Origin of the sequence: Streptomyces sp. NPDC006372 (assembly GCF_040612515.1) — a bacterium.
In the GTDB taxonomy this organism is placed as follows: Bacteria; Actinomycetota; Actinomycetes; order Streptomycetales; family Streptomycetaceae; genus Streptomyces.
Map to the genome: position 1 here is coordinate 218701 of NZ_JBEXQJ010000004.1, position 111782 is coordinate 330482.

Genomic DNA, 111782 nt, shown 5'->3' on the forward strand with positions numbered 1-111782 from the left:
TACGGGCGTCCGTGCCGTGCTTGGCCGCCTCGGTGAGCCAGGGGTAGGGGCGGCCGGACGCAGCCGGGGCGAGGGACACGGCTGGGCGTATCGTCCGCTGGCGGTGTTCGCGGACCGTCACCGCCGCTCCTGCTCGACCGAGGACCAGGCGCTCGTCTTTGAGGAGTTGGAGGGCCTTCTGGACGGTGGCGTTGGACGCTTCGAACCGGGCCCGGAGTTGCGCGGTGGAGGGCAGGTTCGCGCCCGGCGGCAACTCGCCGCTCATGATGTCGTCGCGCAGATCCGCCGCGATCCGTTCGTGCAGAGAGCGGCGGTCATGGGCTTCCGGTTCGGCCTTGGGCACGGCGGTCATCCGATTCTGATCTCGTAGCGCAGTTGCTGGCGTTGGGCGGGCATCACCATGCGATCGACCTGGATCGGTCGGTCGTCCCGGTCCAGGGTGAGCCGGGTGAGGCGCAGGACCGGGTCCGTCGGGGCGAGTCCCAGGGTCTGCTGCTCCTCTTCTCCGGGCAGGCCGGCCGTCACGTCCTCCCTGACCAGCGCACCGACATGCCCCAGCTCGGCCAGCAGGGTGACTGCGCCGCCGCGGATCTTGGCCGTTCCGGCGAGCGGGGTGTCCCGGGCGATCGCGGCGGGGAAGTAGGTGTCGGTCAGTTCGTTCGGCTCTTCGTCCAAGAGGATCAGGCGACGCCGTACGACGACGGGTTCGCCGTGGGGGAGGCCGAACAGCCGAGCCACCTCCGTCGGTGAGGGCACCTCCCCGGCATGGAGGATGCGCTGGGAGCCACGTCGTCCCTGGGCCGCCGCATCCTCGCTCCAGGCATCGCCCCGCCCCTGTTCGCGCGGCGTCAGATACGGCATCGACGTGCTGATCCACCTGCTCGCGCCCACGATGCCCTCCCGCGACTCGCGTCTGCGTCAACCTTGCTGCTTTACACGGTAAGCGACTTGGTGGCCAGGGGTTCAGGACCATCACATCGAGACGAACCTTGCCGCCTTTCGCGAACAGCAGTAAGGTCGAGTCGTTGGGTAATTCCGGCCGTCCATCGAACCCGATCGGAACCGATGACATGACCGACCTGCTTCGCCGCCTCGTTACCTGGGTGGCCTTCCTGCGTGGACCCCGTGGGGCATCCCGGCATCCGTTACGCGAACGGCGTCCCGTGACCGATGTTCCCGCACCACAGCCCCCTCCTCTGCCCGCCCTCCGCAGCCCTTACCGCGCCGACACCCTCATCGACGGCACCTCCACCGCGGCTGTCCGCCCCTACCTCGTGGCCCACGAGAAGCAGGAACATCAACGCAGTGAACTGGCGTCATTGACAACGCAGTTGCCCACGTCAGGGCCGTACTGGCTGGATTGCGTCGAGGCTGCCTGATGAGTACATCGCCACGCCGCACTCTTCGACTCCTGCCCTGGACCAGCCCAGAAGCCAAGCTGTGTTTTGTGATCACCGACGACGGTGGTGGGCCCGTGTCCCGCCGGGCCGATGTCGTGGAAGAGGTCCAGCTCGACATGGGCGCTCAACTCCTCGCACACGCAGACGACATGCTGCCGACCGCCACCGAAGCACAGCTCCGCTTCCTCGCCGAGCGGCTGACCGAAGCTCTGCGGGACATCCTCCGTGTCGCCGAAAGCCGAGGCCGGAGATCCGGCGAGAAGCACTCCTCCCCATGACTCCCGCCGCCGCTGACCCGCCGGCCATCTGGCCCGGTGAGGGGCACGCCTTCTCGGCTGACATCGCCGATGCGAAGCGCGGCTACTTCCGAGCGCACTTCGACAAGACGGAGGCGTTCCGCGCGGCGACGTCGGAGGCCGTGAGGGTGGGCCGCTGACGTACACGGCGGGCCGGTGCCCCTGCGCCGGTCCGCCGGACGCGGGTGTCCCGCTGTCCGCATCAACCGCAGATGACCTGCGCCACTGCCTCGCCGAAGTCACCGGCTGCGAGCGCCTCGGCCGGGATCGTGAAGTACAGCGTTCCCGCGTCGCCCCAGCCCCACCCCAACTCGGTGTCCTCGGCGAGCTGGAGCAGATGGATGGCCGCCCTGCCGTCCGCGTCGCGGGACGACACCGGCAACGTGTGTGCGGTGTCCGGCCAGCCGAAGGCACAGTGGCTGCCCGCGGTGTTGCCGTCGAGATCCGCCATCCCGTTGAGGAACAGCGATGCCGCACCCCAGTGCTGGTCCCGGTCGTAGTCCAGGTCGCCGTCCTCGACGTCCCAGCAGTCCGGGAGCATGGTGACCTCGGCTGCGTGGACAGGCACCGCCGGGTAACTCCTCGCCGGTCGTGGGGCTGACACCGCGACCGCCTGTGCCGGGTCGGCGGGAATGACGCGCCAGACGCCGGAGGCGTACACGTCCAGCTTGCGGTACTCCTCGTACGGCAGGTCCGGATCCAGGTAGAAGAAGTTGAGCAGGCCGGGCCGCACGGGCAGTTCCGCGCCCAGCCAGGGGGCGAGAGCATCCGTGTCGAGCACGGCGTGCAGGGACAGGGGAACGCCGTCGTGTTCGGGCCAGCGGCTCTCCGGTTCGAGGAGGGCGGGGCCACCGAGCCGGCACTGACCGCTCGCCGGCGTCCCCTCCGTCGAGCGGATCAACCGGAAGCCAGGGCGCGCCATGGCGGCGAACTGCCGCCCGGCCCGCTCGCCGAGCCGCTGCGTGCACAGGTCGTTCAGGACGCCGGGATCGTCGAACTGCATGCCAGGATCTTGCCAGCAGGCCTTCTCAGCAACCGCTCGGTCCCGATGGGTGGTGACCACGTCTCGCGTGAGCTGTTACCGGCAGTCCTACGATTTCAGATACCTCAGGACCGCCAGGATCCGCCGGCTGTAACCGGTCGTGTGGGACAACTCCAGCTTGTCGAAAATCGCGTTGAGGTTCTTCTCCACCGAGCTCAGCGAGATATGCAGCTTGTGCGCGATCGCCGTGTTGGTGTGCCCTTGGGCCAGGGTCTCAAGAACACTGCGTTCGCGGGGGGTGAGACGGGTCAGCGGATCTCCGTGCGTCGTGCGGATGACCAGCTGCCGCACCACCTCGGGGTCGATGACAGCGCCCCCCGCCTGGACGCGTTCCAGCGCGTCCAGGAACTCCTCCACCTGAGCAACACGGTCCTTGAGGAGGTATCCCACCCGTTCCGCTTTGGAAGCCAGCAGTTGCACTGCGTAGTTGCGCTCGATGTGCTGAGACAGCACCAGCACGCCGACATCCGGCCACCGCTCGCGGATCTCCAGCGCTGCGCGCAGCCCCTCGTCGGTGTGCGTCGGAGGCATCCGGACGTCGAGGACGACGACGTCGGGTTGCCGCAGGGCCATCTCGTCCAGCAGGGCATCGGCGTCGCCGAACGCGCCCAGGACCTCGTGTCTCTCCTCGACGAGGAGCCGGACCAGCCCCTCGCGCAGCAGGGTCGAGTCCTCGGCGATCATCAGGTGCATGGCAGCTCCGCGGTAATGGTGGTGGGCCCCCCTTCAGGGCTCTCGACGCTCAGGACGCCATCGAGCGCGGCTGTCCTGCTGCGCAGTCCGCTCAGCCCGCTGCCCGCAGGATTCGCGCCGCCCTTTCCGTTGTCCCGGACCTGCACCGTGAGCACTCTGCCGCGGAGCACCACCCGGACGGAGACGGCCGTCGCACCTGAGTGCTTGGCCGCGTTGGTCACGGATTCCGACACCACGAAGTACGCTGCGGTTTCCACCGGTTGCGGGAGTGGCCCACCGACGTCGATATCCGTACGGACGGGGATGCTGCACCGCTCGGACACTCCACCCAGCGCTTCCTCGAGCCCCAGACTGTCCAACGCCGAGGGATAGATTCGCCAGGTCACTTCGCGCAGTTCCGCCAGGATGTCCCGGGATTCCTCGTGCGCCTGCCGCAGCAGGGCGTCTGCCTGCTCAGGACTGCGTCCCCTGCGTGCCCGGCCGAGCAGCATGCCCAGCGCCACCAGCCGCTGCTGGATTCCGTCATGGAGGTCCCGCTCGATGCGCCGGCGCTCGGCATCCACCGCCTGCACGACCGCTGCCCGGCTGGTGGCCAGTGCACGGACGCGCCGTTCCAGCAGTTCCCGTTCGGAGGGGCCGAAACACCCGCGGGCGATGCGCGCGTCCAGGGCGGCAAGTGAGCGGAGCCCCTGGACGTCGAGGAAGAGCAGCACACCGCCGAGGAGCACCTGCATCAGTAACTCGTCCCAGCGGAGGCTTCCCCGGACCATCCCCCTCACGAGCAGCCCGGCCAGGACGATCCCGACACCCAGCAGTCCGAGCACGACGCCGCACAGCAGCCCTGAGTAGCTACGGACCGCCAGATAGCGAAGGATCCTCTGGTCGGATGCCTTGTAATGCTCGGGAAAGCCGTCGCCGAAGAAGGCGGCCCGGCGCATCCGTTCCAGGGTCGTCAGCCTACGGGCTCCGGTCATGACGATGCTGAGGGCGCTTGTCCGGGTAAGCGGCCACAGCAGGAAGGGGCCGAGAGCGGTGCCGACCACGAGGAAGTAGAGGAAGCCGAGCAGGGCCGTGACACAACCGAGAAACGTACCGACGCTCTGACGCGGCCAGGAGACCGACAGGATCACTGCGGCATCGCCCCCGCCGGAGTCGTCCTGGCCCGATGCGCCCGGCAGGTGATGGGCTGTGGTACCCGAGTCCCCCTGCACGAGGGCTGAGCCTAGCGAGGCCGCATGGCTGGAGCAAGATCGCTCAGGCTGTGCGCGGGACCGGGCCCCTGTGCGAGGGTGGCTGCCGGGGGTCATGAAGTGCGGCGGTGCTGGGCCCGGTTGCTGCCGCGCAGCCGAACGACGACGTATGCCGCGACGGCGACGACCACCAGGACCAGCACCACCTTGGAGAAGATCCCGACGTAGTTCTCCACGACCTCCCATTGGTCGCCCAGCCAGTAACCGGCCATCACCAGGGTTGAGTTCCAGATCAGGCTGCCGAGCGTGGTCAGCATGACGAACACGGGCAGGGGCATGCGCTCCACCCCGGCCGGGACGGAGACAAGGCTGCGGAAAATCGGCACCATGCGGCCGAGGAAGACCGCCTTGGTGCCGTGTTTCGCGAACCACTGCTCCGTGCGCTCCAGGTCGGAAGCCTTCACCAGCGGCAGCTTCGCCCAGATCGCGTGCATGCGTTCAGGCCCGAAGAGCATGCCGATCCAGTAGAGGACCACGGCTCCCGCGACAGAGCCGAGCGTGGTCCAGAACAGCGCTGAGGCCAGGGTGAGCACTCCCTGCCCGGCAGCGAACCCGGTCAGCGGAAGGATCACCTCGCTCGGCAGCGGCGGGAAGAGGTTCTCCAGCGCGATGGCCAGGCCGGCTCCAGGACCACCCATGGTGTCGACGAGGTCCGCGGCCCAGCCCGCAATGCCATCGGCGGGTTCGTGTGGCAGAGCCAACGACGTGAAGTACATCTGAGTCTCCCAGCTGGCGGGTCGGCCGGGGCGGGCACCCCGACTGTCCTCCAAGCTAGAAACTGCAGCTCACAGGCGGTATGCGGATTGCCGTCCGGTCCGGTGCGGTTTTCCGCACTGCTCACCCTGCGGAAAACCGCACCCGTACGGACCGGGCACTGTGTCAATTGGGACCGGGACTTGGCGCCGACCATCGAGATGGCCGGAACCGGCGCTGAATGCTGAAGAGGGTATCAATTCCACGCGGTACCAGTTCCATTGAATTGCAGCTTGGCTGCCAGGCAGCCGAAGAGCGGAGCCCGGGTGCTAGCGCCGTGCCGCAGTCTCGCTCTGCCGGTCGTCGGGCGTACCAGGGCCGACAGCCGGGGGCCCGACCCGCTGACGTACCAGAGCGATCACCACGACGAACGCCGCGACGAGCAGCGACAGCAGCACCGTCTGTGTCACTCCGGTACGGTCACCCGAGCCTGATCTCGTAGCGCAGCTGCTGCCGCAGCGCCGGCATCACCATGTGGTCGACCTGGATCGGCCGGTCGTCGCGGTCGAAAGTGAGCCTGGTGAGCCGCAGGACCGGCTCCGCCGGGGCGAGCCGCAGAGCCTCTCGTTCCTCTTCCTCCGGCAGGCCGGCCGTCACGTCCTCCCTGACCAGCACCCCGACATGTCCCAGCTCGGCGAGCAGGGTCACGGCCCCACCGCGGATCTTGGCCGTACCGGCGAGCGCGGTGCCCCGGGCGATGTCGACGGGGTAGTAGGTGTCGGTCAGTTCGTTCGGCTCGTCGTCGAGAAGAATCAGGCGGCGCCTTACGATGACCGGCTCTCCCTCCGGAACGCCGAACAACCGAGCCACCTCGGTCGGCGCGGGCACCTCCCCGGCCTGCACGATGCGTTGGGATCCTCGTCGGCCCTGGGACGCCGCGTCAGCGCTCCATGCGTCGCCCTGCCCCTGCTCGCGTGGCGTCAGATACGGCATCGACGTGCTGATCCACCGGCTGGCGCTCACGATGTCCCCCAGTACGACTGAGTCGGGCAGTCGGGCAGCCCTGTTCAGCCCATTGAACAGGGCTGCCCTACGGCCAAAACCTACGCGTCCCCGCCCGAGGGCCTCTCGGGCCGCTCCTCGACGAACGAGCCCAGGCCGACCTCTGCCCTGATGAGCCCCTCCGTCTTGAGGTGAGTCAGTGCCTTCTGCGCAGTCGAGGCGGCGATGCCGAACTCGGTGGACAGCTCGACAACGGACGGCACCCGACTGCCCACCGGGTACGACCCGTCATCGATGCGGGCGGCGATGACTGCCGCTACCTGCCGCCAGACAGGTCGGGTTCGGTCAAGCTCGGGACTCATGCAGTGGACGCTAAAACTCTGCGGTAGACCGCGCGACCGCAGTAGACTGCGGTAGACCGCAATCATGTGCGGGAAACAGAGGCCCCCGCGAGGGGTGGAGCCGTCCGGGGGCATGGCCAGCAGCCGAAGCAGTACGGAGCTGATGACGTGACCGACCTTATCCTTCGCTTCCTCATGTGGATGGGCCTCTTGGCCGCCCCTCGCAGCAGGCGCTGCCGCCTCGCTCGCCCACCACGGCGCTCGTCCGAACGCACTTCCCCGGAGTGGACCCCGCTCCCCGCACACCGCAGCCCGTACGGGCTCGACACCGTCCTCGAAGGCACTGCAACCGTCGCCGTGCGGCCCTACCTCGTCGCTCATGAGCAACGCCAACGGCACCGCAAGCCGGCTATGGCGGCGCTGGGGCGGGACCTGTCGGGGTGTTACCGGAGGCACGGGCAGGAGGTCGCTTGATGGGGGCGGAAGGCGAAGTGCCGAAGCCGCAGGCGGCGCAGTCATCGCGCGGGGTGCGTCTCCTGCCCTGGTCCACCCCTGAGGGCAAGTCGAGCTACCTGATCACCGACGACCGTGGGGGACGTGTGTCCCGCTCGGCGGAAGTGGCCGAGGCGACCCAGCTCGACATGGGCACGCAACTCCTCGCTCACGCGGACGAGATGCTCGAGAAGGCCACCGAGTGGGAACTGCGCTTCCTCGCCGAGCGCCTGACCGAAGCCCTGCGTAACACCCTTCGCGTCGCCGAGTGCAGGGGACAGTGTCGCGGCGGACCTGTGGAGCCGCATGGCAGCGATGGTCCGGGTGCTTAGGCCGTAGGAACGACGACGTCCCCTGCTGTTCCTCCACAGCAGGGGACGTACGCAGAAAGCAGGAGCACTACTTCACGGGCTCAGGCTCCGGCGCGTTCTCGGAGTCGGAGCTGCCCGCCGGCGGCTCACCGTCGTCGTCCTCGTCCTCCGCCGGGACCGGCGTCTTCACCGAGTCCAGCAGCAGCTGGGCCACGTCCACCACCTGGATGGACTCCTTGGCCTTGCCGTCGTTCTTCTTGCCGTTGACGGAGTCCGTGAGCATCACGAGGCAGAACGGGCACGCCGTCGACACGATGTCGGGGTTGACCGACAGCGCCTCGTCCACCCGCTCGTTGTTGATGCGCTTGCCGATCCGCTCCTCCATCCACATCCGCGCACCACCGGCGCCGCAGCAGAAGCCGCGCTCCTTGTGGCGGTGCATCTCCTCGTTGCGGACACCGGGGACGGCGGCGATGATCTCGCGCGGCGGCGTGTAGATCTTGTTGTGGCGGCCCAGGTAGCAGGGGTCGTGGTACGTGATGATGCCCTCGACCGGGGTGACCGGGATCAGCTTGCCCTCGTCCACCAGGTGCTGGAGCAGTTGCGTGTGGTGGATGACCTCGTAGTCGCCGCCGAGCTGCGGGTACTCGTTGCCGAGCGTGTTGAGGCAGTGCGGGCAGGTCGCGACGATCTTCTTGGCCGACTTGGGCTTCGCCGTCTCGGGGACGACCTTGCCCTCGTCGTCCGTCTCCTCGCCGAACGCCATGTTCAGCGCCATGACGTTCTCCATGCCGAGCTCCTGGAAGAGGGGCTCGTTGCCCAGGCGGCGGGCGGAGTCACCGGTGCACTTCTCGTCGCCGCCCATGATGGCGAACTTGACGCCCGCGATGTGCAGCAGTTCGGCGAAGGCCTTGGTGGTCTTCTTGGCGCGGTCCTCCAGGGCGCCGGCGCAGCCCACCCAGTACAGGTACTCGACCTCGGTGAGGTCCTCGATGTCCTTGCCCACGACCGGGACCTCGAAGTCGACCTCCTTGAGCCACTCCAGGCGCTGCTTCTTCGCCAGGCCCCAGGGGTTGCCCTTCTTCTCCAGGTTCTTGAGCATCGTGCCCGCCTCGGACGGGAACGCGGACTCGATCATGACCTGGTAGCGGCGCATGTCGACGATGTGGTCGACGTGCTCGATGTCCACCGGGCACTGCTCGACGCAGGCACCGCAGGTGGTGCAGGACCACAGGACGTCCGGGTCGATGACGCCGTTCTCCTCCAGCGTGCCGACCAGGGGGCGCTCGGCCTCGGCGAGGGCGGCCGCGGGGACGTCCTTGAGCTGCTCCTCGGACGCCTTCTCCTCGCCCTCTATCGTCTTGCCGCCGCCGGCCAGCAGGTACGGCGCCTTGGCGTGCGCGTGGTCCCGCAGGGACATGATCAGCAGCTTGGGGGAGAGGGGCTTGCCCGTGTTCCAGGCGGGGCACTGCGACTGGCAGCGGCCGCACTCGGTGCAGGTGGAGAAGTCCAGCAGGCCCTTCCAGGAGAACTGCTCGACCTGGGAGACGCCGAAGACGTCGTCCTCGCCCGGGTCGGTGAAGTCGATCGGCTCGCCGCCGGACGTCATCGGCTGGAGGCCGCCGAGGGCCGTGCCGCCGGTCGCCTCGCGCTTGAACCAGATGTTCGGGAAGGCGAGGAAGCGGTGCCAGGCCACACCCATGTTGGTGTTCAGGCTGACCGTGATCATCCAGATCATGGTCGTGCCCAGCTTGATCATCGCGAAGAAGTAGACCAGGTTCTGCAGCGCCGTGACGCTCAGGCCCTTGAAGGCCAGGACCAGCGGGTACGACGCGAAGTACGCGGCCTCGTAGCCCTCCACGTGGTGGAGTGCACCCTCCAGGCCCCGCAGCACGTAGATCGCCAGGCCGATGGTGAGGATGACGTACTCGACGAAGTAGGCCTGGCCCATCTTCGAGCCGGCGAAGCGGGACTTGCGGCCCGGGCGGGACGGCAGGTTCAGCAGGCGGATGACCATCAGCGTGGCGATGCCGAGGGTCGTCATCGCGGCGATGAACTCGATGTAGAGCTCGTAGGGGAGGAAGCCGCCGAGCACCGGCAGCGTCCAGTCGGCCTGGAAGAGCTGGCCGTACGCGGTGATGATGGTCGGCGGCAGCGTCAGAAAGCCGATCGCGACGAACCAGTGCGCGACACCGACGATGCCCCACCGGTTCATGCGCGTGTGGCCGAGGAACTCCCTCACCAGGGTCACGCTGCGCTGGTAGGGGTTGTCGGTCCGGGTACCGGCGGGCACGGGCTGGCCCAGCTTGAAGTACCGGACGAACTGGCCGATCGCGCGTGCGAGCAGGGCAACGCCGACCACGGTCAGGGCCAGCGACACGATGATCGCGGCGAGTTGCATGGGGGCTCCTCGGGCCTGCGAGGGATTCGTCGGGTGACCTGTCGTTCTTGAAGGTTCCCCGAAATTACTAAGCGGTAACTTATGCAGTCCGTCTGAGACTACCCCTATCTTCCGTCGCACTGTAGCCGGGTGGGGGGTGATCTGAATCGCTGAGGGTTGCCTCAGATCCGGTCGTGATCCGGTCGTGTTATTCGTACCGAATTGTCATAGTGACGCCTAACTTATATCCGTGCTCTACGGGATCGCCGCCGCCGCAACCGCCCTCCTTCTCACCGCCCTGCTCGCGGCCCTCCTGCGGCCCCCCGCCCGCCGGCTGCGTCTGTTCGACCGGCGACGGCAGCGGGAGGTGCCGTTGTCCGGAGGGCCGGCCGTCGTGCTCGTCACCGGGGCCGTCGTGGGTGCGGGGCACTGGATCGGGGTCGCGCCGGCCCTGGACGACGAGGTCCTGGAACTGCTCGTCGCCGGGGGTGTGGTCGCCCTGCTCGGGTTCGTCGACGACGTGTGGCGGCTGCGGCGGCGGGTGCTGGCCCTCGGTACGGCGGTGGCCGCGGCGTGCGTCGTGCCCTACGGGGAGACCGGGGTCGGGAGCGGGCTGCTCGCCGTCGGATGGGTGGTGTGTGTGACCCTCGGTTTTCGGGGGCTCGACCACGCCGACGGGCTCGCGGGGGCCGTGGGAGTGGTGACCGCCTTCGGGGCGGGGGCCTGTGCCGCCATCGAGGTGATGGACGGGATCGCCGTGCTGATGAGCGCGCTGGCCGCGGCACTGACCGGGTTCCTCGTCCACAACTGGCATCCCGCACGCGCCGCGCTCGGGTCCTGCGGGTCGATGTCCGCCGGGTTCGTGCTGGCCGCAGGAGCCGTGTACGCCCGGGCCGGGCAGGGGCTCGGGGAGAGCGCGGGGGTGCTGTTCGCGCTCACCGCCGTGGTGGGTGCCGACGCCGTACTGGTCCTGGTGGCGCGGCGGTCGGCCGGGCGGGCCGTGCTGCGGAGCGGGCCGGACCATCTCGGGCACCGGCTGCGGCGGCTCGGGCTGACCGCGCCCGGGGCGACTCTGCTGCTGGCGGCCGGGGCGTTCTCCGGGGTGTTCGTCGGGGTACTCGCGCACGCCGGCTGGGTCGGCACGGACGCCCTGTGGTGGGTGGCGGGCGTGGCGGTCACCGTCGTACTCGCGTTGTCACGCGTTCGTGTGTACGGTCCTCGGAGCCCCGGGCGTTCTGTATCGCCGCAGGTCAGCGCCCCGTTGCGTGTAAGGAACGGATAAGAGTTGAGCCTGCCCGACTCACCTCTGTTGACCGGTCGGGGGCCGTCGTGCACACTTGAGTCCGTTCCACTCAAGTCAGCTGGAGGAATCAACCATGGCACGTGCGGTCGGCATCGACCTGGGCACGACTAACTCCGTCGTCAGCGTTCTGGAGGGCGGCGAGCCCACCGTCATCACCAACGCCGAGGGCGCCAGGACCACGCCGTCCGTCGTCGCCTTCGCCAAGAACGGTGAGGTGCTCGTCGGAGAGGTGGCCAAGCGCCAGGCGGTCACGAACGTGGACCGGACCATCCGCTCCGTGAAGCGTCACATGGGCACCGACTGGAAGATCGAGCTGGACGGGAAGCCCTTCAACCCGCAGCAGATCAGCGCCTTCGTGCTCCAGAAGCTGAAGCGGGACGCCGAGTCCTACCTGGGCGAGAAGGTGACCGACGCGGTCATCACCGTCCCGGCGTACTTCAACGACTCCGAGCGCCAGGCCACGAAGGAGGCCGGCGAGATCGCCGGTCTGAACGTGCTGCGCATCGTCAACGAGCCCACCGCGGCCGCCCTGGCGTACGGCCTCGACAAGGACGACCAGACCATCCTGGTCTTCGACCTCGGTGGCGGTACGTTCGACGTCTCGCTGCTGGAGATCGGCGACGGTGTCGTCGAGGTGAAGGCCACCAACGGTGACAACCACCTCGGTGGTGACGACTGGGACCAGCGCATCGTCGACTACCTGGTCCAGCAGTTCCAGTCCGGCCACGGCGTGGACCTGGGCAAGGACAAGATGGCCCTGCAGCGTCTGCGCGAGGCCGCCGAGAAGGCGAAGATCGAGCTGTCCTCGTCCACCGAGACCTCGATCAACCTGCCCTACATCACCGCCTCCGCCGAGGGCCCCCTGCACCTCGACGAGAAGCTCACCCGCGCCCAGTTCCAGCAGCTGACCGCGGACCTCCTGGAGCGCTGCAAGACGCCGTTCCACAACGTCATCAAGGACGCCGGCATCTCCATCAGCGAGATCGACCACGTCGTCCTGGTCGGCGGCTCCACCCGTATGCCCGCCGTCGCCGAGCTCGTCAAGGAGCTGACCGGCGGCAAGGACGCCAACAAGGGCGTCAACCCGGACGAGGTCGTCGCCATCGGCGCCGCCCTGCAGGCCGGTGTCCTCAAGGGTGAGGTCAAGGACGTCCTGCTCCTCGACGTCACCCCGCTGTCCCTCGGTATCGAGACCAAGGGCGGCATCATGACCAAGCTCATCGAGCGCAACACCACGATCCCGACCAAGCGGTCCGAGATCTTCACCACGGCCGAGGACAACCAGCCGTCCGTGCAGATCCAGGTCTACCAGGGCGAGCGCGAGATCGCGGCGTACAACAAGAAGCTCGGGATGTTCGAGCTGACCGGTCTGCCGCCGGCGCCCCGCGGCGTCCCGCAGATCGAGGTCTCCTTCGACATCGACGCCAACGGCATCATGCACGTGACCGCGAAGGACCTGGGCACGGGCAAGGAGCAGAAGATGACCGTCACCGGCGGCTCCTCGCTGCCGAAGGACGAGGTCGACCGCATGCGCCAGGAGGCCGAGCAGTACGCGGAGGAGGACCACAAGCGCCGCGAGGCCGCCGAGTCCCGCAACCAGGGCGAGCAGCTCGTCTACCAGACCGAGAAGTTCCTCAAGGACAACGAGGACAAGGTCCCGGGCGAGATCAAGACCGAGGTCGAGGAAGCCGTCGGCGAGCTGAAGGAGAAGCTCAAGGGCGAGGACACGGCCGAGATCCGCACCGCCACGGAGAAGGTCGCGGCCGTCTCGCAGAAGCTCGGCCAGGCCATGTACGCCGACGCGGGCGCCGCGCAGGCCGCCGGCGGCCCCGCCGGTGACGCGGGTGCCGGTGACGCCAAGGCCGACGACGACGTCGTCGACGCCGAGATCGTCGACGAGGACCGGAAGGACGGTGCCGCGTGACGGAGGAGACCCCGGGCTTCGACGAGCAGCAGCCCGACGTCCCTTCCGGCGCCACCTCCGATGACGCCGAGCCGAAGGCCGCCTCCCCCTCCGCGGAGGAGGGGGCGGCCCCGGCCGGGGACACGGGCCAGGACGCGGCTCTGGTGGCCCAGCTGGACCAGGCCCGCACGGCGCTCGGTGAGCGCACGGCGGACCTCCAGCGCCTCCAGGCCGAGTTCCAGAACTACCGCCGCCGTGTCGAGCGTGACCGGATCGCGGTCAAGGAGATCGCCATCGCGAACCTCCTGACCGAGCTCCTGCCCGTGCTCGACGACATCGGCCGCGCGCGTGAACACGGCGAACTGGTGGGCGGTTTCAAGTCCGTCGCCGAGTCGCTGGAGAGCACCGCGGCGAAGATGGGCCTGCAGCAGTTCGGCAAGGAGGGCGAGCCCTTCGACCCGACGATCCACGAAGCCCTGATGCACAGCTACGCACCGGACGTCACCGAGACGACGTGCGTCGCGATCCTGCAGCCCGGGTACCGGATCGGCGAGCGCACCATCCGCCCCGCGCGGGTGGCCGTGGCCGAACCCCAGCCGGGGGCACAGACGGTCAAGGCGGACGAGTCCGCCGACGCCGACGACAAGGAGAGCGGTGGCCCGGACGAGGGCTGACGACATAGCGGACGAAGGGAAGGAGGGGCGTCGAGGATGAGCACCAAGGACTTCATCGAGAAGGACTACTACAAGGTCCTCGGCGTCCCCAAGGACGCCACCGAGGCCGAGATCAAGAAGGCGTACCGGAAGCTCGCCCGCGAGAACCATCCGGACGCCAACAAGGGAAACGTCAAGGCGGAGGAGCGCTTCAAGGAGATCTCCGAGGCCAACGACATCCTCGGCGATCCCAAGAAGCGCAAGGAGTACGACGAGGCACGCGCCCTCTTCGGCAACGGCGGCTTCCGTCCGGGGCCGGGCGGGGGCGGCGGCTCCTTCAACTTCGACCTGGGTGACCTCTTCGGAGGCGCCCAGGGCGGCGGCCAGGGGGCCGGCGGCTTCGGCGGCGGCATCGGTGACGTCTTCGGGGGCCTGTTCAACCGTGGCGGCGCGGGCGCGGGGACGCGCACGCAGCCGCGGCGCGGCCAGGACATCGAGTCCGAGGTCACGCTGAGTTTCACGGAGGCGATCGAGGGCGCGACCGTCCCGCTGCGGATGTCCTCGCAGTCGCCCTGCAAGGCCTGTTCGGGCACCGGCGACAAGAACGGCACGCCCCGGGTGTGCCCGACCTGCGTCGGCACCGGGCAGGTCGCCCGGGGCAGCGGTGGCGGTTTCTCCCTCACCGACCCCTGCCCCGACTGCAAGGGCCGCGGCCTGATCGCGGAGAACGCCTGCGAGGTCTGCAAGGGCAGCGGCCGGGCCAAGTCCTCGCGGACCATGCAGGTGCGCATCCCCGCGGGCGTCAGCGACAGCCAGCGGATCCGGCTGCGCGGCAAGGGCGCGCCGGGCGAGCGCGGCGGCCCGGCGGGCGATCTGTATGTCGTCGTGCACGTCGACTCCCACCCGGTGTTCGGCCGCAAGGACGACAACCTCACCGTCACCGTCCCGGTCACCTTCACCGAGGCGGCCCTCGGCGGGGAGGTCCGGGTACCGACGCTGGGCGGCCCGCCCGTCACGCTGAAGCTCCCCCCGGGTACGCCCAACGGGCGTACCATGCGCGCCCGGGGCAAGGGCGCGGTCCGCAAGGACGGCACCCGCGGCGACCTTCTGGTCACCGTCGAGGTGAGTGTTCCGACGGACCTGACGGGGAAGGCTCGTGACGCACTCGAGGCGTATCGCGAGGCGACCGCGGGTGAGGATCCGCGGGCGGAGCTGTTCCAGGCCGCGAAGGGAGCATGAGTCAGATGGACGGTCGTCGACGCAATCCGTATGAACTGACCGAGGAGACCCCGGTCTACGTCATCTCGGTGGCGGCCCAGCTGTCCGGCCTGCACCCGCAGACCCTGCGCCAGTACGACCGTCTGGGCCTGGTGTCCCCGGACCGCACCGCCGGCCGGGGCCGCCGCTACTCGGCCCGTGACATCGAACTGCTCCGCCAGGTGCAGGCGTTGTCGCAGGACGAGGGCATCAACCTGGCCGGCATCAAGCGCATCATCGAACTGGAGAACCAGGTCGCCGCGCTCCAGGCCCGGCTGGCCGAGATGCAGGACGCGCTCGACGGCGCGGCCGCGGCCATGCGGCAGCGCGAGGCCGCGGTGCACGCGTCGTACCGCCGGGACCTGGTGCCGTACCAGGAGGTCCAGCAGACCAGCGCGCTGGTGGTGTGGCGGCCGAAGCGGCAGCAGCAGTCGGACTGACGCTTCAGCGCGTGAACTGACGCGTATGCGTGGGTGAAAGGGGCCGGGAGGCAACTCCCGGCCCCTTTCGCATGACTTGACCCGTTTTCGCGGGGGCTCCTGTCAATGACTGAACGGTGCAGAGCACTTGGAGACGATTCCGCACCGTCTTCACAACCACTGCGGAGCGTGGTGTTGTCATCTCGTTAAGTGCTTCCGCTTGACGCTGGGGGGCGCCTGCGCGTTGGCTTTTCAGTCACATGGGCCCCAAAGCTGTGCCCACGTCCGAATCACACGCGAAGTGAGCTCCCGCATGCGTCGTCGTATCTCCATATCCGTGGCCGCCGCCACGATGTCCGTCACGCTCGCCGGCTGCGGCGTGCTCAACGCGACCGGGAGCAGCGACGACGCGAGCCCGGCGAAGGGCGACGACATCACGGTGGGGCTGCTCCTCCCGGAGAAGGCCAACACCCGGTACGAGAACTTCGACTACCCGATCATCAAGCGGAAGGTCGAGTCCCTCACCAACAACAAGGGCCGCGTCGAGTACGCCAACGCCGAGGCGAAGGCCGGCCGGCAGGCCACCCAGATGCAGCAGATGATCGACGACCGGGTCGACGTGATCCTGCTGGACGCGGTCGACTCGCAGGCCATCGCGAGCGAGGTGAAGAAGGCCAAGGACGCGGGCATCCCGGTCATCGCCTACGACCGGCTGGCCGAGGGCCCGATCGACGCCTACATCTCCTTCGACAACGAACTCGTCGGCGAGGTCCAGGGGCGCACGCTGCTGGAGGCCATCGGCGAGGACGTGAGCCTCTCCGACAAGATCGTCATGATGAACGGCTCGTCGACGGACCCCAACGCCAAGCAGTTCAAGGCCGGGGCGATGTCCGAGCTGAACGGCAAGGTGACGATCGCGCAGTCCTTCGACACCAAGGACTGGAAGCCGGAGAACGCCGAGGCCAACATGACCGAGGCGATCGCGAAGATCGGCAAGGGCGACATCGCCGCGGTCTACTCCGCCAACGACGGAATGGCCGGCGGCATCGTCAAGGCCCTGGAGACCGCGGGCGTGACCAAGCTGCCGCCGATCACCGGGCAGGACGCGGAGCTCCCCGCGGTGCAGCGGATCATCACCGGTGAGCAGTACATGAGCGTCTACAAGTCGTACCCGCAGGAGGCGGAGAACGCGGCGGAGATGGCCGTGGCCAAGGTCCAGGGCCGCGACATCCAGTTCGCCGCCCTCACCCGCGACAAGGTCGACAGCCCCACGCACAAGGGCATCCCGGCCCAGCTCGTGCCCGTGGTCGCCCTCACCAAGGAGAACATCGAGGACACGGTCGTCGCCGACGACATCTACAAGCTGTCGGACATCTGCACGGCCGAGTACAAGGCGGCCTGCTCGGAGATCGGCCTGAAGTAGGCCCGTCCGGCGGGCGGCAGACGACGCCGCCCGCACACCCCCGGGAGTCACCCGCCCCCGGCAGCACTCTGTTTCGGTCACCCCCCGGCCCTGTGCGGCGACGCGACGGGCCGAGGCCCGCACATACCGGCGCGTACCGGTGGTTTCCGGAGGCCGCGGCGCGGGGAGCCGTGTTGCGGAGCAGGACCGGTCCGCGCATAGTTGCGCTGCGGAAGACGGCGAAACCGGGGGTGGGATGGGCGATGGCCGGGCACGGGGCGGAGGAGCATCCTCACGGTGCTGACCGACTGTGCGGGGCCGGGGATCGCGTGTATTCCCGGGCCGTACGGCGGGGCCGCGTGCCGCGCCGGGACGCCGAGCCGGTGCCCTGTCTGCTGGACCTCGCCCTGCTGCACCCGGACCCCGACGACATGGACTGGCTGGTGCCGACCTCCCCGCAGGAGGTCATGACCCGGCTGCTGCGCGGGATGTACGACGAGGTCAGCGCGAGCCAGCGGCGGGTGGGCTCGGCCGTGGCGGCCGTCGAGTGGTACTCCGGCCTCGGCCGCGAGGTGCGGCCCGCCGCGTCCGCCACGGAAGGCCCGGCGATCCGTGTCCTGGACGGACTCGCCCGGATCCAGGCCGCCATGGACGAGGCGACCCAGGCGTGCACGACCGAGGTGCTCACGGTCCAGCCCGGCGGGATCCGCCGCGAGGCGGAACTGTCCGAGGGCCTGCACCGGGCGATGGCCCTGCGGGGCCGCGGGGTGCGGATGCGGGACCTCTACACGCACGTCGCCCGGCACGGGCAGGGGCTGCTGACGTATCTGGAGCTGATGGGCGACGCGGTGGAGGCGCGCACGCTGGACGAGGTGATCGACCGGCTGATCCTCTTCGACCGCACGGTGGCCTTCGTCCCCGCCAACACCGACCGCACGATGGCCCTCGAGCTGCGGCACCCGGCGCTGATCGAGTACCTCGTCACCGTCTTCGAACGCCTGTGGCGCCTCGCCATCCCCCTCACGGCCCCGCTCCCCGACACCGGCATCGAGGGCATCTCCCACCGGGAGCAGTCGATCGCGGCCCTGCTGGCGGAGGGGCACCAGGACGCGGTGATCGCGGAACGGCTGGGGATCAGCGTGCGGACCTGCCGGGCGCACATCGCGCGCCTGTCGGAAACCCTCGGCGCGGCGAGCCGCACGCAGCTGGGCGTCCGCATCGCCCAGGCGGGCCTGGACGGCCCACCGCACTCCGGTGCGTCCGTCACCGTCCCTGGTCGAGGATCCCCGACCGTCCGATGAGAAACCCGAGCTGCGCCCTGCTCTGACTCCCCAGCGTCGCCGCGAGCTTGGCGATGTGGACGCGGGCCGTGCGGATGTTCATGCCGAGCCGGTCGGCTATGACGGCGTCGGTGTGGCCTTCGACGAGGAGGGTGGCTATGGCTCGTTGGCGGGGGGTGATGCCGTTGAGGGAGGGCTGGGGGGCGGCTTCGGGGAACACCGGCGTGGCGAGGCGCCATAAGCGGTCGAAGGCCGTGGCCAGATATCCGACGATGGCCGGGTGGCGGATCTCCAGCGCGAGGTCGCCGTTGTCGTCGGCGGGGAGGAAGGCGACGACCCGGTCGACGACGATGAGCCGGTCGGTGACCTCGTCCAGGGCGCGGGCCTCGACGTCGCCCCTCAGCCGTTCGTGGTGCGCGATGGTCACGGGCGCGTGGCGGAGGGTGTGCGGGTAGAGGGTGCGGATGCGGGCGCCGCGGTCCAGCAGGGCCTGGTCGCGGGGGGCGGCGACGGCATAGGCCGCCTCGGCCCGTTCCCTGGTCAGCCCGGTGCGGGGCTGGATCGTGAGTAATTCCCGGGACGCTTCCGCCATGGCCTCGGTGATGGCCTTGTTGATCCGCACCTTTCCGCTGAGGAGGGTGAGCGTAGGGGTGGTGGACGTGGCCGGGTGATGCCCTTCGGCGGCCATGAGCGGCTCGAAGGTCTCGGCCAGCCGTTCCTCCCGCCGGCGTTCGCGGGCGATCCGTTCCCCGGAGATCCGCAGTAATCGGTGGAGGGCGACGGCCGGCACCACGGGTTCCAGTCGACGGAGGTCGTCGACGGCGGGGTGCAGCAGGCCGAAGTCCGTCAGGCAGGGCGCGGCGCGGGCCGCCTCGGCGGACACGTGCCCGTCGCGCAGGGCACGTGCGTACAGCTCCGTCCCCGCGTCGCACAGTTCTTCCGCGTCGTGCGTGGGGTGTGGCGCCGACGTCACTCGGGACATCCTCCTCTTCAGTGGTCCTGCTGCAGGATCCCCGACTGCGCTATGAGGTATCCGAGTTGGGCTCGGCTACCGCTGCCCAGGGCTGACGCCAGCTTGGCTATGTGGGCGCGGCAGGTACGGACGTTCATGCCGAGGCGGCGGGCGATGGCTTCGTCCACATGGCCCTCCACCAAGAGCTTGGCTATGGAGTGCTGGATCTCGGTGATGCCGTCGGACGCCGCCTCGTAGGGCGCGCCGGTGCTCATCGGGACCGCGCGGTCCCACAGGTACTCGAAAACCTTGATCAGGTAGCGGACGAGCCCGGGGTGGCGCAACTCCAGGGCCACCTGCTGGTCGTCACGTGCGGGGATGAAGGCGACCGACTCGTCGCAGATGATCAGGCGCTCGACCAGTTCGTCGATGGTGCGGTACTCGACCTTTCCGTCGGAGAGCCGGGCGACGTAGGACAGCTTCTCCGGGTTGTACCGCGCGGTGTGCTGATAGAGGCTCCGGACCTTGACGCCACGGTCGATCAAGGGCTTGTCCCGTTCGAGACTTCGCAGCAGGCTCCGTTCGGAGACACGGTCACTGGGCTGCACCGTCAGGAGCTCCGTCTGGCACTGGGTGGTGGCCAGATTGAGCGCCGCGTTGATGCGCTCACCGCCCTCCAGCACGGTGATGGAGTCGCTGGTCGTCGTCTCCTGCAAGCCCAGCGCCATGAACGGCTCGAAGGCGTCCGTGAGTTGCACGGAGTGGCGCCGGCGTTCGGTGATCTCCTGCTCGATGGGGTGCAGGCGCTGCGCGAGCGCGACCGCCGGCGGAACGGGGCGCAGCCATGTCGGATCGTCGGGATCGGGGTGCAGCAGAGCGAGTTCGACGAGGCAGGGAGCGGACTCCGCGTCAGCGCGCGCGACCCGTCCGGCACGCAGAGCCGTGGTATAGAGGCGACTTCCTGCCTCACACAGCTCGGTGATTGGGTGGGTATGTGCACCCTTTGCCCGATTAGCGCCCAAATCTCCACCCCCCAGGGTCCTGAACATGCAGGAACATGATGCACCGATTGTGTGGCCATGACGTGCCCGAATGAGCCATCGTCGTATTCGACGGGGGAAAAGGGGACCTTCAAGTGAGGACGAAGCCGACTATGCGTAACAAAATGCTTCGCTCGGTGCTTGTCGCCGCCTTCTCCGCCGTCGTAGCCCTCGGTGCGCTGAGTGGCTTCTCCGATGAGGAGAGCGCAACCCGGGCGAACACGCAGTGGCCGGCGGTGGCTGTGAATGTCGCAGCAGCCACTGACAACACCCAGTGGCCGAACCCCGGGGTCGACGGAGCGGGGAGCTGACCGTGACCACTCCACCCGACGACCGCTCCTTCCGCCGTGAAATGGCCACCGCCTACCGCTCCGGCTGGCACTTCATCGACCTGGTCACCGCCATCCCCCACGACGGTGACTCCCTGATGGTGACCGTGTTCGGAGAGCCGGTCGTCGTCACGCGGGACGAGGACGGAGACGTACGGGCGTACCGGTGTCTGCGGCGGCCTCGGGGGGCGCCGCAGCCAGTGCGATGTGCCGTACGGTACGGAATGATCTTTGTGAACCTGGACCAGCGGGACCACCAGCAGGTGGAGGCCGACTCCCCTGCCCCGAGGACCATCTCTGCCACCCCCCGCAGTGCCTGACGCGATTCCCCCGTCGTAAAAGATCGCTCAGGTGCTTCCCCCCGCAGCGGCGTCACCGTGACCTGAACACGGTGACGCCGCTGCAGTTTGTGGGGACATTTCCGGGTATCGGTATGATCACGCTGTGGCTGGAAGCAGTCGATCAAGGGTGTGGATTTTCACTTCGGTCAACCCCGCCCCATCGCCCGCGTCAGCTCGATCTCGATCACCACACGCGCCGGATTCGGCGACGGATTCCTCCCGTAGCGCTCCGCGTAGCGCCGCTCCGCCTCGGCGACCCGCTCTGGCTCCGCGCGGACGAAGGCCCGGCCCTCCAGCGTCGCCCACCGGCGCCCCTCCATCTGGCAGACGGCGACCGCCGCCCCCTGCTCCCCGGCCGCCCGCACGTGCCGCGCCTTCGCGCTCGCCCCGTTGGTGATCACCCGAGCCAGACGGGCCTCGGGATCGTATGTGACCCCGACGGGTACTACGTGCGGAGTGCCGTCCGGGCGGGGAGTCGTCAGAGTGCACACATGTCGTTCCCGCCAGAAGCTGAGGTACGGAGCGTCCGGAGCGCCCGGATCCACGGAGTACTTGGTCGCCATGGATCGGAACTTAGCCCCTCCGCACCTCCCGGAATCGGCCTTGAGTGGAATAGACTCAACTTTGTGCACGTTGACCGAGTCAGGCTGACGGTCCTGTGGGACGTGGCACGCAGCTTCACGCAAGGAGGAGAACGCGAACGTGGACGCCGAGCTGACCAACCGGAGCCGGGACGCGATCAACGCGGCCAGCAACCGGGCCGTGACCGAGGGGCACCCCGACCTCACCCCCGCCCACCTGCTGCTCGCGCTGCTCCAGGGCCAGGACAACGAGAACATCACCGACCTGCTCGCCGCGGCCGACGCCGACCAGGCGGCCGTGCGCGCCGGAGCCGAGCGCGTACTGGCCGGGCTGCCCAGCGTCACCGGGTCGACGGTGGCGCCGCCCCAGCCCAACCGCGAGATGCTCGCGGTCGTCGCCGACGCGCAGGCTCGCGCCAAGGAGCTCGGGGACGAGTACCTGTCCACCGAGCACCTGCTCATCGCCATCGCGGCGAAGGGCGGAGCCGCCGGCGAGGTGCTCTCCCAGCAGGGGGCCGACGCCAAGAAGCTGCAGGCCGCCTTCCAGAAGACGCGAGGACAGCGCCGCGTGACCACCGCCGACCCCGAGGGTCAGTACAAGGCCCTGGAGAAGTTCGGGACGGACTTCACCGCCGCCGCGCGGGACGGGAAGCTCGACCCCGTCATCGGGCGTGACCAGGAGATCCGGCGGGTCGTGCAGGTGCTGTCCCGGCGGACCAAGAACAACCCCGTGCTCATCGGCGAGCCGGGCGTCGGCAAGACCGCCGTCGTCGAGGGCCTCGCCCAGCGGATCGTCAAGGGCGACGTGCCCGAGTCGCTGAAGGACAAGCGGCTCGTCGCGCTCGACCTGGGCGCCATGGTCGCCGGGGCGAAGTACCGGGGGGAGTTCGAGGAGCGGCTGAAGACCGTCCTGGCCGAGATCAAGGACTCCGACGGGCAGATCATCACCTTCATCGACGAGCTGCACACCGTCGTGGGGGCCGGGGCGGGCGGCGACTCCGCCATGGACGCGGGCAACATGCTGAAGCCCATGCTCGCCCGCGGTGAGCTGCGCATGGTCGGCGCCACGACCCTCGACGAGTACCGCGAGCGCATCGAGAAGGACCCGGCCCTGGAGCGGCGCTTCCAGCAGGTGCTGGTCGCCGAGCCGACCGTCGAGGACTCCATCGCGATCCTGCGCGGACTCAAGGGCCGCTACGAGGCCCACCACAAGGTCCAGATCGCCGACAGCGCGCTCGTCGCCGCCGCGTCGCTCTCCGACCGGTACATCACCTCCCGCTTCCTGCCCGACAAGGCCATCGACCTCGTCGACGAGGCGGCCTCCCGCCTCCGTATGGAGATCGACTCGTCCCCCGTCGAGATCGACGAACTCCAGCGCGCCGTCGACCGGCTCAAGATGGAGGAGCTGGCGATCGGCAAGGAGACCGACGCGGCCTCCCGCGAGCGCCTGGAGAAGCTGCGCCGGGACCTCGCCGACAAGGAGGAGGAGCTGCGCGGCCTCACCGCCCGCTGGGAGAAGGAGAAGCAGTCCCTCAACCGCGTCGGTGAACTGAAGGAACGCCTCGACGAGGTGCGCGGCCAGGCCGAACGCGCTCAGCGCGACGGCGACTTCGACACCGCCTCCAAGCTGCTCTACGGCGAGATCCCGGCCCTGGAGAAGGAGCTGGAGGCCGCCTCCGAGGCCGAGGAGGAGGTCGCCAAGGACACCATGGTCAAGGAGGAGGTCGGCGCCGACGACATCGCCGACGTCGTCGCCTCCTGGACCGGCATCCCCGCCGGGCGGCTGATGGAGGGCGAGACGCAGAAGCTGCTGCGCATGGAGGACGAGCTGGGCAAGCGGCTCATCGGGCAGACCGAGGCCGTGCGCGCGGTGTCCGACGCCGTACGCCGCAGCCGTGCCGGGATCGCCGACCCCGACCGGCCCACCGGGTCGTTCCTCTTCCTGGGCCCGACCGGTGTCGGCAAGACCGAACTGGCCAAGGCGCTCGCCGACTTCCTCTTCGACGACGAGCGGGCGATGGTCCGCATCGACATGTCGGAGTACAGCGAGAAGCACAGCGTGGCCCGGCTCGTCGGCGCCCCGCCCGGATACGTCGGCTACGAGGAGGGCGGCCAGCTGACGGAGGCCGTGCGCCGCCGTCCGTACTCCGTCGTCCTGCTGGACGAGGTCGAGAAGGCCCACCCCGAGGTCTTCGACATCCTGCTCCAGGTGCTGGACGACGGGCGGCTCACGGACGGCCAGGGCCGTACCGTCGACTTCCGCAACACCATCCTCGTCCTGACGTCGAACCTCGGCAGCCAGTTCCTCGTCGACCCGATCACCAGCGAGCAGGAGAAGAAGGAGCAGGTCCTGGAGGTGGTGCGGACCTCCTTCAAGCCGGAGTTCCTCAACCGCCTGGACGACCTGGTCGTCTTCGCCGCGCTGACCAAGCCCGAGCTGGAGCGCATCGCGAAGCTCCAGATCGACCGTCTGGCCAAGCGTCTCGCCGAGCGGCGCCTCACCCTCGACATCACACCCGAGGCGCTGGCCTGGCTCGCCGAGGAGGGCATGGACCCGGCCTACGGCGCACGCCCGCTGCGCCGCCTCGTCCAGTCCGCGATCGGCGACCGCCTCGCCAAGGAGATCCTCTCCGGCGAGATCAAGGACGGCGACACGGTACGGGTGGACCGTGTCGAGGACGGCCTGCTGGTGGGACCGGCCACGGGCAAGACGCTGTAAGGGCCGCGGGGCCACAGGGCCCCGGGGTCACATCGTGAACGCCGAGTACCGCACCACAGCGGTCTCGGCGTTCTCGTACTCCACCCTCACCTGCACCACATGCGCCTCTGCCGTGCCGGGCAGACCGTCCTCGTGGGTCACATCCAGACAGAGGGCCCCGCAGGTACCGCCGGTCCGGATCTCCGGCGCGTCCGGATACGTCTCGCGCAGCCAGCCGCGCACGTCCTCGCGCGGCATCCGCAGCACCGCCGCGTACGCGGTGTCGATGCCTTGTTGCACGGTGCAGCTCCCGGTCTGTGCGTCCGCGGGGCGTTCGGCGGCGCCGAAGCGGAGCGCCTCGGCGCACGGCACCGTCGCCTTGCCTCCCGCGCGGGGGTCGTCGCCGTCCGACAGAGCCCACAGGAACAGTCCGACGACCATGCCCCCGAGGACGAGCACGGGCACGCCCAGAATCGCCAGGACCAGACCCCACCGGGTACGCCCCCGGGCCGCTGTCACCATGCCGCTCGCCCCCTCCGACCGCCGCCCGGGAGGACGGGATCCGGAGCCCGGAGGTTGCGGGTGACCGGATCGTGTCAGCCATGGGCTTAGCGGGGTAGTCGGGGCTTGCCACCCCCCGCCCCGCATGGGGGAGGATGGCGGAATCCGTACGAAGGGAAATTCACGGTGACCATCGACCCGTCCTCGATTCCGAACTTCGGGGGCCAGCCCGAGCCGCAGCCCGGCGGTCCGGCCGGCCCCGTCGTCCCGGATCAGGACCTCGTGAAGCAGCTCCTCGACCAGATGGAGCTCAAGTACGTCGTCGACGACGAGGGTGACCTCGCGGCGCCGTGGGAGCAGTTCCGCACCTACTTCATGTTCCGGGGTGAGGGAGACCAGCAGGTCTTCTCCGTGCGGACGTTCTACGACCGGCCCCACGAGATCGAGGCCAAGCCGCAGATCCTGGAGTCCATCGACGACTGGAACCGCCGCACCCTGTGGCCCAAGGTCTACAGCCACACCCACGACGACGGCACGGTCCGCCTGATCGGCGAGGCCCAGATGCTGATCGGCATGGGCGTGAGCCTGGAGCACTTCGTCTCCTCGACGGTCAGCTGGGTGCGTGCCGCGATCGAGTTCGACAAGTGGCTCGTCGAGCAGCTCGGGCTCGAGGAGGAGATCAACGAGGCGGAGAAGCCCGAGGACGACGAGTAGACCCCCGAGCGGTCCCCGCACGGCGCGTCGGCGCGTACCAGCGGTACGTGCTGTACGCGCCGTTTTGCCTTTTCGGTCCTGTTCGGGGGTCGGCTTCTGAGCTCCGATCTTCACGGAAGGTTCACAACGTTTGCTAAATTGACCGCTGCGTGCGCGACTTCCGCCAACAGGCAGGCGGTCTCGGGCGCTTTCGGACGGAAGGAGCGCCCTTTCCATGGCGTCGGAACTAACTTCGCACGAGGGTCCGAGCCCTGACGAGGTCCGGCGGAGGATCGACAGCCTCTACGACCGGGCCGAGAGCGACACGGGCAAGTTCAACGCGACCCGGGCCTTCAACACGGCCCGCTCCGTCGCGATCCCGCGCCAGCGGGGCGCGGCCGGCCGGGGCCGGCCCCAGGAGGACTCGGAGCCCGCGCTCGGAGCCGCTGCCCGGCAGTGGTTCGACACCGCCCGTGCCAAGCTGGGCCCGACCGTGCCGGCGACGCTGCCGGAGAGCAGGTTGCAGGTCCGGCCCGACCGTGCGTCCGAGTCCGCACGCCCCGCGCGTCCTGTGGAACGTCCCGCGGAACCCCTCGCCCTCGAAGCGCCCAAGGCGCCCAAGGCGTCCATGGAGCCGAAGGCGCCTACCGGTGTCGCGTGGGAGCTGACCGGCGGAACAGTTCAGGAACCGACCACCGGAGTCCTCCCGGAGCTCCCTGCCCAGCGTGTCGCACCGCCTTCGCCGGACACCGGCGCACTCCCTGCCCTCGGTGGCGGCGTGGCGGCGTGGCCGCTGAACGGGCCCGTACCGGAGCCTGCCCCGGAGGCCGACCCGCTGTCCGACCCGTTGTCCGGCCCGCTGTCCGCCTTGGCGCTGCCCGCCGTCCCGGACCCCATCGCGAGTACTCCTCAGGCGGACTTTCCGACGAGCGGTATGGCGGCGTACGGTGCCGGTCCGGCGACTGGCGAGACCGGCGCGACCGCCACGTATGCGACGGCCCTGTCAGCCGATCCCACCGCTCACCACATCTCCGGCGCACCGGCCGACATGACCACCGCGGCCTACGACCCCGGTCTGCCGGACGCCCCCGCATCCGCCCTGGCGGCTCCCGCCCCGGCAGTGCTCACCGAGCCGGTCACCGCACCCGGCCCCGGCCACGGCACCCGGGCCGAGCGGGTGGTCGCCTTCGCCCGGGCACAGACCGGTCTGCCCTGCCTCTGGGGCGCGGTCGGGCCGGAATCGTACGACGCCCCCGGTCTCACCCAGGCCGCGTGGAAGGCAGCCGGCGTCATGCTTCCCCGGACCACCCAGGCCCAGTGGGGAGCGGGAGTGCAGGTCTCGCTCGCCGACGCCCAGGTCGGAGATCTGGTCTTCTTCAACGACGACCTCGGCCACGTCGGCATCTGGAGCGGCGACGGCATGATGATTCACGCCCCGGGCCCCGGAGCGCTCATCCGTGAGGAGTCGGTGTTCTTCGCCGGCCAGTCGGCGATCAAGGGCGCGGTCCGCCCGGCCTGACACCCTCTCCGGCGGGTTCCTGCCCCCGGGCGGCGTCTAGAGCGCCGCCCCGAGTCGCTTCGCTGCCTCCTGAAGTACCTCTGTCCGCTTGCAGAAGGCGAACCGTACGAACGGGGCGCCCTGCTCGCGGTGGTCGTAGAAGACCGCGTTGGGGATGGCGACGACGCCCGCGCGTTCCGGCAGGCCGCGGCAGAAGGCGAAGCCGTCCGTCTCGCCGAGGGGGCGGACGTCGGTGGTGACGAAGTACGTGCCCGAGGGGCGGAAGACCCGGAAGCCGGCCTCCTCCAGGCCCGCCGCCAGCAGGTTCCGCTTGGCCAGCATGTCGGCGCGGAAGTCCGTGAAGTACGACTCGGGCAGCGACAGCGCCTCGGCGACGGCGTACTGGAAGGGGCCCGCCGAGACGTACGTCAGGTACTGCTTCGCCGAGCGCACCGCCGTGACCAGCTCCGGGGACGCCGTCACCCAGCCGACCTTCCAGCCGGTGAACGAGAAGGTCTTCCCGCTGCTCGAAATGGTGACGGTGCGCTCACGCATCCCCGGGAACGACGCCAGCGGCACGTGCTCGGCCTCGTCGAAGACCAGGTGCTCGTACACCTCGTCCGTCACCACGAGCAGGTCGCGCTCCACCGCGAGCTCGGCGATCGCGGCCAGCTCCTCGCGGGTGAGGACCGTGCCGGTCGGGTTGTGCGGGGTGTTGATCAGCAGCAGACGGGTGCGGTCGGTGACGGCGTCGCGCAGCTCGTCGAGGTCGAGACGGAAACGGCCCTCGTCCTCGTGCGGGCGGAGCGTGACCGGCACCCGGCGCCCGCCCGCCATCGCGATGCACGCCGCGTACGAGTCGTAGTACGGCTCGAAGGCGATCACCTCGTCGCCGGGCTCCAGCAGGGCGAGCAGCGTGGCGGCGATGGCCTCCGTGGCCCCGGCGGTGACCAGGACCTCCGTGTCGGGGTCGTAGGACAGGCCGTAGTGCCGCTGCTGGTGGGCGGTGACAGCGGCGCGCAGCTCGGGGACGCCGGGGCCCGGCGGGTACTGGTTGCCGCGGCCGTCCCGCAGGGCCCGTACGGCGGCCTCCCTCACCTCCTCGGGACCGTCGGTGTCGGGGAAGCCCTGCCCGAGGTTGATGGCGCCGGTGCTCAGCGCCAGGGCGGACATCTCGGCGAAGATCGTCGTACCGAACTCGGCGAGCCGACGATTGAGGAGGGGGCGCGCGCTGGAGGTCATGCCGGTCATCCTCCGCCGAAGCTCCGGCCTTCCTCAAGCCACGTCCGTCAACGGCCGCCCGCGTGAAGCGCCCGGCCGGGTGGCCCCGGCCGGGCGCGGCGGGGTCAGGCGGGCGGACCGTTGAAGGAGGACCATTCGGACCAGGCGTCGTCGGGGTGGGTGCTCACCTTCCAGGAGGACACCGAACCGGTGTCGGTGCCGACCACGATCTGTGGACGGCCGTCCGTCAGGGTGGCCACGCCCACGCTGCGGGCCGATCCCGGCAGGCCGTTGAACTTCGTCCAGCCGGCCCATGCGGCGCTCGCGTCGAGGGTCACCTTCCAGGTGCTCCACAGCTCGCCGCCTTCGGCCACGGCGAATATCTGCGGTCGTTCGTCCGTCAACGGGGCCGCGGCGAGCGACACCACACGGCCGTGATCGAAGCCGAACTCCTGCCATCCGGTCCAGGCGGCGTCCGGGTGCTCGCTCACCTTCCACGTGGTGAACAGCCCATGGTTGCTTCCCGCGAAGATCTGCGGGCGGCCGTCCGTGAGCCGTGCCGACGTCATGCTGCGAACGGACATGTGGGTCTCCTTTTCAACGACCGGGCGAGTCTTCACGCCCCCCATGTCCCTCCCTCCGTTCCAGCGTTCGTTCGGCCGTGCGCATCCGCAAGTCGGGCACTTCCAGGCCCGATGGCTGAAAGACCCTCAGAACTTGCTCAACTCTGCTTTGGCTCGCCCGGGGGGCGGGCATCTCCCGGTCACGCAAGAGCGAGGCGCCCACGGGGGGCCGCTTCGGGGGACATGGAAGGAGGGTGAAGCCATGGTCGTCGGCATCATCCTGGCGGTGATCGCAGTCGTCTTCATCGGGGCGCTGGTGTCCAAGGCCCGTGGGGGCGGGTCCAACCGATCCGGACGGACGGCGCGTCGCGGGGCGGGGGCGTCCTCCGGTGCGAGCGGCAGCAGCGGTAGCTGGTGGGCGGGCGGGGGAGACTCCGGCTCGTCCGACGGCGGCGGACACCACGGGGGACACTCCTGCGGCGGCGGCTCGTCCTGCGGAGGCGGGTCGTCCTGCGGCGGGGGTGGTGGAGGTGGATGCGGCGGCGGAGGCAGCTGACGCCACGCCGGCCGGCCGTCCCGACGGGGAAGCCGCATCCATCGAACGCGGGGTCCGCACCTGGGGCGGGCCCCGCGTTTCCCGTGCCGGGCCGGAGCCCCGGGAGCACCGGCCGTCCGGGTTTCCCGGCCGACGGATGCGTCGAACGTCTGTCGGGTGATTCGGGGCGGGTCCTGGCAACTCCGCCTGCCTGTACGACAACCGCGCCCGTGACGTGACGGGCTTCGGCGTGACTCCGGCAACTGCGCGTGTCAAGCGGGAACTTCGCGGGCGGTTGTCGGGCCCGGGCGCCGATCCGAACCGGCTCCGGGCGCCAGCCATGACACACCCCGGCGCACGCCTCCCCGAGACCGGCGCACGCCGTAGTTGAACAGTTGAGCTGTGGAGCCCTCTGAGGGATGGAAACCCTACGAACTTGGGTAAAAGCGCTGTGGCAGCGCCACAGTTCATGATTCCCTCTAAATCACCAACGCAGCCCCTCGGACGTCCTGCGGACGCCTTCCTGAAACCGGCCGACCGGTATGACCCGGGCCGGTATCCCCCGGTGCGACCGGGGTGCAGCGGACCACCTCCCTCTCCTTGTGTGCCTGCGGAGCCGATCCATGCTCACGACCCTGAACACCTCCTACACCGACACGCGCGCGGCCGATCTCGCCTGGGCTCTGGGGCGCGAGCCGCTTCCCGCACTGGCCACGCTCGACCTCGAACTGGCGGGCACCAAAATGCAGTTGCGGCTCCTCGGCGCGTCCCACCAGGTGCTGCTGGAGGAGCGGCGGGGCATCTGCTCGGAGACGGTGGCGTGCATTCCGGGCAGCAGCACCCCGCTTCCGCTCGGCGTCGCCAAGCGGGTGGACGACTGGGAGTACGAGTTCGCCGCCCGGGTCGAGGTCCTCTCGCCCGGGACCTTCGAGGGCCGCGCCCAGGAGTTGCTGGCCCTCGTCTCCGACCATCCGCACGGTCTGGCCGGCGTCTTCCCCGGCAGCCCGCACGCCTTCACCGCACTCCTGGCCCAGTACCACGAGGGGCAGGTGCACTGGCGGACCTGGCACGCCTACCCACAGGACGGCCAGTTGGTGGCGACCCGTACGAGGGTGGGCGTACGACTGCCGGCTCGTGGCCGCCGCCGGCTGAGCCCCCTCGGGGCCGCACTCGGCGAAACCGCCTCTCATACCGATATCGGTCGCCTGTAAACCAGCACCACACGTGTGGGTGACGAACCGCAGTCGAGGTGTGACGTAACGTCGCAGAGTGATCGAGCCGCACGCGCCCGCCCCGCCCGGTGCCCCGCCGCCCTGGACCGCCCCGGGCTGCCCCGGCGGCCCGGCGCGACTGCCCGTCCGGCCGGGCACCGGACGGTTCCTGGTCCTCGCGGGTGTGTTCGTTTGCGCGGCCTGCGGACTCGTGTACGAACTGGAACTGGTCGCCCTGGCCTCGTACCTGATGGGCGACTCGGTCACCCAGGCGTCCGTCGTGCTGTCCGTCATGGTCTTCGCGATGGGCATCGGCTCCCTCGCCGCGAAGCGCCTGCGCGGGCTCGCCGCGGCCGGTTTCGGCGCCGTCGAGGCGGCCCTCGCCCTCGTCGGCGGGTGCAGCGCGATGGCCCTGTACGCGGTCTTCGCCTGGACCGGCGGCTGGGGCGGTGTGTGGGCCGGCGGGCCGCGCTGCTTCCTGGTCGCCTTCTCCCTCGCGACCGGACTGCTCATCGGCGCCGAAGTGCCGCTGCTGATGGAGCTGATCCAGCGCATCCGCCGCCAGGACGCGGGCGGCGCGGTCGCGGACCTGTTCGCCGCGGACTACGTCGGTGCCCTGGTCGGCGGTCTCGCCTTCCCCTTCCTCCTGCTGCCGTTCCTCGGGCAGCTCACCGGCGCGCTGCTCACCGGAGCCGTCAACGCGGTCGTCGGCGGTGCGCTGGTGCTCGGCCTGTTCCGCCGGGACCTCACCCGGCGCGCCCGCTGGCTGCTGCTGCTGCTCAACGCCTTCGTGCTCGCGGTCCTCGCCTCGGCCACCGTCCTCGCCGACGACTTCGAGCGGGCCGCCCGGCACGCGGTGTACGGCACGGACGTACGCGTGGCGCTCCGGACCGGCGTGCAGGAGGTGGTCCTCACCGGCGGTACGGAGGGCCGGACCCTCGACCTGTTCCTCGACGGCCGGCTGCGGGTCAGCGGGCGCGACGAGCTGCGCTACCACGAGGCCCTCGTGCACCCCGCCATGACCGGGCCGCACGCGCGCGTGCTGGTGCTCGGCGGCGGCGACGGCCTGGCGGCGCGCGAGGCGCTGCGGTATCCCGGCGTGGACCGGGTCGACGTCGTCGAAGTCGACGACGAGGTGGTCCGGCTGGCCCGCACCGACCCGGCCCTGTCCGCGCTGAACCGACACGCCTTCGGCGACCCGCGGGCGCACGTGACCACGCAGGACGCCTTCGGCTGGCTGCGCGGCGCGCCCCCGGCGGCGTACGACGTCGTCGTCTCGGATCTGCCGGACCCGGGCATCACGGCGAGCACGAAGCTGTACTCGCAGGAGTTCTACGGGCTTGCGCGGCGGGTGCTGGCGCCCGGTGGGCGGCTCGTGGTGCACGCCGGGCCCGTCGCGTCCAGTCCCCGGGTGTTCTGGACGGTGGAGGCGACGGTCCGCGCGGCGGGCTTCCGCACCGCCCCGTACGGCACGGGCGGCCGCCGCGCCGGTTTCGCCGTCGGACCCGACCGCACCCCCGCCGACCGCTCCCGGGCACCCCGGGACTGGGGCTTCATCCTGGCCGCCCGCACGGAGCCGCGACCGCGCCTCGACCCGGGCGGTCCGCGGCCGTACGTCCTGACGGGCGCCTCCCTCGCGGCGGGGGAGCGGGCGGCGCGCGGGACGCGGATCCCGGGGCTGCCCGCGTCGACGCTGGTGCACCCGCGCTACTGAGCGGGCCTGGGGCGGGCTGAGGGGCCGGGGAGCATACGCCCGGCGGGGGCCTGTCGGGTGCGAATCCCCAAGCCGGGGGTGCGTTTCGGCCTGTGCTGGGTAGAGTCCGTCCACATGGAGCACGAGGTGTTCGTTCCGGTCCCGGCCGAGCGGCTCAGAGAGGTGCTGGACGACCCTGCGCGGGTCGCCCGGGCGGTTCCCGGGCTCCAGCAGGACGCCGGCGCCGAGCCCGTCACCGGGCGGCTGAAGATCCGCGTCGGCAGCCACTCCGTCACCTACCGGGGCACCGTACGGGTCACCCGGCGGGACGACGGGGCCTACGCCGTCGAAGGGGAGGCGGAGGAGTCGCGAGGCAGCGGCTCGGTCACGCTCGCGCTGCGGATCGCCCTGCGGGAGGCGGAGGACGGCGCGACGGTCGTCTTCGAGGGGACGGCTTCGGCGGACGGGCGGATCGAGGACCTCCCGGCGGACCAGGTCGAGGGCGCCGTCACCCGGCTGCTGAACCGTTTCGTGGAACACCTCGCCGAGGCGGCCCCGGAGACGACCACGCCCGCCGCCACCCAGGACTTCGAGCCCCGCGCCACGACGAACCACGAAACGACCCCGGACGCGGACGACCCCCCACCCCCGCCTCCGGCGCCGGCCGCAGCGGACGAACAGCCCGAGGGGCCGGCCCGGCCCGGCGACGAGCCTCCCGCCGCCGACGACGACACCTCACCCTCCGAGCCCCCTTCCGTTCAGGGACCCGGTGTTCCGGTGTCTCCTCTCCGTCCCCGGAGTGAGGGCGTCGAGGACGGCGACGAGGATGACGACGGTGTCGCCGAGGCGGCGCATGCGCGGCGGACGATGATCGGGCGCAGTGCCGAGGAGGTCGATCACGCGCCGCCGCGCGGGCGGTACGCGCCGGTGCCCGCGCCGCAGACCGTGACGGCTCCCGCCCCGCTGCGCTGGGCGGCCCCCGCGGCAGCGCTCGCGCTGGCGTCGGCCGTCGTGGCGGTCCGGGCCCTGCGCAGGCGCCGCTGAGACACGCCGCCCGCACCGCCGGAACAGCCCGCACCGCACCAGGCCCTCTTGATCACACCAGTAGGGTCGTCCCGTGAGTGACGAAGACATCACGCTGACCGCGGGCGACGCGGAGGTGACCGTGCAGCCGGGCAACGGCGGCCGGGTCGGAGGGCTGCGGATCGGCGGCGTGGAGGTGCTCCGGCAGGGGGAGCGGTTCGGCTGCTTCCCGATGGTGCCGTGGTGCGGCCGGATCCGGGACGGACGGTTCCTGGACGGCGCCGCCGTGCGGCAGATGCCCCTCAACGCCCCGCCGCACGCCATCCACGGCACCGCCCGCGACAGCGCCTGGCGCACCGCCCGCACGAGCACGGCCGAGGCCGTCATCACCCACGAGCTCGCCGACCCCTGGCCCCACAAGGGCCGCGTCACCCAGGTCGTCGCCCTCACCGAGGACGCGTTGACCCTCACCATGTCCGTCGAGACGTACGACTCGTCCTTCCCGGCGCAGATCGGCTGGCACCCGTGGTTCAACCGGAACCTCGGCGGCGAGGACGTACAGCTCGACTTCGACCCGGCCTGGCAGGAGGAACGCGGCGACGACCACCTGCCCACCGGCAACCGCGTCGACCCGAAGCCCGGCCCCTGGGACGACTGCTTCGGGATGCCCGGCGGCGTCGACGTCACCCTGACCTGGCCCGGGCAGCTGGAGCTGAAGGTGGCGAGCCGCCAGGAGTGGGTCGTCGTCTACGACGAGCAGGACGCCGCCGTGTGCGTGGAGCCGCAGACCGGCCCGCCCAACGGCCTCAACACCCTGCCGCACCTGGTCACGCCCCTGGAGCCGCTGGAGGCCACCACAACCTGGAGCTGGCGCCGCCTCTAAGCTGGGCGGCATGACGGACACACGCGGCGCGCTGCTGCAGCAGATCAAGGACAAGGCCGTGGTGCACGGCAAGGTGACCCTGTCGTCGGGTCTGGAGGCCGACTACTACGTCGACCTGCGCCGCGTCACGCTCGACGGCGAGGCCGCCCCGCTGGTCGGGCAGGTGCTGCTGGACCTGACCGCGGAGCTGGACTTCGACGCCGTCGGCGGTCTCACGATGGGCGCCGACCCGGTCGCCGCCGCCATGCTGCACGCAGCCGCCGCGCACGGGAAGCGCCTGGACGCCTTCGTCGTACGGAAGGCCGCGAAGGCGCATGGCCTGCAGCGACGCGTCGAGGGCCCGGACATCGCCGGCCGCCGCGTGCTGGTCGTCGAGGACACCTCCACCACCGGCGGCTCCCCGCTCACCGCCGTCGAGGCCGTGCGCGAGGCCGGGGCCGAGGTCGTCGCCGTCGCGACGATCGTCGACCGGGCGACCGGCGCCGCCGAGAAGATCCAGGAGGGTGCCGGTGTGCCGTACCTCTTCGCGTTCTCCAAGGACGAGCTGGGCCTGGACTGACCAGGGCCTGACCAGGGACTGACCAGGGCGTGGACGGTGGCCTGGACCTTCCGGCCAAGTCTGGAAAGATGGGGCCGACGATGACGTCGCATCCCAAGGTCTAGGTCAGGGCCGTAAAGAACGCAGTACGCCAACCCGCAGATACAAGGAGCGGACGCATGCCCATCGCAACTCCCGAGGTCTACAACGAGATGCTGGACCGGGCGAAGGCAGGAAAGTTCGCCTACCCGGCCATCAACGTGACCTCCACCCAGACCCTGCACGCGGCCCTGCGCGGTTTCGCTGAGGCGGAGAGCGACGGCATCGTCCAGATCTCCACGGGTGGTGCCGAGTTTCTGGGCGGCCAGTACAACAAGGACATGGTCACCGGCGCGGTCGCCCTGGCCGAGTTCGCGCACATCGTCGCCGAGAAGTACCCGGTGAACGTCGCGCTGCACACGGACCACTGCCCGAAGGACAAGCTCGACGGGTACGTACGTCCGCTGCTGGCGCTCTCCCAGAAGCGCGTCGAGGCCGGTCTGAACCCGCTGTTCCAGTCGCACATGTGGGACGGCTCCGCCGAGACCCTGGCCGACAACCTCTCCATCGCCCAGGAACTGCTGGAGATCGCCCGCGCCGCGAAGATCGTCCTCGAGGTGGAGATCACCCCGACCGGTGGCGAGGAGGACGGCGTCTCCCACGAGATCAACGACTCCCTGTACACCACGGTCGACGACGCGATCCGCACCGCCGAGGCCCTCGGCCTGGGCGAGAAGGGCCGCTACCTGCTGGCCGCGTCCTTCGGCAACGTGCACGGCGTGTACAAGCCGGGCAACGTCGTGCTCCGTCCCGAGCTGCTGAAGGAGCTGAACGAGGGCGTGGCCGCCAAGTACGGCAAGGCCGCCTCCCCCGGCCCCTTCGACTTCGTCTTCCACGGCGGCTCCGGCTCCACGGAGGAGGAGATCCGCACCGCCCTGGAGAACGGCGTCGTGAAGATGAACATCGACACGGACACCCAGTACGCGTTCACCCGCCCGGTCGCCGACCACATGTTCCGCAACTACGACGGCGTCCTGAAGGTCGACGGCGAGGTCGGCAACAAGAAGACCTACGACCCGCGCACCTGGGGCAAGCTGGCCGAGGCCTCCATGTCCGCGCGCGTCGTCGAGGCCTGCGGCAACCTGCGTTCCACCGGCACGAAGATCAAGTAGTCCGGTTCGCCCGCGTCGAGCCCGGCACCTCCTGTGGTGCCGGGCTCTGCTGTCTGTCCGTATGCTCCCTGCATGCCCGATGTCCGGCTGGCCTCACCGCAGGGCAAGTGGATCCTGCTCACCACCGTCCTCGGCTCCAGCATGGCCATGCTGGACTCGACCGTCGTCAACGTGGCCCTGCCGCGCATCGGCCGCGACCTCGACGCGAGCCTCTCGGCCCTGCAGTGGACGGTCAACGCGTACATGGTCACGCTGGCCGGGCTGATCCTGCTGGGCGGGGCGCTGGGGGACCGGTTCGGGCGGCGGAAGGTGTTCGTCGTCGGTGTGGTGTGGTTCGCGGCGGCGTCCCTGTTGTGCGGGATCGCGCCGAACGCCGGGGTGCTGATCGCCTCGCGGGCGTTGCAGGGAGTGGGCGGTGCGCTGCTCACGCCCGGGTCGCTGGCGCTGATCCAGGCGTCCTTCCACCCTGACGACCGGGGACGGGCGGTGGGCCTGTGGTCCGGGTTCGGCGGGATCGGGGCGGCCGTCGGGCCGTTCGTCGGCGGCTGGCTGGTGGACGGACCGGGCTGGCGATGGGTGTTCCTGCTGAACGTGCCCGTGGCGCTGGTGTGCGTGCCGGTGGCGCTGCGGCACGTGCCCGAGTCGGGCGGTGAGGGGGCCCGCGGCCGGTTCGACGTGCTCGGTGCCGTCCTCGGCGCGGTGGCGCTGGCGTTGCTGACGTACGCGTTGATCGAGGCCGGCGGGGGCGGCCTGACGGTCGCGGTCACGGCGGTCGGCGGGGTGGCGGCGGCCGTGGGGTTCGTGGTCGTCGAGCGGCGCCGGGCCGAGCCGATGATGCCGCCGGACATCTTCTCCTCGCGCCAGTTCACGGCGGTCAACCTCGTCACGCTGTGCGTGTACGCGGCGCTCGGCGGGTTCTTCTTCCTCGCGGCTCTTCAGCTCCAGGTCGTCGTGGGCTACTCGGCCCTCGGGGCCGGTACGGCGCTGCTGCCGACGACCGTGCTGATGCTGCTGCTGTCGGCGCGGTCCGGGGAGCTGGCCGACCGGATCGGGCCGCGGGTGCCGCTCACGGTGGGGCCGCTGCTGTGCGCGGCCGGGATGCTGCTGATGCTGCGGGTCGGCCCCGGGGCGTCCTATCCGGCCGACGTGCTGCCGGCGCTGGTGGTGCTCGGACTGGGCATGGTCACGCTGGTGGCGCCGCTGACGGCGACGGTGCTGGGGTCCGTGGATGTCGCGCGGGCCGGGCTGGCCAGCGGGATCAACAACGCGGCGGCCCGGGCGGCGGGGCTGGTGGCGGTGGCGGCGTTGCCGTTGCTGGCGGGGATGGGGGAGGAGGCGTACCGGGAGCCGGCGGCCTTCGACGCGGCGTTCGGGCGGGCGATGGGGTGGTGCGCGGGGGCGCTGGTGGTGGGGGCGGCGATCGCGGCGGCCACGGTGCGCAGGCCGCCGCCCGGGTGCAAGCGGCCGGAGTGTCTGCGGCACGGGGGTGTCACGGCGCCGCCGCTGGAGGGGGAGCCGGTGCGGAAGCGGTTGGGGTAGGAGCCGGGGCGTTCGGGCTGAGGCCGGGGCGTTGCGCGACCCGGCGCTGCGGGGTGCCGCTGCGCCCACCCTCCCCCAAGCTCTCGGCTTCGCTCGAGCAGGGGGCACCCCCATCGCCCCAGCGGCACGCATGCCCGCAGCTGGGTTTGATGGCGCAGACTTGACCCCATGTCCATTCACGAGAACCTCCTCGGGGGCCCGCCCCCGACCCACCTCCCCGACGACCCCGGCCCCCGGGAACTGCTCGCGTCGGGTGCCTCCTCGGTCGAGGTCGCGGCAGCGCACCCCACCTCCTCACTCGCCTGGGCGCAGCTCGCCGACGAGGCGTACGAGCGGGGCGCGACCGTGGAGTCGTACGCGTACGCCCGTACGGGCTACCACCGCGGCCTGGACGCGCTGCGCCGCAGCGGCTGGAAGGGCCACGGCCCGGTGCCCTGGGAGCACGAGCCGAACCGCGGCTTCCTGCGTGCCCTGCACGCCCTCGCCCGCGCCGCGCAGGCGATCGGCGAGCAGGAGGAGTACGAGCGCTGCTCCCAGTTCCTGAAGGACTCCTCGCCGACGGCGGCGCAGGTCCTGGGCTGATCAGCGGTCCGTGTGTGTGAGGTCCGTCCGCCCCGGGCGGGCGGACCTTGCGGTTTCGGGGGACGATTGCGGAAGATGCCCCCTGGGGACCGGGGCCCCCGTGTCGGATTCGGCAGGGGCGGACCGCTACCCGGAGTTATCTGCAGGAGACAGCGATGTCCCACGAGGCTCACGAGCCCGAGACCCCGCATCTCGATTTCGCCGGCACGACGCCGTACGAGGACTACGTCAAGGCGGACGTGCTCACCCACCTCCAGCACACCCTCTCCGACGACCCCGGAGAGATGGTCTTCCTGGTCACGACCCAGGTGATGGAGCTGTGGTTCACCGTCATCGTCCACGAGTGGGAGACGGCGGCACAGGCGCTGCGCGGAGACGACGTACCCACCGCGACCGCCGCGCTGAAGAGGTCCGTCCGCGAGCTGGAGGCGCTCAACGCCTCCTGGAAGCCGCTGGCCCAGCTCACGCCGGCCCAGTTCAACTCGTACCGCAGCGCTCTCGGCGAGGGCTCCGGCTTCCAGTCGGCGATGTACCGGCGGATGGAGTTCCTGCTCGGCGAGAAGTCCGCGTCGATGCTCGTCCCGCACCGGGGCGCGCCGCGCGTGCACGCCGAGCTGGAGAAGGCGCTGCACGAGCCGAGCCTGTACGACGAGGCCGTGCGGCTCCTCGCGCGGCGCGGGTACGACGTCCCGGAGTCCGTGCTGCGGCGGGACGTGGCGCTGCGCTACGAGCCGTCGCCGGAGGTGGAGGCGGCCTGGACGGCCGTCTACTCGGGTGACGAGAGCGACGAACTCGCCCGGCTCGGCGAGGCGTTGAGCGATGTCGCCGAGCTGGTGTGGCGCTGGCGCAACGACCACCTGGTCGCCACCCGCCGCGCCATGGGCGCCAAGACCGGCACGGGCGGCTCCGCCGGGGTGGCCTGGCTGGAGAAGCGGGCGCAGAAGAACGTGTTCCCCGAGCTGTGGACGGCGCGGTCCTATGTCTGAACCGGGGTCTGAGCTCGCGGTACGTGCGGAGAAGCTGGACGCCGCCGACGAACTGCGCGGCAGCCGCGACGGGTTCGTGCTGGACGAGGTCGTCTACCTCGACGGCAACTCGCTGGGCGCGCTGCCGGCGGTCGTCCCCGGCCGGGTCGAGGACGTCGTCCGCCGCCAGTGGGGCGAGCTGCGTATCCGTTCCTGGGAGGAGAGCGGCTGGTGGACCGCGCCGGAGCGGATCGGTGACCGGATCGCCCCGCTGGTCGGGGCGGCGTCCGGGCAGATCGTGGTCGGGGACTCGACGAGCGTCAACGTCTTCAAGGCGCTCGTGGGTGCGGTGCGGATGGCCGGGGAGGGCCGTGACGAGCTGCTCGTCGACGCGACGACCTTCCCGACCGACGGGTACATCGCCGGGTCCGCGGCCCGGATGACCGGCTGCACACTGCGGCCGGTGGCACCGGCGGACGTGCCGGGCGCGCTGGGCGACCGGACCGCCGCCGCCCTCCTCAACCACGTCGACTACCGCACCGGCCGGCTGCACGACCTGCCGGCGCTGACGGCCGCCGTGCACGAGGCGGGTGCGGTCGCCGTCTGGGATCTGTGCCACAGCGCGGGCGCGCTGCCGGTGGGACTGGACGAGCACGGGGTCGATCTTGCGGTCGGCTGCACCTACAAGTACCTGAACGGCGGGCCGGGTTCGCCCGCGTACCTGTATGTGCGCCGGGGCGTGCAGGACCGTTTCGACTCCCCGTTGCCCGGCTGGAACTCGCACGCCGAGCCGTTCGGGATGCGGAGCGAGTACGAGGCGGCCGCGGGAGCCCTGCGGGGCCGGGTCGGCACGCCGGACATCCTCTCCATGCTGGCCCTGGAGGCGGCCCTGGAGGTGTGGGACGGGGTGTCCGTCGAGGCGGTGCGGGCCAAGTCCCTCGCGCTGACGGACTTCTTCCTGGAGTGCGTGGCGGAGTATGTGCCCGAGGGCCGGGTCGAGTGCCTGACGCCGGTGGCGCACGGGGAGCGGGGCAGTCAGATCGCCCTGCGCTGTCACGACGCCGGTGCCGTGATGAAACGGCTGGTCGAGCGGGGTGTGGTCGGCGACTTCCGGGCGCCGGACGTGCTGCGCTTCGGCTTCTCACCGCTGTATGTGGGCTTCGCCGACGTGGAGCGGGCGGCGCGGGTGCTGGCGGACACGCTGGCGTGAGTCCTGCGTGGCGAACGGCCCCCGCCGCCGCGGGGGCCGTCGCTTCCGGCGTGCCTGATACCGTCCCGGCGGGCGGCAGACCTGCTGGTCCGCCAGATACGTTTCATCGCTGAGAGGTTGGAGCATGACGGACGACGTCGCAGCAGCACGGGCCGCTGCCGAGGAGAAGTCGGTGTTCTCCCACGCGCCCGTCGACCCCGACGCCACCGCCGCCTACGGCGACCACCCCGACCAGGTGATCGACTTCTACGCCCCGCGCGAGGGCAGCGGCCCGGGCGGGGCCGCCCCGGTCGTGGTCGTCCTGCACGGCGGGGTGTGGCGGGCACCGTACGACCGTTGGCACATCAGCCCCTTCGCGGAGTTCGTCGCCCGGCACGGGTTCGCCGTGGCCAGTGTCGAGTACCGGCGCGGTGGTGACGGCGACGGCGTCGCCGGCCGCTGGCCCGACACCCTCGACGACGTCGCCGCCGCGCTGGACGCCCTCCCGGCGTTCGTACGGGAGCTGTTGCCGCAGGCCGACCCGCGCCGTACCGTCCTCACCGGCCACTCGGCGGGCGGGCAGCTCGCGCTGTGGGGCGCCGCCCGGCACGTCCTGCCGGCCGACTCGCCCTGGCGCACCCCCGTCCCGGCCGCCCTGCGCGGGGTGGTCGCCCTCGCCCCGATCGCGGACTTCGCCGTCGCCCACAAGCTGGACGTGTGCGGCGGCGGTGTACGTCAGTTCCTGGGCGGGGACGAGCACTTCGACGAGCGGCGGCCTTACGCCGACCCGGCGCTGCTGCTGCCCAACGGCATCGCCACGACCCTCGTGCAGGGCCGTGCCGACCTCGACGTGCCGCAGGTGGTCACCGAGGCGTACGCGGACGCGGCGGCGAAGGCGGGGGAGATGGTCGGGGTGACCCTGCTGGAGGGGGTCGGGCACTTCCCGCTCATCGACCCGGCGGCGGACGCCTGCGCGGTGGTGGTCGAGGAGATCGAGCAACTGGCCTGGTGAGCGGCGCTCCCGGCGGCACCCCGAGAACCCGCCCCGGTCATCCCCGTAGTACCTGAGAGCTACGCCGCAGATGCATCCCCCGGTGTGACGCGGACGACGACCCCCGCTTCGTAGCTTTCCTTCCAACGCAGGCCCGATGGCCGGGTGCGGTGGAGGGGGACGACCGTGGGGTTCGCATCGAAGTACCGTCGTGGCGAGGGGGTTCGGCGCCGTGCGGGGCGATGGCGGCGTGCCGCGCTGGCGGCGCTCGTCGCCGGTGCGGTGGTACTCCCGCTCTCCGCGGCCGTGCGGCCGGAGATCCCTGCTCCGCCGCCCGCCTCGCTCGCCCCTCTCGACGCGTCGACCCTCGACGAGGCGTACGCGGCCAACCGTGCGAACGCCACCGAAGCGGCCCGGATGGCGGCCGCCCACCACGACCGGGACCGCGCCGCGACGGACCGTTCCCTGGCCGCCCCGGCCCGGCATCTCCTGGCGTTCGACGGCCGCGGCTCCGGCCGGGTGACGGAGGTCCTGGGCGACCTCGGCCGGGCCGACCGCATCGCCGTCCTGGTCCCCGGCTCCGACACGAGCCTCGACACCTACGGCCGGTTCCACGCGGCCGCCGCCGCCCTGTACGGGCAGCTCGTCCGGCAGGCCCCGGCGGGCACGCGCACCGCGGTCGTGGCCTGGCTGGGCTACGAGACACCGGGCACGGTCAGCACGACGGTCACCACGACCGGCAGGGCGGAGCAGGCGGCCCCGCACCTGCGCGCGCTCGTCGCCGGCCTGCGGGCCACCGCGGGCACCGGGCCGCGCCTCTCGCTGCTGTGCCACTCCTACGGCTCGGTCGTCTGCGGGCGTGCGGCCGCCGGGCTCGCCGTCGACGACATCGCGCTCGTCGGCAGCCCGGGCACCGGCGCGGACTCCGCCACCGCCCTGCACACCCGGGCCCGCGTCTGGGCGGCCCGGGGCGGCGACGACTGGGTGGAGAACGTCCCGCATGTCAGCACCGACCTGTTCGGGACCACCGTCGGCTTCGGCACCGACCCGGTCTCCCCGGCCTTCGGCGCCCGGGTCTTCGCGGCGGGCGACGGCGGCCACAGCGACTACTTCCGTCCCGGCTCGACCTCCCTCACCAACCTGACCCGGATCGTCCTGGGCGAGACCGAGGCGGTGACCCATGACTGACACCGGTGTGCACCGGATCGAGGGTGCTCTGCGGCGCGGCGCCGACCGGGTCGGCAAGGCCACCCCGCCCGACCGCGACCGGGCTGTGGACGCCCTGCGTGCCGCCGCGGTCCTCGGCGTCGTCCTCGGCCACTGGCTGGTCACGGCCCTGGTCTCCGACGGCCGTGCCCTGCGCACGGCGAGCCCGCTGCAGCACATGCCGTGGCTGACGCCCGTCTCCTGGTTGTTCCAGACCCTCGCCGTGTTCTTCCTGGTCGGCGGCCATGTCGCCACCCGCGGCCATACCTCGGCCCGGGCCCGTGGCATCCCGTACCACCAGTGGCTGACGGGCCGTCTGAGCCGGTTGTTCAAGCCGGTAGCGGCCGTCCTCAGCCTGTGGACCGTGGTCGCGCTCGCCCTGCTGCTGTCCGGCGCGGAGTTCGGGACGGTCCGCACCCTGGTCAAACTGGCCCTGTCCCCGCTGTGGTTCCTGGTGGTGTTCGCGGCGCTGACGGCGGCGACCCCGCTGCTGGCCCGGCTCAACCCGCTCTGGCCGCTGGCCGTCGTCCTGCATGTGGATGTTCTGCGGTTCGGCCTCGGCGGGCCCTCCTGGCTGGGCTGGGTGAACGTGGCGGCGGGCTGGATGGTGCCCTACACGCTGGGCGCGGCCTGGACCCGGGGCGAGCTGGAGCGGCCCCGGGCGGGCTGGGTGCTGCTCGCCGGCGGTGCGGCGGCGACCGTGGGGCTGGTCACGCTCGCGGGCTATCCGGCGTCGATGGTCGGCGTCCCCGGGGAGGGCGTGTCCAACCTCGATCCGCCGACGCTGGCCGTCGTCACCTTCGGGCTGGCCCAGTGCGGTCTCGCCCTGCTGCTGCGCGAGCGTCTGCGCCGGGCGATGCGCCGGCCCGTGGCGTGGGCGGCGGTGGCGCTCGTCAACCTCTCCGCGATGACCGTCTTCCTCTGGCACCAGACGGCCCTGATGGCCACGACGGCCACCGGCCTCCTCGCGGGCCGGCTCCCCGGACTGCACACCCGGCCGGACGACCTCGGCTGGGTCGGGGCCCGGCTCCTGTGGCTGCCCGTGTTCGCCTTGGCGCTCGCGGTCTGCTGGGCCGCCTTCCGGACCTTCGAGCGGGGCGGCGGGCCGGACCGCGCCTCTCGGGTGGTGCGGTCGCACCGCCCGTCCGGCCGGGGTACGGCGGCGAAGGCGCGTCATGTCTAGGCTTGGCCGGGTGACGGACTCGGGGGTGGGCCGCGCGCTGCGGGCGCGGATCGTGGGCTGGCTGCGGGTGCTGCGTGACGACCTGTGGACCCTGCGGGCGGATCCGCTGCCGCCCTCCACATGGCTGCGCTGGCTGCCGCACGGCGTGCTGTGCCTGGCCGCGTTCGGGATCACCTTCGGCGGCACGGGCGACATGAACGACAACGGCCATCTGGCCCCCGGTCTGGCCCTCGTGATCGCGGTCGCGCAGGGCGGCGCCGTGGTGCTGGGCCTCTGGCGACCGGTCCCGGCGTGGTGGCTGACGATGGGCGCCTTCGTCGTGGGTGCCGTCACGTTGCGCGGTCAGCTGGGTTTCGACCTGGAGACCTACACCTGGCCCTGGACCGCGGCGGGGATCATCGGCCTGCTGCTCGTGCTGCTGCTGCTCGCCCTGCGGGTGCCCACCCGGGCGTCGATAGCGGCACTGGCCGTGACGGTGCTGCTCACCTTCGGCTTCGAGTCCCTGCTGACCGGGGAGGACTACGACGACACGGGCGCGATCGCGGTCCCGCTGTCCGTCGTCGTCGTGGTCGTCGGCACCGCCCTGCGCGGCCGCCGCGAGGCCCGCGCGCAACTCGTCGAGCAGACCACGCTCACCGCGGAGGAGCGCACCCGGCGCACCCTGCTGGAGGAGCGCAGCCGCATCGCGCGGGAGCTGCACGACGTGGTGGCCCACCACATGTCGGTCATCTCCATCCAGGCCCAGGTCGCCCCGCACCTCGTCGAGAACCCGCCCGACGAGCTCAAGGAGAACCTCGCGGGCATCCGGCAGAACGCGCTGGAGGCGCTGACCGAGCTGCGCCGGGTGCTGGGCGTGCTGCGCTCGGAGCACACCGGCCCGGGAGGGCCGCTCAGCGACCACGCCCCGCAGCCCACGCTCGACCGGCTCGACGCCCTGGTGGAGAACACCCGGGCCGCGGGCCGCGAGGTCACCACCGAGATCAACGGCGAGCGGCGTCCGCTGCCGCCCGGCGTGGAGCTGTCGGCGTACCGGATCGTGCAGGAGGCACTGAGCAACGTCCTGCGGCACGCGCCCGGCGCGAGCGCCAAGGTCCTTCTCACCTACCAGGCGGACGGCCTTGAGGTGGAGATAACCAACTCCCGGCCGACCGGACCCGCACCGCCGTCGAGGGGGGCGGGGCACGGACTGCTCGGGATGCGGGAACGCGTAGCGATGCTCGGTGGCACCATGACGGCGCACCCGTGGCACTGGGACGGCTTCAAGGTCACCGCGTTCCTTCCCGACACCCCGCCCGCCGACGGCCCGGGCACCGACCACACCAAGGCCCCCAGGAGAGGAACCACATGACGAGCGGCACCGGCGACCCCATCCGGGTCCTCATCGTCGACGACCAGGCGATGGTCCGGCAGGGCTTCACCGTGCTGCTCGGCACCCAGCCCGACATCGAGGTCGTCGGCGAGGCGAAGGACGGCGCGGGCGGTATCGCGAAGGCCGCCGAGACCGCCCCGGACGTCGTCCTCATGGACATCCGCATGCCCGGCATCGGCGGCATCGAGGCCACCGAGCACATCACGGCCGCGCACCCGGACATCAGAGTGCTGGTGCTCACCACCTTCGACCTCGACGAGTACGTCTACGACGCGCTGCGCGCCGGGGCCTCCGGGTTCCTGCTGAAGGACGCGTCGTCGGATCAGCTCGCCGAGGCGGTCCGGGTGGTGGCGGCCGGGGAGGCACTGCTCGCCCCGGTCATCACCCGCAAGCTGATCGCCGAGTTCTCCCGGCTGGACGACCGGCCCCGCGCCCCGCTCAAGGAACGGATCGGCGACCTGACCGAGCGGGAGACGGAGGTGCTCGCCCTGATCGCGCAGGGCCTGTCGAACGCGGAGATCGCCCGGCACCTGTTCGTCGCCGAGCAGACGGTGAAGACCCACGTGGGCCGGATCCTGGTGAAGCTGGGCCTCAGGGACCGGACGCAGGCGGCGGTGTTCGCGTACGAGTCGGGGCTGGTGCGTCCGTCGGGGTACTGAGGCCGGGCCCCTTGGTTCCTCCCCGTAGTACCTGAGGGGGACGCCGAGGAACCCCTCTCACAGGGGACGACCGGGACACGGGGCGCGCTTACCGTTCTGTACGTGACCGAGACGACTCACATACAGACCACGCCGCCGGGAAACGGGGCCAGGTCCCGCAGTCCGGAGTACCGGGTGGCGGTGGACTCCCTGCGCGGACTGCGCGAGGACCTCTTCCACGGCGCCTTCGCCTACCGGCCGCTGCAGGGCCGCCGCACGGACGGGCGGATCGTCCGCCGGCTGCCGGGCCGCCTGCGGGAGCACGCGACCTGGCTGCCGCATGCCCTGATCATCGCGGCGGCCCTCATCACCCTGGCCTTCTCCACGGTCGACACCAGCGGCCCGGCCCTGCTGCTCGGTCTGCTGTGCGCGATTCCCGTGCTGCTGACCATGGTGCGGCCCGTCGGCGCGTTCTGGGCGTCCATGATCTCCACCCCGATCGCCTCCGTGCTCGGCAGCCGCTGGGGCGAATGGCCCTGGGCGGCCGGCAGTTTCGTCTGCCACCTGACCGTGCTGACGGTCGTGGCGATACGCACCCGGCCGCGCACGGCAGCGTGGATGTGGGCGCTGACGGCGCTGTACGCCGCCCTGGCGGACACCGGTATCGGCCCGACCTACTACGAGTACGGCAGCAATTCCGGTGGCATGCTGATCATTTCGGCGATGATCCTGCTCTGCGTCACCGTCTGGCACACCCGTCGGCACGCCGAGCAGGAGGTCACCGCCCAGCAGACGGTCACCGCGCACGAGCGCTCCCGCCGCACCCTGCTGGAGGAGCGCACGACGATCGCCCGCGAGCTGCACGACGTCGTCGCCCACCACATGTCGGTGGTCGCCATCCAGGCGGAGGCCGCGCCCTACCGGGTGGAGAACCCGCCGCCGGAGCTGGAGAAGGCGTTCGCCACGATCCGGGAGAACGCGGTGGCGGCCCTGACGGAACTGCGCCGCGTCCTGGGTGTCGTCCGCGCCGAGGACTACGAGGCCCCGGACGCCCCGCAGCCGACCCTCGCCGACCTGGAGGCGCTGCTGGCCAATGTGCGGGAGGCCGGGCTGAGCGTCGACAAGGTGGTGACCGGCGCGGTGCGCGAGCTGCCGCAGGGCGTGGAGCTGTCGGCGTACCGCATCGTGCAGGAGGCGCTGAGCAACTCCCTGCGGCACGCGCCGGGCGCGACCGCCCGGGTCGAGATCGGATACGTTCTCGGCGGCCTGGGCCTGCGGATCGTCAACGGCCCGCCGCCGAACCCGAGCCTGATCAAGCCCTCGCCCGGCGCGGGGCACGGCATCACGGGCATGCGGGAACGCGTGTCGATGCTGAACGGCGAGATGACGGCGGGCGGCACGGACGAGGGAGGCTACGAGGTGGCGGTGTTCCTGCCGGTCGCCCTGCCGGACGAGGGTGACGCATGACCATCCGGGTGCTGATCGCGGACGACCAGATGATGGTGCGCGAGGGCTTCTCGGTCCTGCTGAACGCGATGCCCGACTTCGAGGTCGTCGGCGAGGCGGTGAACGGCCGGGAGGCCGTCGCCAAGGTCCGCGAACTCGCCCCGGACGTCGTGCTGATGGACATCCGCATGCCCGAGCTGAACGGCATCGAGGCGACCCGCGAGATCGTCGCCGCCGACGGCACGGCGAAGGTGCTGGTGCTCACCACCTTCGACCTCGACGAGTACGTGTACCAGGCGCTGCGCGCGGGAGCCTCCGGCTTCCTCCTCAAGGACGCCTCGGCCCGCCAGCTCGCCGACGGCGTACGGGTGGTGGCGTCCGGGGAGGCGCTGCTGGCCCCGTCGGTGACCAGGCGCCTGATCACCGAGTTCTCCAAGCTCTCCGAGACCCCGCGCCTCATGCCCTCCGCGCAGGCGGCGTACGGGGAGCTCACCGAGCGGGAGACGGAGGTGCTGGTCCTCATCGCGCAGGGCCTGTCGAACGCGGAGATCGCCGAGCGGCTGGTGGTCGCCGAGTCGACGATCAAGACGCACGTCAGCCGGATCCTGGTGAAGCTGGGGCTGAGGGACCGTACGCAGGCGGCGGTGTTCGCCTACGAGGCGCGGCTGGTGACGCCGGGCTAGGACGCCGCCCGCGGGCCCTCAGGCCCGGGGCGACGCGGGGGCCTGGTCAGTCCAGCTGCATCGGGACGCAGTCGCTCACGTACGACTTCGAGACCCAGCCGGTGGTGCCCTTGGCGATGCCGCTCCTGGACTTCTGGCCGAGCTTCAGCTTGATCCAGGAGCCCTTGGTGGCGAGCTTCTTGCCCCAGTCGTTCTTGTGGAGGATCCCCTTGGACGCGTAGCCGGTGCCCGCGCCCGTGCGGAAGTTCACGCCACTGCCCTTGTAGACGTAGTAGTAGACCTTCGGCTTGCACGGCATCTCGGCGGCGGTGGCGGCCGGGGCGCCGGCCGCCACCGCGCCGGCGGTCAGCGACAGGGCGAGCATGGCCGAGGCGGCCAGTCGGGCGGGGACGCGGGTACGGAGCTTGGCTCGCTGCTGAGTCATGAACTTCTTTCTGTGCGAAGGCAGTTGCCGCTCAGGCGGCACACCCAGCTTAACGATCTTCGTTTCACCGAACCGTCTCGACCGCGTGAAGGAACACCCCTGGTCAGTGAAGGGGATGTGGGGCTAGCGTCCCGGCATGGCTGCCGTATTCGACCCGTGGGACCCGGCCTTCCTCGCCGACCCGTACCCCGCCTACGCCGAGCTGCGTGCCCAGGGCCGCGTGCACTGGTTCGAGCCCACGCACCAGTGGCTCGTCCCGCACCACGCGGACGTCTCGGCGCTGCTGCGCGACCGGCGCCTGGGCCGGACGTACCAGCACCGGTTCACCCACGAGGAGTTCGGCCGCACCGCGCCCCCGCCGGAGCACGAGCCGTTCCACACGCTCAACGACCACGGCATGCTCGACCTGGAGCCGCCGGACCACACCCGGATCCGGCGCCTGGTGTCGAAGGCGTTCACACCGCGCACGGTGGAGCGGCTGAAGCCGTACGTGCGCGGGCTGGCGGACGAGCTGGCCTCGAAGCTGGTCTCGGCGGGAGGCGGCGACCTGCTGAAGGACGTCGCCGAACCCCTGCCGGTGGCGGTGATCGCCGAGATGCTCGGCATCCCGGAGTCCGACCGCGCCCCGCTGCGCCCCTGGTCGGCCGACATCTGCGGGATGTACGAGCTGAACCCGTCCGAGGAGACGGCGGCGAGGGCGGTCCGGGCGTCGGTGGAGTTCTCCGACTACCTGCGGGAGCTGATCGCGGCCCGCCGCGAGGAGCCCGGCGAGGACCTGATCTCGGGTCTCATCGCGGCCCACGACGAGGGCGACCGCCTCACCGAGCAGGAGATGATCTCGACGGCGGTCCTGCTGCTGAACGCCGGCCACGAGGCCACGGTGAACGCCACGGTCAACGGCTGGTACGCCCTGTTCCGCGACGAGGCGCAGCTGTCGGCCCTCCGCGCGGACCACTCCCTGATCCCCTCGGCGGTCGAAGAGCTGATGCGCTACGACACCCCGCTCCAGCTCTTCGAACGCTGGGTCCTGGACGAGATCGAGATCGCCGGCACGACGATCCCGCGCGGCGCGGAGGTCGCCCTGCTCTTCGGCTCCGCCAACCACGACCCGACGGTGTTCAAGGACCCGTCCCGCCTCGACCTGACCCGCTCCGACAACCCCCACATCTCCTTCAGCGCCGGCATCCACTACTGCATCGGCGCGCCGTTGGCACGGATCGAGCTGGCGGCCTCCATGACGGCCCTCCTGGAGAAGGCCCCGGCCCTCCGCCTCGCCGAGGAGCCGCAGCGGAAGCCGAACTTCGTGATCCGCGGGCTGGAGGGGCTCAGCGTCGTGGTCTGAGACGCCGGAGCAGGGCCCAGACCGTCAGGGCGGCGGCGACCCCGCCGAGGACCGCCAGCGGCAGTTCGGCGTAGAGCACGGACCAGTCCGGGGCCGCCTCGAACCGCCAGAGCCGCTTCCGGACGTCGACGGCCCACACCGCGAGTCCCGCGCCCGCACCGACGGCCGCGGTCAGGCACCCCGCCGCGGCCTGCGTACGTTGTCCCATGCCCGGCATGGACGCACGCGGGCCGCTGCGAGTTCCCGCCGCCGCTCAGGTCGTCATGTCCCGCCTCCGCAACCCCGCGAGCCCCCCGGCCACCAGCACCACCGCCAGCCCGGTCAGCACCAGAACCGGCCCCCACTCCATGGATCCTCCCGGCAGCTTCGGCAGCTGCCCGAAGGGCGAGACGTCCAGTACCGCCTGCGGTACGTCCAGTGCGGGCCCGACCCAGCCGATCAGCAGCACCGCCCCCGCGACACCCCAGGCCGCCACGGCCGCCCTGGGCAGTACGCCGTACAGCAGGACCGCCAGCCCGCCGATCACCCACACCGCCGGCAGCTGCACCAGGCACGCCCCCAGGACGGGGCCGGTCTGCTTGCCGTAGCCGGCGGCGAAGCCGAGGCCGGCCAGCATCATGATGAGCGCCGATCCGCCGAAGGCGATCACCAGATGTCCGGCGGCCCAGCGCAGGCGCCCGACCGCGTTCGCCAGGAGCGGTTCCGCCCGGGCCGACGTCTCCTCGCCGTGCAGGCGCAGCACCGAGGCGACGATGTAGAGCGCCGCGACCATGCCGAGCATCCCCACCATCGACGCCAGGAACGCGTCCGTCAGCCCGGACTGCCCGCCCATCCGCTCGAAGATCCGCCGGGCGCCCGCGTTGTCCCCGACCAGGTCGGCCGCGCCCTCGGTCATGCCGCCGTAGACGGCCCCGGCGAGGAAGAAGCCGATGCTCCAGCCCAGCACGCTGCCCCGCTGCAAGCGCCAGGCCAGGGCGCCGGCGGTGCCCAGACGGCCGGTCGCCGGTCCCGGCCGGGTGGGCAGGAAGCTCATGCCGATGTCCCGGCGGCCGGCCAGCCCGTAGGCCACCGCGCCCTGGAGGCCGACCGCCCCGGCGAGCAGCGCCAGCAGCCACCAGCGTTCGTCCGCGTAGGGCCGCAGGTTCTCCAGCCACCCCAGCGGTGACAGCCACGTCAGCACCGACGAGCCGTCGTCCCTCGCCGAGTCGCCCGCCGCGCGCAGCACGAAGGCGGCGCCCAGCACCGCCGACGCCAGCCCTCGGGCCAGCCGTGCGCTCTCCGTCAGCTGCGCGACGATCGCCGCCGTCGTGGCCAAGACCATCCCGACCCCGGCGATCCCGAGTCCCAGGGCCAGGGCGCCGGTCGTGCCGTGTCCGGCCAGGCCCGCCGTCACCAGCAGCGCCAGGACCGCGTTCGCGACCGCCGCCGCGAGCAGGGCCGCCGTGAGGGAGGCCCGGCGGCCCACCATCCCCGACGCCACCAGCTCCTGACGGCCGCTCTCCTCCTCGTCCCGGGTGTGCCGTACGACGACCAGCAGGCTCATCACGGCGGCCAGGGCGCCCGCGTAGACGCCGACCCGCCAGGCCGTCAGGGCGCCCAGCGACTCGCCGAAGACCGGGCCGACCATCGCGCGCAGGGAGGAGTTGGTCTCCATCTGGCGGATCAGGTCGGCGCGTTCGGCGGTGGTGCCGTACAGGCCCTCCAGCGTGCCCGGCATGGAGAGGACCATCAGGGCGTTGACGCCGACCCACACCGGGATCATCAGCCGGTCGCGGCGCAGCGCGAACCGCAGCAGCGTGCCCGTACCGGCCAGCTGGCGGGAGCTCGCGGGCCGTACGGCGAAGGTGGTGGTCGTCATCGGGCGGCCGCCCCGTCCGTCTCGGCGGCCTCGTCCTGGTAGTGCCGCAGGAACAGTTCCTCCAGCGTCGGCGGCGTCGACGTCAGCGACCGCACGCCCGACTCGCTGAGGGACCGCAGGACGGCGTCCAGCCGGTCGGTGTCGACCTGGAGCCGGACGCGGCGGCCCTGTATGTCGAGGTCGTGCACGCCGGGCAGCGCCGACAGCCCGTTGGGCGGGCCCGCGAGTTCGGCGACGACGCTGGTGCGGGTCAGATGCCGCAGGTCGGCGAGCGACCCGCTCTCGACCGTACGGCCCTTGCGGATGATGCTCACCCGGTCGCACAGCTCCTCGACCTCGCTGAGGATGTGGGAGGAGAGCAGGACGGTGCGGCCCCGGTCGCGCTCCTCGGTGACGCACCGCTGGAAGACCTCCTCCATCAGCGGGTCCAGACCCGAGGTCGGCTCGTCCAGGATCAGCAGGTCGACGTCCGAGGCGAACGCGGCGACCAGGGCGACCTTCTGCCGGTTGCCCTTGGAGTAGGTGCGGCCCTTCTTGGTGGGGTCGAGTTCGAACCGCTCGACCAGCTCCGCCCGGCGCCGGGGGTCGAGGCCGCCGCGCAGCCTGCCGTACAGGTCGATGACCTCGCCGCCGGAGAGGTTGCGCCACAGCGTCACGTCCCCGGGGACGTAGGCGATACGGCGGTGCACCTCGACCGCGTCCGCCCAGGGGTCCCGGCCGAGCACCTGTGCGGCGCCCGAGTCGGCGCGCAGCAGTCCGAGCAGGACCCGGATGGTGGTGGACTTTCCGGCCCCGTTCGGGCCGAGGAAGCCGTGGACCTCGCCGGAGTCGACCTCCAGGTCGAGCCCGTCGAGTGCGTGCGTCCGCCCGAAGGACTTGTGCAGCCCGGAGACGGTGATGGCCTTCGTCATGCTTCAGAACGTACGCTTCCTTCAGAAATTTGTGAAGTTAAGGAAGCGTATGAATCCCGGATAGGATGAACCGTATGACGGAATCAGCCAGGAGCGCGCGGGACACGGAGGCCGTGTCGAGGTTCGTCGAGTCCTTCGCCGCGCAGCTCGTCGAGGCCGGGATGCCACGGATGCCCGCCCGGGTGTTCGTGGCGCTCCTGTCCTCCGACGAGGGTTCGATGACCTCCGCCGACCTGGGGGAGCAGTTGCGCATCAGCCCCGCCGCGGTGTCCGGGGCGGTGCGCTACCTGGCGCAGACGCACATGGTCTCGCGCGAACGGGAGCCGGGCTCGCGCCGCGAGCGCTACCGGGTGCGCGGCGACCAGTGGTACGAGGCCCTGACCAACCGCGACGCGGTGCTGAAGCGCTGGGAGGGTGCCCTTCGCGAGGGCGTCACGAGCCTCGGCCCGGATACCCCGGCCGGCCGCCGCCTCTCCGAGACCCTCGCGTTCTTCGAGTTCCTCCAGGGAGAGGTCGCGTCGATGATGGAGCGCTGGCGCGTGCACCGGGAGAAGACGTTCGGGCCGGAGTGACCACTCGACTACATTGAGTGGCGCCTGGTCCGTGTCGAAGGGGAGGGCGCATCATGACACTCATGGCAGAGCGACCGGTGATGAGCGGCACCAGGCCCCGCAGCGACTTCGAGGAACTCCTCGACCTCCTCGACGAGCTGAACGTGCCCGACGGCTTCAAGGCCGAGATCGTCAGGGGGAGCATCGTCGTGTCGCCGTGGTCGAAGGGGTACTACTGGCGCGTCATGCGTCTGGTGTGCAGCCAACTGGAGCCGCATCTGCCCGAGCGGCACGTGATCGAGCGTTCGCCGTTCCTGTACGTCTTTCCAGGGCACGAGCGGGCCTTCGGCCCGGACATCCATGCGGCCCATGAGCGCGTCTTCGAGACGGAGAGCAACCAGTTGGACGGCGAGAGCCTGTCCTTCGTCGCCGAGCTGACCTCCCCCTCCACCCGGACCGACGACCTCACCGACAAGGCCGAGGTCTACGGCAAGGCGGGTGTCCCCGTCTACCTGATCCTCGACATGCGGAAGCAGCAGGCCATCGTCTACGGGTCCCCGTCGGCGAAGGGGTACGAGCTCCGGCTCTCCAAGCCCTTCGGTGAGAAGCTCGACATCCCGGACCCGTTCGGCTGCACCCTCGACACCACCGGTTTCCAGGCCCCCGTGGAGGACGAGGCCGAGGGCTGACTCACGGCACCGCCGGCACCGTCAGCCCCCACGCACCCTCCCGCACCTCCCACGTCCGGGTCCGCACCGGCCCCGACACCACGGTGTCCGCCCGGTACCGGAAGTGCGCCCCCGACACCGTCACCGTCCGGCCCTCCGCGAGCAGCGGAGACGCCTCGGCGCCCACCGACACCGGACGGACCTCCACCGCGGCCACCCCGGAGGCCGAGGGCGACACCGACACCGCCTCCACCGGCTGGTGCAGGTCGACGAGGGTCTCGCCGTCGACCTCGACCCGCAGCCGGGAGGGGCCCGGCTCGGGCGCGGAGGCGAGCCGGGACGGGCGGCCGGCCGGGACCAGGGTGCGCACCAGGTACTGGCAGGTCCGTAGCCAGGGCCGGGTCGCCACGGCCTCCTCGGCCTCCTCGGCGTCCTCGCCGTCCAGGGTGTCCGGCGCGGCGGTCACCGGCGGTATGCGCAGCGCGCCGAGCACCACCCCGCCGCTGTCGTCGACCATCAGGTCCATCCGCCGCTCGACCCCGTCGAGCACCGCCCGCGCCGCCGCCACCGTCCCCGGCGGCACCCCCAGCGAGCGGGCGAGGGACCGCGCGCCCCCGACCGGCACCACCGACAGTGCGCATCCGGCCAGCTCCCGATGCCGGTGCAGCAGCGCCACCGCGCGGATCAGGGCCCGGTCGTCACCCACCACCACCGGGCGCCGCGAGCCCCGCCGGGCCAGCGCCCGGGCGAACTCCTCCGGCCCTTCCGGAAGGCACAGCTTCACGGCCGCACCCGCTCCGAGCACGTCTTTCGCTATCCGAACGGACTCGCCGTCCGACCGACGGGCGACCGGGTCGACCACCACCAGCAGCTGCTCGGACGTCGTGGAAGTCGCCACCTCGGCCATGCCTCGCTTCCTCGGGTAGCATCTTTGTGCAAGAGCCCCTTGCGCTATTGCGCCAGGGGCTTCGTCTATTCCGGGGCATCCGGTCCGACGGTTGGCGGCCAACGGCGGTCGCGGTGCACGCGGCGGAGATCTCCGCGTTCGCCCTCGACCATGGACATGCCCCGCCCGGAAGGGGTGTACGCGCGTGCCCGCACTTGTGCTGCTCGGTGCTCAGTGGGGTGACGAAGGCAAGGGAAAGGCCACCGACCTTCTCGGTGGCTCCGTGGACTATGTGGTGCGCTACCAGGGCGGCAACAACGCCGGCCACACGGTGGTCGTGGGTGACCAGAAGTACGCACTGCACCTCCTCCCTTCCGGAATCCTGTCCCCCGGCTGCACGCCGGTCATCGGTAACGGCGTCGTCGTCGACCCGTCGGTCCTGCTCTCCGAGCTGAGCGGTCTGAACGAGCGTGGCGTCGACACGTCCAAGCTCCTCCTCAGCGGAAACGCGCACATCATCACGCCGTACAACGTCACGGTGGACAAGGTGACCGAGCGCTTCCTCGGCAAGCGCAAGATCGGCACCACCGGGCGCGGCATCGGCCCGACCTACGCCGACAAGATCAACCGGGTCGGCATCCGCGTGCAGGACCTGTACGACGAGTCGATCCTCACGCAGAAGGTCGAGGCGGCCCTCGACGTCAAGAACCAGGTCCTCACCAAGCTCTACAACCGGCGCGCCATCGCCGTGGACCAGGTGGTCGAGGAGCTGCTGGGCTACGCCGACAAGCTCGCGCCGTACGTCGCCGACACCGTCCTGGTGCTCAACCAGGCGCTGGAGGAGGACAAGGTCGTCCTGTTCGAGGGCGGCCAGGGCACGCTCCTCGACATCGACCACGGCACGTATCCCTTCGTCACCTCCTCGAACCCGACCGCGGGCGGCGCCTGCACCGGCGCCGGCGTGGGCCCGACGAAGATCAGCCGGGTCATCGGCATCCTCAAGGCGTACACGACCCGGGTCGGCGCCGGTCCGTTCCCGACCGAGCTGTTCGACGACGACGGTGAGGCGCTGCGCCGCATCGGCGGGGAGCGCGGTGTCACCACCGGCCGTGACCGCCGCTGCGGCTGGTTCGACGCGGTCATCGCCCGCTACGCGACCCGCGTGAACGGCCTGACGGACTTCTTCCTCACCAAGCTGGACGTCCTGACCGGCTGGGAGCAGATCCCCGTCTGCGTCGCCTACGAGATCGACGGCAAGCGCGTCGAGGAGCTCCCGTACTCCCAGACCGACTTCCACCACGCCAAGCCGGTCTACGAGATGCTGCCGGGCTGGAGCGAGGACATCAGCAAGGCCAAGTCCTTCACCGACCTGCCGAAGAACGCCCAGGCGTACGTGAAGGCGCTGGAGGAGATGTCCGGCGCCCCGATCTCCGCGATCGGCGTGGGCCCGGGCCGGGACGAGACGATCGAGATCAACTCGTTCCTGTAGGCCGCCGCTGCGCCCCGGTGCCCCTCGTGGTCACCGGGGCGTTCTGCTGCCCCGGGTCGGAGCCCGGTCAGCTGAACACGATCATCGACCCCTGCGCCAGACTCCGCGTCACCGCCGCGTGCAGCCCCAGCCACACGTGTCGTTCGCGGGCGAAGGGGCTGGGGTCGTACGGGGCGGGGACGGCGGGTTCTTCCAGTTCCGTGGGGGCCAGTGGCGGCTGGGGGGCCGCCGGGGGGTTGGCCGGGTCGATGCCGAGGGCGGGGGCCACCACCTCCAGCTCCCGGAGCAGGGCGTGCGAGGAGCCCAGGGGGCCGCCGCCCGCGAGCAGGTCGTCGTCGGCGAGCGGGGTGGGGAAGTCGACGGGGACGTACGCGCCCGCGTGGTCGTAGTGCCAGACGAGGTGCGACTGCTGGGCCGTCGACTCGAACATCTCCAGCAACTGCTCGTAGTCACCACCGAGTTCGTCCACCGGCGTCACCGGCAGACCGCACACCTGGAGCAGGTAGGAGCGGCGCAGGAAGTGCAGCGCGTCGTAGTCGAAACCGGCGACCGGGGCCACGTCGCCCGACAGGCCCGGCATGTACTGGTACACCGGCACCGGGGGCAGCCCGGCCTCGGCGAGCACCTTGTTGTATTGCGCGAGTTCCTCGGCGAACGGGTTGTCCGGCGTGTGGCACAACACGTCCACGAGCGGTACCAGCCACAGGTCACAGGCCAAAGAAGGCTCCTCGCTCAGCTCGGTGGTCGGGTGGCACGGTGAGCAGAAAGGGTATCGGTGCTGCACGGCAGTGGCTTCTGTCGTGCATGTCCCATACCCAGACGAACGGAAGCGACGCGGGTCATCCGGAGGCAAGACGCTCGATCAGGGCGATCGAGTGGGCGTTGTAGCCGGAGATGATCGACCGGGCGGTGGCGGTGTCGCGGGCCCCCAGGGCGTCGACCAGCGCGGTGTGGCCGGCCCACAGCTCGCCGCGCAGGTCGCTGAGCCGCCGCAGGTGCTGCACCGCGCACACCCAGGTCTGGACGCGCAGCCGGTGCAGGAAGTCGCCCAGATAGGCGTTGCCGAACAGGGCGGTGAGCTCGCGCCAGTAGCGCAGGTCGTAGCCGATGAGCACGGTGAGGTCACCGGCCGCGGCCGCCCGCTGCGACTCCTCGCCGCGCCGCCGGACCCCGGTGAGGGTGGCGGCGACCCGGGGGTCGTCAGGTCGCAGAGCGGTGCGCTGACCGGAGGTGAGGGCGTGGAACATCCCCTCGATGACCAGGTCGCGGGCCTCGATCATGCCGCGGAAGTCCTCGACCGAGTACTCGTGGACCCGGAAGCCGCGGTGCTGGTCGGCGTCGAGGAGTCCCTGCGCGGAGAGGTCGACCAGCGCCTCCCGCACCGGCGTGGCGGAGACGCCGTACTGCTCGGCGATCTCCTTGACCGTGAACTCCTGCCCGGGCTGGAGCCGCCCGGCCAGCACCTCGTCCCGAAGGGCGTCGGCGATCTGCTGCCGCAGGGTGCTGCGCGTCACGGAGCCGTTGCCGGTGCTGGCGGGCATGGTCAGGGCGTCTCCCTCGTCGCGTTCGGGTGGCGTGCACGTATATGTCTACGAGCACGCCACCATACGCGTTCGAACACGCCGTGAGGTTGTCCGTTACTGACGGGTTTACAGATGTTTACTGCGTGTATTCGTCCGCCACGGAGAGCGCCGCGTCGAGCACCGCGAGCCCCTCCTTGAGCTCGGCCTCGCCGATGTTGCACGGCGGCACGACATGCGTCCGGTTCATGTTCACGAACGGCCACAGCCCGCCGTCCTTCGCGGCGGCGGCGAAGGCGGCCATCGGCGCGTTCGCCTCCCCGGCCGCGTTGTACGGCACCAGCGGCTCCCGGGTCTCCCGGTCGCGGACCAGCTCCAGCGCCCAGAACATGCCGGTGCCGCGTACCTCGCCGACGCTGGGGTGCCGCTCGGCGAGCGCCCGCAGCTCCGGCCCGACGACGGACGCGCCCAGCCGGGCCGCGTTCTCGACGATGCCCTCCTCCGCCATGACGTTGATCGTCGCCACCGCGGCCGCACAGGCCAGCGGGTGCCCGGAGTACGTCAGACCGCCGGGGTACGGCCGCTTCCCGAACGTCTCCGCTATGGCGCCGGAGATCGCGACACCGCCGAGCGGCACGTATCCGCTGTTCACGCCCTTGGCGAAGGTCAGCAGGTCGGGCGTGACGTCGAACAGGTCCGCCGCGAACCACTCACCGGTCCGGCCGAAACCGGCCATGACCTCGTCCAGGACGAAGACGATCCCGTGCTTGTCGCACAGCTCGCGCACGCCCGCGAGGTAGCCGGGCGGCGGGACCATGATCCCGGCCGTTCCCGGAATGGTCTCCAGGATGATCGCGGCGACGGTCGAGGGCCCCTCGAAGCGAATCGTCGTCTCCAGGTGCTCCAGCGCCCGCGCGCACTCCTGCTCCTCGGTCTCCGCGTAGAAGCGGGTGCGGTAGAGGTACGGCGCCCAGAAGTGCACGACCCCGGCCGTGCCACTGTCGGAGGCCCAGCGGCGCGGGTCGCCGGTGATGTTCACGGCCTGCTGCGTACCGCCGTGGTACGAGCGGTACGCCGAGAGCACCTTCGGGCGGCCGGTGTGCAGGCGCGCCATGCGGATGGCGTGCTCTACGGCGTCGGCGCCGCCGTTGGTGAAGAAGATCTTGTCCAGGTCGCCCGGGGTGCGCTCGGCGATCAGCCGGGCCGCCTCCGAGCGCGCCTCGATCGCGAAGGCAGGGGCGAAGGTCGTCATCTTCGCCGCCTGCTCCTGGATCGCGGCGACGACCTTCGGGTGCTGGTAGCCGATGTTCGTGTAGACGAGACCGCTGGAGAAGTCGAGGTAGCGGCGGCCGTCGAAGTCCCAGAAGTGCGACCCCTCCGCCCCGGCGACGGCGAGCGGGTCGATGAGCTCCTGAGCGGACCAGGAGTGGAACACGTGGTCACGGTCGGCGGCCTTGACGGCGGCACCGGCTTCGGGGTTCGGCTGAGGGGTCATGCGGGCGAGCGTAGGCATGCGGGGCACCGGCGTGAAATCGGCGTCGTGTGTGAGGTCTGGGGGTTTCCGCGACAGGTTGTCGACGGGGAGGCGGACACCTCGAGGACTGTTGACAACATGCTGTCCAATGGACAGCATGTTGTCATACTCGGAATCGCCAGGAGGAGCCATGAGCGGCAAGCCCGTCCATCTCGCCGTCTACGACACGCTCGCCGACTGGGAGACCGGCCACGCCACGGCCCAGCTCGCCCGCGCCGGTCACCCGGTCCGGACCGCCGGCCCGTCCACGGACCCGGTCACCAGCATCGGCGGGCTGCGCATCCAGCCCGACCTCGCCCTGGACGACGTCCGGCCCGGCGACAGCGCGCTGCTGATCCTCCCGGGCGCCGACCTCTGGGACACCGGCGAGGACCTGGCCCCCTTCGCCCGCAAGGCCCGGGAGTTCCTCGACGCGGGCGTGCCGGTCGCCGCGATCTGCGGAGCCACCGCCGGACTGGCCCGCGAGGGCCTGCTCGACGACCGCGACCACACCAGCGCCGTCTCCTTCTACCTGGCCGCGACCGGCTACGCGGGCGGCGAGCGGTACGTCGAGGCCGACGCCGTCACCGACGGCGGCCTGGTCACGGCCGGCCCGACCGAACCCGTCGCCTTCGCCCGGGAGGTCTTCCGGCTGCTCGGGCTGTACGAGGAGGACGTCCTCGACGCCTGGTACCGGCTGTTCCACGACTCCGACCCGACGGCGTACCCGGTGCTGGAGAAGGCCGGGGCGCTGTGAGCCGGGAACGTCAGGACCTGTTCAGCCGCGGCGCCCTCGGGGTGTTCCGGCTGAACGGCCAGTTCCTCGCCGTGGCGGAGGAACTCGCCCGGCCCGCCGGGCTCACCGCCGCCTGGTGGCAGGTGCTCGGCGCGGTCCTCGGTGAACCGCTGCCCGTCTCCGGCATCGCCCGCGCGATGGGCATCACACGGCAGAGCGTGCAGCGCATCGCGGACCTGCTGGTGGAACGCGGGCTCGCCGAGTACCGGCCCAACCCCGCGCACCGCCGCGCCAAGCTTCTCGCGCCGACCGAGGAGGGCCGTGCGGCGATCGCCCGTATCGGCCCCGGGCACGCGGCCTTCGCCGACCGGCTGGCGGAGGCGCTCGGGGAGGCGGAGCTGGCGGACGCGGTGCGTCTGCTGGAGCGTCTGTCGGCGGTGCTCGACCAGGTGGGACTGCCCGAACGCGAACGTCCGCCTGTTACGGAACCGTAGAGCTCGCCCAGGTCACCGCGCCCCGGCCCCGCACTATTCTCGATCTGTTGCTCACGTGTGGGGGAAGGCGGCTGAGCGATGGAGAAGCTGGGGCCCGGGGATCCGCAGCACATCGGTGCGTACCGGCTGCTGGCGCGGCTCGGTGCGGGGGGCATGGGGCACGTCTATCTGGCCCGTTCCGAGCGGGGCCGCACGGTCGCCGTGAAACTCGTCCGCGAGGAACTGGCCGCGCAGGAGGAGTTCCGGGAGCGGTTCCGGCAGGAGGTGCGGGCCGCGCGGCGGGTCGGCGGGCACTGGACGGCGCCGGTGCTGGACGCGGACACCGAGGCGGCCGTGCCGTGGGTCGCCACCGGGTACGTCGCCGGGCCGAGCCTCCAGCAGGTCGTCGGGCACGACCACGGCGCACTGCCGGAACGTACGGTGCGCATCCTCGCGGCCGGGCTTGCGCACGCCCTCAAGGACATCCACGCCGCCGGCATCGTCCACCGCGACCTCAAGCCGTCCAATGTGCTCGTCACCATCGACGGCCCGCGCGTCATCGACTTCGGCATCGCCCGCGCCCTGGAGACCGTGACGGACGGCGGGCTCACCCGCACCGGGGCGCTCGTCGGGTCGCCCGGTTTCATGGCGCCCGAGCAGGTGCGGGGCGACCGCATCACACCGGCGTGCGACGTCTTCTGCCTCGGCTCGGTCCTCGCCTACGCCGCCACCGGCGCCCTGCCCTTCGGCACAGCCAACAGCGGTGTGCACGCCCTGATGTTCCGCATCGCCCAGGAGGAACCGGACCTGGAGGGCGTCCCCGAGGGCATCGCCGACCTGGTGCGCGACTGCCTGCGCAAGGACCCCGCCGCCCGTCCCTCCCTCGACCGCGTCCTGGAACGCACGGGCGCGGACGACACCGTCTCCGACGGCCGCGCCCTCGACCCTTGGCTCCCGGGCGCCCTGGTCGCCCAACTCGGACGGCACGCGGTGCGGTTGCTGGACGCGGAGGATCCGGAGGGCGAGGCCGGGCCCGCCGTGGCAGGGGCGCGGGGAACCGCGCGACCGGCCCCCGACGGCCCACAGCCGGGGAGCGACGGTGCGAAGCAGCGGCGGCCGGGCCCCGACGAGCAGCCCGGCCCCGACGCGACACCCGAACACGCCCCCGCCGCCGACGAGTCGGCACCGCACCCCGCGCCCCCGGAACCGCCTCCGCCCGGCCGGCCGGGGGAGGGCCCGTCGCTGAACCATCTGCCCACCATGGTCGTGGGCCAGGGAACCCCCACCCCGGCGCCGGCACCGCCCCCCGCCCCGGGCGCTCCGCCCCATCCACGGACGCCCCCACACCCGCACCCGGCGTACGGCTATCCCCAGCAACACCCCCAGCAACACCCGCAACAGCACCCCCTGCCCGGCACCCCTGGCGTCGCCCCGGCGTACCACCCGGCCTACGGCGGTCTCGGCTCCACCCCGCCCTACGGCCCGCCCCCGTACGGCACGACCCCGCCGTACGGCCCGCCGCAGGAGCCGCAGCGGCGAGACGGCCGGTCCACCGCGCTGCTCGTCGTCATCGCCCTGGTCGTCGCGCTGGCCGCGGGCGGATCGGTGTACGCGCTGATGCAGGGCGGCGCCGGAGACAAGGCCGACGACCCCACCCCCTCGCCGGGCACGAGCGCGCCCCAGGCGGCCGGTCCGTCGGTGCCGTCGCAGCCGGGCGACTCGGCCTCCCCGGCGGACGGCACGATCCCGACCGGCTACCTGGGCACCTGGACCACGACCATCGACAACTCCGACGGGCAGCACACCCGCAGCCTGACCATTCAGCAGGGCGAGCCCGGTGACACGGTCCTGTCCCTCGTGGCGGACGGCCCCACGAACGGGGGCGGCACCTACCACTGCGTCTTCGAGGGCGAACTGACCGACGCCCCCGACGGCGACGGCCCGCTGAGGATCGGCCCGTCCACCGTGACCGTCGGACAACCCCGCACCGCCTGCACCCCGGGCGCGGCCACCGAGGTCACCCTGCTGCCGAACGGCACGCTCCAGCGCGTGAACACCAGCAGCGGGGAGAAGCTGACGTACACGAAGCAGTGACCGACTCCGGGGGAAGCGGGGAGAAGCGGGGGAAGCGGGGAGAAGCGGGGGAAGCGGGGAGAAGCGGGGGAAGCGGGGAGAAGCGGGGAGAAGCGGGGAGTAGTTGTCCCGGTCACGCAGCCGCCGGACACCGCCGGGCACCTCGCGGTCACCGCGGCTCAGGCGGGCGCTGCCGGGCACCTCGCGGTCACTACGGCTCAGGCGGCGCGCTGCCGGGTACCTCTACGTCACCCGCGGCTCCGCGGCCGCCGCCGACCACCTCTACGTCACCGCGGCTCCGGCGGCCGCTGCCGGGGCATGTTGGGCCTCGCGCTCCCGGGCGGCACGGAGAACCGCCCGTTCACGCCCCCCGCCTCGGCCCCGCGCCCACCCCCGGAGAACACCACCGCCTGCGTCCCCACCGGCGCGGCCCCGCTCCGGAACTCCCCGGCCCACTCCGCCGTCTCGCCCCGCACCAGCTCGCTCAGATCCTCGGAGAACCTCCGCAGTACCCCGAGGCACCGCTCGGCCGCCTCACCGGCCGTCCCCTCGGTCGGGCCCAGGACCTCCCGCACACTCTCCGCCGCCCAGTCGAACTGGAGCGCCTGCAACCGCCGCTGCACGGCCTGCGCGGTGGCCATGTCCCGCATCCACCCCGATGTGACCCCGAAGTACCGGTCGACGGCGACGCACGCCACCCCCAGCAGCAGCGCCAGACACCCCCAGGGCGCGATGCCGCCCGCGGCGCCGGTCAGGTCCAGCAGGGGCAGTGCGACCCCGATCACCGCTCCGGCCGCCGCCCCGCCGCGCAGCACCCGCGCACCCCGCCGCTTCCACACCCGGTCCTCGAGGTACCAGGCCGCCGTCCGGAGCGCCCCGAGCTCCACCCAGCGGTACAGCTCGTCCAGCCGTGCCGCCGGCTCGCCCCAGTCCCCGAGCGGAAAGGCCCGCCCGGTCAGATCGCCCGGCCGCAGCCTGGCCGCCCCCTCGCCCCGTCCGTCCTGCGGCGGCCCCTCGGGCTGCATCTCCGGCTGACCCACCGGCCCTCCCTACTGACCACGCTGCGTGACAAACGACACACATGACGCACAAGACGCACGTGTCGCTCCTGACCCACACGACACGGAACGCCTGCCTCCTGACGCGCCGGACCCTTCCTACCCCCGAGCCGGTGGCGAAGATGTAGCTTTCGCCGCTTTTCCGCCCGGAAGTATTCCTTGATCGGTTATCGGGCGCGACCGGAACTCACTCGAAAGAGTGCTGGGGCGACGGCTGCCCTGACCACGTAGGCTCGTGCCGAACGGGAAAACCCGTACCGAGCAAGGAGCTGATCGTGATCCCCGGTGGTGGCCAGCCCAACATGCAGCAGCTGCTCCAGCAGGCCCAGAAGATGCAACAGGACCTGGCTCAGGCGCAGGAGGAACTGGCGCAGACGGAGGTCGACGGGAAGGCGGGCGGTGGCCTCGTGACCGCGACCGTCACCGGCGCCGGTGAACTGCGTGCCCTGAAGATCGACCCGAAGGCGGTGGACCCCGAGGACACCGAGACCCTCGCCGATCTGGTCGTGGCGGCCGTCCAGGCGGCCAACGAGAACGCGCAGGCACTCCAGCAGCAGAAGCTGGGCCCCCTCGCGCAGGGGCTGGGCGGCGGCGGCATCCCCGGACTGCCGTTCTGAGACGCGTACCGCCTTCCTCGGACGGGCGGCTGACAACTACGGTACGTACGGGACGGTGCGTACCGACCTCGAGGACCCAGGAAGGGCAGTCCGTTGTACGAAGGCGTGGTCCAGGACCTGATCGACGAGCTGGGGCGGCTGCCCGGCGTCGGTCCGAAGAGCGCCCAGCGGATCGCCTTCCACATCCTCCAGGCGGAACCGACGGACGTACGGCGGCTCGCCCAGGCCCTCATGGAGGTCAAGGCGAAGGTCCGCTTCTGCGCGACGTGCGGCAACGTCGCGCAGGAGGAGCTGTGCAACATCTGCCGCGACACCCGGCGCGACCCCGCGGTCATCTGCGTCGTGGAGGAGCCGAAGGACGTCGTGGCGATCGAGCGCACGCGTGAGTTCCGGGGCCGGTACCACGTACTGGGCGGCGCGATCAGCCCGATCGACGGGGTGGGGCCCGACGACCTGCGGATCAGGGAACTCCTGGCCCGCCTGGCCGACGGCACGGTCACGGAGCTGATCCTCGCCACGGACCCGAACCTGGAGGGCGAGGCGACGGCGACGTACCTCGCCCGCATGATCAAGCCCATGGGCCTGAAGGTCACCCGCCTGGCCAGCGGCCTCCCGGTGGGTGGGGACCTGGAATACGCGGACGAGGTCACCCTCGGACGCGCCTTCGAGGGGAGACGACTCCTAGATGTCTGACGCCACGCTGCACGCGACCGACCAGAACCCGGACGACTTCGCGGTCCAGATCGCGGACCAGATCGAGAGTTTCCTGGTCGCCGTCACGGAGGTCGCGAAGGGCGACGAGCCGGAATCGGCGGTGCCCTTCCTCCTACTGGAGGTCTCCCAACTCCTCCTGGCGGGCGGCCGGCTCGGCGCGCACGAGGACATCGTGCCGGACGAGCGTTACGAGCCCGACTCGGGTCCCGAGCCGGACGTGGACGGGCTCCGCGAGAACCTGGTCCGCCTCCTCGACCCGATCGACGTCTACTCGGAGGTCTTCGACCCCTACGAGCCCCGCAAGGCCCCGGTCCCGGCCCGTATCTCCGACGACCTGGCGGACGTCATCACCGACCTCCGCCACGGCATGTCCCACTACCGGGCGGGCCGCACCACGGAGGCCCTGTGGTGGTGGCAGTTCTCCTACTTCTCCAACTGGGGCTCCACCGCCTCGGCGACCCTCCGGGCCCTGCAGTCGGTCCTCGCCCACGTCCGCCTCAACCAGCCCCTGGCCGAACTCGACGGCCTGGACACGGACCAGGGCATGGGCGACGACACGCTCGAGTTCGAAGCGGGCCGGGTCATGGCGGAGGAGATCGCCCACCCCTTGGGCATCCGCCAGGCCAAGTAGCCGCGAGGATCGGAGCGTTCGGGACAGCCTCGGTCGCGAAACTCCAGCCGCGCCTGGCCCGAACGCACCACCGGCGGCAGGAGCCGATCAGAGCCGCACGGCCGCGCCCGTCACGCCGATGCCCGACTCCGGCTCCGCCGGTACCGTCACCGTGATCGTGCTCGCGCGTCCCATGTCCACGCCCTGATGGATCGTCAGGGTGCTGGGAGGGGAGGTGAGTCCGAGCTCGCGCAGGTAGCCGCCGAGCGCGGCCGCCGCCGCCCCCGTCGCCGGGTCCTCGACCACGCCGCCGGGCGGGAACGGGTTGCGGGCGTGGAAGACGGTGGGGGACTCGCGCCAGACCAGGTCGACCGTGGTCCAGTCCCTGCGGGCCATGAGCGGGCCGAGGCGTGCCATGTCGTAGTCCAGATCGGCCAGCCGCTCCCGGCTCGCGGCGGCGATGACCGGGTGCCAGGCCCCGGCGAAGGCCACCCGGGGCGGCAGCGCCGGGTCCAGGTCCTCGGCGGACCAGCCCAGGATCGCCAGCAGTTCGGCGAGGTCGGCCTCCTCGAGCGGTACCGTACGCGGGGCGACGCTCACCAGGGTCGCCACGAGGGTGCCGTCCGCCGCCCGGTCCGTGGTGACGGTGACCGGGCCCGCCTGCGTGTGCAGCAGCAGGCGCCCGGTGCCGTGCCGTTCGGCGTGGGCGACGGCCGTGGCGATCGTCGCGTGGCCGCAGAAGGAGACCTCGGCGAGCGGGCTGAAGTACCGCACGTCCAGGGAGCCGTCGCCGGACTCCGTCACGAACGCCGTCTCCGAGTAACCGACTTCGGCGGCCGCCGCCAGCATCGCCGCGTCGTCCGCTCCGGTGGCGTCGAGCACCACCCCCGCGGGGTTGCCGCCCTTGGGATCCGTACTGAACGCCACGTAGCGCAATATCTCCATGATCTCCATGGTCCCGACCGTAGCGCGCACGGTTTCCCGCGTCCCGGGATTCGGGCTCAGCGGCTTCGGCCGGTTCAGCCGGTGCCGCGGTGGGACGTCCTGAGGGTGATCGTCACGCACAGGCCGCCCCCCGGCGCGTCCTCCAGGGTCACGGTGCCGCCGTCGTCCGTCGCCAACTGCCTGACGACCGCGAGACCGAGACCGGAACCGGTTTTCCCCGTCAGACCCTGGCCGCGCCAGAAACGGTCGAAGGCGCGGGACTTCTCGGCGTCGGACATGCCGGGCCCGTCGTCCAGGACCGACACCCCCACCACATCGCCCCGGGGGTCCACCCGCACGGTGATCGTCCCGCCGTCGGGTGACACCTCCAGGGCGTTGGAGAGCACGTTGTCCAGCATCTGGTCCAGATGACCGGGGCTGGACAGCACCGACGGCCGGCCGTCGGTACTCCCCCTGAGCGCGATGGTGACCCCGCGCTCGTCGGCGGCCGGCCTCCACACGGCGAGCCGCTCCCGCACGATGTCCATCAGCGGGAGCGGCTCCGCCGCCGTCACCTTGGCCTCGGCCCGGGCCAGCACCAGCAGGTCGTTGACCAGGCGGCTCATGCGCACCACCTCCGCCGTCGCCTGCTCCACGTCCTCGCGCACGAACTCGTCGTCCACGCCGTCCGCGATGTTGTCCAAGGACAGCCGCAGGGCCGTGAGAGGGGTGCGCAGCTGGTGGGAGGCGTCCGCGACGAAGATGCGCTGGGCCGCGATCAGTGTGTCCAGACGTTCCGCGCCCTGGTTGAGGGTGCGGGCCAGCGTCTGTGTCTCCGGCGGCCCCGTCACGGGGGAGCGGGCGGTCAGGTCGCCGTCGCTGAACTTGCTGGCCATGTCGTTGAGCTGGCGCAGCGGACGGGTCAGGCGGCGGGCCACCCCGACGCCGAGCAGGGCGGCCACCCCGAGGACGAGCACGGCGAGGACCGCCCGGAAGCCCCAGATCTGCCAGAGGCGGTCGGTCATCTCACCGGTCGAGAACCTGATGCGGACGGCGCCGACGACCGGGCCCTTGTCGTGGTCGCCGGCGGTGGCCCGCTGGTGCGCGGGGACCGTGACGACGAGGTGGTCCCCCCAGATGAAGTCGGAGCCCCAGTCGACCGTGGCCCCGCCGCCGCGCAGTGCCCTGGTCAGCGCGGCGTCCACCGCCGGCCGGGGCAGGTCGGCCGCGCAGGCGGCGGTGGCGGTGGCCTGGATCTCGTCCTTGTAGGCCTTGGCCATCTCCTCCAGTGCCTGGCAGGAGGCGGGGCGGCCGTTGCCCAGCAAGAGGGCCATGGCGTCGGCCTCGCGCAGGACGGACGCCCTGGTGTCGTCCCGCAGCTGGTCCGTGAGCGTGAAGGCCACCGGCACGGTGAACAGCGCGATGGCCACCGCGACGAGCAGGACGTAACTGCGGACGAGCTGGCGGATCACGACGCGTCGCCGCCGCTGCCCTCGACGATCTCCAGCCGGAAGCCGACCCCGCGCACCGCGTCGATGGTGACCGCGCCCGCGAGCTTGCGCCGCAGCGCCGCCACGTGCACGTCCAGCGTCTTCGTCGGCCCGAACCAGTTCGCGTCCCAGACCGCCTCCATGATCTGCTCGCGCGACATCAGCGCCCCGGGCTCCTCGGTGAGGAACGCCAGCAGGTCGTACTCCTTGGGCGCGAGAGCCACCTCCTCGCCGTCGAGGCGCACCCGGGCCGCCTTGCGGTCGACGGTCAGTCGGGTGCCGTAGCGGTCGGGGCCGCTCCCGGGCGCCCCGGCGGCGGTGCGGGGCTGTGCGCGGCGCAGGACCGCGCGGATGCGGGCGATGACCTCGCGGACGCCGAACGGCTTGGAGACGTAGTCGTCCGCGCCGATCTCCAGGCCCACCACGCGGTCCGTCTCGTCGCTGCGGGCGCTGATCACGATGATCGGGACGTCGCCGCGGCCGCGCAGCGCCTTGCAGACGTCGAGGCCGTCGGTGTCGGGCAGGCCGAGGTCCAGCAGGACGACGTCGTAGGGGCCCGCGTGGTCCAGCGCCGCCCGGCCCGTGTCCACCCACTCGACCTCGAAGCCGTAGCGCGTGAGGCCGCGCCTGAGGGACTCGGCGACCGGTTCATCGTCTTCCACCAGGAGTACGCGCACAGCCGCACCCTAGTGCTTGAAAGTTGAGCCACCGAGGGGGGCCGTGTGCGATTGTGACGCCGGGCACTTTCTCGCGTGGCCTGTGCTCAGATGGGCATGAGCAGCTCTGGGCGGGTGGCCCGGAAGTCTCACCATGCGATATCGCGGTGGGGGTTTTCGGACGCTCGCTAGACTGAGCCGACCGCGGTACGAAGGCGTATGAGCGGATAGATACGGATTGAGCGAGGAGCGCACGTGGGCCTTGTCGTGCAGAAGTACGGAGGCTCCTCCGTAGCCGATGCCGAAGGCATCAAGCGCGTCGCCAAGCGGATCGTGGAAGCGAAGCAGAACGGCAACCAGGTGGTTGCCGTGGTTTCCGCGATGGGCGACACGACGGACGAGCTGATCGATCTCGCCGAGCAGGTTTCCCCGATGCCTGCCGGGCGCGAGCTCGACATGCTGCTGACCGCCGGAGAGCGGATCTCCATGGCATTGCTGGCCATGGCGATCAAAAAGCTGGGCCACGAGGCCCAGTCGTTCACCGGCAGCCAGGCAGGTGTCATCACCGACTCGGTCCACAACAAGGCCCGGATCATCGACGTCACGCCGGGCCGGATCAAGACCTCGGTGGACGAGGGCAACATCGCGATCGTCGCCGGTTTCCAGGGCGTCAGCCAGGACACCAAGGACATCACCACCCTCGGCCGCGGCGGCTCCGACACCACCGCGGTGGCGCTGGCCGCCGCCCTCGACGCCGACGTCTGCGAGATCTACACCGACGTCGACGGCGTGTTCACCGCCGACCCGCGTGTGGTGACGAAGGCCCGGAAGATCGACTGGATCTCCTTCGAGGACATGCTCGAACTGGCGGCGTCCGGGTCGAAGGTGCTGCTCCACCGCTGTGTGGAGTACGCCCGCCGGTACAACATCCCGATCCACGTCCGGTCCAGCTTCAGCGGACTCCAGGGCACCTGGGTCAGCAGCGAGCCGATCGTTCGAAAGACGCAAGCGCAAGGGGAAAAGCAGGTGGAGCAGGCTCTCATCTCCGGTGTCGCGCACGACACCTCCGAGGCCAAGGTCACGGTCGTCGGTGTGCCGGACAAGCCGGGCGAGGCGGCCTCGATCTTCCGCACGATCGCCGACGCCGAGATCAACATCGACATGGTCGTGCAGAACGTGTCCGCCGCCTCCACGGGGCTGACGGACATCTCCTTCACGCTCCCGAAGACCGAGGGCCGCAAGGCCATCGACGCGCTGGAGAAGAACAAGCCCGGCATCGGCTTCGACTCCCTGCGCTACGACGACCAGATCGGCAAGATCTCCCTGGTCGGCGCGGGCATGAAGACCAACCCGGGCGTGACCGCCGACTTCTTCACCGCTCTGTCCGACGCGGGCGTGAACATCGAGCTGATCTCGACCTCCGAGATCCGTATCTCGGTCGTCACGCGCGCCGACGACGTGCCCGAGGCCGTGCGCGCGGTGCACTCCGCGTTCGGTCTCGACTCCGACAGCGACGAGGCCGTCGTCTACGGAGGCACCGGCCGCTGATGGCCGACCTCCGACAGGACGCCCGGACCGGACGGTCCGGGCGTCCGACGCTTGCCGTGGTGGGGGCGACCGGAGCCGTCGGCACGGTCATGCTCCGGATCCTGTCCCAGCGGGCGGACGTCTGGGGTGAGATCCGGCTGATCGCCTCCCCGCGCTCGGCCGGCCGCAAGCTGACCGTGCGCGGCGAGGAGACCGAGGTCGTGGCCCTCACCGAGGAGGCCTTCGACGGGGTCGACGTCGCCATGTTCGACGTCCCCGACGAGATCGCCGAGCGGTGGGCGCCCCTGGCCGCCGCCAAGGGCGCGGTGGTGGTCGACAACTCCGGCACGTTCCGGATGGACCCGGACGTGCCGCTCGTCGTGCCCGAGGTCAACCCGCACGCCGTGCGGATGCGCCCGCGCGGGATCATCGCCAACCCGAGCTGCACGACGCTCTCCATGATCGTCGCCCTGGGCGCCCTGCATGCCGAGTACGGGCTGCGGGAGCTGGTCGTCTCCTCCTACCAGGCGGTCAGCGGCGCCGGCCGCGCGGGCGTGGACACGCTGCGCCGGCAGCTGTCCCTGGTGGCCGGCACGGAGCTGGGGACCAACCCCGGTGACGTGCGGCGGGCCGTGGGCGACAGCACCGGGCCGTTCCCGGAGCCCGTCGCGCTGAACGTCGTGCCGTGGACGGGTACGGCCTGCGAGGACGGCTGGTCGTCGGAGGAACTGAAGGTCCGCGACGAGGCCCGCAAGATCCTCGGGCTGCCCGGCCTGCCCGTGGCCGTCACCTGTGTCCGGGTGCCGGTGATCACCACGCACTCGGTGACCGTGCACGCCCGTTTCGAGGGCGAGGTCACCGTCGCCAAGGCCCGCGAGATCCTCGCCACGGCACCCGGCGTCGTCCTCTTCGACAACCCCGCCGCCGGGGAGTTCCCGACCCCCGCCGACGTGGTCGGCACCGACCCGACCTGGGTCGGACGGGTGCGGCGTGCGCTGGACGATCCCACGGCCCTCGAGCTCTTCGTGTGCGGGGACAACCTGCGCAAGGGCTCCGCCCTCAACACCGCGCAGATCGCCGAGGTGGTGGCGGCCGAGCTGTCCTTGTCATAGGCGGTTTGTAGGATCTGTGTACGACATGTGAGCTGATCGATGGTCCGGACCACTTGTCCGGGGCGCTTCGGCATCAGAGGATTTATCTCCCCGCCCTCCGCAACCGTGCGGAGGGCGGGGAGCGTCTTTGCGGTCGCCCTTCGGCCGTGGGAGCGCTTCATCAGGCGTGGGGACGCCTGGAACCGGGCGTGGGGACGTCCGTTCACATCTGGACATAGGGGAAGAGCGGGACGCATGAGGGCATTTGACGCACCATCGGTTGTGCTGCCTGACGCGGGTAGACCGTCGACGGCGACGGTCGGCGTGAAAGTGACGCCCGGCACGTACAACCCTGACGGGCTTAGGCGTGTCCAACAAGCGTGGCAGAGGTACTCGACTTCACTGCGGCCCGCGGAACGGCCCTACGGCCGCCCCGCCCGGCGGCTCTACGACCCCGCATGCCCGGTACGCCCGGTGGCATGCCGGTGATCGCGCCCGTGCCCGCAGCGCGGCCGGCCCGCATCCCGAACCAGCGCGACGGCGCCGAGGACGGTGTCGCGGCCGGTACGACCGTCGACCACCTCACCGAGACCTACCGGGCGCACTACCGCTCGCTGCTGGGTCTCGCCGCCCTCCTCCTCGACGACACCGCCTCCTGCGAGGACGTCGTCCAGGAAGCGTTCATCCGTGTCCACTCGGCCCGCAAGCGGGTCCGCGACCCCGAGAAGACCCTGGCGTACCTGCGTCAGACGGTCGTCAACCTCTCGCGGTCGGCGCTGCGCCGCCGCATCCTCGGCCTGAAGCTGCTGTCGAAGCCCATGCCCGACATGGCGAGTGCCGAGGAAGGCGCCTACGACCAGCTGGAGCGCGACTCCCTCATCAAGGCGATGAAGGGCCTGCAGCGCCGCCAGCGCGAGGTGCTGGTGCTGCGCTACTTCGCGGACATGACCGAGGCGCAGGTCGCCGAGGCGCTCGGCATATCGCTGGGCTCGGTCAAGGCGTACGGCTCGCGCGGCATCGCGGCGCTCCGGCTGGCCATGGAGGCGTCGGCATGAGCGGCGGGGGCGGCGAGCGCCGGGACGGACCTGACGGGCAGGAGCCCGTCGAGCCGAACGCGCCGACGAGGCGGCACAGGCAAGATCCGAAGCAATCGCACGCTGGGAACGGAACTGTGAACCACGGCCCCGACGACCAGGGTCCGGAGCGGCCCGACTCGGACGAGCTGGACCTGCGCACCATGCTGCAGCAGGCGGTACAGGACGTGGAGCCGCGCGACGGCACCCTCGACTACCTGCGCAAGGCGGTGCCGCAGCGGCGGGCCCGCAAGCGGCAGGCCGTCGTCGGGATGGCGGCCGCCGCGCTGTTCATCGGCACCGCCGTCCCCGCCCTGGTGCACGTCTCCAACTCCACCGGCTCCGACGCCAACCCCTCCGTCGCCGGCCACGCCTCGGCCACCCAGGGCGGCGCGAGCGAGGGCAAGGGCCCGGACGGCGGTGAGAGCACCTCGGGCGGCACCGCCGGCAAGCCCGAGGGCAAGAAGAAGGACGACAAGAAGGAAAAGGGCAAGGGCAAGGCCACCGGCGGCGCCTCCACCGGCGCGTCCCAGGGGGCCGGCCCGTCCGCCACCACGGCCGCCGGCATCGCGGCGTGCACCGCGGCACAGCTCGGCCCCGCCGCGGGCAGCAGCGCCGCCCCCGACTCCACCGGCGCGGTCTACGGCTCCTTCCGCGTCACCAACGTCTCCGCGGCGAGCTGCACGGTCACCGGCCCCGGTTCGGTGAGCGCGCTGCCGCAGGGCGCGGCCGACCCCGGCAAGGTCGGCTCGGCCCGGCACACGGCCGGGGACGCGGCGGCCGGCCTGCCCGACCCGTCCCTGGAGGCGGCCGAGCTGGTGCTCCAGCCGGGCGCCGCCTACGACGTGAAGTTCGCCTGGGTGCCCACGGAGACCTGCCCCCCGCCCGGCGGCAGCGTCGGCGGCCCCGACCCCAGCCCCGACCCCACGCCGTCGACGGACACCGGGGACACGGGCGGCACCACCACCACGGGCGGCGAGACGGGCGCGGCGCCCCAGCTGGCCAGGGAGGACGGCACGGTCGACGGGAGCGTGGCGGTGACGTACACGCCGGCGACCGGCTCGGGCGCGGCCTCGGTCACCGTGTCCAACGCGTGCGCGGGCACCGTGTACTGGACGGGTGTGCTGGCGGGCTCGTAGAGAACGCCCGTGGAGCACGGTGGAGAACGATCCTGGAGACGGGGGCGTGGTCACACGGCCGGTGCCCGCTCCTGCTCCTCCTCCGGGACCAGACCCAGCTCCGCGTCCCGGGCGAACTCCACCTCGCGGCGCAGCAGCCGGAACCACATGAAGATCACGAAGCCGACGAAGGCGAACCACTCGGCGGTGTAACCGAGGTTCTGGAACGCCTTCAGGTCCAGCCCCGTGTCCGGCGGGGCGCTCGCGGGCACGGCCTTCATGCCCGAGTCGCCCTTGGCGAGTGTGACCCACGCGTCGTACACGTCGTACGGCACCAGGTTGATCAGTGACGCCGCGCTGATCGCGGAGGTCTGCCCGGACGGCAGGCCGCCCTGCGCGCTGACCCCGTTGGAGCCCGGGCTCTCCGAGGCCTGGAGCGCACCGGTGACGGTGACCTCACCGGTGGGCGGGGCGGGCGCCTTGCCCGCGTCGGCGGCGCCGGGCAGCCAGCCGCGCACCACCGGCAGCGCCTCGCCGGAGTCGGTGCGCAGCAGCGTCAGGACGTAGAAGCCCTGCTTGTCGTCGAGCTCCCGGCCGGGCACCAGCAGCTGCTTGCCGTAGCGGCCGGTCGCGGTGACCTGCTTGCCGGACGTGGCCTTGGTCACCGGCAGGAGCTCGGCCAGCGGCCGGGGCGCCTCGTCGCGGGCCGAGGAGACCTGCTCGGTCGCGGTGCGGTGGTCCTGCACACGGTCCTCGAACCGGCCGAGCTGCCAGGACCCCATGAAAATGCAGAAGGGGATGGACAACAGTACGAAGACGTTGATCCCCCACCATCGGGGCGTCAGCAGAAACCGGTACACACCCATACGGTACGGGGCGGCCGCACGAGCCCGGCCCGCGGGGTGGGCCCGCCCGGCGGGGTGGGCCACCGTCCGGTACGCGCTTTCAGCCCCTCCCGGCCCTGTCGGGAAGGGGGACCGGTGGAGGTTGTCCACAGGCTGGGGACCTCGCCAGCGCGATGTCGGTCAGGGCAGGCACTATGGGGCCATGACTGAGAGCAACGAGTCCGACGCGCGGCACCAGCGGGACCAGCGGGAGCACGTGGTACAGGCGGGACAGCAGGAGCAGATGCCGGACTGGGAGAAGCGCTTTCGGGCGCCTCGGGTGTCCCTGCCCGACTGGGCGGAGGACGCTCCCGATCGCGCCCTGTTCGTGTCGAACGCGACGGGGACGTACGAGCTGTACGCCTGGGACCGGTCGACGGGCGAGCAGCGCCAGGTGACGGACCGGCCGAACGGCACGACGGACGGCGTGCTGTCCCCGGACGGCGCGTGGATCTGGTGGTTCGACGACAAGGACGGCGACGAGTTCGGCGTCTGGCGCCGCCAGCCCTTCACGGGCGGCGCGGACGAACTCGCCGCCGAGGGGCTGGACGCCTCCTACCCCGCGGGCCTCGCCCTCGGCCGCGACGGCCGCACGGCGGTGGTGGGCCGCTCGACGGACGAGGACGGCACGACGATCCACCTCGTCCGCACCGGCGAGGAGCCCGTCGAGATCTACCGCCACCGCGAGTCGGCCGGCGTCGGCGACCTCTCCCACGACGGCTCGCTCGTCGCCGTCGAGCACACCGAGCACGGCGACGCCATGCATTCGGCCCTGCGGGTCCTGCGCTCCGACGGCACCCCGGTCGCCGACCTCGACGACACCGAGGGCGGCACCCGCGAGCTCGGCCTGGAGGTCCTCGGCTTCGCCCCCGTCGACGGCGACACCCGCCTCCTCATCGGCCACCAGCGCCGGGGCCGCTGGGAGCCCCTGGTCTGGGACGTCGCCACCGGCGAGGAGACGGACCTGGCGCTGGAGCTGCCCGGTGACGTCAGCGCCGAGTGGTATCCGGACGGCACCGGTCTGCTCATCGCGCACAGCTTCGAGGCCCGCAGCGAGCTGTTCCGCTACGACCTGGCGAGCCGCGCGCTGACCGAGATCCCGACCCCGCCCGGCACGGTGTCCGGTGCGACGGCCCGGCCGGACGGCAGCGTGGAGTACCTGTGGTCCTCCTCCGCCGAACCGTCGGCGGTGCGCTCCACGACGGGCGGTGTCGTGCTCGACCCGCCCGGCATGAAGTCGCCCGGGTCGGTGCCGGTGCAGGACGTGTGGGTGGAGGGCCCCGGCGGCCGCATCCACGCCCTGGTCCAGAAGCCCGCGGGCTCCACCGGTCCGCTCCCCACGGTCTTCGACATCCACGGCGGCCCGACCTGGCACGACAGCGACTCCTTCGCGGCGGGCCCGGCGGCCTGGGTCGACCACGGGTACGCGGTGGTCCGGGTCAACTACCGCGGCTCGACGGGGTACGGCCGTGCCTGGACGGACGCCCTGAAGCACCGGGTGGGACTCATCGAACTGGAGGACATCGCCGCGGTCCGCGAGTGGGCCGTCACCTCCGGCCTCGCCGACCCCGACCGCCTCGTCCTCACGGGCGGTTCCTGGGGCGGCTACCTCACCCTTCTCGGGCTCGGCGTCCAGCCCGACGCGTGGACCCTGGGCATCGCGGCGGTGCCCGTCGCCGACTACGTCACGGCGTACCACGACGAGATGGAAGCGCTGAAGGCGATGGACCGCACCCTCCTCGGCGGCACCCCCGAGGAGGTCCCCGACCGCTTCGAGGCGTCGTCCCCCCTCACCTACGTCGACCAGGTCAAGGCCCCGGTCTACATCTCGGCCGGCGTCAACGACCCCCGCTGTCCCATCCGCCAGATCGAGAACTACGTCAAGCGCCTGGAGGCGAGGGGAGCGGTGCACGAGGTGTACCGGTACGACGCGGGGCACGGGTCGCTGGTGGTGGACGAGCGCATCAAGCAGGTGCGGTTGGAACTGGAGTTCGCGGAGAGGCACCTGAAGGGGCGGGGGAGCGCCCAGTAGCCCGGGGGGTCTGAGGGCGCGGGGGCGCCCAGTAGCTCGGGGGGCAGGGGTGGTGTGGCGGCTGCGGGTGCGCGGTGGCCGATCGCGCAGTTCCCCGCGCCCCTTGGGGGGTGCTTGCTGTCCGCGGGCAGTCGTGCCGCCTGGGGCGGCACGGGTGGGCGCGGGCGGCACCCCGCTGCGCCGGGTTGCGCGAACGCCCCGGCCCCTGCACCGGCGCCGGGCACCTTGTGACGCCGAGCCGTAGAGAGACACCGCTCGGAGTCACGCCCCCGCCCGCTCCCTCCCCCTCCGCCCCAGCAACTCCGCAAGCCCCCGCCGAGTCGCCGCCAACACCACCCGATCCCCAGGCCCGAGCACATACCCAGGAGGCAGATCCCACACCAGCCCCGAGGCAGACGCCCCGTCCTCCTCCACACTCTCGCCCTCCCCCCGCGCCGTGTTGAGCGCCAGCACCCGCCACGCCCCGGCCCGAAACGCCTCCCCCACCGTCCGCCCCTCCAACTGCGGATGCCCGGCCACATCCACCTCCGCGAACAGCAACACCCGCCGCTCCACCGGAATCGCCCCCAGAATCTGCCGCCCCATCATCGCCCCGGCGAACGCGGGCGCCGCCAGATGCGACACACTCCGGCTCCGCGTCAGGGCGAACGGATGCGCGGCCCGCAGGGTCCGGTACACCGCGGTCGCGAAGTCGTCGTCGTACAGCCGCAGCACCACCCGCAGATCGGGCCGCACGGACCGGGCGTACAGCGAGGCCTCCAGATTCGTGGTGTCCGCACTGGTCAACGCCAGCAACGCATGCGCCCGATGGATCTTCGCGGCCTCCAGCACCCCTTCCTGCGTGACGTCCCCGAGCACCACCGGCACCCGCAGCCGCCGCGCCGTGGCCATGCCTCGCGCCTCCGGATCGGACTCGACGCACACCACGGGAATGTGCAGCTCGCGCAGCCGCGTCAGCACCCGCGTCCCGATCTTGCCGAGTCCGAGCAGCACCACGTGCCCCCCGAGCCCCCGCGGCGGCTTCCGCAGCGTGGAGGCGCTGCGGAACGTGCCCAGCGCCTCCAGCACCGCGGCGAGCAGCACCGGCAGCAGCAGCAACCCCACCAGACCGGACAGCAGTTGCAGGATCTGCCGCCCGGTCGAGGCGTGGTACGCGGGATCGTTGATGCCGAACAGGTCGAGCAGGGTGACGTACGTGGCGTACAGCGGATGCTCACCGGTCACGAACATCAACGCGACGGCGAGCGCCAGCACACACCCCACCAGCCCCGCCAGCGACCACCGCAGCCGCCGCGAGAACAACGAGGCGAACGGCGGCACACCGCCCCGCCCCGCGGGCAGCGACGGCCCCGAGTACGCCACCTGCTCCAGGACCACCGTCCCGCGCCCGGTCGCCGACGCCACCGCCATCTCGTCCGGCAGCAGTTGCGGCCCGTGCTCCCCGCTCCCCTCCGAACCGTCCGCGCCCGCCGGGTCGTTGCTCGTCGTGGACAGCAGCGCCAGCGTGCACAGCCCCGGATCGGCCACCTCGCCCGGCCGCGGCGGCTGCCGCTCCACGGCCCGCAGCACGAGCCCTTCGGTCTGCACGACCTTGCTGGTGCCGACGAGCGCCGTGGCGGCCAGCGCGGGGGCGGCCGTGTCGGCGTCGGACAGCACGGTCGTCGACGCGTCCAGTCCCGCACCCGGCCCCGCCCCGGAGGCCACCGCCGCCGTCTGGTCGAGCAGTTCCTCGATGTGCTGCCCCAACCGCCGGTTGTAGAGCCGCAGTACGAGTCGCAGGCTGGGGTTGAGGCGGCGGGCGGTGAGGGCGGCGCGGATGTTGGTCTCGTCGTCGTCGTACACGAGCGCCAGCGCCGCCGCCCGGTCGGCACCCACCTCGGTGAGCACCGCCTCGGTGACCTCAGCGGCCTCCACGACCTGCTCGTTCGCGGCCGGTTCGGCGCCGCCCGTGCCCGCCCGGTTGACGGCAGCGCTGACCCGGTCGAACAGCGCCGCGGAGGCGGCCCGGGCCCGTCCGACCACCGGCTGCCGCACCCGGCGCCCCGAGGGTGGCACGACGAGCGTGACCTGTTCTCCGTAGACGCCTCGGAGTTCGGCGGCCAGCCGGTGCGCGAGCCCGTCGTCACCGCACACGATCATGTGCGTGGCCGGATCACCTGGCTGACCTTGGTTCGGAACGCTCCCCACAAGGGAGAAGACTGCCTCACCCGGACGGCTGGTTTCCAGAAGGAACAGCGGGGACTGAACGCCCGCCGTGCCCCGGCCGTAGGGAAGGGGAGGCAATGCCCGTGCGCACGACCGGAGGTACCGGGCCGGTGGCCACCACGAAACCCGCCCCGCAGGAGACCGAAGAGAACGACGAGACCGACGGGACCGCCGGGACCCACTCGCCCCACGAGATCGCGGCGACGAAGTCACCGGCCAACCGCCCGGAAGACGGCCGGCACCTCAACCCGGCCCTCCTGCTCACCCTCCTCCTGCTCACGGCCGTGATGCTCCAGGACACCATCCGCGGCGCCCTGTCGGCACCGGTGATGCAGAGCTGGATGACGGTGTTCGTCGCGGTCATGGTCCAGGCCCTGCCGTTCCTGGTGCTCGGTGTGCTGCTGTCGGCGGCGATCGCGGTGTTCGTACCGCCGTCCTTCTTCGCCAGGGCCCTGCCGAAACACCCGGCCCTCGCGGTCCCGGTCGCGGGCGTGGCGGGCGCGGTCCTGCCGGGCTGCGAGTGCGCCTCGGTGCCGGTCGCCGGAGCCCTGGTCCGCCGAGGGGTCACCCCGGCCGCCGCCCTGGCCTTCCTCCTCTCCGCACCGGCCATCAACCCGATCGTGCTGACGGCGACGGCCGTGGCCTTCCCCGGCAACCCGGAGATGGTCCTGGCCCGCTTCGTCGCGAGCCTGCTGGTGGCCTGCGCGATGGGCTGGCTCTGGCACCGCCTCGGCCGCACCGACTGGCTGCGGCCCCCGGCCAGGTCCTCGTACGAAGGCCAAAGCAAGGGGGCGGCGTTCTGGGGCTCGGTGCGGCACGACGTGATGCACGCGGGCGGGTTCCTGGTGGTCGGCGCGATGGCCGCGGCCACCCTCAAGGCGGTCGTACCGGAGGACTGGCTGCAAGCGGCGGCAGGCAACCCCCTGTTCTCGATCCTGGCCCTCGCGGCACTCGCCGTCCTGTTGTCCATCTGCTCGGAGGCGGACGCGTTCGTGGCGGCGTCCCTCACCCAGTTCTCGCTGACGGCCCGTCTGACGTTCCTGGTCGTGGGCCCGATGATCGACCTGAAGCTCTTCGCGATGCAGGCGGGCACCTTCGGCCGCGCCTTCGCCCTGCGCTTCGCCCCCGCGACCTTCGCCCTGGCCGTCGTCGTGTCGGCCCTGACCGGAACGGTCCTGCTGTGAACCGCCTGGCCCAGTCGGCCCTCCTGTTCCTGCTCGGCGCGACCCTGCTGCACGCCGGCACGACCGACCTCTACCTCCGCTACGTCAAGTCGGGCCTGCGCCCGCTGGTCCTGCTCGCGGGCGCCGTCCTCATCGCGACGGCGGCGGCGACGCTCTGGTACGAACGCCGCAGCACACCCGGACACGCGCACCACGAGCACCACCACGAGCCCCGCATCTCCTGGCTGCTCGCCCTCCCCGTCCTGGCCCTGATCCTGGTCGCCCCACCGGCCCTCGGCTCCTACAGCGCCTCCCACACGGGCACGGCCCTCACAAAACCCTTCGGCTTCCCGGGCCTCCCCGAGGGCGACGCCCCTCTCCGCCTCGGCGTGGCCGACTACGCGGGCCGAGCCGTCTACGACAACGGCCGTTCCCTCCACGACCGCGAGCTGAAAATCACCGGCTTCGTCACGCTGGACCGCTCAGGCGCCCCCTACCTGGTCCGCATGGGCCTCAACTGCTGCGCCGCCGACGCCCAGCCGGTCAAGATCGCCCTGACCGGCAACGTCCCCCCGGTCCTCGCCCCGGACACCTGGCTGGAGGTCACCGGCCGGTACACGCCCCGCCGGACCAAGGACCCGGTCAACGACGGCCCGATCCCCTACGTCGAGGTCACCCGCGCCCGCCCCGTCCCCACACCGCACGACCCGTACGACGAGACGTGGAACACCTGACGCCCGGCGTGGCCCGGCCCTTTCTGGGTACCCGGGAAAGCCGCTGATCAGCGGATGATCGAGTGGTGATCGGCGAGGGGGAGGGGAACCCATGACCACACTCGAAGGCGAACGCACGACGGCGGAAGCGACGAACCGGGAGCTCCTGACCGAGGCCCGCGAGGAACTCGCCAAGGCCGACAGCCGCGCCGAACTGATCTTGGCCGTCCTCGGCGCGGCCCTGACCGCCCTGCTCGGCGCGATGACGGTCGGCGTCATCACACCCGCCCAGTACGCCGTGCTCCCCCAACTCCTGCTCTGGACCGGCTGCGCCGCCTGCGCCCCGTCCCTCGTCCTCCTGAGCCTGGCCGCGAGGCCCCGCCCGGACACCGGCGACCAGGCCCGCCCGGAGATCCTGTCCCGCACGGCCTGGCTCAAGTACCGCTGGATCCGCCACGCCATGGCCTGGGGCGCGGCCTTCCTCACTCTCACCCTGGCGGGGACGCTGGCCGGGCTGCTGTCCTAGGGGCGACGCCCCGCGGTAACGGGGTGGACGAGGCTGAGTACGCTGCTGAAAGGGTGCGCGCCCCTTCGGCCGCGCCCGACAGCCACGTCGGATCCCTCATCGGAGGCCCAGCCCCGTGCGACCGTTCCGCCTGACCGGCCCCGCCTCCCCGGCGTCCGGCGCGCTGCGCGGGTTGCGGGCCGGTGTGCTGGCGGTGCTGTGCGTGCTGCTGCCGCTGACGGGACACGTCCTGAGCCGGTGTCATGCTCCCCGTTGGATGGTGGTCGCTGCGATCGCGGCCGTCGCCGTGCCAGCCGCAGCGGTCCTGACCCGTCGAAGGCTCACGGACACCCAAGTGGCCGGCGCCCTCACCGCCGCACAGATCACCTCCCACCTCGCCTACACGCTCCCCGGCGCCTGCCACGCGGCCTGGGCGGAGCACGGTCCCGACGCGAGTCCGCCCACCGGGATCCTGCTGGCCGGCCACCTGATCACCATGCTCCTCACCGCCCGCCTCCTGGGCGTGACCGAGCAACTGCTCTGGCAGGCCGCGTCGTTGCCGACCGTCGTACGCCGCCTGCTGCTGCTCCTCCTGCTCCGGCCGCTGCTCCGCTGTCCCCACGGCACCACCGGCCCACGCGTCCACGCCCGCGAGAACACGACACCCCTGCGATCGACCGTGCCGGCCCGCCTGCCCGAGGGCCGGGCACCCCCACCCCGCGAGCGCGCGCCCTTCCCCCTTCTCCGGCCGTTGCCGACCGGCGGTCTCCTCCTGCCCTGACGGGCGTGACGCGAGGCGGTCGGTCCGACGCGATCGGCCACCGCCCCCGCACCGAGGAAGACCCATGAACAAACTCAAGAAAAACCTGATCGTCGCCGCCGTACTCCTGGCCGGCTTCGCCGCGGCGCTCGGCTCCTACCTGCTCCTCGCCCCCGACGACAAGGGCGGCAGCGGCGCCCTGGACGCACTCCCCGCCGCCGATGCCAAGCATGTACGCGACTCCAGCCACCGCCTCACCGCCCCGAAGAAGAGCGAACTGACCGTCGTCGAATTCCTCGACTTCGAATGCGAGGCGTGCGGCGCGTACTACCCGGTCGTCGAGAAGCTCCGCGAGGAGTACGGCGACCGCGTCACCTTCGTCGCCCGCTACTTCCCCATGCCCGGCCACCGCAACGGCGAACTCTCCGCCCGCACCGCCGAGGCCGCGGCCCGTCAGGGCAAGTTCGAGGAGATGTACAACAAGCTGTTCACCACGCAGAAGGAGTGGGGCGAGTCCCAGGACTGGAAACAGGACGTCTTCCGCGGCTACGCCAAGGACCTCGGCCTGAACATGCGGAAGTTCGACACGGCCCTCGCCGACCCCGACCTGGCCGGCCGAGTCCAGTCCGACCAGCGCGACGGCCTCGCCCTGGGCGTACAGGGCACCCCGACGTTCTTCCTCGACGGCGAACGAATCAGCAACCCGGGTTCGTACGAGGAGTTCAGGGCACTGATCGAGGACCGGTTGTCCGACTGACCTGGTGTTGGGGGCCGGTCAAGGCCAGGTGCGCTCGATCCGGTCGTGTCGTACGGCGTAGGCCGCCGGACCGCCCTTCTCTACGGCCCGGTGGATCGCGTCCCGGCGCCCAGCGAGCCGGTCGACCATCTCTGCGCTGCGAAGCTGCTGGTTGTCCAGGTAGAACAGGACGGCCTCGCGTTCCAGAACGGGACGGATCTCGAGGTCCCGGGTCTTGATCCGCCCGTCCTTGGACAACGGGACCCAGGAACGGTCGAGACCGTGAGTGATCCACTCCTCATCGGGGACGTCCTGTCCGTCGTCCGGAAAGACGTCCCCGATGCGGTGAACCGTCCACCCGCACGCTCGCAGCCCCTCCGCCACACGACGCCCGAGATTCCGGTCGAGGAAGAACTCAGGCGACAAGGTGCACCACGGCCTGGCAGAGCGCGTCCACCTGCTCAGGCGTCATGTCGTAGTCGTACGCGATGTCCTCGACGGTCTCCCCGGCCTCCCAAAGGTCGGTGATGGCCTGGACCGTGACGCGGTTGGAGGCCACCACAGGGAGACCGTGGCCGAACCTGGGGTCGATCACGACGGGGACGGAGTCCGGGTACTGCCTCAGACGCAGGCTGGAGGGGAAATCGTCGCCCGGCTCCCAGGTGAGGTAGCGGAGGTAGTCGGAGACCACCTCCTGGATGGGGACCTGGCCGTCGCGCGCTCTGCGGAGATCTCCCAAACCGTGCTCGATGAAAATGTCCACGCCATCCGTGGCGATCCGCTGGGACACAAGACCATAGGGGGTGTCGAAGGCGTCCCGTACGGCGGCAGCCGCCTGCCTGATCTCGCTCATACGGAGCCCCAGGGAACGCAGGGAACGCAGTACGTGCGCCTCGGCCACCGCGATGAACGGCACCGAAGGCTGTCCCTTCCGCACCGGCTCGACCTGGTGGACCAGCGGTGCTCCGGCGGCCCTGCCCTTGAGCCACGAGGTGAGAGTCGACTGCGGAATTTCGAGGTAGGAGGCTGTTTCCGTGGGCGTCAGAAGTCCGTCCGTGAATCTGTCGACCATGCCCCACCTCCTCCTGACACCGGGCTTTGCATCGTGCCACATCAAGCCTCCCACCTGCGGGTGGACCGCACACCCAGTCATCGGCTCAGCCGACCGCAGGAAGCCGGCCCGGAGACCGGCAGTCCCGGCAGCGGCCGGGTTCCGCCGCTCGGAACCCCCGGTCGCAGCCGTCGCAGTTCCACATGGGGACGACCGCCGCACGCACCGTGGACTCAACGCTTCTGACGGGTGAGGGCAGGGGAGTCTCCTTGAGCCGGTAACCGAGGATGCCGGCGGGACGGGCCAGGAAACGGTCCGGGAGCCCGGTGGTGAGGTGCTCCGTGACCTGTGTCGGCAAGAGCCCTGCCGCGAGCCACCGACTGACGGCCGGGGCGAGGCGAGCGGCTTCCTGCGTGGACAGGACGAGGCGGGAGTCGACCTGGCGCAGGGCGGCGAGTACGGCGACGGCGCGAGGGTCCGCGTCGGAGAGCGGGACCGGCACCTCTGGCTCTGCTTCTGTCTCTGCCTCTGCCAGGACGGGCGCTGTAGCGGCGGGCTGCTTCCGGGGCCGGGGCGGTTTCGGCGGCTCGGGTGGCTCGTCGTCGGAGGCGCCGCCGGGTACGTCGTAGAAGAACGTCCGGGTACGCACCTGCCCGGTGGGCGTTCGCTCGCGGCGCCGTTCCAGATACCCGGCCGCTTCGAGCTCCCTGAGCGCCCGCGAGATGAGGATCTCCCCCTCGCTGAAGTGCTCGCACAGGGCGGCGATGCTCACCGGGGAGCCGTCGGGCAGGGAGGAGATGTACGCCGCGACGCCGACCGTGACGGCGCTGCCGCGTCGCTGGGCGAGGGCGTTGGAGAGCACGGTGAAGTCGGCGGTCAGCCGGGTGCGTACGTGGATCACGCCGGTGGTCGGAGCTCCGGCGGCAGCGCGCAGGCGCGCGTTAGACTGCGAGTCATCCATCGGGAAGGTTGCTTCTTCCTGATCGGTCAGGCCCTCGATCGGGATGCCAGTCCCGGCCGGGGGCCGTATCTGTTTGCGGTTGTCGCGGCGAACGTAACGGCCCGTTACCCGCCGCTGCAAGCCGGTCACTCGGACGGGTGACGCGGGCCGCCTGACCGGGGAGGGTGGGTGGGCGGGTAGTTCTTTCCCCCGGTTCTTCAGGGAGGTCAGCGGCTCGCCGGACCCTCGCGGACAAGGGCCCGGCGAGTCGACGTCAGGCCTTCAGCCCGCCTATGAAGGCGGTCCAGGACGCGGCTTCGAAGCAGAGCGCCGGGCCGTGGGGAGCTTTGCTGTCACGGACGGGGACGACGGACGCCTGGAAGCGGTCGGCCACCTCCACGCAGTCGCCCCCCGCCTGATTGCTGTAGCTGCTCCTGCGCCAGACGACGCCGTTCAGATCGGGACGGGAGATTCGAGCCACGGTAGTTGCCCTCCAACGTGGACCGGATCATGTCGAGTGACATGAGCGGGGGCAGGGCTGCCGCCCGTAGCCGATCGTAAATCACCCTGTAGCGGCTCACGTTGGCCGGATCCTCGATGAGTTGGCCGTAGTCCGAACCTTCTGTGTAGGCCACTTCCGAGCCGTCCGGCAGGATCAGGATCGTCAGCGAGCCGCCCATCGCCTCGTGCCCGCCTTGGTCGAACGGCAGAACCTGCACGGTGATGTGGCGCTCCGCTGCAGCGTCAAGCAGCCGTGCCAACTGCTTCCGCATCACGGCATGGCCGCCGATCGGACGCCTCAGTACCGCTTCGTCCAGGATCACCCAGAGCTCCGGCCGGTCGGTCGCACTCAGCCGTTCCTGCCGTCCCATACGGGCTGCAACCCGTTCCTCCCACTGCTCTTCGCCGTCCAACAGAGCGTCCAGGCCGAGAACGGCACGTGCATAGTCCTCTGTCTGCAACAGACCGGGCACCACATGAGCGGCGTACTGCCAAATGTTCGCCGCCCGCTCCGAGTACTCCATGAACCTACGCGACCAGTCCGGAAACGCCTCCCGATACACGTAAGGCCACAACTCCACCAGCAGGTCGTCCGCGCCAAGAGCGGCATCCAGCGCACGCGCCAACTCCAGCGTCGGCTTCGCTCCGGACGCCCGCTCGATCTGCGTGATCCGAGTACTCACCACGTGCGTGCGGTCACCGAGTTCGGCCTGGGTCAGGCCGGCCGCCGTACGGAGCCTGCGAACCCTCGCTCCGAACAGGGCCGCCATCGACGCACTGGGGTCAATTCCATTGGCCAAAGCGTCACTTCCGTTCCTTACGGACTGAAAAGTAAGCCTGTGTCACCTGTCGAGCGTAGGGCGATCAGACCACTCTTGAGCACGGAACGTGACGACTCATGCACCGCACGGAATACCTCAAGCTCGACGCGCAAGGACGGACAAGCCGTGACGCCAGGAACGACCACCCCCGAACTCCGCTCATTCGCAGCGCAGTTCGCCTCCTCACCGCGAGGCGCGCAGCTCGCCCGCCGCCTCGCCGTCCGGCGCATGGAGGAGTGGGGCCACCCGCCGGAGTCCGACGCGTCCTGCACGGTCGCCCTCGTCGTCGCCGAACTCGCGGCGAACGCCGTACAGCACGGCAGAGTCCCCGGCCACGACTTCAGCCTCCGCCTCACCCTCGACGCGGCGACGGGCCTGACCCGCATCGAGGTCGCGGACGCCGCCACCACGAAGCGCCCACCCACGGCCCCACCCTCCTCGCACCCCGAGGGCGAGTCCGGCCGGGGACTGCTCCTGGTCGATGTGCTGGCCGTGCGCTGGGGGACGGAGCCTCGTAGGCCCGTCGGTAAAACGGTATGGGCAGAGGTGGCCGTCTCCTCGTGATGCCTCAGCGCGCCGGCGCGCACGGACGCAGGACCATGACTGAGTCCTCCAAGGCCGCCACCATGGCGAAGGGGAACCGGTCGAGCTCAAGGCAGAGCTCCACGTCATCAGGATGAACTCCTTGACGTACCCCCTCCGCCAGCTCGGCGGCGGCACGCGACTTGGCGGCACGCCGGAGAAACTCAGCTGCCTCCGTCCCGGCCCCGGCGGCCCTCTGAGCGATGTACTCGGCGCACGCCAGATCTTCATCGGCTCGCCCATCCTCGCCGGTGACGACGAACGTGGCGCTGTCACACTCACGTGCCCGCAAGAGCCGAGCCGTCGCCTCCGCCACCACGAAGCCGGCGCACAGCACCAGCGACGCCTCCTTGACCGCAAGGGCACCTACCGTCCCCGCCGTGGTCTTCTGCACCACGGTCCGTCCGCCGAGGTCAACAGATCGCAGCAGCCCCGGCGAGTTGACGGCGTCGAACCCGACCGCGGGCGGACCGTCCTTGAGCGCCACCCAGTCCGGGTGACGAGCCTTGAGCGCCAGGGCCTCCTCCAGCGACTCAGCGAGAACGATCTTTTCCGCCCCCTGGGAAAAGGCCCAGGCAGCCACCGTGAAAGCACGCATGACATCGACCACGACCGCCACGGACGGAACTTCGACCAGCTCAGCGATACCAAGGAAGCGAGCGTCCATCCACTCATGATCGCCCATGCCCGACCCGAGACGCACGGACAGTGAGGTGACAATTCCAATCCGGCCATGGCCGACTCGCGCCCTTCTGCCGCCGCCTCAGGCTGCTCAGACTGCCGTACACGGAACTCTGGGGGAGGGGCTTCGATCGTGGCGGGGCGTAGACGTGGTGGGGCGGCTGCCCGCAGGAGGCGGGCGGCGCGGCTGAAGGCGCTGGCGGTCGGCGGCGGTGTGGTGCTGGTCCTGCTGGTGGTGTTCTGGTCGTCCGTGTGGCCGTACATCGCGGGTGCATTGGGCCTCGGTGGCGTCGGTGCGGCGGGTTGGTGGCTGTGGCGAACGGACCGGCTCGTGCGCGGCCGGGACCGTGTCTGGCGGCAGGAAGAGGCGGTGAAGGCAGGGCACCGGACTCTCGCCGAGGTGGACGCGATGACAGGCACCGAGTTCGAGGATCTGGTCGCAAGCCTGTGCCGACGGGACGGCTGCACGCAGGTGCGGCGGGTGGGCGGTGCGAACGACAACGGCGCCGACGTCGTCGGCTGTCTCCCGGACGGGCGGACCATGGTGATCCAGTGCAAGCGCTATGCGCCGAGCAGCACGATCGCGAGTCGCGAGTTACGCGATCTGCTCGGTGCCAAGGTGCACTTCGGGGCCGACCTGGCGGTGTTCGTGACGACCACGCGCTTCAGCCGGCCGTCCGAGAGGTTCGCTGTTCAGCACGGCATCCTCGCGGTGCACCGCGATCACCTTGGCATGTGGAACAACGGGGCCTCCCTGATGGCCATGAGCGAGGTGAACGGCAGAGGACAGGGAGACCCCCGGCACCGGGCGCGCTGGAAGCGCGCGTACGGGAGATGACCGGCCTCGCCCCGTCGCCCGGGGTGTCCCTGCGAAGATCGGCCGCGTGACATACGTAGTGACCGTGGACACCCGCATCCCGGAGCACACTCCGGAGATGGACCCGCTTCAGCGCGCCGGCGCCGTGGCGCTCATCGAGGACGGCTTCGACTCGGTCGAGGCCATCGAGGGGCCCGGCGACGGCGGGGAGGCCGAACTCCTCGACGCCATCGTGGCCGTCCATCCGGGCGGAGCACTCCTGAAGGTGTTCGTGGATGCCTCGGCCCTGGAACTCGCCGAGGAGGCGGTGCGGCTGGTCGTGAGCGAACTGCTGGAACAGTCCGAGCTGTTGGCCGACTGGCGGATCGCGCGATGCGAGGTCGAACTGCATCCGGAACTCGCCCAGGAGAGCCTCGACGCCGCCGACGGTCCCGATGCCCCGCCCGACGACCCGGCCGACCGCAAGGCCCGCCACAGCGAGCGTCCCACGACCGAGGACGAACCCGAGGAGGGCAAGGAGAGCCACGGCGCCGAGGCGGTTCGCGATCACATGCTGACCCTGGCAGCCGAGCTGCGCTCCTTCCCGCCCACGATGTTCGGCACCTCACCGGAGGACGCCAAACTCGCCGCCGGTGCCTTGGTGTACACGATGAACGTCCTGGTGGACGAGCTGTTCCAAGACGTACAGACGCTGACGGAGGAGGGCACCAGCGCCGCGGAATGCAACGAGCCCCTGTGGCACTTCGAGGACCTACCCGAGCGATACGCCCTCCAGTACGACGCCCGATTCGCCCGCCGCTTCCTGGTGACGGTGATCGCGATGACCACCCGCTTCACGAACGGCAGCTTCCAGCAGTTGAGCTGCGTCGCCGAGGAACTCGCGCTGAGGCTGCTGCTGCATGAGACGAACGTGACCCTGGAGACCTACGGGCTGCTCGACGACGGCGTCTCGGCCGCACTCGAGACGTTCGCCGGCAACGTCTACGAGGACATGGACCACGAGTGGCTCTACGACGACTCCATGGACGGCATCGACGAGAGCGACGCCGGACCGGCCCTCGGCGTCGCGCCCATGGCGTTCAGGACCTGGTTCACCCCGTTCGAGGAGGGCAGCTACGTCCACCCGTCCGCGGCTGGTGAAAACCGCTGGGCGGACCACGACGGCCACTGCTAACGTTCCGGAGGCCGTGCCGGAGAACGAGGAGGTGGTACCCGTGAACGCAGAATCGACATGGGTGCTCCCCTCCGGGGTCACGGTCGGGCGATAGGTCGTCGTCCGGGAGCGCCGTTCAGCAGCGCTCCGAAAGGTACGACCATGCAATTCACTTCTGAGCAGCGCCTCGACGCCGGCGTGCTCGAGCGCGCATTCACCCTCGATGACATCCCCGGCATCCTGTGGACGCCCGCATCCGCGTCCGCATCCGCACCGGTCCCGCTGATCCTGCTCGGCCACCCCACGCTCGGACTGCACAAGATGTACCCCCGGCTGATGGCCCGGGCCAGGCACGCCGCGGCGGACGGCTTCGCCGCGGCCACCATCGAGCTCCCCGGGAGCGGCGACCGGCCCCGCTGGCCCGCCGCCGAGCAGGCACGCGACGACCTGCGCCGGGCTGTGCAAGCCGGCGAGCCGGTCAGCGACGAGATCATCGACGCCCTCATCCTCCCGCTCGTCGACAAGGCGGTCCCGGAATGGCAGGCCGCCCTTGACGCCCTTCTCTCCCTGCCCGAGATCGGCGGCCCGGTCGGGTACTCGGGGGGAGTGATCTCCATCGGGGTCCGGCTGGCGGTGGTCGAGCCGCGCATCGTGGCCGCCGGCCTCTTCGCCGGGAGTTTCGTGCCTCGCGCCATGTTCGAGGAGGCCCGCCGGGTCACCATTCCGCTGCACGTCCTGCTGCAGTGGGACGACGAAGGCAACGACCGGCAGGCGGCCCTGGACCTGTTCGACGCCTTCGGCTCCAAGGAGAAGACGCTGCACGCCAACATGGGCGGGCACACCGGCGTCCCGCAGTTCGCAGGGGAGGACGCGGCCAGGTTCTTCGCCCGGCATCTGCGCTAGCCGCGAACCGGCCCTACCGTGAGGCACGGGCCTGAGACGCGCGTGTCAGGCGTCATCCCTCGGTCGAGATGATCTCCTCGGGCCGCTGCCTGGTAGCGAGGGTCAGTGGCGAGATGGATTACGTGACCGACCCGGTGCTTCGCCCGCGGTTAGTGAAGTCCACTTCGCCCCAAGGATTTCGCCTGTGCCACGTGCGGCGTGCTGGTAGTAGTCGAGCACACAGACGCTGTCGGCGTGGAACCCTCCTGTATCCGTGGCCGATGTCTACGTCGGTTTGGAGGGTGACGTGGTATTCGAGTTGGTTGAGCTTGTAATGACGGCTCTACCCGTAAGTTGGCGTGAACCCGGTGAACCGTTTCGGATCACTGTGCTAGCGGGAGTGGTCAGCGAGGCTGAGCAGCAGATGAGCCGACTCCGGCCGCAGATGGTCAGAGTGAGCGCCCGCCGGGTTGAGCTTGCGGCCCCGTATGAAGTAGTCGCTGGCGTCGAGGTTGACGAAGCGATGCTCCAGAGTCTGGCGAGGATAGCGTCGGTGCGCAGGGAGGAGTCGGGCGTTGAAGAGGGGGGCTGGGGCAACGCCGATGCCGGAGTGACCGATGCCGGGGCTGCGTTCGGCGCGAAGGTGCCAAAAGCCGGTGGCTCGGTCGTGGCGTGAGTGCGTGGCGACGACAGGACCGCGAAGCGGGGCGTTGGCGAGGGAGGGGAACAGTGTGGTGAACGCGTCGCGTGGGGCGGCCATCTGGAAGAGCAACATGCTGTCAGCGGTAAACGGCCGTCCCGGCACGGCGGGGAGCCCCCAGCCGAGTGTGTCAGCGTTGTTGAGCGTGGCATCCCCCGCCCATTGCACGGCCTCGCATAGGAAACGGCATCCGAATGAGTGTCCGATCAGATGGAGGTATTGCCCGTCCCGGTTGGCCAGTACGGCTGCACTACCCGGGTCGGGGCGCTCTGTGTCCAGGTAGCCGAGTAAGCGCCCGATGATGTGAGCAGCATGCCCCTCGGTGCCCATGGCGTGGGCCCGGTTTCGGATCCTGCGGTAGCCGCCGGGCGTGACCAGGCTGGATGACGGCCAGCGGACCACCACGGTCCAAGGGGCGAATGCCCTGGTGGACTCGCCCAGCCGATGGTAGAGGCCACTCGCGGCATGAAGCTGGCGTTCGGCGAGGTCGAGCAGCCGGGCAGCGGCTCGGCGGGCGGACTCCGGCGAGGTCTGCCAGCCGTGCACGTACACAACAATGTCCGTCGCCCAGATTGGCGGGGCGAGGAACTCGGCGAAGTAACTGGGAAGCCGGTGTTCGGCGACAGGGCGCCCGGTCTCCGCGTCGAGCAGCCAGCCGGTGTCGTCCAAGTCAAAAGTCGTAATCACCTGAGACCCGCCTGTACCCGCTCCATGCGGGCGTCCATGCCGCAGTGCAGTGCATAGGCGCAGCCCAACGGGTTGCGATACCTGGCGGCGAATTGGCGTGCCAGATCATGCGAGATCCTTCCGGCAGTGTCCTTGCCGCGTAGGAAGCGGGTGATGAATTCGAGGGCATACTCCGCAGCAAACGCCTGTGGCATCTCGATCTGCGGTCCCAGCACCCCTTGGGCCCCGTACTCGATCAGTCTCCGGCCGAGGAACGCCCGGTCCCCGTCTCCGGCGGGGACACCCCCGTAGCAGGTGTTGAGCATGACGAAGGGGCGAAAGGGGGTCGGGATTTCTCTGTACGGGGCACGCAACTCGTGCACGGTATGTCCGTCGAAGAGCTGGCCGTCGCTGAGCTTGATAGCCAGACGGGGAGGTTCGGACATGTTCGACACGAACTCCGCGTGGCACCAGAAGTACATCAGTTGCTCGTCTAGGTCTTGCTGCTCCAAGGCCCTGACGAGGTCGTCGTACGTCGTCCGCTCGGCGTAGCGCGTCCCCTCGGCGAGGACAGCCGCAACCTCCCGGGCTCGGGTCTTGACGCCTACTTGGGGGTCGTGGTTCAGGCTCACAGCCGCTTGTGCTTCTCGGTTCCACCACCTGAGAAACCGTGAGCCTTCGCTCTTCCGCCACTGCGCGAACCAAGAGCGGCTGTTGGCGGCCCTCCTGAGCGGCCGGTAGGCGAACGAGGGGTAGGCGTCGCCCGTGTGCTCGATCTGATGGCGGTGGCCGAGGAAACGGGCGAACAGGCCGTCGAGGGACTGCGAGTCCTCCGGCTCCAGGCAGAGCATGGGCCAGGGTAGGTGCAGCACGTCAGAGTCGAACCGTATGCGGAGACCCTCGTTGCGAGATAGGACGTCGCTCAGGTAGGTGCGGAACCACACAGTGGGCCGGTCGTCCCCGCCTAGAAGGTCGTTGAAGAGGAGAGACGCCCCGCTGCGGGTGAGTTCGGTGAGCACCTTCCGCAAGTCTTCCTCTGGCTCGCCGCTCAGATCGGCGGACGAGGCGTATGGCCGTTGCCGCCCGATCAACGCCCGCCCCTGGCCGTCGACGGGCTGGTGGTCGACCAGAACCTCCTTCCACCGTCCGCGCAGCCGGGCGGCCGCGGCCCGAATTCCGTGGGGACTGGCTGCCAGGTCGGCTCGATGCTCCCCGATGCGCAGGGCTTGCAGGGCAGGGCCGGACATTCGAGCGCGGATCCGGTCGCCCCGGATCAGGTCGAGGGAAACCCGCAGGTCAGGTTCAGAGGTCTCCAGGTGGGGGAGTCGACGGAACCCGTCACTGGGGTTCTGGACAATGCGGACAGGGAGCTGCGTCGGCACGGATCAGGGCCTCCGGTACGCGGTTTCAGTCCGCCGGGGAGCGGTGCCGGGAGCCCGCAGGGGAGCAGCGCCAGCAGTGCGGTGGTCGGATGTCGTCTCTGTGATGTTCAGCTCCGTCTCGACCTGCTGCAAAGCGGTGCCGCTGGCGTGGTCGTACAACGTGAAGCGGATCACGTGGTTGCCCGGACGGTGCGGCGTGAAGGTGAATTCGGTGACGCCGGGGTGGGTGTGGCGTGCAGCAGCCGGCAACACGTCGCCAGGTGTTCGGGGGATCGCAACGATGTCCAGGGTGACGGGGGAACGTGGGGCAGCCCAGGGATGGGCCGAGCCGGGAGCGAGCGAGAGACTGATGCGGGTGGCATCGTCAGCGAGTTCGAGCCGAACGTCGACCTGGGTGGGGTCGAATGTGGTTGCTTGGTTGGCTTCAGAGCCTAAGGCCGCCTTACCTCGCAGTCCCTGCCCATGGGTTTGGACCGAGGTCGTGCGGCGGCGCCGGTAGCGCGGTGGCATGAATGCCTCGGCCCAGCGCGGGACGCGCGGGGTGAAGCGGGGCATCAGGAGCAGGATCAGTCCGATCGCACTGAGGACCACGATGCCGAGCGCGATCCACTTGGACCCAGATTTGACGGAGTAGGCGAGCGTGCCGAAGGCGATCAGCGCGTACCAGAAGTACATGATCAGCACCGCGCCGCTGTGCGAGTGGCCGATCTCTAGGAGGCGGTGGTGCAGATGGCCGCGGTCGGCGGCGAACGGCGACTGTCCGCGCCAGGTGCGGCGGACGATCGCCAGTACCAGGTCGGCGGCTGGGATCGTGATGATCGTCAGGGGCAGCAGGAGCGGGATGTAGACCGGCACCGTCTGGTGCACGGCCGCCTTCTCGGAGCCGGCGAACAGCTTCAACGCGTCCGGGTCGACCTGACCGGTGATGGAGATGGCGCCGACGGCGAGGACCAGGCCGATCAGCATCGAGCCTGAGTCGCCCATGAAGATGCGCGCCGGGTGCATGTTGTGCGGCAGGAAGCCGAGGCACACGCCCATCAGGATCGCCGCGAATAGGGTGGCCGGGGCGGCGGCCTCGATGCCGTACGACACCCAGACCCGGTAGGCGTAAAGGAAGAACGCGGCGGACGCGATGCACACCATGCCGGCTGCGAGTCCGTCGAGTCCGTCGACGAAGGTGACCGCGTTGATGGTGATGACGATCAGCGCCACCGTCAGCAGGGTGCCCTGCCACTGGGTCAGCGTAACGATGCCGACGCCCGGAATCGGCAGCCATTGGATCGTCAGACCCTGTACGACCATGACGCCGGCGGCGATCGCCTGCCCGCCGAGCTTGATCAGGGTGCCGATCTCGAACTTGTCGTCCAGGACGCCGATCAGCCAGATGAGCGCCGCTCCGGAGAACAGCGCCCGTGGTTCGTTGGACTTCTCGAAGACTGCGCTGAGGATGGTGAGGTGGTCGGCGACCAGCAGGCCCGCGCACAGGCCGAAGAACATCGCGATTCCGCCAAGCCGCGGAGCGGGTTCCCGGTGCACGTCGCGTGCCCGGATCGCCGGCAGCGCACCGGCCTTGATCGCGAACTTCCGTACCGGCCCTGTCGACAGGTAGGTGACAGCCGCCGCCACACATAGGCTCAGCAGGTACTCACCCACACTTGCCTCTCAGTCGATTCAGGCTGAAACGTGGCCCGATGTGTTGCCTCTCGCAAGAGGAATCGCGCCGTGTTTCTGTCAGTCGACGCACGGCCTCGGCTTGCACGCCCAGCACCGTACTGGCCACTCCGGTCCGTTTCTTCCCAGTTCAGACGTCGAGCTCTTCGAACAGTGTGACGCATCGCTGCAGCTCGTGATCATGGTTCGGCAGCGCTCGCTGCGTGTCGCCGACAGTCGACACAACGCCCCCTGGGGACGGGCGACATACCCAATGCGCCTGATAGCAGGCGCCGAACGGGCGCGCCCCAGACACTGCGTGGGACCCAGGACCTTGAAGTTTGACCATCGACATCACTCACCCCCGTCAACTGGCTCAGTGTCCCAGAGCTCCCCGGCAATCTGCCAGAAGCCGCCGCAGGTCAGCATGACGTCCAACGTTTGCGAGAACGCCTCATACTCGGCCTGACCCAGCAGTGGGAGGCAGCACTCGACGCCCGCCTGGCCCTGTGCGCGACGTCACCGGTGCGCGTTCTCAACGACCTCCTGCGCGCACGCGCGGTCAGGGAACGCACGGGTCCCTTCGATCAGGCGCCGAGACTCTTCCGCTGTACCCGCAGGGAATAGGTCGTTCCTTCCGGGCCGCTACTACTGCCCCAGCCGACGCTGGTGGCGACGTTCCAACCTTGCTGCTCCAGCATCTGCTTGGCGAAGGCGTCCAAGTTTCGGATCTCGCACCCGCACTTCATTGTGAGGCAGATGCTGATGTACGGGCTGCGAGGGTTGGTATTTTTGAAGGCTGTCTCCTCGGTCCACGCCACATCATGGACGTGCTCGCTGAGACCGGTGCGATCCTGATCGTGCTTGATCCCATGTGCCTTGGCGTACTCGTCGAGGTCGTCGATCAGGAAGAGGTCGCTCGACCACTGGCCAGGCCATACGGCGAACAGCCGGGACCTGCCCGCAACGGCCCGTTCATATGCAGCCCGTGAGTCCCCGTGAGTGACTCTGCCGTCCTCATGGACTTCGATGTAGCAGGTCGTCCCTGCCGTATAGGGAAAGTCTCTCCCTGCGGCGGCTGCGCTTCTCGGCTCCACTTGGCCCCCCCCGGCACTGATCGCCATCCTGCGGCGGACGCACCCGGTGGCAACCACAATTCCCGGGCCGCGTACGCGTCGACGTAAGCCACAACATTAGCCACAGGCTCGTTCAAGATCTGGGCTTCACCGCACGATGCGCAGGACCGGCCACTGTTTGGGCTGGCATCCGCTGAACAGGCGGCGCGGAAGCTTGCCTGCGGGTCAGGTGACCTGGATGCCCTCAGGTGAGAGCCGGTGTGCGAGGCGCTGGCCAGCGTCACTGATCGAGGTCGACCAGGACGCACCGGCAACTGGCATCCGAAGTCGTCCGCGAGTGCCTGCACTAGGGCGGCACCGACGCCCCGTGGCGGTAGACGTGCGCCCCCCAGATCAGGATGATGCGCGGGCGCAGGGTGTCGTCCTTGTCGCCGCGCGAGGACCCGTCGATCGGGTCCCAGCGGCGGTCTGGCTGACGTCGTGGGCGGCCAGGTAGCCGATAACCTACCCGTTCGCCTGCCTTTACGAAGATCGGCCATTGGACGTCATGCAGGCTGTCGCGAAAGTAGTGAGGACACATCGTCAGTCGCCGAACAAGCTGTCCTGGACGTACTCGACGACACTCGCCTTCGGGTAGAAGAGGCCCAGCAGCATGAAGGTCCTGGGGTGAGCCGCGATGTTGCCGACGAAGAAGTGGACGGCACGGTCCGGGGTGAAGATGCGGTCGTGCCAGGTACGCCGGAGCTTTTCCTGTACAGCGCCCTCGCCGTACTTGCGCCGGAACTTGCGGTACGACGCACCGGCCTCCCAGTCTTTCAGCGCCATGTCATGCCTGGGGCAGCCAGCGTCCGCACAGCGGAACCGGTAACGGAATTCCAGCGGTACCCACTCAAGCGGGGCCAAGTCCTGCTCCAAAAGGTCCAGTTGCCCGGCCAGTGCTGCCTTGGACTCGGACCAGCGCTCGGCTGCCGTCAGGCGGAAGCTGACATCGGTGGGCCGGAAAACGCCAAGCGAGGTTCCGTACTCCTGTTGATCCCTCTTGATGGCACACAAGGACGGTGCGATGAGAGGCTCGACGTACTTGTACCGCTCCCGCCAGTCGCCACCCGCCGCAACCTCGCCCACGATCCCGAGCGTGTCGAGGTCTGGCCGCAGGCTCTCGGGCCGTGAGTCCCGCCGGCCGTGCGGCTCGACGTCGACCTCGATGATCGAGTACTTGGAGAACTGGGCGTCCTCGGTGAGGAGCCGGAAAGGCACCGGGAAGAGCCGCACGTGCTGAGGTGTCCCCTGATCCAGGCGTATGCCTGCCACACAGCTGGTCTCGCGGTACTTGTTGGAAAGCTCGGGATATGTCTTGACCGTGATCATGATCCGTGCGCGCTGCCGATTCCCCGATCCCATGGGTGCCCCCTCCAGCGATCTCCCGATCCGATTGGAGGAGAGGCATGCGCCATCGGCAAGAGCGCGTGCAGGAGCGAGGGATGAAGTCAGGCCAGGGGAATTACAGGTACGGCGGCCCGTTTGCGGACCGTCTCCAGGACGACTTGCCGGTGGCAGCGGCTTTCGTCCTTCTCGAAGCACAGCACCGCGACCCTGGACTGCCGAGCGTGCTGGGCGAGGCGATCGAGGTCGGACTGGGCCTCCTGGGACCGCAGCACGCCACGGAACCGGGCCCTGCCTACAGCGTGTCGGCCGTCCCAGAACGGTGCTCGGTTGTCCTTGGGATTGCCCAGGCCACGCAGGTGTGTGTACTCGATGCCGGCCTCGGCAAGCGCCTGCCCGAGGCGGGTCTTGCTGAAGCCCTTCTTGCGGCTGATCGGCGTGAGCCGTACGTCCGCCACGACATCGATACGGCTGTCGAGGAGCGAGGCGACGAAGGAGTCGATGTCCCGGCCTTCGTACCCAGCGGACCAGAGGCCGGGAGTGACCTTGGTCTCCCGGAAGAGCTCGTCGAGGGAGATCTCAAGTGCCTCGGCGACCGCGCCGACGGTGAAGAAACCTGGCTGGATTGCTCCCTCGCTCTCCAGACGGGCCAGCGTTCCTGCGGCGATGCCGGCTTCTTTGGCGAGCCGCTCCCGCGTCCACCCACGGGTCTCCCGCAGCGCACGGACCCGCTGGGCGAGCGCTCGGGTGTGGTCGTGGGGACGCGCTGAGTGATGGCTTGCCATGTGTCGTGATCCTAAGGGCGGTTGAGGCGGGCGGGCATGGTGTTCCCGGCCGACTGCGGGGCTGGATTCGCGAACGCGCAGGTCCGAGTGCCCTCAGCCGTCGTACTTCAGACGGCCTCATCAGTCACCACCTGGGAGAAGCCGACCGAGATCTTCTCCCAGATTTCTCCCAAACGATCTCCAGAAACCCGTCAGGGGCCTGATCCACTTGGTGGATCAGGCCCCTGACCTGGTGTTTCTCTGTCGGGGTGGCGGGATTTGAACCCACGACCTCTTCGTCCCGAACGAAGCGCGCTGCCAAGCTGCGCTACACCCCGATGTCGCTGCTGTCGCGGCGACGTCGTTTACTTTAGCCCACCTGTGGCTAGAGACGAAATCCGGTTTTCCCGCGGTGGCGGACGGGGTTCGGGCGGGCGTGGTCGAGGGCCACGAGGATGATCGCCAGGGCGTAGAAGGAGAGGCCCAGGAGGAGGGCGTTGCCGAGGACCTTCTTGTAGCCGTCCTGGTCGACGTCCAGGAAGGGGTAGAGGTAGCGGCCGTGGGTGCCCGGGAGGAGCAGCTCGCCCCGGATGAGGGAGAAGGCCAGGTAGGCCATGGGGTAGAGGAGCCACGTGCTGGCCTGGCGCAGGTGCATCCGGCCGGGGGGCGTGAGCAGGAGCCACTCCAGTGCGGCGGCGATCGGCGTGACCGTGACGAGCGTGTTCTGGGCGACTGCCTGCCAGCCCGTCGGGTTCGCCGCCTCGCCCGTGAGGGCGAAGGGGCTCGCGTGGTTCGCCAGGAGAAGGTGGTGCACCAGGGCCCCGATGGCGACGTAGAGCAGGGTCGCGCCCAGCAGGGCTCCCGGGAGGGGGCGGCCGGCCGTCCAGGCGCGGCGGGCCGACAGGAGCATGACCAGGGCCAGCAGGATGTTGCTCTGGACCGCGAAGTAGCCCAGCGTTCGGGACCAGTCGCCCACGAGCAGTGCGAGGGTCACGCCCAGTGCCGCCGTCACGGCGATCAGCAGGCGGATGGCCGCGGCCGCCGGGCGGCGGACCGGGGTGACGACGGCCGTGGCGGGGACGGGGGAGGGCTTCAGTGCGGGCTTGCCCGGGATCGCGGGGAGATCCGGTATGTCCCTGGGTATCGGGGCGGTCATGCCCCCACGCTGACAGAAACGGACATAGGGGGCGATACGGGCGGGGCTGTGTGGGTTACCCCGCCCACATCGCCTGTATCGCCCGCACCGTCGGCCCGGCTACTCCCGTCCCACCAACGTCAGCAACGTCGCCTCCGGCGGGCACGCGAACCGTACCGGGGTGTAGCGGCTGGTCCCGCAGCCCGCCGACACGTGCAGGAAGGACGTACGGCCCTCCGCCGTGTGCGTCGACAGGCCCTTCACCCGGTCCGTGTCCAGGTCGCAGTTGGTGACCAGGGCGCCGTAGAAGGGGATGCACAGCTGGCCGCCGTGGGTGTGGCCGGCCAGGACCAGGGGGTAGGCGTCGGCCGTGAAGGCGTCCAGGGCGCGCAGGTACGGGGCGTGGACGACGCCCATCGAGAAGTCCGCCGAGTCCGACGGGCCGCCGGCCACCCGCTCGTAGCGGTCCCGCTTGATGTGCGGGTCGTCCACGCCCGTGAGCTCCAGCGAGAGGCCCTCGATCTTGAGCGTGCCGCGCGTGTTGGTCAGGTTGAGCCAGCCCGCCGCGTCGAAGCCGTCGCGGATGTCCTCCCACGGGTTGTGCACCGCGCCGACGACCGGCGGGTTGCCGTTCAGGCCGTGGCGGCCCTGGACCTTCTCGAGGAGGTAGCGGCCCGGGTTGCGGAGCGTGGGGCCGTAGTAGTCGTTGGAGCCGAAGACGTACGCGCCGGGGAACTCCATCAGCGGGCCGAGCGCGTCCAGGACCTCCGGGACGCCCTCCGGGTCGGAGAGGTTGTCGCCCGTGTTGATCACGAAGTCGGGGCGCAGTCCGGCCAGCGAGCGGAGCCAGCGCTGCTTCTTGCGCTGGCCGCTGACCATGTGGATGTCCGAGACCTGGAGCACACGCAGGGGGCGCATTCCCGGGGGCAGGACCGGGACGGTGACCCGGCGGAGGCGGAAGGAGCGGGCCTCGAAGCCCGCCGCGTACAACAGACCGGCGGCGCCAGCCGCCGCGATTCCCAGGGGGACTCCGTATCGCGCGCGCATACGTCCATCGTGTCAGACCCCGGCCGTTGCCCGGGCCCGGGCGGTGCTCCAAACCAGCGCGAAGCCCGCGCGAAGCCAGCGCGAAGCCCCCTGCCGGTGCCGGTGCTTACCGCGATGCCCCGTAAATCAAGGGGCGTCTTTCCTTCCGCACCTGCGACAATCAACCTCATGACCACGCTCAAGTCGAAGCTGCACGACGACCTCAACGCCGCGATCAAGGAGCGCGACGAGCTCCGCTCCTCGACGCTCCGGCTGACGCTCGCCGCGATCACCAAGGAGGAGGTCGCGGGCAAGGAGAAGCGCGAGCTCTCCGACGACGAGGTGCAGAAGGTGATCACCCGGGAGGCGAAGAAGCGGCGCGAGGCGGCCGAGGCCTTCGCGCAGGGTGGCCGTGCCGAGCAGGCCGAGCGGGAGAAGGCGGAGGGCGAGGTGCTCGCCGGATACCTGCCCAAGCAGCTGTCGGACGAGGAGCTCCAGCAGATCGTGGCCCAGGCCGTCGAGGAGGCCAAGGCCGCCGGTGCGGAGGGGCCGCGGGCCATGGGCGCCGTCATGAAGATCGTGAACCCGAAGGTGGCCGGTCAGGCCGAGGGCGGCCGCGTCGCCGCCGCGGTGAAGAAGCTGCTCGCCGGCTGACCCCGTCAGCCAAAGGGGCGGCCCCCTCTCACCCGTGAGGGAAGAGGGGGCCGCCCCTGTGTCCGGTCGCGCGTCGGCTCAGCCGAAGCGCCCGCCGTTGCCGTTCCCGCCGCCGTTGTCCTGTCCGCGGAAGAAGCCCTCCGGGAAGGAGAAGGTAGGCGCCGGGTTGGGCTCGCCGCCTCCGCCGCCGTTGTTGTTGCCGCCGACCAGGCCGCCGATGAAGCCGTCGTCGTTGCCTCGGCCGCCGTTGCCCCCGTTGCCGCGGTCCTCGTCGTCCCGGTTCCCGCGGTCCCGGTTGATGCCGTCGGGGATGTGGACGGTGTTGAACTGCTCGACGGGCTTGCCCTCCAGCGCCCCGGACATCATGTCGCGCCAGATCGGACCGGGCACCTCACCACCGAAGACCTTGCCGTACGACCGGCCGCCGATGGTGATCCCGGACATCTTCCGCTTGTGCGCCGGGTCGCCGACCCACACCGCGCCGGCCATGTTCGGCGTGTAGCCCACGAACCAGGCCGCGTAGCGCTCGTCCGTCGTACCGGTCTTGCCCGCGCTGGGGCGGCCGCCGAGGCCCGCCTTCGAACCCGTGCCGTCCTCGACGACGCCCTTCAGCAGCGCGTTGATGGTGTCGGCCGTCTTCTCCGACATCGCGCGCGAGCAGGTCGACTTCGGCACCTCCAGGGACTTCTTCTCGTCGCCGACGCGCTGGCTCACCGACTCGATGGCGATCGGCGTGCAGTACATGCCGCGCGAGGCGAAGGTGGCGTACGCGTTCGCCATGGTCAGCGGGGACATCTCCTGGGTGCCCAGGGCGATGGACGGAGCCTGGTCCATCTTGCGGCCATCGGCCCGCTCGACGCCCATCTTCTTCGCCATCGTCGTCACCGGGCAGATGCCGATGTCGCTGATCATCTGCACGTAGTAGGTGTTGACCGACTTGGCGGTCGCTTCCTTCATGTCGTACGGGCCGACCTCCGACCGGTTCTCGTTCTCGAGCTTGGCCGGGTTGCCGGGGTCGTTCAGCCACCTCTTGCCGCCGCAGGCGGAGACCGGGCTCGGGTACGCCATCTGGTACGGCGAGGAGTAGACCTTGTTCGCCGGCATGCCGTCCTCGAGGGCCGCGGCGGCCACGATCGGCTTGAACGTCGAACCGGGCTGGTAGCCCATGCCGCCGCCCATCGAGCCATTGACGGAGAGGTTGATCTGCGTCTCGTTCTTGCCGAAGCCGTACGGACGCGACTGGCCCATGGCGAGGATCTTGCCGGTGCCGGGCTGGAGGATGGAAGCGGCGGTCGCCACCTCGTCGCTCTTGTAGACGTGGTCCTTGATGGACCGCTGTGCCGACTCCTGGGCCTGCGGGTCCATGGTGGTGCGGATGGTGAGGCCGCCCTGGTTCCAGACCTTCGCCCGTTCCTCCTTGGTCTTGCCGAAGACCGGGTCGGTCAGGAAGACCTCGCGCACGTAGTCGCAGAAGAAGCCCGCGCCCTTGACGGCCGTGATGCAGCCGTTCTTGGGCTTGCTGACCTTCAGGCCCAGCGGCGCCTTCATCGCCTCCGTGGCCTGCGCCCGGGAGATGTCGCCGACGGCGGCCATGCGCTGGAGCACGGTGTTGCGGCGCTTGGTGGCCTCGGCCTCGTCGTTGACCGGGTCGTACCGGCTGGGCGACTGGACGATGCCGGCGAGGAGGGCGGACTCCTGGATGTCGAGGTCCTTGGCGGACTTGGAGAAGTAGCGCTGGGCGGCGGCCTCGACACCGTAGGCCTGCTGGCCGAAGAACGTGATGTTCAGGTAGTTCTCGAGGATCTTCTTCTTGCCCAGCTCCTCCTCGACCTGGATCGCGTACTTGAGCTCGCGGATCTTGCGGCCGATGGTCTGCTGGGTGGCCTGCGCGACCTTCGTCGGGTCGTCGCCCGCCTCCTCGACGAAGACGTTCTTCACGTACTGCTGCGTCAGGGTCGAGGCGCCCTGGGAGACCTCACCGCTGCGCGCGTTCTTGTCGAGGGCGCGCAGGACGCCCTTCAGGTCGACCGCGCCGTGCTGGTAGAAGCGCGAGTCCTCGATCGCGACGATCGCCTTCTGCATGTACGGCGAGACGTCCTTGAGGGGGACCACCGTGCGGTCGCGCGAGTACACCGTGGCGATCTGGCCGCCGTCGGCGTCGAGGATCGAGGTGCGCTGGCTGAGCGGCGGGGTCTTCATGTTCACCGGGAGCTCGTCGAAGCTCTCGACCGATCCCTTCGCCGCCAGCCCCAGCGCACCCACCGCGGGCAGCGCGATGCCGGCCAGCACGGCCCCCGCCAGAACACTGACACCGAGGAACTTGGCGGCCTGCTGCGTGGGTGACAGACCACCGCCCGAGCGCTTCTTTGGCATGAGGGCAGCCTACGTTCTCATTCGCCGGACAGGCGTATAGGCATTGGCCTAAGCTGCTCTCAACTGTCACAGCAGTGAGGCCACGTATCAATACGTCCGGCGAACCCGAATCGTTCTGGGTGTTCCCCAACTTTTTTGTTGGGGTCGTGTCCGAATCCGCCTTGTGTGTCATACGGCGTCCGTTGTGACGCAGCTGAACTGTCCCGGTTTGCCGGGAAGGTTACGTATGCCGCCAGCTCACTCCCCCGGGTGATCTGCCGCTTACCCATAGTCCGTTCGGGCCATTCAAGATTGGGCCCGCTGGGGGTGTTGCGCTGTGCCCACCTTCCGTAACGTCCTCAACTGGCAGCGGTGAATATGCCGCTGCCGCCGTGGGGGAGCCTCGATTCGGGAGAGGACGGCGCCGGTATGGGCTGGGTAACCGACTGGAGTGCGCAGGCGGCCTGCCGCACTACCGATCCGGATGAACTGTTCGTTCAAGGAGCAGCGCAGAACAGGGCCAAGGCGGTGTGCACCGGCTGCCCGGTGCGGACCGAGTGCCTGGCCGACGCGCTGGACAACCGCGTCGAGTTCGGCGTGTGGGGAGGCATGACGGAGCGGGAGCGCCGCGCACTGCTGCGCAGGCGGCCCACTGTGACCTCCTGGCGCCGGCTGCTGGAGACCGCGCGCTCGGAGTACGAGCGCGGCTCGGGAGTCCTGCCGCTCGACGACGACGCGGTGTACGAGAGCTACGCGGCGGTGAGCTGAGGGGTTCCCTCCGGAGGCTGCGCGGTTCTGATGAGCCGCACAGTTCTGACAGGCCTTCGGGGGTTCTTCGCCATCGCCGGGCTGCCCTCAGGCACTCGCCTCGGGCAGGTCGGGGTCCTCGGCGGGGTCGGGCAGCTCGCGCTCGTCCGCAGCGAGGCGGTCGCCGATGTCGCGCAGTCCCGTGAGGTCGTGCACGTCGCCGGGCAGTGCGGCCACCTCCGTCACGGCCACCTCGGGGTGGAGCGCGGTGAAGCGGTCACGCGTGCGCTGCTCACGGGAGAGCAGCTGCATCCGTTCGGCGTGCAGCCTCAGCAGACCTGCCGTCAGCTGGTCGACGGACCGCTCGGCGTCCTCGGCGTCCGCGGCGTCCTCGGTGGGGGAGCCACCCTCAGGGGCCGGAGCCTCAGCACGGTCGGGAGCTGGTGTTTCCGACGTGGAAGAGTCTGAACTGTCGTACGTGTCGGGAGAGTTACGAAGTCCAGCTTTCCCGTCCTCCTGATCCACAATGCGGGCGTCCTCAAGATTTTCCGCGGCGGCGAGCGCCCGCTCGGCCGACAGACCGTCGGCACCGCTGCCATGGACCCGGTTGAGGACGAGACCGGCGAGCGGCATGTCCTCCGCGGCCAGCCGCTCCACGAAGTACGCGGCCTCGCGCAGCGCGTCCCGCTCCGGGGCCGCGACCACGAGGAACGCCGTACCGGGTGCCTGGAGCAGCTTGTACGTGGCGTCCGCGCGGGTGCGGAAACCGCCGAAGGTCGTGTCCATCGCGGACACGAACGTCTGGACGTCCTTGAGGAGCTGGCCGCCGAGCAGCTTGCCGAGGGTGCCGGTCATCATCGACATCCCGACGTTCAGGAACTTCATCCCGGCCCGGCCGCCCAGCTTCGCCGGTGCCGTCAGCAGCCGGATCAGCCGGCCGTCCAGGAACGACCCGAGCCGCTTGGGCGCGTCCAGGAAGTCCAGCGCCGAGCGGGACGGAGGGGTGTCGACGACGATCAGGTCCCACTCGTCCCGGGCCCGCAGCTGCCCGAGCTTCTCCATCGCCATGTACTCCTGCGTGCCCGCGAAGCCCGCCGAGAGCGACTGGTAGAAGGGGTTGCCCAGGATGGCGGCCGCCCGCTCGCCGTCCGCGTGCGCCTCGACGATCTCGTCGAAGGTGCGCTTCATGTCGAGCATCATCGCGTGCAGCTCGCCGCCCGCGGAGTCGTCGATGCCCTTCACCCGGCGCGGGGTGTTGTCGAGCGAGTCGATGCCCATGGACTGGGCGAGCCGGCGGGCCGGGTCGATGGTGAGGACGACGACCTTGCGGCCCCGCTCGGCCGCGCGCAGCCCCAGCGCGGCGGCGGTCGTGGTCTTGCCGACGCCGCCCGAGCCGCAGCAGACCACGATCCGGGTCTCCGGGTCCGCCAGCAGCGGATCGACGTCGAGCACACGCGCGGGGGCCAGAGGGCGGGCCGGGTCGTGTGTGTGGGCCGGGTCCGGACGACTCATGACATCCCCTGCTTCCGACTCATGACGGGCCTTGCCTGTGTGCTCCGCCGGGGTCCGAGGCACGCCCGGCTCACGACACGCCCTGCTCGCGCAGTTCGCGGGCCAGTGCGTACAGCCCCGCCAGATCCATGCCTTCGGCGAACAGCGGCAGTTCGTGCAGCGGCAGCCCCAGCTCGGCGAGGACCGCACGCTGGTCGTGCTCCAGCGTGTACCGCTCGGCGTACTCCTCGGCCTGGGTGAGCAGCGGGTCCACCAGCCGCTCGGCGTGCCCGCCGCGCCGCGCCCCGCCGAGGCCGGCGGACGACAGGGACCGCGCGACAGTGGAACGCGGGGCCGACCGCAGGAGTTCCAGGTCGGTCGCGTCCAACACCTCCGGCCGGGTCATGTTCACGATGATCCGGCCCACCGGCAGCCGGGCCGAACGCAGCTCGGCGATGCCGTCCACGGTCTCCTGGACGGGCATCTCCTCCAGCAGCGTCACCAGGTGCACGGCCGTCTCCGGCGACTTCAGCACCCGCATCACGGCCTGCGCCTGATTGTGTATCGGGCCGATCTTGGCGAGGCCGGCGACCTCGTCGTTGACGTTGAGGAACCGCGTGATGCGCCCGGTGGGCGGGGCGTCCATGACGACGTAGTCGTACGCGAACCGCCCGCTGCGATCCTTGCGGCGCACCGCCTCGCACGCCTTGCCGGTGAGGAGTACGTCCCTCAGGCCGGGCGCGATGGTGGTGGCGAAGTCGATCGCGCCGAGCTTCTTCAGGGCCCGTCCGGCACTCCCCAGTTTGTAGAACATCTGGAGGTAGTCCAGAAGGGCCAGTTCGGGATCGATGGCGAGGGCGTACACCTCCCCGCCCCCGGGAGCGACGGCGATCTTCCGCTCCTCATAAGGCAGCGCCTCTGTCTCGAAGAGCTGCGCGATGCCCTGGCGACCCTCGACCTCGACGAGAAGCGTCCGCTTCCCCTCCGTGGCCAGGGCCAGCGCTAGGGCAGCGGCCACCGTGGTTTTGCCGGTACCGCCCTTGCCGCTGACGACCTGGAGCCTGCTCACGTATTCGAGCCTAACCAGTCCGCGCCCGGGCTACGCGGGAGGCTGTGGACAACCGGGTCACGGTCGGCTGCGTGACCCTCCCCGGGCAGGGGCTAAAGTCGGCCGCATGACCAAGTGGGAATACGCAACCGTGCCGCTGCTCGTCCACGCCACGAAGCAGATTCTGGACACCTGGGGCGAGGACGGCTGGGAGCTCGTCCAGGTCGTGCCCGGCCCGAACAACCCGGAGCAGCTCGTCGCCTACCTGAAGCGGGAGAAGCAGTGATGGGTGCCGTCGAGGCGAAGCTGGCCGAGCTGGGCCTGACCCTGCCCGACGTGGTGCCGCCGCTCGCGGCGTACCAGCCGGCCGTGCAGTCCGGACCGTACGTCTACACCGCCGGGCAGCTCCCGATGGTGGAGGGCAAGCTTCCGCTCACCGGCAAGGTCGGCGCGGAGGTCACCCCGGAGGAGGCCAAGGAGCTGGCGCGTACCTGCGCGCTGAACGCCCTGGCCGCCGTCAAGTCCGTCGCCGGTGACCTGGACCGCGTCGCGCGCGTGGTGAAGGTCGTGGGTTTCGTGGCCTCGGCCTCGGACTTCACGGGCCAGCCCGCGGTGCTGAACGGCGCGAGCGAACTGCTCGGCGAGGTCCTCGGCGACAAGGGCGTGCACGCGCGCAGCGCGGTGGGTGTGGCGGTGCTGCCGCTGGACGCGCCGGTGGAGGTCGAGATCCAGGTGGAGCTCGCGTAGGCCCCCTTTTCGAGGGCTCTGGCGGGCTCTAGCTGCGGAATCCTTTCCCGGGGGCCACTCGAACATCCGCCCGTCACCAGATAGCCTCGCGCCCATGGCGAACGGTCAGTGGTACCCCGCGGAGTGGCCGGACCGCATCCGCGCACTCGCGGCCGGCACCCTCACCCCGGTCACCCCGAAACGCGCGGCCACCGTCATGCTCCTGAAGGACACCGGCGCGGGCCCCGCCGTCCACATGCTGCGCAGACGCGCCTCCATGGCCTTCGCCGGAGGCGCGTACGCGTATCCGGGCGGCGGCGTCGACCCCCGGGACGACGACCACCAGGTCCGCTGGGCGGGTCCCACGCGCGCGTGGTGGGCCGAGCGGCTCGGCGTCGACGAGACGCAGGCCCAGGCGATCGTCTGCGCGGCCGTCCGGGAGACGTACGAGGAGGCGGGCGTGCTGCTCGCCGGTCCCACGCCCGACTCGGTCGTCGGCGACACCACCGGCGACGGCTGGGAGGCCGACCGTGCCGCCCTGGTCGCCAGGGACCTGTCCTTCGCGGAGTTCCTGGACCGCCGCGGCCTGGTCCTGCGCTCCGACCTGCTCGGCGCCTGGACCCGCTGGATCACTCCGGAGTTCGAGTCCCGCCGCTACGACACCTGGTTCTTCGTCGCCGCCCTGCCGGACGGGCAGCGCACCCGCAACGCCTCCACGGAGGCCGACCGCACGGTGTGGATCGCCCCGGGCGAGGCGGCGTCCGGCTACGACAAGGGCGAGCTGCTGATGATGCCGCCGACGATCGCGACCCTGCGCCAGCTGACGGCGTACGACAGCGCCGCCCGGGTGCTCGCGGCCGCCCCGGGGCGTGACCTCACGCCTGTGCTGGCCACCGCCCGCCTGGTGGACGGCGAGATCGTGCTGTCCTGGCCGGGGCACGACGAGTTCACCAAGCACGTCCCGACCCTCCCGACCGGTGGAGCCACCGCATGACGGACGCAGCAGCCCTTCCCGGACAGCCTCGCGGCGGGGTCCTCTCGGGCCCTGCCACCGCACGGGCCGTCAACGTCCTCGCTCCCAACCCGTCCGCGATGACCCTGGACGGCACCAACACCTGGCTCCTGTCCGAGCCGGACTCGGACCTGGCGGTGGTGGTCGACCCGGGACCGCTGGACGACGGTCACCTGCGCCATGTCGTCGCCACGGCCGAGCAGGCCGGCAAGCGGGTCGCCCTGACCCTGCTGACCCATGGCCACCCGGACCACGCGGAGGGCGCCGCCCGCTTCGCCGAACTGACCGGCACGCGCGTGCGTGCCCTCGATCCGGCGCTGCGGCTGGGCGACGAGGGCCTGGCCGCGGGGGACGTCATCACCACCGGTGGCCTCGAACTGAGGGTCGTCCCGACCCCCGGCCACACCGCGGACTCGCTCTCCTTCCACCTCCCGGCGGACCGGGCGGTGCTGACCGGCGACACGATCCTCGGCCGCGGCACGACGGTCGTGGCCCACCCCGACGGCCGTCTCGGCGACTACCTGGACACCCTGCGGCGCCTGCGCTCCCTCACGGTCGACGACGGCGTCCACACGGTGCTCCCGGGCCACGGTCCGGTCCTGGAGGACGCCCAGGGCGCCGTCGAGTACTACCTCGCCCACCGCGCCAACCGCCTCGCCCAGGTGGAAACGGCCGTCGAGGACGGCTACCGCACCCCCGCCGACGTCGTCTCCCACGTCTACGCCGACGTGGACCGCTCCTTGTGGCCGGCGGCGGAGCTCTCGGTCCGGGCGCAGCTGGACTACTTGGAGGAGCACGGCCTCATCTGACCGTGCCGGGTACGACGTCGGGCCCCGTCCCAGGTGGGGACGGGGCCCGATGACGTACGGCCGGGGGCGTGCGCGTCAGCGCGAGCGCTTGGCGAGGCGTTCGACGTCCAGGAGGATCACCGCGCGGGCCTCCAGGCGCAGCCAGCCGCGCTGGGCGAAGTCCGCCAGGGCCTTGTTGACCGTCTCGCGGGACGCGCCGACCAGCTGGGCCAGCTCCTCCTGCGTGAGGTCGTGAACGACGTGGATGCCCTCCTCGGACTGCACGCCGAACCGGCGGGACAGGTCCAGCAGGGCGCGGGCGACCCGGCCCGGGACGTCCGAGAAGACGAGGTCCGACATCGCGTCGTTGGTCTTGCGCAGCCGGCGGGCGACGGCACGCAGCAGCGCCGTGGCCACCTCGGGGCGTACGTTCAGCCAGGGCTGGAGGTCGCCGTGGCCGAGGCCCAGCAGCTTGACCTCGGTCAGTGCGGTGGCCGTCGCGGTGCGCGGGCCCGGGTCGAACAGCGACAGCTCGCCGATGAGCTCGCCGGGGCCCACCACGGCCAGCATGTTCTCGCGGCCGTCGGGGGACGTGCGGTGGAGCTTGACCTTGCCCTCGGTGACCACGTACAGGCGGTCGCCGGGGTCGCCCTCATGGAACAGGGCGTCACCTCGCGCGAGGGTCACCTCACTCATGGAGGCGCGGAGCTCCGCGGCCTGCTCGTCGTCGAGCGCCGCGAAGAGCGGATTGCGCCGCAGAACGTCGTCCACGAGTTCTCTCCTTGTCGACCTGCTCAGGGGAGCTTGATCCCCCGCGTACCAAGGCACCGAGGTGCCCATTTTTCCGGACGGTCCAAACAGTGTGATCTGTCACAAGGATGCCGCACACATGTCCCGGGGTACGCGGCAGGGGTCCAATTGGGCGCCGATCTTCGGGGGCCGGGCCGGATGCCGGTGCCGGGGCTTAGGCTGGCCGGGTGTCCAAATCGCCGGTGAGAGCACAGGCCGAGGGGGCTGCGCGGGTGGTTGTACGTCGCGATTCCGCTGTGGGCGAACAGAGCCCCGATGGCGGTAGGAAAACGGCGAAAGCGACAGAGGAGGCGGCGCCTACGGGTTCGGGGAAGAAGGCCGCGTCCGCTGCGAAGAAGGCGCCCGCGAAGAAGGCGCCCGCCAAGAAGGCGGCGGCTTCCAAACGGGCGGGGGCCGCTGCCAAGAAGGCGGCGTCCTCGAAGCGGGTGGCGTCCGCTGCCCAGGAGGCGTCGGCGCCCGTGAGGAAGGCCCCCGCCGCGAAGAAGGTCACCGTCGCGACCAAGAAGGCCACGGCCCGGGTCAAGGCCACCGGGCCCGCCAAGACCGTCGTCCACCCGCCGGGCGACGAGTCGCGCACCGCCCTGGTCCGCCGTGCCCGCCGCATCAACCGCGAGCTCGCCGAGGTCTACCCGTACGCCCACCCCGAGCTGGACTTCACCAACCCCTTCCAGCTGGTGGTCGCCACCGTGCTGTCCGCCCAGACCACCGACCTGCGCGTCAACCAGACGACACCCGCCCTCTTCGCCACCTACCCGACCCCGGAGGACCTGGCCGCGGCCAACCCGGAGGAGGTGGAGGAGATCCTCCGCCCGTGCGGCTTCTTCCGGGCCAAGACGAAATCGGTCATAGGGCTGTCCAAGGCCCTGGTGGAGGACTTCGGCGGCGAGGTGCCCGGCCGGCTGGAGGACCTGGTCAAGCTGCCCGGCGTCGGCCGCAAGACCGCCTTCGTCGTGCTCGGCAACGCCTTCGGCCGCCCCGGCATCACCGTGGACACGCACTTCCAGCGCCTGGTGCGCCGCTGGCAGTGGACCGGTGAGACGGACCCCGACAAGATCGAGGCCGCCATCGGCGCGCTCTTCCCGAAGAGCGACTGGACGGACCTCTCGCACCACGTGATCTGGCACGGCCGCCGTATCTGCCACGCCCGCAAGCCCGCCTGCGGCGCCTGCCCCGTCGCGCCCCTCTGCCCGGCGTACGGCGAGGGCGAGACCGACCCGGAGAAGGCGAAGAAGCTGCTCAAGTACGAGAAGGGCGGCTTCCCCGGCCAGCGCCTGAACCCCCCGCAGGCGTACCTGGACGCGGGCGGCAGGCCGGCGCCGCCGCTGGGGGCCGGATGACGGGGCCGGGCACCGGGACGGGGCGCCCGCGCAGGCGGCCGGGCCTCGTGAGCCATCCGCACGGCGGGACGGTCCGCCCGAACGGTGGGTTTCAGGGGTCCGCGGAACGATCCCGGGCGCGCGGGACGTTGGACGCGGCAGGACGACGGGGGTGGCGATGACGCGTGCGAGCAACACACGGGGCGGCCCGGTGACGGTCACCAAGGAGGGGCTGCCCGCCTGGCTGGACCCGGTCGTGCACGCGGTCGAGACGGTGCGGCCGACGCAGTTGAGCCGCTTCCTGCCGCCCAAGGACGGCGCGGGGCGCCAGTCCGCCGTGCTGATCCTGTTCGGGGAGGGCGAGCGCGGGCCGGAGCTGCTGCTCATGGAGCGCGCGAGCTCGCTGCGGTCCCACGCCGGCCAGCCCTCGTTCCCCGGCGGCGCCCTCGACCCGGAGGACGGCGACCCGCGGGGCGACGGCCCGCTGCGCGCCGCCCTGCGCGAGGCCGAGGAGGAGACCGGGCTCGACCCCTCCGGTGTCCAGCTCTTCGGCGTGCTGCCCAGGCTGTACATCCCGGTCAGCGGCTTCGTCGTCACCCCGGTCCTCGGCTGGTGGCGGGAGCCCACCCCCGTCGGGGTCGTCGATCCCAACGAGACCGCGCGGGTCTTCACCGTCCCCGTGGTGGATCTCACTGATCCCGCGAACCGCGCCACCACCGTCCACCCCAGCGGCCACCGAGGTCCGGCATTTCTGGTCGAATCAGCCCTTGTCTGGGGTTTCACGGCCGGAATCATCGACCGGCTGCTGCATTACGCGGGCTGGGAGCGGCCCTGGGACCGCGAGAAGCAGGTCCCGCTCGACTGGCGCGCATGACAGGGTGGCCTCCGTGAACGTGCTGGACATCTTGTTGCTGGTCGCCGCCGTGTGGTTCGCGGTCGTCGGGTACCGCCAGGGCTTCGTCGTCGGCATCCTGTCGGTGATCGGCTTCCTCGGCGGTGGCCTCGTCGCGGTCTACGTGCTGCCCGTCATCTGGGACGCGCTCACGGACAACGCGGAGGTGAACACGACAGCGGCCGTCGTCGCGGTGGTCGTCGTCATCGTCTGCGCCTCCGTCGGCCAGGCCCTCACCACCCACCTCGGCAACAAGCTCCGCCGGTACATCACTTGGTCCCCGGCCCGGGCCCTCGACGCCACGGGCGGCGCCCTGGTCAACGTCGTGGCGATGCTCCTGGTCGCCTGGCTGATCGGCTCCGCCCTCGCGGGCACCACCCTGCCGACGCTCGGCAAGGAGGTCCGCAACTCCAAGGTGCTGCTCGGCGTCTCCCAGGCGCTGCCCGACCAAGCCGCCACCTGGTTCGCGGACTTCTCCTCCGTCCTCGCGCAGAACGGCTTCCCGCAGGTCTTCAGCCCGTTCTCGAACGAGCCGATCACCGACGTCCAGCCCCCGGACCCGGCCCTGGCGAACAGCCCGGTGGCGGACCGTGCCCAGCGCTCCATCGTCAAGGTCATGGGCACGGCCCCGAGCTGCGGCAAGGTCCTGGAGGGCACCGGCTTCGTCTTCTCCGACCGCCGGGTGATGACCAACGCGCACGTGGTGGGCGGTGTCGACGAACCGACCGTGCAGATAGGCGGCGAGGGCAGGAAGTACGACGCCAAGGTCGTGCTCTACGACTGGCGGCGCGACATCGCCGTACTCGACGTGCCGGACATCAAGGCGCCCGTGCTGCGGTTCACCAAGGAGGACGCGAGCAGCGGGGACGACGCGATCGTCGCGGGCTTCCCGGAGAACGGGGCGTACGACGTGCGCGCCGCACGCGTGCGTGGCCGCATCGCGGCCAACGGCCCGGACATCTACCACCGCGGCACGGTCCGCCGCGACGTCTACTCC

The 111782-nt window shown here is 70.8% G+C and carries 111 protein-coding genes, 1 tRNA gene and 2 pseudogenes (2 of these 114 only partly in view); 65 read left to right on the forward strand and 49 right to left on the reverse strand.

The window, feature by feature from the left end:
- On the reverse strand, positions 1–352 hold the 5' end (the start) of the coding sequence (locus tag ABZ016_RS10490) for a GntR family transcriptional regulator (RefSeq protein ID WP_356916154.1). It extends 431 nt beyond the left edge of the window; only the first 352 of its 783 coding nucleotides appear in the window; the start codon lies at positions 350–352; its stop codon lies off the left edge, out of view.
- On the reverse strand, positions 349–891 hold the full coding sequence (locus ABZ016_RS10495) for a UTRA domain-containing protein (RefSeq protein WP_356916155.1): 543 nt from the start codon (positions 889–891) through the stop codon (positions 349–351). The genes ABZ016_RS10490 and ABZ016_RS10495 overlap by 4 nt, the downstream gene beginning before the upstream one ends.
- 556 nt (positions 892–1447) lie before the next feature.
- Between ABZ016_RS10495 and ABZ016_RS10500 the strand changes: the two genes are divergently transcribed.
- Together ABZ016_RS10500 and ABZ016_RS10505 are read left to right on the forward strand one after the other, a co-directional pair.
- Positions 1448–1678, forward strand: a complete 231-nt coding sequence (locus ABZ016_RS10500) for a hypothetical protein (protein WP_356916156.1) — start codon at positions 1448–1450, stop codon at positions 1676–1678.
- Positions 1675–1836: a hypothetical protein gene (locus ABZ016_RS10505; protein WP_356916157.1), complete on the forward strand. Its 162-nt coding sequence runs from the start codon at positions 1675–1677 to the stop codon at positions 1834–1836. Before ABZ016_RS10500 ends, ABZ016_RS10505 begins: the two co-directional genes overlap by 4 nt.
- Before the next feature lie 62 nt (positions 1837–1898).
- On the opposite strand, the gene ABZ016_RS10510 is transcribed toward ABZ016_RS10505, so the two are convergent.
- The 7 genes from ABZ016_RS10510 to ABZ016_RS10540 all read right to left on the reverse strand — a co-directional run bounded on the left by ABZ016_RS10510 (position 1899) and on the right by ABZ016_RS10540 (position 6738).
- Positions 1899–2699, reverse strand: a complete 801-nt coding sequence (locus tag ABZ016_RS10510; RefSeq protein WP_356916158.1) for a DUF1963 domain-containing protein — start codon at positions 2697–2699, stop codon at positions 1899–1901.
- Positions 2700–2786: 87 nt separating this feature from the next.
- Positions 2787–3431: a response regulator transcription factor gene (locus ABZ016_RS10515; RefSeq protein ID WP_356916159.1), complete on the reverse strand. Its 645-nt coding sequence runs from the start codon at positions 3429–3431 to the stop codon at positions 2787–2789.
- A complete protein-coding gene (locus tag ABZ016_RS10520; protein WP_356916160.1) occupies positions 3422–4642 on the reverse strand; it encodes a sensor histidine kinase in 1221 nt (406 codons plus the stop codon). Before ABZ016_RS10520 ends, ABZ016_RS10515 begins: the two co-directional genes overlap by 10 nt.
- A gap of 92 nt (positions 4643–4734) precedes the next feature.
- The gene (locus ABZ016_RS10525) at positions 4735–5397 is read right to left on the reverse strand and encodes a DedA family protein (protein WP_356916161.1); all 663 of its coding nucleotides are present in this window, start codon (positions 5395–5397) and stop codon (positions 4735–4737) included.
- 306 nt (positions 5398–5703) lie between these two features.
- The gene (locus ABZ016_RS10530; RefSeq protein WP_356916162.1) at positions 5704–5844 is read right to left on the reverse strand and encodes a hypothetical protein; all 141 of its coding nucleotides are present in this window, start codon (positions 5842–5844) and stop codon (positions 5704–5706) included.
- Between the two features lie 10 nt (positions 5845–5854).
- The gene (locus ABZ016_RS10535) at positions 5855–6397 is read right to left on the reverse strand and encodes a UTRA domain-containing protein (protein ID WP_356916163.1); all 543 of its coding nucleotides are present in this window, start codon (positions 6395–6397) and stop codon (positions 5855–5857) included.
- 80 nt (positions 6398–6477) lie between these two features.
- Positions 6478–6738, reverse strand: a complete 261-nt coding sequence (locus tag ABZ016_RS10540) for a winged helix-turn-helix domain-containing protein (RefSeq protein WP_356916164.1) — start codon at positions 6736–6738, stop codon at positions 6478–6480.
- A gap of 452 nt (positions 6739–7190) precedes the next feature.
- Here ABZ016_RS10540 and ABZ016_RS10545 point away from each other — a divergent pair, with 452 nt between their 5' ends.
- Positions 7191–7541, forward strand: a complete 351-nt coding sequence (locus ABZ016_RS10545; protein WP_356916165.1) for a hypothetical protein — start codon at positions 7191–7193, stop codon at positions 7539–7541.
- A 67-nt stretch (positions 7542–7608) separates the two neighbouring features.
- Here the strand turns inward: ABZ016_RS10545 and ABZ016_RS10550 are convergent, their stop codons facing one another.
- Entirely contained in the window at positions 7609–9921 is a 2313-nt protein-coding gene (locus ABZ016_RS10550; RefSeq protein ID WP_356916166.1) for a (Fe-S)-binding protein, read from the reverse strand.
- Between the two features lie 229 nt (positions 9922–10150).
- Here ABZ016_RS10550 and ABZ016_RS10555 point away from each other — a divergent pair, with 229 nt between their 5' ends.
- The 7 genes from ABZ016_RS10555 (at position 10151) to ABZ016_RS10585 (ending at position 18138) form a co-directional block, all read left to right on the forward strand.
- A complete protein-coding gene (locus ABZ016_RS10555; protein ID WP_356916167.1) occupies positions 10151–11182 on the forward strand; it encodes an MraY family glycosyltransferase in 1032 nt (343 codons plus the stop codon).
- 94 nt (positions 11183–11276) lie between these two features.
- Positions 11277–13127 carry a molecular chaperone DnaK gene (dnaK, locus tag ABZ016_RS10560; RefSeq protein ID WP_356916168.1) on the forward strand — a complete coding sequence of 617 codons (1851 nt, stop codon included), beginning with the start codon at positions 11277–11279 and terminating at the stop codon, positions 13125–13127.
- Positions 13124–13780: a nucleotide exchange factor GrpE gene (gene grpE, locus ABZ016_RS10565; RefSeq protein ID WP_356916169.1), complete on the forward strand. Its 657-nt coding sequence runs from the start codon at positions 13124–13126 to the stop codon at positions 13778–13780. The genes dnaK and grpE overlap by 4 nt, the downstream gene beginning before the upstream one ends.
- A 36-nt stretch (positions 13781–13816) precedes the next feature.
- Entirely contained in the window at positions 13817–14998 is a 1182-nt protein-coding gene (gene dnaJ / locus ABZ016_RS10570) for a molecular chaperone DnaJ (RefSeq protein WP_356916170.1), read from the forward strand.
- Positions 14999–15003: 5 nt separating this feature from the next.
- Positions 15004–15456, forward strand: coding sequence for a helix-turn-helix domain-containing protein (locus ABZ016_RS10575; RefSeq protein ID WP_356916171.1), 453 nt, complete (start codon positions 15004–15006; stop codon positions 15454–15456).
- A gap of 280 nt (positions 15457–15736) precedes the next feature.
- The gene (locus tag ABZ016_RS10580; RefSeq protein ID WP_356916172.1) at positions 15737–16858 is read left to right on the forward strand and encodes a substrate-binding domain-containing protein; all 1122 of its coding nucleotides are present in this window, start codon (positions 15737–15739) and stop codon (positions 16856–16858) included.
- Positions 16859–17100: 242 nt separating this feature from the next.
- Positions 17101–18138, forward strand: a complete 1038-nt coding sequence (locus ABZ016_RS10585; protein ID WP_356916173.1) for a helix-turn-helix transcriptional regulator — start codon at positions 17101–17103, stop codon at positions 18136–18138.
- Here ABZ016_RS10585 and ABZ016_RS10590 read toward each other — a convergent pair.
- On the reverse strand, positions 18101–19090 hold the full coding sequence (locus ABZ016_RS10590) for a LuxR C-terminal-related transcriptional regulator (protein WP_356916174.1): 990 nt from the start codon (positions 19088–19090) through the stop codon (positions 18101–18103). The two genes, ABZ016_RS10585 and ABZ016_RS10590, sit on opposite strands and share 38 nt — an antisense overlap.
- Before the next feature lie 17 nt (positions 19091–19107).
- Positions 19108–20118 (reverse strand): helix-turn-helix transcriptional regulator, encoded by a 1011-nt coding sequence (locus ABZ016_RS10595; RefSeq protein ID WP_356916175.1) that lies wholly within the window; start codon positions 20116–20118, stop codon positions 19108–19110.
- 304 nt (positions 20119–20422) lie between these two features.
- Here ABZ016_RS10595 and ABZ016_RS10600 point away from each other — a divergent pair, with 304 nt between their 5' ends.
- On the forward strand, positions 20423–20758 hold the full coding sequence (locus ABZ016_RS10600; RefSeq protein ID WP_003991794.1) for a hypothetical protein: 336 nt from the start codon (positions 20423–20425) through the stop codon (positions 20756–20758).
- A 167-nt stretch (positions 20759–20925) separates the two neighbouring features.
- Here the strand turns inward: ABZ016_RS10600 and ABZ016_RS10605 are convergent, their stop codons facing one another.
- The gene (locus ABZ016_RS10605) at positions 20926–21342 is read right to left on the reverse strand and encodes a TIGR03618 family F420-dependent PPOX class oxidoreductase (protein ID WP_356916176.1); all 417 of its coding nucleotides are present in this window, start codon (positions 21340–21342) and stop codon (positions 20926–20928) included.
- Positions 21343–21481: 139 nt separating this feature from the next.
- Between ABZ016_RS10605 and clpB the strand changes: the two genes are divergently transcribed.
- On the forward strand, positions 21482–24079 hold the full coding sequence (clpB, locus tag ABZ016_RS10610) for an ATP-dependent chaperone ClpB (RefSeq protein WP_356916177.1): 2598 nt from the start codon (positions 21482–21484) through the stop codon (positions 24077–24079).
- Positions 24080–24106: 27 nt separating this feature from the next.
- Here clpB and ABZ016_RS10615 read toward each other — a convergent pair whose 3' ends face one another.
- Positions 24107–24580, reverse strand: a complete 474-nt coding sequence (locus ABZ016_RS10615; protein WP_356916178.1) for a hypothetical protein — start codon at positions 24578–24580, stop codon at positions 24107–24109.
- Between the two features lie 165 nt (positions 24581–24745).
- On the opposite strand from ABZ016_RS10615, the gene ABZ016_RS10620 reads away from it, so the two are divergent.
- On the forward strand, positions 24746–25273 hold the full coding sequence (locus ABZ016_RS10620) for a YbjN domain-containing protein (protein WP_053670429.1): 528 nt from the start codon (positions 24746–24748) through the stop codon (positions 25271–25273).
- 214 nt (positions 25274–25487) lie between these two features.
- Positions 25488–26771: an NlpC/P60 family protein gene (locus ABZ016_RS10625; protein ID WP_356916179.1), complete on the forward strand. Its 1284-nt coding sequence runs from the start codon at positions 25488–25490 to the stop codon at positions 26769–26771.
- Positions 26772–26807: 36 nt separating this feature from the next.
- On the opposite strand, the gene ABZ016_RS10630 is transcribed toward ABZ016_RS10625, so the two are convergent.
- Positions 26808–28001 carry a pyridoxal phosphate-dependent aminotransferase gene (locus tag ABZ016_RS10630; RefSeq protein WP_356916180.1) on the reverse strand — a complete coding sequence of 398 codons (1194 nt, stop codon included), beginning with the start codon at positions 27999–28001 and terminating at the stop codon, positions 26808–26810.
- A gap of 95 nt (positions 28002–28096) precedes the next feature.
- Entirely contained in the window at positions 28097–28555 is a 459-nt protein-coding gene (locus ABZ016_RS10635) for a hypothetical protein (RefSeq protein ID WP_356916181.1), read from the reverse strand.
- A 1137-nt stretch (positions 28556–29692) separates the two neighbouring features.
- Here ABZ016_RS10635 and ABZ016_RS10640 point away from each other — a divergent pair.
- The 17 genes from ABZ016_RS10640 to ABZ016_RS10720 all read left to right on the forward strand — a co-directional run bounded on the left by ABZ016_RS10640 (position 29693) and on the right by ABZ016_RS10720 (position 47419).
- Positions 29693–30280 (forward strand): DUF2617 family protein, encoded by a 588-nt coding sequence (locus ABZ016_RS10640; protein ID WP_356916182.1) that lies wholly within the window; start codon positions 29693–29695, stop codon positions 30278–30280.
- A 58-nt stretch (positions 30281–30338) separates the two neighbouring features.
- A complete protein-coding gene (locus ABZ016_RS10645) occupies positions 30339–31994 on the forward strand; it encodes a polyamine aminopropyltransferase (protein ID WP_356916183.1) in 1656 nt (551 codons plus the stop codon).
- Between the two features lie 114 nt (positions 31995–32108).
- Positions 32109–33017 (forward strand): SRPBCC domain-containing protein, encoded by a 909-nt coding sequence (locus tag ABZ016_RS10650; RefSeq protein ID WP_356916184.1) that lies wholly within the window; start codon positions 32109–32111, stop codon positions 33015–33017.
- A gap of 73 nt (positions 33018–33090) precedes the next feature.
- Positions 33091–33879 carry an aldose 1-epimerase gene (locus ABZ016_RS10655; protein WP_356916185.1) on the forward strand — a complete coding sequence of 263 codons (789 nt, stop codon included), beginning with the start codon at positions 33091–33093 and terminating at the stop codon, positions 33877–33879.
- Positions 33880–33889: 10 nt separating this feature from the next.
- A complete protein-coding gene (pyrE, locus tag ABZ016_RS10660) occupies positions 33890–34438 on the forward strand; it encodes an orotate phosphoribosyltransferase (protein WP_356916186.1) in 549 nt (182 codons plus the stop codon).
- 158 nt (positions 34439–34596) lie between these two features.
- Positions 34597–35628, forward strand: coding sequence for a class II fructose-bisphosphate aldolase (fbaA, locus tag ABZ016_RS10665; RefSeq protein ID WP_356916187.1), 1032 nt, complete (start codon positions 34597–34599; stop codon positions 35626–35628).
- A 72-nt stretch (positions 35629–35700) separates the two neighbouring features.
- Complete coding sequence (locus tag ABZ016_RS10670; RefSeq protein WP_356916188.1) at positions 35701–37167, forward strand: MFS transporter; 1467 nt, start codon at positions 35701–35703, stop codon at positions 37165–37167.
- Between the two features lie 168 nt (positions 37168–37335).
- Positions 37336–37749: a DUF3151 domain-containing protein gene (locus ABZ016_RS10675; protein WP_356916189.1), complete on the forward strand. Its 414-nt coding sequence runs from the start codon at positions 37336–37338 to the stop codon at positions 37747–37749.
- Between the two features lie 155 nt (positions 37750–37904).
- Positions 37905–38735, forward strand: a complete 831-nt coding sequence (locus ABZ016_RS10680; protein WP_356916190.1) for a tryptophan 2,3-dioxygenase family protein — start codon at positions 37905–37907, stop codon at positions 38733–38735.
- On the forward strand, positions 38728–39924 hold the full coding sequence (gene kynU, locus ABZ016_RS10685; protein ID WP_356916191.1) for a kynureninase: 1197 nt from the start codon (positions 38728–38730) through the stop codon (positions 39922–39924). Before ABZ016_RS10680 ends, kynU begins: the two co-directional genes overlap by 8 nt.
- A gap of 124 nt (positions 39925–40048) precedes the next feature.
- Positions 40049–40915 carry an alpha/beta hydrolase gene (locus ABZ016_RS10690; RefSeq protein ID WP_356916192.1) on the forward strand — a complete coding sequence of 289 codons (867 nt, stop codon included), beginning with the start codon at positions 40049–40051 and terminating at the stop codon, positions 40913–40915.
- 165 nt (positions 40916–41080) lie between these two features.
- Entirely contained in the window at positions 41081–42082 is a 1002-nt protein-coding gene (locus ABZ016_RS10695) for an alpha/beta hydrolase (protein WP_356916193.1), read from the forward strand.
- Positions 42075–43283 (forward strand): acyltransferase, encoded by a 1209-nt coding sequence (locus ABZ016_RS10700; RefSeq protein ID WP_356916194.1) that lies wholly within the window; start codon positions 42075–42077, stop codon positions 43281–43283. The genes ABZ016_RS10695 and ABZ016_RS10700 overlap by 8 nt, the downstream gene beginning before the upstream one ends.
- The gene (locus ABZ016_RS10705) at positions 43276–44631 is read left to right on the forward strand and encodes a sensor histidine kinase (RefSeq protein ID WP_356916195.1); all 1356 of its coding nucleotides are present in this window, start codon (positions 43276–43278) and stop codon (positions 44629–44631) included. Before ABZ016_RS10700 ends, ABZ016_RS10705 begins: the two co-directional genes overlap by 8 nt.
- Positions 44628–45311, forward strand: coding sequence for a response regulator transcription factor (locus ABZ016_RS10710; RefSeq protein WP_356916196.1), 684 nt, complete (start codon positions 44628–44630; stop codon positions 45309–45311). The genes ABZ016_RS10705 and ABZ016_RS10710 overlap by 4 nt, the downstream gene beginning before the upstream one ends.
- 102 nt (positions 45312–45413) lie before the next feature.
- Entirely contained in the window at positions 45414–46757 is a 1344-nt protein-coding gene (locus ABZ016_RS10715) for a histidine kinase (RefSeq protein ID WP_356916197.1), read from the forward strand.
- The gene (locus ABZ016_RS10720) at positions 46754–47419 is read left to right on the forward strand and encodes a response regulator transcription factor (protein ID WP_356916198.1); all 666 of its coding nucleotides are present in this window, start codon (positions 46754–46756) and stop codon (positions 47417–47419) included. Before ABZ016_RS10715 ends, ABZ016_RS10720 begins: the two co-directional genes overlap by 4 nt.
- 46 nt (positions 47420–47465) lie before the next feature.
- On the opposite strand, the gene ABZ016_RS10725 is transcribed toward ABZ016_RS10720, so the two are convergent.
- Positions 47466–47843, reverse strand: a complete 378-nt coding sequence (locus ABZ016_RS10725) for an SH3 domain-containing protein (protein WP_356916199.1) — start codon at positions 47841–47843, stop codon at positions 47466–47468.
- A gap of 136 nt (positions 47844–47979) precedes the next feature.
- Here ABZ016_RS10725 and ABZ016_RS10730 point away from each other — a divergent pair, with 136 nt between their 5' ends.
- Positions 47980–49185, forward strand: coding sequence for a cytochrome P450 (locus ABZ016_RS10730; protein WP_356916200.1), 1206 nt, complete (start codon positions 47980–47982; stop codon positions 49183–49185).
- Here ABZ016_RS10730 and ABZ016_RS10735 read toward each other — a convergent pair.
- From ABZ016_RS10735 to ABZ016_RS10745, 3 genes are read right to left on the reverse strand one after another with little or no spacing between them, the layout of a single operon-like run.
- Positions 49169–49393, reverse strand: a complete 225-nt coding sequence (locus tag ABZ016_RS10735) for a hypothetical protein (RefSeq protein ID WP_356916201.1) — start codon at positions 49391–49393, stop codon at positions 49169–49171. The genes ABZ016_RS10730 and ABZ016_RS10735 overlap by 17 nt on opposite strands.
- A gap of 45 nt (positions 49394–49438) precedes the next feature.
- A complete protein-coding gene (locus ABZ016_RS10740; protein WP_356916202.1) occupies positions 49439–51043 on the reverse strand; it encodes an ABC transporter permease in 1605 nt (534 codons plus the stop codon).
- A complete protein-coding gene (locus tag ABZ016_RS10745) occupies positions 51040–51954 on the reverse strand; it encodes an ABC transporter ATP-binding protein (protein ID WP_356916203.1) in 915 nt (304 codons plus the stop codon). Before ABZ016_RS10745 ends, ABZ016_RS10740 begins: the two co-directional genes overlap by 4 nt.
- A 74-nt stretch (positions 51955–52028) precedes the next feature.
- Between ABZ016_RS10745 and ABZ016_RS10750 the strand changes: the two genes are divergently transcribed.
- Both ABZ016_RS10750 and ABZ016_RS10755 read left to right on the forward strand, forming a co-directional pair.
- A complete protein-coding gene (locus ABZ016_RS10750) occupies positions 52029–52526 on the forward strand; it encodes a MarR family transcriptional regulator (RefSeq protein ID WP_356916204.1) in 498 nt (165 codons plus the stop codon).
- Between the two features lie 53 nt (positions 52527–52579).
- Positions 52580–53194, forward strand: coding sequence for a Uma2 family endonuclease (locus ABZ016_RS10755; RefSeq protein ID WP_356916205.1), 615 nt, complete (start codon positions 52580–52582; stop codon positions 53192–53194).
- A 1-nt stretch (position 53195) separates the two neighbouring features.
- Here the strand turns inward: ABZ016_RS10755 and ABZ016_RS10760 are convergent, their stop codons facing one another.
- Complete coding sequence (locus ABZ016_RS10760; RefSeq protein ID WP_356916206.1) at positions 53196–54080, reverse strand: diacylglycerol kinase family protein; 885 nt, start codon at positions 54078–54080, stop codon at positions 53196–53198.
- A 184-nt stretch (positions 54081–54264) separates the two neighbouring features.
- Between ABZ016_RS10760 and ABZ016_RS10765 the strand changes: the two genes are divergently transcribed.
- Positions 54265–55548 (forward strand): adenylosuccinate synthase, encoded by a 1284-nt coding sequence (locus ABZ016_RS10765; RefSeq protein ID WP_356916207.1) that lies wholly within the window; start codon positions 54265–54267, stop codon positions 55546–55548.
- Positions 55549–55615: 67 nt separating this feature from the next.
- Here ABZ016_RS10765 and ABZ016_RS10770 read toward each other — a convergent pair whose 3' ends face one another.
- The 3 genes from ABZ016_RS10770 to ABZ016_RS10780 all read right to left on the reverse strand — a co-directional run bounded on the left by ABZ016_RS10770 (position 55616) and on the right by ABZ016_RS10780 (position 58563).
- Entirely contained in the window at positions 55616–56266 is a 651-nt protein-coding gene (locus tag ABZ016_RS10770; protein ID WP_356916208.1) for a hypothetical protein, read from the reverse strand.
- A gap of 121 nt (positions 56267–56387) precedes the next feature.
- Entirely contained in the window at positions 56388–57089 is a 702-nt protein-coding gene (locus ABZ016_RS10775; RefSeq protein WP_356916209.1) for a GntR family transcriptional regulator, read from the reverse strand.
- 118 nt (positions 57090–57207) lie between these two features.
- Entirely contained in the window at positions 57208–58563 is a 1356-nt protein-coding gene (locus ABZ016_RS10780; RefSeq protein ID WP_356916210.1) for an aspartate aminotransferase family protein, read from the reverse strand.
- A gap of 169 nt (positions 58564–58732) precedes the next feature.
- Between ABZ016_RS10780 and ABZ016_RS10785 the strand changes: the two genes are divergently transcribed.
- The 3 genes from ABZ016_RS10785 to ABZ016_RS10795 all read left to right on the forward strand — a co-directional run bounded on the left by ABZ016_RS10785 (position 58733) and on the right by ABZ016_RS10795 (position 61884).
- Positions 58733–59338: a type 1 glutamine amidotransferase family protein gene (locus ABZ016_RS10785; RefSeq protein ID WP_356916211.1), complete on the forward strand. Its 606-nt coding sequence runs from the start codon at positions 58733–58735 to the stop codon at positions 59336–59338.
- A complete protein-coding gene (locus ABZ016_RS10790; RefSeq protein WP_356916212.1) occupies positions 59335–59811 on the forward strand; it encodes a MarR family transcriptional regulator in 477 nt (158 codons plus the stop codon). The genes ABZ016_RS10785 and ABZ016_RS10790 overlap by 4 nt, the downstream gene beginning before the upstream one ends.
- Before the next feature lie 78 nt (positions 59812–59889).
- The gene (locus tag ABZ016_RS10795; RefSeq protein WP_356916213.1) at positions 59890–61884 is read left to right on the forward strand and encodes a serine/threonine-protein kinase; all 1995 of its coding nucleotides are present in this window, start codon (positions 59890–59892) and stop codon (positions 61882–61884) included.
- A gap of 266 nt (positions 61885–62150) precedes the next feature.
- Here the strand turns inward: ABZ016_RS10795 and ABZ016_RS10800 are convergent, their stop codons facing one another.
- Positions 62151–62903, reverse strand: a complete 753-nt coding sequence (locus ABZ016_RS10800) for an SLATT domain-containing protein (protein ID WP_356916214.1) — start codon at positions 62901–62903, stop codon at positions 62151–62153.
- A gap of 293 nt (positions 62904–63196) precedes the next feature.
- On the opposite strand from ABZ016_RS10800, the gene ABZ016_RS10805 reads away from it, so the two are divergent.
- The 3 genes from ABZ016_RS10805 to ABZ016_RS10815 all read left to right on the forward strand — a co-directional run bounded on the left by ABZ016_RS10805 (position 63197) and on the right by ABZ016_RS10815 (position 64883).
- Positions 63197–63538, forward strand: a complete 342-nt coding sequence (locus ABZ016_RS10805; RefSeq protein ID WP_003991834.1) for a YbaB/EbfC family nucleoid-associated protein — start codon at positions 63197–63199, stop codon at positions 63536–63538.
- Positions 63539–63631: 93 nt separating this feature from the next.
- A complete protein-coding gene (gene recR, locus ABZ016_RS10810; protein WP_003991835.1) occupies positions 63632–64231 on the forward strand; it encodes a recombination mediator RecR in 600 nt (199 codons plus the stop codon).
- Positions 64224–64883 carry a DUF5063 domain-containing protein gene (locus ABZ016_RS10815; RefSeq protein WP_356916215.1) on the forward strand — a complete coding sequence of 220 codons (660 nt, stop codon included), beginning with the start codon at positions 64224–64226 and terminating at the stop codon, positions 64881–64883. Before recR ends, ABZ016_RS10815 begins: the two co-directional genes overlap by 8 nt.
- Positions 64884–64970: 87 nt before the next feature.
- Here ABZ016_RS10815 and ABZ016_RS10820 read toward each other — a convergent pair whose 3' ends face one another.
- The 3 genes from ABZ016_RS10820 to ABZ016_RS10830 form a co-directional block, all read right to left on the reverse strand.
- Positions 64971–65807, reverse strand: a complete 837-nt coding sequence (locus ABZ016_RS10820; RefSeq protein WP_356916337.1) for a PhzF family phenazine biosynthesis isomerase — start codon at positions 65805–65807, stop codon at positions 64971–64973.
- Positions 65808–65881: 74 nt separating this feature from the next.
- Positions 65882–67258: a HAMP domain-containing sensor histidine kinase gene (locus ABZ016_RS10825; RefSeq protein WP_356916216.1), complete on the reverse strand. Its 1377-nt coding sequence runs from the start codon at positions 67256–67258 to the stop codon at positions 65882–65884.
- Positions 67255–67953 carry a response regulator transcription factor gene (locus tag ABZ016_RS10830; RefSeq protein WP_356916217.1) on the reverse strand — a complete coding sequence of 233 codons (699 nt, stop codon included), beginning with the start codon at positions 67951–67953 and terminating at the stop codon, positions 67255–67257. The genes ABZ016_RS10825 and ABZ016_RS10830 overlap by 4 nt, the downstream gene beginning before the upstream one ends.
- Before the next feature lie 234 nt (positions 67954–68187).
- Between ABZ016_RS10830 and ABZ016_RS10835 the strand changes: the two genes are divergently transcribed.
- The 4 genes from ABZ016_RS10835 to ABZ016_RS10850 all read left to right on the forward strand — a co-directional run bounded on the left by ABZ016_RS10835 (position 68188) and on the right by ABZ016_RS10850 (position 72762).
- Positions 68188–69480, forward strand: coding sequence for an aspartate kinase (locus ABZ016_RS10835; protein ID WP_356916218.1), 1293 nt, complete (start codon positions 68188–68190; stop codon positions 69478–69480).
- Positions 69480–70571, forward strand: a complete 1092-nt coding sequence (locus ABZ016_RS10840; RefSeq protein ID WP_356916219.1) for an aspartate-semialdehyde dehydrogenase — start codon at positions 69480–69482, stop codon at positions 70569–70571. The genes ABZ016_RS10835 and ABZ016_RS10840 overlap by 1 nt, the downstream gene beginning before the upstream one ends.
- Positions 70572–71029: 458 nt before the next feature.
- On the forward strand, positions 71030–71605 hold the full coding sequence (locus tag ABZ016_RS10845; protein ID WP_352096195.1) for a SigE family RNA polymerase sigma factor: 576 nt from the start codon (positions 71030–71032) through the stop codon (positions 71603–71605).
- Positions 71602–72762, forward strand: a complete 1161-nt coding sequence (locus ABZ016_RS10850; protein WP_356916220.1) for a hypothetical protein — start codon at positions 71602–71604, stop codon at positions 72760–72762. The genes ABZ016_RS10845 and ABZ016_RS10850 overlap by 4 nt, the downstream gene beginning before the upstream one ends.
- A 50-nt stretch (positions 72763–72812) precedes the next feature.
- Here the strand turns inward: ABZ016_RS10850 and ABZ016_RS10855 are convergent, their stop codons facing one another.
- Complete coding sequence (locus tag ABZ016_RS10855) at positions 72813–73601, reverse strand: SURF1 family protein (protein WP_356916221.1); 789 nt, start codon at positions 73599–73601, stop codon at positions 72813–72815.
- A gap of 187 nt (positions 73602–73788) precedes the next feature.
- Here ABZ016_RS10855 and ABZ016_RS10860 point away from each other — a divergent pair, with 187 nt between their 5' ends.
- On the forward strand, positions 73789–75657 hold the full coding sequence (locus tag ABZ016_RS10860; RefSeq protein ID WP_356916222.1) for a prolyl oligopeptidase family serine peptidase: 1869 nt from the start codon (positions 73789–73791) through the stop codon (positions 75655–75657).
- Positions 75658–75918: 261 nt separating this feature from the next.
- On the opposite strand, the gene ABZ016_RS10865 is transcribed toward ABZ016_RS10860, so the two are convergent.
- Positions 75919–77796 carry an NAD-binding protein gene (locus ABZ016_RS10865; RefSeq protein ID WP_356916223.1) on the reverse strand — a complete coding sequence of 626 codons (1878 nt, stop codon included), beginning with the start codon at positions 77794–77796 and terminating at the stop codon, positions 75919–75921.
- A 176-nt stretch (positions 77797–77972) separates the two neighbouring features.
- Here ABZ016_RS10865 and ABZ016_RS10870 point away from each other — a divergent pair, with 176 nt between their 5' ends.
- The 5 genes from ABZ016_RS10870 to ABZ016_RS10890 all read left to right on the forward strand — a co-directional run bounded on the left by ABZ016_RS10870 (position 77973) and on the right by ABZ016_RS10890 (position 81760).
- Positions 77973–79046 carry a permease gene (locus ABZ016_RS10870; RefSeq protein ID WP_356916224.1) on the forward strand — a complete coding sequence of 358 codons (1074 nt, stop codon included), beginning with the start codon at positions 77973–77975 and terminating at the stop codon, positions 79044–79046.
- Positions 79043–79759 carry a TIGR03943 family protein gene (locus tag ABZ016_RS10875; RefSeq protein ID WP_356916225.1) on the forward strand — a complete coding sequence of 239 codons (717 nt, stop codon included), beginning with the start codon at positions 79043–79045 and terminating at the stop codon, positions 79757–79759. Before ABZ016_RS10870 ends, ABZ016_RS10875 begins: the two co-directional genes overlap by 4 nt.
- Before the next feature lie 91 nt (positions 79760–79850).
- A complete protein-coding gene (locus tag ABZ016_RS10880) occupies positions 79851–80264 on the forward strand; it encodes a hypothetical protein (protein ID WP_356916226.1) in 414 nt (137 codons plus the stop codon).
- A 115-nt stretch (positions 80265–80379) separates the two neighbouring features.
- Positions 80380–81024, forward strand: coding sequence for a hypothetical protein (locus tag ABZ016_RS10885; RefSeq protein WP_356916227.1), 645 nt, complete (start codon positions 80380–80382; stop codon positions 81022–81024).
- 64 nt (positions 81025–81088) lie between these two features.
- A complete protein-coding gene (locus ABZ016_RS10890) occupies positions 81089–81760 on the forward strand; it encodes a thioredoxin domain-containing protein (protein ID WP_356916228.1) in 672 nt (223 codons plus the stop codon).
- An 18-nt stretch (positions 81761–81778) separates the two neighbouring features.
- On the opposite strand, the gene ABZ016_RS10895 is transcribed toward ABZ016_RS10890, so the two are convergent.
- The 5 genes from ABZ016_RS10895 to ABZ016_RS10915 form a co-directional block, all read right to left on the reverse strand.
- On the reverse strand, positions 81779–82165 hold the full coding sequence (locus tag ABZ016_RS10895) for a toxin-antitoxin system, toxin component, PIN family protein (RefSeq protein ID WP_356916229.1): 387 nt from the start codon (positions 82163–82165) through the stop codon (positions 81779–81781).
- Positions 82155–82811, reverse strand: coding sequence for a DUF433 domain-containing protein (locus ABZ016_RS10900; protein ID WP_356916230.1), 657 nt, complete (start codon positions 82809–82811; stop codon positions 82155–82157). The genes ABZ016_RS10895 and ABZ016_RS10900 overlap by 11 nt, the downstream gene beginning before the upstream one ends.
- 85 nt (positions 82812–82896) lie before the next feature.
- Entirely contained in the window at positions 82897–83751 is an 855-nt protein-coding gene (locus tag ABZ016_RS10905; protein ID WP_356916231.1) for a hypothetical protein, read from the reverse strand.
- 253 nt (positions 83752–84004) lie between these two features.
- Positions 84005–84130 carry a DUF397 domain-containing protein gene (locus tag ABZ016_RS10910; protein WP_356916232.1) on the reverse strand — a complete coding sequence of 42 codons (126 nt, stop codon included), beginning with the start codon at positions 84128–84130 and terminating at the stop codon, positions 84005–84007.
- Complete coding sequence (locus tag ABZ016_RS10915) at positions 84084–85001, reverse strand: helix-turn-helix transcriptional regulator (protein ID WP_356916233.1); 918 nt, start codon at positions 84999–85001, stop codon at positions 84084–84086. Before ABZ016_RS10915 ends, ABZ016_RS10910 begins: the two co-directional genes overlap by 47 nt.
- A gap of 177 nt (positions 85002–85178) precedes the next feature.
- Here ABZ016_RS10915 and ABZ016_RS10920 point away from each other — a divergent pair, with 177 nt between their 5' ends.
- Positions 85179–85616, forward strand: coding sequence for an ATP-binding protein (locus ABZ016_RS10920; protein ID WP_356916234.1), 438 nt, complete (start codon positions 85179–85181; stop codon positions 85614–85616).
- A gap of 4 nt (positions 85617–85620) precedes the next feature.
- Here ABZ016_RS10920 and ABZ016_RS10925 read toward each other — a convergent pair whose 3' ends face one another.
- Positions 85621–86301 (reverse strand): 2-phosphosulfolactate phosphatase, encoded by a 681-nt coding sequence (locus ABZ016_RS10925; RefSeq protein WP_356916235.1) that lies wholly within the window; start codon positions 86299–86301, stop codon positions 85621–85623.
- A gap of 147 nt (positions 86302–86448) precedes the next feature.
- Between ABZ016_RS10925 and ABZ016_RS10930 the strand changes: the two genes are divergently transcribed.
- From ABZ016_RS10930 to ABZ016_RS10940, 3 genes are all read left to right on the forward strand, one after another.
- Positions 86449–87153, forward strand: coding sequence for a restriction endonuclease (locus ABZ016_RS10930; protein ID WP_356916236.1), 705 nt, complete (start codon positions 86449–86451; stop codon positions 87151–87153).
- Positions 87154–87199: 46 nt separating this feature from the next.
- Positions 87200–88306 carry a hypothetical protein gene (locus tag ABZ016_RS10935; RefSeq protein WP_356916237.1) on the forward strand — a complete coding sequence of 369 codons (1107 nt, stop codon included), beginning with the start codon at positions 87200–87202 and terminating at the stop codon, positions 88304–88306.
- Between the two features lie 141 nt (positions 88307–88447).
- Positions 88448–89188, forward strand: coding sequence for an alpha/beta hydrolase (locus tag ABZ016_RS10940; RefSeq protein WP_356916238.1), 741 nt, complete (start codon positions 88448–88450; stop codon positions 89186–89188).
- A 370-nt stretch (positions 89189–89558) separates the two neighbouring features.
- On the opposite strand, the gene ABZ016_RS10945 is transcribed toward ABZ016_RS10940, so the two are convergent.
- The 3 genes and pseudogenes from ABZ016_RS10945 to ABZ016_RS10955 all read right to left on the reverse strand — a co-directional run.
- The gene (locus ABZ016_RS10945; RefSeq protein ID WP_356916239.1) at positions 89559–90536 is read right to left on the reverse strand and encodes a hypothetical protein; all 978 of its coding nucleotides are present in this window, start codon (positions 90534–90536) and stop codon (positions 89559–89561) included.
- 14 nt (positions 90537–90550) lie between these two features.
- Positions 90551–91915: a CHAT domain-containing protein gene (locus ABZ016_RS10950; protein WP_356916240.1), complete on the reverse strand. Its 1365-nt coding sequence runs from the start codon at positions 91913–91915 to the stop codon at positions 90551–90553.
- 483 nt (positions 91916–92398) lie between these two features.
- A pseudogene (locus ABZ016_RS10955) lies at positions 92399–93568 on the reverse strand (MraY family glycosyltransferase); the annotation flags it as partial.
- Positions 93569–94006: 438 nt separating this feature from the next.
- Between ABZ016_RS10955 and ABZ016_RS10960 the strand changes: the two are divergent.
- Positions 94007–94192, forward strand: a pseudogene (locus ABZ016_RS10960) (hypothetical protein); the annotation flags it as partial.
- Here ABZ016_RS10960 and ABZ016_RS10965 read toward each other — a convergent pair.
- The 6 genes from ABZ016_RS10965 to ABZ016_RS10990 form a co-directional block, all read right to left on the reverse strand.
- Complete coding sequence (locus ABZ016_RS10965) at positions 94153–94662, reverse strand: hypothetical protein (protein WP_356916241.1); 510 nt, start codon at positions 94660–94662, stop codon at positions 94153–94155. The pseudogene ABZ016_RS10960 and the gene ABZ016_RS10965 overlap by 40 nt on opposite strands.
- Before the next feature lie 561 nt (positions 94663–95223).
- Entirely contained in the window at positions 95224–96009 is a 786-nt protein-coding gene (locus ABZ016_RS10970; protein WP_356916242.1) for a hypothetical protein, read from the reverse strand.
- A gap of 119 nt (positions 96010–96128) precedes the next feature.
- Positions 96129–96809 carry a DUF488 family protein gene (locus ABZ016_RS10975; RefSeq protein WP_356916243.1) on the reverse strand — a complete coding sequence of 227 codons (681 nt, stop codon included), beginning with the start codon at positions 96807–96809 and terminating at the stop codon, positions 96129–96131.
- Positions 96810–97052: 243 nt separating this feature from the next.
- Positions 97053–97126: transfer RNA gene (locus tag ABZ016_RS10980), tRNA-Pro, on the reverse strand.
- Between the two features lie 47 nt (positions 97127–97173).
- Positions 97174–97944 (reverse strand): Pr6Pr family membrane protein, encoded by a 771-nt coding sequence (locus ABZ016_RS10985; RefSeq protein WP_356916244.1) that lies wholly within the window; start codon positions 97942–97944, stop codon positions 97174–97176.
- Positions 97945–98043: 99 nt separating this feature from the next.
- Positions 98044–98970 (reverse strand): metallophosphoesterase, encoded by a 927-nt coding sequence (locus ABZ016_RS10990; protein WP_356916245.1) that lies wholly within the window; start codon positions 98968–98970, stop codon positions 98044–98046.
- Positions 98971–99138: 168 nt separating this feature from the next.
- On the opposite strand from ABZ016_RS10990, the gene ABZ016_RS10995 reads away from it, so the two are divergent.
- Positions 99139–99603, forward strand: coding sequence for a GatB/YqeY domain-containing protein (locus ABZ016_RS10995; protein ID WP_356916246.1), 465 nt, complete (start codon positions 99139–99141; stop codon positions 99601–99603).
- A 78-nt stretch (positions 99604–99681) separates the two neighbouring features.
- Here ABZ016_RS10995 and ABZ016_RS11000 read toward each other — a convergent pair whose 3' ends face one another.
- Positions 99682–101976 carry a transglycosylase domain-containing protein gene (locus ABZ016_RS11000; protein ID WP_356916247.1) on the reverse strand — a complete coding sequence of 765 codons (2295 nt, stop codon included), beginning with the start codon at positions 101974–101976 and terminating at the stop codon, positions 99682–99684.
- Between the two features lie 408 nt (positions 101977–102384).
- Between ABZ016_RS11000 and wblA the strand changes: the two genes are divergently transcribed.
- Positions 102385–102723 carry a transcriptional regulator WblA gene (gene wblA / locus ABZ016_RS11005; protein WP_356916248.1) on the forward strand — a complete coding sequence of 113 codons (339 nt, stop codon included), beginning with the start codon at positions 102385–102387 and terminating at the stop codon, positions 102721–102723.
- A gap of 87 nt (positions 102724–102810) precedes the next feature.
- Here wblA and ABZ016_RS11010 read toward each other — a convergent pair whose 3' ends face one another.
- Both ABZ016_RS11010 and ABZ016_RS11015 read right to left on the reverse strand, forming a co-directional pair.
- Positions 102811–104214, reverse strand: a complete 1404-nt coding sequence (locus ABZ016_RS11010; RefSeq protein WP_356916249.1) for an ArsA family ATPase — start codon at positions 104212–104214, stop codon at positions 102811–102813.
- A gap of 70 nt (positions 104215–104284) precedes the next feature.
- Positions 104285–105262 (reverse strand): ArsA-related P-loop ATPase, encoded by a 978-nt coding sequence (locus ABZ016_RS11015; RefSeq protein WP_356916250.1) that lies wholly within the window; start codon positions 105260–105262, stop codon positions 104285–104287.
- A gap of 106 nt (positions 105263–105368) precedes the next feature.
- Here ABZ016_RS11015 and ABZ016_RS11020 point away from each other — a divergent pair, with 106 nt between their 5' ends.
- From ABZ016_RS11020 to ABZ016_RS11035, 4 genes are all read left to right on the forward strand, one after another.
- Positions 105369–105527, forward strand: coding sequence for a DUF4177 domain-containing protein (locus tag ABZ016_RS11020; RefSeq protein WP_003991873.1), 159 nt, complete (start codon positions 105369–105371; stop codon positions 105525–105527).
- Positions 105527–105988: a RidA family protein gene (locus ABZ016_RS11025; protein ID WP_356916251.1), complete on the forward strand. Its 462-nt coding sequence runs from the start codon at positions 105527–105529 to the stop codon at positions 105986–105988. Before ABZ016_RS11020 ends, ABZ016_RS11025 begins: the two co-directional genes overlap by 1 nt.
- Positions 105989–106082: 94 nt before the next feature.
- Positions 106083–106961, forward strand: coding sequence for an NUDIX hydrolase (locus tag ABZ016_RS11030; protein ID WP_356916252.1), 879 nt, complete (start codon positions 106083–106085; stop codon positions 106959–106961).
- On the forward strand, positions 106958–107788 hold the full coding sequence (locus tag ABZ016_RS11035) for an MBL fold metallo-hydrolase (RefSeq protein ID WP_356916253.1): 831 nt from the start codon (positions 106958–106960) through the stop codon (positions 107786–107788). The genes ABZ016_RS11030 and ABZ016_RS11035 overlap by 4 nt, the downstream gene beginning before the upstream one ends.
- A gap of 75 nt (positions 107789–107863) precedes the next feature.
- Here ABZ016_RS11035 and ABZ016_RS11040 read toward each other — a convergent pair whose 3' ends face one another.
- Positions 107864–108538, reverse strand: a complete 675-nt coding sequence (locus tag ABZ016_RS11040; protein WP_003991877.1) for a Crp/Fnr family transcriptional regulator — start codon at positions 108536–108538, stop codon at positions 107864–107866.
- Between the two features lie 275 nt (positions 108539–108813).
- Between ABZ016_RS11040 and nth the strand changes: the two genes are divergently transcribed.
- The 3 genes from nth to ABZ016_RS11055 form a co-directional block, all read left to right on the forward strand.
- The gene (nth, locus tag ABZ016_RS11045) at positions 108814–109914 is read left to right on the forward strand and encodes an endonuclease III (protein ID WP_356916254.1); all 1101 of its coding nucleotides are present in this window, start codon (positions 108814–108816) and stop codon (positions 109912–109914) included.
- A 157-nt stretch (positions 109915–110071) separates the two neighbouring features.
- Positions 110072–110767: a CoA pyrophosphatase gene (locus ABZ016_RS11050; RefSeq protein ID WP_356916255.1), complete on the forward strand. Its 696-nt coding sequence runs from the start codon at positions 110072–110074 to the stop codon at positions 110765–110767.
- A 13-nt stretch (positions 110768–110780) separates the two neighbouring features.
- Positions 110781–111782: the 5' portion of a MarP family serine protease gene (locus tag ABZ016_RS11055; protein ID WP_356916256.1), read on the forward strand. 198 nt of this gene lie beyond the right edge of the window; 1002 of the gene's 1200 nt are visible here — the first part of the coding sequence; it begins with the start codon at positions 110781–110783; its stop codon lies off the right edge, out of view.

Excerpts from the sequence above, each read along its gene's own strand:
- ABZ016_RS11050 (WP_356916255.1), top strand. The coding sequence starts at position 110,072 with ATGACGCGTGCGAGCAACACACGGGGCGGCCCGGTGACGGTCACCAAG.
- ABZ016_RS10705 (WP_356916195.1), top strand. The coding sequence starts at position 43,276 with ATGTCTAGGCTTGGCCGGGTGACGGACTCGGGGGTGGGCCGCGCGCTG.
- ABZ016_RS10640 (WP_356916182.1), top strand. The coding sequence starts at position 29,693 with ATGCTCACGACCCTGAACACCTCCTACACCGACACGCGCGCGGCCGAT.
- ABZ016_RS10505 (WP_356916157.1), top strand. The coding sequence starts at position 1,675 with ATGACTCCCGCCGCCGCTGACCCGCCGGCCATCTGGCCCGGTGAGGGG.
- ABZ016_RS10975 (WP_356916243.1), bottom strand. The coding sequence starts at position 96,809 with ATGGCAAGCCATCACTCAGCGCGTCCCCACGACCACACCCGAGCGCTC.
- fbaA (WP_356916187.1), top strand. The coding sequence starts at position 34,597 with ATGCCCATCGCAACTCCCGAGGTCTACAACGAGATGCTGGACCGGGCG.
- ABZ016_RS11030 (WP_356916252.1), top strand. The coding sequence starts at position 106,083 with ATGGCGAACGGTCAGTGGTACCCCGCGGAGTGGCCGGACCGCATCCGC.
- ABZ016_RS11000 (WP_356916247.1), bottom strand. The coding sequence starts at position 101,976 with ATGCCAAAGAAGCGCTCGGGCGGTGGTCTGTCACCCACGCAGCAGGCC.
- ABZ016_RS11020 (WP_003991873.1), top strand. The coding sequence starts at position 105,369 with ATGACCAAGTGGGAATACGCAACCGTGCCGCTGCTCGTCCACGCCACG.
- ABZ016_RS10720 (WP_356916198.1), top strand. The coding sequence starts at position 46,754 with ATGACCATCCGGGTGCTGATCGCGGACGACCAGATGATGGTGCGCGAG.
- ABZ016_RS10925 (WP_356916235.1), bottom strand. The coding sequence starts at position 86,301 with ATGGACGCTCGCTTCCTTGGTATCGCTGAGCTGGTCGAAGTTCCGTCC.
- ABZ016_RS10670 (WP_356916188.1), top strand. The coding sequence starts at position 35,701 with ATGCCCGATGTCCGGCTGGCCTCACCGCAGGGCAAGTGGATCCTGCTC.
- wblA (WP_356916248.1), top strand. The coding sequence starts at position 102,385 with ATGGGCTGGGTAACCGACTGGAGTGCGCAGGCGGCCTGCCGCACTACC.
- ABZ016_RS10880 (WP_356916226.1), top strand. The coding sequence starts at position 79,851 with ATGACCACACTCGAAGGCGAACGCACGACGGCGGAAGCGACGAACCGG.
- ABZ016_RS10730 (WP_356916200.1), top strand. The coding sequence starts at position 47,980 with ATGGCTGCCGTATTCGACCCGTGGGACCCGGCCTTCCTCGCCGACCCG.
- ABZ016_RS10510 (WP_356916158.1), bottom strand. The coding sequence starts at position 2,699 with ATGCAGTTCGACGATCCCGGCGTCCTGAACGACCTGTGCACGCAGCGG.
- ABZ016_RS10635 (WP_356916181.1), bottom strand. The coding sequence starts at position 28,555 with ATGTCCGTTCGCAGCATGACGTCGGCACGGCTCACGGACGGCCGCCCG.
- ABZ016_RS10940 (WP_356916238.1), top strand. The coding sequence starts at position 88,448 with ATGCAATTCACTTCTGAGCAGCGCCTCGACGCCGGCGTGCTCGAGCGC.
- ABZ016_RS10795 (WP_356916213.1), top strand. The coding sequence starts at position 59,890 with ATGGAGAAGCTGGGGCCCGGGGATCCGCAGCACATCGGTGCGTACCGG.
- ABZ016_RS10725 (WP_356916199.1), bottom strand. The coding sequence starts at position 47,843 with ATGACTCAGCAGCGAGCCAAGCTCCGTACCCGCGTCCCCGCCCGACTG.
- ABZ016_RS10740 (WP_356916202.1), bottom strand. The coding sequence starts at position 51,043 with ATGACGACCACCACCTTCGCCGTACGGCCCGCGAGCTCCCGCCAGCTG.
- ABZ016_RS10515 (WP_356916159.1), bottom strand. The coding sequence starts at position 3,431 with ATGCACCTGATGATCGCCGAGGACTCGACCCTGCTGCGCGAGGGGCTG.
- ABZ016_RS10710 (WP_356916196.1), top strand. The coding sequence starts at position 44,628 with ATGACGAGCGGCACCGGCGACCCCATCCGGGTCCTCATCGTCGACGAC.
- ABZ016_RS10755 (WP_356916205.1), top strand. The coding sequence starts at position 52,580 with ATGACACTCATGGCAGAGCGACCGGTGATGAGCGGCACCAGGCCCCGC.
- ABZ016_RS10995 (WP_356916246.1), top strand. The coding sequence starts at position 99,139 with ATGACCACGCTCAAGTCGAAGCTGCACGACGACCTCAACGCCGCGATC.
- ABZ016_RS10845 (WP_352096195.1), top strand. The coding sequence starts at position 71,030 with ATGCCGGTGATCGCGCCCGTGCCCGCAGCGCGGCCGGCCCGCATCCCG.
- ABZ016_RS10775 (WP_356916209.1), bottom strand. The coding sequence starts at position 57,089 with ATGCCCGCCAGCACCGGCAACGGCTCCGTGACGCGCAGCACCCTGCGG.
- ABZ016_RS10690 (WP_356916192.1), top strand. The coding sequence starts at position 40,049 with ATGACGGACGACGTCGCAGCAGCACGGGCCGCTGCCGAGGAGAAGTCG.
- dnaK (WP_356916168.1), top strand. The coding sequence starts at position 11,277 with ATGGCACGTGCGGTCGGCATCGACCTGGGCACGACTAACTCCGTCGTC.
- dnaJ (WP_356916170.1), top strand. The coding sequence starts at position 13,817 with ATGAGCACCAAGGACTTCATCGAGAAGGACTACTACAAGGTCCTCGGC.
- ABZ016_RS10700 (WP_356916194.1), top strand. The coding sequence starts at position 42,075 with ATGACTGACACCGGTGTGCACCGGATCGAGGGTGCTCTGCGGCGCGGC.
- ABZ016_RS11025 (WP_356916251.1), top strand. The coding sequence starts at position 105,527 with ATGGGTGCCGTCGAGGCGAAGCTGGCCGAGCTGGGCCTGACCCTGCCC.
- ABZ016_RS10675 (WP_356916189.1), top strand. The coding sequence starts at position 37,336 with ATGTCCATTCACGAGAACCTCCTCGGGGGCCCGCCCCCGACCCACCTC.
- kynU (WP_356916191.1), top strand. The coding sequence starts at position 38,728 with ATGTCTGAACCGGGGTCTGAGCTCGCGGTACGTGCGGAGAAGCTGGAC.
- ABZ016_RS10900 (WP_356916230.1), bottom strand. The coding sequence starts at position 82,811 with ATGGTCGACAGATTCACGGACGGACTTCTGACGCCCACGGAAACAGCC.
- ABZ016_RS10615 (WP_356916178.1), bottom strand. The coding sequence starts at position 24,580 with ATGGTGACAGCGGCCCGGGGGCGTACCCGGTGGGGTCTGGTCCTGGCG.
- ABZ016_RS10780 (WP_356916210.1), bottom strand. The coding sequence starts at position 58,563 with ATGACCCCTCAGCCGAACCCCGAAGCCGGTGCCGCCGTCAAGGCCGCC.
- ABZ016_RS10625 (WP_356916179.1), top strand. The coding sequence starts at position 25,488 with ATGGCGTCGGAACTAACTTCGCACGAGGGTCCGAGCCCTGACGAGGTC.
- ABZ016_RS10850 (WP_356916220.1), top strand. The coding sequence starts at position 71,602 with ATGAGCGGCGGGGGCGGCGAGCGCCGGGACGGACCTGACGGGCAGGAG.
- ABZ016_RS10750 (WP_356916204.1), top strand. The coding sequence starts at position 52,029 with ATGACGGAATCAGCCAGGAGCGCGCGGGACACGGAGGCCGTGTCGAGG.
- ABZ016_RS10785 (WP_356916211.1), top strand. The coding sequence starts at position 58,733 with ATGAGCGGCAAGCCCGTCCATCTCGCCGTCTACGACACGCTCGCCGAC.
- ABZ016_RS10545 (WP_356916165.1), top strand. The coding sequence starts at position 7,191 with ATGGGGGCGGAAGGCGAAGTGCCGAAGCCGCAGGCGGCGCAGTCATCG.
- ABZ016_RS10985 (WP_356916244.1), bottom strand. The coding sequence starts at position 97,944 with ATGACCGCCCCGATACCCAGGGACATACCGGATCTCCCCGCGATCCCG.
- ABZ016_RS10650 (WP_356916184.1), top strand. The coding sequence starts at position 32,109 with ATGGAGCACGAGGTGTTCGTTCCGGTCCCGGCCGAGCGGCTCAGAGAG.
- ABZ016_RS10760 (WP_356916206.1), bottom strand. The coding sequence starts at position 54,080 with ATGGCCGAGGTGGCGACTTCCACGACGTCCGAGCAGCTGCTGGTGGTG.
- pyrE (WP_356916186.1), top strand. The coding sequence starts at position 33,890 with ATGACGGACACACGCGGCGCGCTGCTGCAGCAGATCAAGGACAAGGCC.
- ABZ016_RS10970 (WP_356916242.1), bottom strand. The coding sequence starts at position 96,009 with ATGATCACGGTCAAGACATATCCCGAGCTTTCCAACAAGTACCGCGAG.
- ABZ016_RS10745 (WP_356916203.1), bottom strand. The coding sequence starts at position 51,954 with ATGACGAAGGCCATCACCGTCTCCGGGCTGCACAAGTCCTTCGGGCGG.
- ABZ016_RS10680 (WP_356916190.1), top strand. The coding sequence starts at position 37,905 with ATGTCCCACGAGGCTCACGAGCCCGAGACCCCGCATCTCGATTTCGCC.
- ABZ016_RS10605 (WP_356916176.1), bottom strand. The coding sequence starts at position 21,342 with ATGGCGACCAAGTACTCCGTGGATCCGGGCGCTCCGGACGCTCCGTAC.
- ABZ016_RS10865 (WP_356916223.1), bottom strand. The coding sequence starts at position 77,796 with ATGATCGTGTGCGGTGACGACGGGCTCGCGCACCGGCTGGCCGCCGAA.
- ABZ016_RS10915 (WP_356916233.1), bottom strand. The coding sequence starts at position 85,001 with ATGGCGGCCCTGTTCGGAGCGAGGGTTCGCAGGCTCCGTACGGCGGCC.
- ABZ016_RS10585 (WP_356916173.1), top strand. The coding sequence starts at position 17,101 with ATGGCCGGGCACGGGGCGGAGGAGCATCCTCACGGTGCTGACCGACTG.
- ABZ016_RS10860 (WP_356916222.1), top strand. The coding sequence starts at position 73,789 with ATGACTGAGAGCAACGAGTCCGACGCGCGGCACCAGCGGGACCAGCGG.
- ABZ016_RS10595 (WP_356916175.1), bottom strand. The coding sequence starts at position 20,118 with ATGTTCAGGACCCTGGGGGGTGGAGATTTGGGCGCTAATCGGGCAAAG.
- ABZ016_RS10820 (WP_356916337.1), bottom strand. The coding sequence starts at position 65,807 with ATGGAGATATTGCGCTACGTGGCGTTCAGTACGGATCCCAAGGGCGGC.
- ABZ016_RS11035 (WP_356916253.1), top strand. The coding sequence starts at position 106,958 with ATGACGGACGCAGCAGCCCTTCCCGGACAGCCTCGCGGCGGGGTCCTC.
- ABZ016_RS10540 (WP_356916164.1), bottom strand. The coding sequence starts at position 6,738 with ATGAGTCCCGAGCTTGACCGAACCCGACCTGTCTGGCGGCAGGTAGCG.
- ABZ016_RS10905 (WP_356916231.1), bottom strand. The coding sequence starts at position 83,751 with ATGGATGACTCGCAGTCTAACGCGCGCCTGCGCGCTGCCGCCGGAGCT.
- ABZ016_RS10575 (WP_356916171.1), top strand. The coding sequence starts at position 15,004 with ATGGACGGTCGTCGACGCAATCCGTATGAACTGACCGAGGAGACCCCG.
- ABZ016_RS10525 (WP_356916161.1), bottom strand. The coding sequence starts at position 5,397 with ATGTACTTCACGTCGTTGGCTCTGCCACACGAACCCGCCGATGGCATT.
- ABZ016_RS10840 (WP_356916219.1), top strand. The coding sequence starts at position 69,480 with ATGGCCGACCTCCGACAGGACGCCCGGACCGGACGGTCCGGGCGTCCG.
- ABZ016_RS10815 (WP_356916215.1), top strand. The coding sequence starts at position 64,224 with ATGTCTGACGCCACGCTGCACGCGACCGACCAGAACCCGGACGACTTC.
- ABZ016_RS10990 (WP_356916245.1), bottom strand. The coding sequence starts at position 98,970 with ATGCGCGCGCGATACGGAGTCCCCCTGGGAATCGCGGCGGCTGGCGCC.
- ABZ016_RS10630 (WP_356916180.1), bottom strand. The coding sequence starts at position 28,001 with ATGACCGGCATGACCTCCAGCGCGCGCCCCCTCCTCAATCGTCGGCTC.
- ABZ016_RS11010 (WP_356916249.1), bottom strand. The coding sequence starts at position 104,214 with ATGAGTCGTCCGGACCCGGCCCACACACACGACCCGGCCCGCCCTCTG.
- ABZ016_RS10890 (WP_356916228.1), top strand. The coding sequence starts at position 81,089 with ATGAACAAACTCAAGAAAAACCTGATCGTCGCCGCCGTACTCCTGGCC.
- ABZ016_RS10550 (WP_356916166.1), bottom strand. The coding sequence starts at position 9,921 with ATGCAACTCGCCGCGATCATCGTGTCGCTGGCCCTGACCGTGGTCGGC.
- ABZ016_RS10735 (WP_356916201.1), bottom strand. The coding sequence starts at position 49,393 with ATGGGACAACGTACGCAGGCCGCGGCGGGGTGCCTGACCGCGGCCGTC.